Annotated in this window: 101 protein-coding genes and 1 pseudogene (1 of these 102 cut by a window edge); 45 read left to right on the forward strand and 57 right to left on the reverse strand. The window is 74.1% G+C overall.

All coding sequences use genetic code 11. The annotated features are described in order from the left end of the window. A protein-coding gene (locus ACIQ9G_RS20855) for an MFS transporter (protein WP_403611484.1) crosses the window boundary here: on the reverse strand, window positions 1-884 show its 5' portion. 610 nt of this gene lie to the left of the window's left edge; the window shows 884 of its 1494 coding nt (coding positions 1-884); its start codon is at window positions 882-884; the stop codon falls past the left edge of the window. Window positions 885-1363: 479 nt separating this feature from the next. Here ACIQ9G_RS20855 and ACIQ9G_RS20860 point away from each other — a divergent pair, with 479 nt between their 5' ends. The 3 genes from ACIQ9G_RS20860 (at window position 1364) to ACIQ9G_RS20870 (ending at window position 3212) form a co-directional block, all read left to right on the forward strand. Beyond that, a complete protein-coding gene (locus ACIQ9G_RS20860) occupies window positions 1364-1825 on the forward strand; it encodes a tyrosinase cofactor (RefSeq protein WP_403611487.1) in 462 nt (153 codons plus the stop codon). Between the two features lie 33 nt (window positions 1826-1858). Then, window positions 1859-2683, forward strand: a complete 825-nt coding sequence (locus ACIQ9G_RS20865) for a tyrosinase family protein (protein ID WP_403611490.1) — start codon at window positions 1859-1861, stop codon at window positions 2681-2683. A gap of 76 nt (window positions 2684-2759) precedes the next feature. Beyond that, window positions 2760-3212: an SRPBCC family protein gene (locus tag ACIQ9G_RS20870; RefSeq protein ID WP_403611493.1), complete on the forward strand. Its 453-nt coding sequence runs from the start codon at window positions 2760-2762 to the stop codon at window positions 3210-3212. 24 nt (window positions 3213-3236) lie between these two features. Here the strand turns inward: ACIQ9G_RS20870 and ACIQ9G_RS20875 are convergent, their stop codons facing one another. Next, window positions 3237-3944, reverse strand: coding sequence for a ribonuclease H (locus tag ACIQ9G_RS20875; protein WP_403611495.1), 708 nt, complete (start codon window positions 3942-3944; stop codon window positions 3237-3239). 31 nt (window positions 3945-3975) lie between these two features. Continuing rightward, window positions 3976-4773 (reverse strand): VOC family protein, encoded by a 798-nt coding sequence (locus ACIQ9G_RS20880; RefSeq protein WP_403611498.1) that lies wholly within the window; start codon window positions 4771-4773, stop codon window positions 3976-3978. Between the two features lie 291 nt (window positions 4774-5064). On the opposite strand from ACIQ9G_RS20880, the gene ACIQ9G_RS20885 reads away from it, so the two are divergent. Beyond that, complete coding sequence (locus ACIQ9G_RS20885; protein WP_403612617.1) at window positions 5065-6072, forward strand: zinc-binding alcohol dehydrogenase family protein; 1008 nt, start codon at window positions 5065-5067, stop codon at window positions 6070-6072. A gap of 109 nt (window positions 6073-6181) precedes the next feature. Here ACIQ9G_RS20885 and ACIQ9G_RS20890 read toward each other — a convergent pair whose 3' ends face one another. Both ACIQ9G_RS20890 and ACIQ9G_RS20895 read right to left on the reverse strand, forming a co-directional pair. Then, window positions 6182-6637 carry a hypothetical protein gene (locus ACIQ9G_RS20890; RefSeq protein WP_403611500.1) on the reverse strand — a complete coding sequence of 152 codons (456 nt, stop codon included), beginning with the start codon at window positions 6635-6637 and terminating at the stop codon, window positions 6182-6184. A gap of 283 nt (window positions 6638-6920) precedes the next feature. Beyond that, window positions 6921-7478 carry a hypothetical protein gene (locus ACIQ9G_RS20895; protein WP_392195732.1) on the reverse strand — a complete coding sequence of 186 codons (558 nt, stop codon included), beginning with the start codon at window positions 7476-7478 and terminating at the stop codon, window positions 6921-6923. 755 nt (window positions 7479-8233) lie between these two features. Here ACIQ9G_RS20895 and ACIQ9G_RS20900 point away from each other — a divergent pair. The 3 genes from ACIQ9G_RS20900 (at window position 8234) to ACIQ9G_RS20910 (ending at window position 13454) form a co-directional block, all read left to right on the forward strand. Further along, window positions 8234-12304: an SGNH/GDSL hydrolase family protein gene (locus ACIQ9G_RS20900; protein ID WP_403611502.1), complete on the forward strand. Its 4071-nt coding sequence runs from the start codon at window positions 8234-8236 to the stop codon at window positions 12302-12304. Between the two features lie 64 nt (window positions 12305-12368). Beyond that, window positions 12369-12890, forward strand: a complete 522-nt coding sequence (locus ACIQ9G_RS20905; protein ID WP_403611504.1) for a hypothetical protein — start codon at window positions 12369-12371, stop codon at window positions 12888-12890. Between the two features lie 72 nt (window positions 12891-12962). Beyond that, window positions 12963-13454, forward strand: a complete 492-nt coding sequence (locus tag ACIQ9G_RS20910; protein WP_403611506.1) for a DUF6234 family protein — start codon at window positions 12963-12965, stop codon at window positions 13452-13454. 41 nt (window positions 13455-13495) lie between these two features. Here ACIQ9G_RS20910 and ACIQ9G_RS20915 read toward each other — a convergent pair whose 3' ends face one another. Beyond that, window positions 13496-13978, reverse strand: coding sequence for a VOC family protein (locus tag ACIQ9G_RS20915; RefSeq protein ID WP_403611508.1), 483 nt, complete (start codon window positions 13976-13978; stop codon window positions 13496-13498). 266 nt (window positions 13979-14244) lie between these two features. Between ACIQ9G_RS20915 and ACIQ9G_RS20920 the strand changes: the two genes are divergently transcribed. Both ACIQ9G_RS20920 and ACIQ9G_RS20925 read left to right on the forward strand, forming a co-directional pair. Beyond that, window positions 14245-14883 carry a ClpP family protease gene (locus ACIQ9G_RS20920; RefSeq protein ID WP_403611511.1) on the forward strand — a complete coding sequence of 213 codons (639 nt, stop codon included), beginning with the start codon at window positions 14245-14247 and terminating at the stop codon, window positions 14881-14883. A gap of 1 nt (window position 14884) precedes the next feature. Then, window positions 14885-15487, forward strand: a complete 603-nt coding sequence (locus tag ACIQ9G_RS20925) for a ClpP family protease (protein ID WP_403611513.1) — start codon at window positions 14885-14887, stop codon at window positions 15485-15487. Window positions 15488-15516: 29 nt separating this feature from the next. On the opposite strand, the gene ACIQ9G_RS20930 is transcribed toward ACIQ9G_RS20925, so the two are convergent. Then, window positions 15517-15912: a helix-turn-helix domain-containing protein gene (locus tag ACIQ9G_RS20930; RefSeq protein ID WP_403611516.1), complete on the reverse strand. Its 396-nt coding sequence runs from the start codon at window positions 15910-15912 to the stop codon at window positions 15517-15519. A gap of 246 nt (window positions 15913-16158) precedes the next feature. Between ACIQ9G_RS20930 and ACIQ9G_RS20935 the strand changes: the two genes are divergently transcribed. After that, window positions 16159-17040, forward strand: coding sequence for an RNA polymerase sigma factor SigF (locus ACIQ9G_RS20935; RefSeq protein ID WP_403611518.1), 882 nt, complete (start codon window positions 16159-16161; stop codon window positions 17038-17040). A 102-nt stretch (window positions 17041-17142) separates the two neighbouring features. On the opposite strand, the gene ACIQ9G_RS20940 is transcribed toward ACIQ9G_RS20935, so the two are convergent. After that, window positions 17143-17595, reverse strand: coding sequence for an ATP-binding protein (locus ACIQ9G_RS20940; protein ID WP_403611521.1), 453 nt, complete (start codon window positions 17593-17595; stop codon window positions 17143-17145). Window positions 17596-17822: 227 nt separating this feature from the next. Further along, a complete protein-coding gene (locus tag ACIQ9G_RS20945; protein ID WP_403611523.1) occupies window positions 17823-19091 on the reverse strand; it encodes a DUF6777 domain-containing protein in 1269 nt (422 codons plus the stop codon). Window positions 19092-19249: 158 nt separating this feature from the next. Between ACIQ9G_RS20945 and ACIQ9G_RS20950 the strand changes: the two genes are divergently transcribed. Further along, window positions 19250-20572 carry a streptophobe family protein gene (locus tag ACIQ9G_RS20950; protein ID WP_403611525.1) on the forward strand — a complete coding sequence of 441 codons (1323 nt, stop codon included), beginning with the start codon at window positions 19250-19252 and terminating at the stop codon, window positions 20570-20572. 223 nt (window positions 20573-20795) lie between these two features. Here ACIQ9G_RS20950 and ACIQ9G_RS20955 read toward each other — a convergent pair whose 3' ends face one another. The 4 genes from ACIQ9G_RS20955 to ACIQ9G_RS20970 all read right to left on the reverse strand — a co-directional run bounded on the left by ACIQ9G_RS20955 (window position 20796) and on the right by ACIQ9G_RS20970 (window position 25140). Then, window positions 20796-21782: a serine/threonine-protein kinase gene (locus ACIQ9G_RS20955; protein WP_403611528.1), complete on the reverse strand. Its 987-nt coding sequence runs from the start codon at window positions 21780-21782 to the stop codon at window positions 20796-20798. Next, the gene (locus tag ACIQ9G_RS20960; protein WP_403611531.1) at window positions 21782-22324 is read right to left on the reverse strand and encodes a hypothetical protein; all 543 of its coding nucleotides are present in this window, start codon (window positions 22322-22324) and stop codon (window positions 21782-21784) included. Before ACIQ9G_RS20960 ends, ACIQ9G_RS20955 begins: the two co-directional genes overlap by 1 nt. Window positions 22325-22334: 10 nt before the next feature. Next, window positions 22335-24659: an FHA domain-containing protein gene (locus ACIQ9G_RS20965; RefSeq protein WP_403611534.1), complete on the reverse strand. Its 2325-nt coding sequence runs from the start codon at window positions 24657-24659 to the stop codon at window positions 22335-22337. A gap of 70 nt (window positions 24660-24729) precedes the next feature. After that, the gene (locus ACIQ9G_RS20970) at window positions 24730-25140 is read right to left on the reverse strand and encodes a hypothetical protein (RefSeq protein ID WP_403611537.1); all 411 of its coding nucleotides are present in this window, start codon (window positions 25138-25140) and stop codon (window positions 24730-24732) included. Window positions 25141-25452: 312 nt separating this feature from the next. On the opposite strand from ACIQ9G_RS20970, the gene ACIQ9G_RS20975 reads away from it, so the two are divergent. Beyond that, complete coding sequence (locus ACIQ9G_RS20975; protein ID WP_403611540.1) at window positions 25453-25836, forward strand: nuclear transport factor 2 family protein; 384 nt, start codon at window positions 25453-25455, stop codon at window positions 25834-25836. Between the two features lie 105 nt (window positions 25837-25941). Here ACIQ9G_RS20975 and mgrA read toward each other — a convergent pair whose 3' ends face one another. Beyond that, complete coding sequence (gene mgrA / locus ACIQ9G_RS20980; RefSeq protein WP_403611543.1) at window positions 25942-26934, reverse strand: L-glyceraldehyde 3-phosphate reductase; 993 nt, start codon at window positions 26932-26934, stop codon at window positions 25942-25944. Window positions 26935-27062: 128 nt separating this feature from the next. Here mgrA and ACIQ9G_RS20985 point away from each other — a divergent pair, with 128 nt between their 5' ends. Both ACIQ9G_RS20985 and ACIQ9G_RS20990 read left to right on the forward strand, forming a co-directional pair. Next, window positions 27063-27977: a LysR substrate-binding domain-containing protein gene (locus ACIQ9G_RS20985; RefSeq protein WP_403611545.1), complete on the forward strand. Its 915-nt coding sequence runs from the start codon at window positions 27063-27065 to the stop codon at window positions 27975-27977. A 176-nt stretch (window positions 27978-28153) separates the two neighbouring features. Continuing rightward, complete coding sequence (locus ACIQ9G_RS20990) at window positions 28154-28669, forward strand: DUF664 domain-containing protein (RefSeq protein ID WP_403611548.1); 516 nt, start codon at window positions 28154-28156, stop codon at window positions 28667-28669. Here the strand turns inward: ACIQ9G_RS20990 and ACIQ9G_RS20995 are convergent. The 4 genes from ACIQ9G_RS20995 to ACIQ9G_RS21010 form a co-directional block, all read right to left on the reverse strand. Then, entirely contained in the window at window positions 28651-29721 is a 1071-nt protein-coding gene (locus ACIQ9G_RS20995; protein ID WP_403611550.1) for an adenosine deaminase, read from the reverse strand. The genes ACIQ9G_RS20990 and ACIQ9G_RS20995 overlap by 19 nt on opposite strands. 85 nt (window positions 29722-29806) lie before the next feature. Beyond that, a complete protein-coding gene (locus ACIQ9G_RS21000; protein ID WP_403611552.1) occupies window positions 29807-30214 on the reverse strand; it encodes a VOC family protein in 408 nt (135 codons plus the stop codon). Window positions 30215-30321: 107 nt separating this feature from the next. Then, window positions 30322-31251, reverse strand: a complete 930-nt coding sequence (locus ACIQ9G_RS21005) for a M48 family metalloprotease (RefSeq protein ID WP_403611555.1) — start codon at window positions 31249-31251, stop codon at window positions 30322-30324. After that, complete coding sequence (locus ACIQ9G_RS21010; protein ID WP_403611557.1) at window positions 31248-31619, reverse strand: BlaI/MecI/CopY family transcriptional regulator; 372 nt, start codon at window positions 31617-31619, stop codon at window positions 31248-31250. Before ACIQ9G_RS21010 ends, ACIQ9G_RS21005 begins: the two co-directional genes overlap by 4 nt. 251 nt (window positions 31620-31870) lie before the next feature. Between ACIQ9G_RS21010 and ACIQ9G_RS21015 the strand changes: the two genes are divergently transcribed. After that, window positions 31871-32581, forward strand: coding sequence for a dienelactone hydrolase family protein (locus ACIQ9G_RS21015; RefSeq protein WP_403611559.1), 711 nt, complete (start codon window positions 31871-31873; stop codon window positions 32579-32581). A 32-nt stretch (window positions 32582-32613) separates the two neighbouring features. On the opposite strand, the gene ACIQ9G_RS21020 is transcribed toward ACIQ9G_RS21015, so the two are convergent. Then, window positions 32614-32970 (reverse strand): YciI family protein, encoded by a 357-nt coding sequence (locus ACIQ9G_RS21020; protein ID WP_403611561.1) that lies wholly within the window; start codon window positions 32968-32970, stop codon window positions 32614-32616. A gap of 98 nt (window positions 32971-33068) precedes the next feature. On the opposite strand from ACIQ9G_RS21020, the gene ACIQ9G_RS21025 reads away from it, so the two are divergent. Then, entirely contained in the window at window positions 33069-34115 is a 1047-nt protein-coding gene (locus ACIQ9G_RS21025; RefSeq protein WP_403611564.1) for an acyl-CoA dehydrogenase family protein, read from the forward strand. Between the two features lie 81 nt (window positions 34116-34196). On the opposite strand, the gene ACIQ9G_RS21030 is transcribed toward ACIQ9G_RS21025, so the two are convergent. From ACIQ9G_RS21030 to ACIQ9G_RS21045, 4 genes are all read right to left on the reverse strand, one after another. Next, the gene (locus tag ACIQ9G_RS21030; protein WP_403611567.1) at window positions 34197-34364 is read right to left on the reverse strand and encodes a hypothetical protein; all 168 of its coding nucleotides are present in this window, start codon (window positions 34362-34364) and stop codon (window positions 34197-34199) included. 168 nt (window positions 34365-34532) lie between these two features. After that, complete coding sequence (locus tag ACIQ9G_RS21035; RefSeq protein WP_403611569.1) at window positions 34533-35324, reverse strand: SigB/SigF/SigG family RNA polymerase sigma factor; 792 nt, start codon at window positions 35322-35324, stop codon at window positions 34533-34535. A gap of 45 nt (window positions 35325-35369) precedes the next feature. Further along, window positions 35370-37571 carry an MMPL family transporter gene (locus ACIQ9G_RS21040; RefSeq protein WP_403611572.1) on the reverse strand — a complete coding sequence of 734 codons (2202 nt, stop codon included), beginning with the start codon at window positions 37569-37571 and terminating at the stop codon, window positions 35370-35372. A gap of 162 nt (window positions 37572-37733) precedes the next feature. After that, the gene (locus ACIQ9G_RS21045) at window positions 37734-38243 is read right to left on the reverse strand and encodes a MarR family winged helix-turn-helix transcriptional regulator (RefSeq protein WP_403611574.1); all 510 of its coding nucleotides are present in this window, start codon (window positions 38241-38243) and stop codon (window positions 37734-37736) included. A gap of 96 nt (window positions 38244-38339) precedes the next feature. Between ACIQ9G_RS21045 and ACIQ9G_RS21050 the strand changes: the two genes are divergently transcribed. The 3 genes from ACIQ9G_RS21050 (at window position 38340) to ACIQ9G_RS21060 (ending at window position 42895) form a co-directional block, all read left to right on the forward strand. Beyond that, entirely contained in the window at window positions 38340-39902 is a 1563-nt protein-coding gene (locus ACIQ9G_RS21050; protein ID WP_403611576.1) for an SDR family oxidoreductase, read from the forward strand. A 94-nt stretch (window positions 39903-39996) separates the two neighbouring features. Continuing rightward, window positions 39997-41370 (forward strand): cryptochrome/photolyase family protein, encoded by a 1374-nt coding sequence (locus ACIQ9G_RS21055; RefSeq protein WP_403611578.1) that lies wholly within the window; start codon window positions 39997-39999, stop codon window positions 41368-41370. 19 nt (window positions 41371-41389) lie between these two features. Continuing rightward, window positions 41390-42895, forward strand: a complete 1506-nt coding sequence (locus ACIQ9G_RS21060) for a cryptochrome/photolyase family protein (protein WP_403611581.1) — start codon at window positions 41390-41392, stop codon at window positions 42893-42895. A 165-nt stretch (window positions 42896-43060) separates the two neighbouring features. On the opposite strand, the gene ACIQ9G_RS21065 is transcribed toward ACIQ9G_RS21060, so the two are convergent. Continuing rightward, window positions 43061-44302 (reverse strand): NAD(P)/FAD-dependent oxidoreductase, encoded by a 1242-nt coding sequence (locus tag ACIQ9G_RS21065; protein ID WP_403611584.1) that lies wholly within the window; start codon window positions 44300-44302, stop codon window positions 43061-43063. A gap of 502 nt (window positions 44303-44804) precedes the next feature. Then, window positions 44805-45863 (reverse strand): MerR family transcriptional regulator, encoded by a 1059-nt coding sequence (locus ACIQ9G_RS21070; protein WP_403611588.1) that lies wholly within the window; start codon window positions 45861-45863, stop codon window positions 44805-44807. A gap of 172 nt (window positions 45864-46035) precedes the next feature. On the opposite strand from ACIQ9G_RS21070, the gene ACIQ9G_RS21075 reads away from it, so the two are divergent. The 3 genes from ACIQ9G_RS21075 to ACIQ9G_RS21085 all read left to right on the forward strand — a co-directional run bounded on the left by ACIQ9G_RS21075 (window position 46036) and on the right by ACIQ9G_RS21085 (window position 49136). Further along, window positions 46036-46782, forward strand: a complete 747-nt coding sequence (locus ACIQ9G_RS21075) for a sigma-70 family RNA polymerase sigma factor (protein ID WP_403611590.1) — start codon at window positions 46036-46038, stop codon at window positions 46780-46782. Window positions 46783-47802: 1020 nt separating this feature from the next. Continuing rightward, window positions 47803-48387: a sigma-70 family RNA polymerase sigma factor gene (locus ACIQ9G_RS21080; RefSeq protein ID WP_403611593.1), complete on the forward strand. Its 585-nt coding sequence runs from the start codon at window positions 47803-47805 to the stop codon at window positions 48385-48387. Beyond that, window positions 48384-49136: an anti-sigma factor domain-containing protein gene (locus tag ACIQ9G_RS21085; protein ID WP_403611596.1), complete on the forward strand. Its 753-nt coding sequence runs from the start codon at window positions 48384-48386 to the stop codon at window positions 49134-49136. The genes ACIQ9G_RS21080 and ACIQ9G_RS21085 overlap by 4 nt, the downstream gene beginning before the upstream one ends. Before the next feature lie 60 nt (window positions 49137-49196). On the opposite strand, the gene ACIQ9G_RS21090 is transcribed toward ACIQ9G_RS21085, so the two are convergent. Genes ACIQ9G_RS21090 through ACIQ9G_RS21110 form a run of 5 tightly spaced genes read right to left on the reverse strand, consistent with a single transcriptional unit; the run spans window position 49197 to window position 54670 of the window. Beyond that, complete coding sequence (locus tag ACIQ9G_RS21090; protein WP_403611599.1) at window positions 49197-50003, reverse strand: DUF1295 domain-containing protein; 807 nt, start codon at window positions 50001-50003, stop codon at window positions 49197-49199. Next, window positions 50000-51358, reverse strand: coding sequence for a class I SAM-dependent methyltransferase (locus ACIQ9G_RS21095; protein ID WP_403611602.1), 1359 nt, complete (start codon window positions 51356-51358; stop codon window positions 50000-50002). The genes ACIQ9G_RS21090 and ACIQ9G_RS21095 overlap by 4 nt, the downstream gene beginning before the upstream one ends. After that, on the reverse strand, window positions 51355-52626 hold the full coding sequence (locus ACIQ9G_RS21100) for a class I SAM-dependent methyltransferase (RefSeq protein ID WP_403611605.1): 1272 nt from the start codon (window positions 52624-52626) through the stop codon (window positions 51355-51357). Before ACIQ9G_RS21100 ends, ACIQ9G_RS21095 begins: the two co-directional genes overlap by 4 nt. Next, window positions 52623-53354, reverse strand: coding sequence for a DUF1365 domain-containing protein (locus ACIQ9G_RS21105; RefSeq protein WP_403611608.1), 732 nt, complete (start codon window positions 53352-53354; stop codon window positions 52623-52625). The genes ACIQ9G_RS21100 and ACIQ9G_RS21105 overlap by 4 nt, the downstream gene beginning before the upstream one ends. Next, entirely contained in the window at window positions 53351-54670 is a 1320-nt protein-coding gene (locus ACIQ9G_RS21110) for an NAD(P)/FAD-dependent oxidoreductase (RefSeq protein ID WP_403611611.1), read from the reverse strand. Before ACIQ9G_RS21110 ends, ACIQ9G_RS21105 begins: the two co-directional genes overlap by 4 nt. A 241-nt stretch (window positions 54671-54911) precedes the next feature. Between ACIQ9G_RS21110 and ACIQ9G_RS21115 the strand changes: the two genes are divergently transcribed. Then, a complete protein-coding gene (locus ACIQ9G_RS21115) occupies window positions 54912-55352 on the forward strand; it encodes an SPW repeat protein (protein ID WP_403611614.1) in 441 nt (146 codons plus the stop codon). Between the two features lie 251 nt (window positions 55353-55603). Here the strand turns inward: ACIQ9G_RS21115 and ACIQ9G_RS21120 are convergent, their stop codons facing one another. The 11 genes from ACIQ9G_RS21120 to ACIQ9G_RS21170 form a co-directional block, all read right to left on the reverse strand. Continuing rightward, window positions 55604-55897: a gas vesicle protein K gene (locus ACIQ9G_RS21120; RefSeq protein WP_392195691.1), complete on the reverse strand. Its 294-nt coding sequence runs from the start codon at window positions 55895-55897 to the stop codon at window positions 55604-55606. Continuing rightward, window positions 55894-56142: a gas vesicle protein gene (locus tag ACIQ9G_RS21125; protein WP_403611617.1), complete on the reverse strand. Its 249-nt coding sequence runs from the start codon at window positions 56140-56142 to the stop codon at window positions 55894-55896. Before ACIQ9G_RS21125 ends, ACIQ9G_RS21120 begins: the two co-directional genes overlap by 4 nt. Further along, window positions 56139-56975 (reverse strand): GvpL/GvpF family gas vesicle protein, encoded by an 837-nt coding sequence (locus ACIQ9G_RS21130; RefSeq protein WP_403611621.1) that lies wholly within the window; start codon window positions 56973-56975, stop codon window positions 56139-56141. The genes ACIQ9G_RS21125 and ACIQ9G_RS21130 overlap by 4 nt, the downstream gene beginning before the upstream one ends. Continuing rightward, window positions 56972-57328: a gas vesicle protein gene (locus tag ACIQ9G_RS21135; protein ID WP_403611624.1), complete on the reverse strand. Its 357-nt coding sequence runs from the start codon at window positions 57326-57328 to the stop codon at window positions 56972-56974. Before ACIQ9G_RS21135 ends, ACIQ9G_RS21130 begins: the two co-directional genes overlap by 4 nt. A gap of 17 nt (window positions 57329-57345) precedes the next feature. Further along, a complete protein-coding gene (locus tag ACIQ9G_RS21140) occupies window positions 57346-58335 on the reverse strand; it encodes an SRPBCC family protein (protein ID WP_403611627.1) in 990 nt (329 codons plus the stop codon). 6 nt (window positions 58336-58341) lie between these two features. Continuing rightward, complete coding sequence (locus ACIQ9G_RS21145) at window positions 58342-58773, reverse strand: hypothetical protein (RefSeq protein ID WP_403611630.1); 432 nt, start codon at window positions 58771-58773, stop codon at window positions 58342-58344. Next, complete coding sequence (locus ACIQ9G_RS21150) at window positions 58770-59087, reverse strand: gas vesicle protein GvpG (RefSeq protein WP_403611633.1); 318 nt, start codon at window positions 59085-59087, stop codon at window positions 58770-58772. The genes ACIQ9G_RS21145 and ACIQ9G_RS21150 overlap by 4 nt, the downstream gene beginning before the upstream one ends. Before the next feature lie 4 nt (window positions 59088-59091). Further along, complete coding sequence (locus ACIQ9G_RS21155; RefSeq protein WP_403612619.1) at window positions 59092-59844, reverse strand: GvpL/GvpF family gas vesicle protein; 753 nt, start codon at window positions 59842-59844, stop codon at window positions 59092-59094. Next, window positions 59841-60377, reverse strand: a complete 537-nt coding sequence (gene gvpJ / locus ACIQ9G_RS21160; RefSeq protein WP_403611636.1) for a gas vesicle protein GvpJ — start codon at window positions 60375-60377, stop codon at window positions 59841-59843. The genes ACIQ9G_RS21155 and gvpJ overlap by 4 nt, the downstream gene beginning before the upstream one ends. Window positions 60378-60415: 38 nt before the next feature. Beyond that, the gene (locus ACIQ9G_RS21165; RefSeq protein ID WP_403611639.1) at window positions 60416-60730 is read right to left on the reverse strand and encodes a gas vesicle protein; all 315 of its coding nucleotides are present in this window, start codon (window positions 60728-60730) and stop codon (window positions 60416-60418) included. Between the two features lie 116 nt (window positions 60731-60846). Continuing rightward, complete coding sequence (locus ACIQ9G_RS21170; RefSeq protein WP_403611642.1) at window positions 60847-62295, reverse strand: hydrolase; 1449 nt, start codon at window positions 62293-62295, stop codon at window positions 60847-60849. 211 nt (window positions 62296-62506) lie between these two features. Here ACIQ9G_RS21170 and ACIQ9G_RS21175 point away from each other — a divergent pair, with 211 nt between their 5' ends. Continuing rightward, window positions 62507-62779 carry a GlsB/YeaQ/YmgE family stress response membrane protein gene (locus ACIQ9G_RS21175; protein WP_403611645.1) on the forward strand — a complete coding sequence of 91 codons (273 nt, stop codon included), beginning with the start codon at window positions 62507-62509 and terminating at the stop codon, window positions 62777-62779. 107 nt (window positions 62780-62886) lie between these two features. Here the strand turns inward: ACIQ9G_RS21175 and ACIQ9G_RS21180 are convergent, their stop codons facing one another. The 3 genes from ACIQ9G_RS21180 to ACIQ9G_RS21190 form a co-directional block, all read right to left on the reverse strand. Beyond that, on the reverse strand, window positions 62887-63693 hold the full coding sequence (locus ACIQ9G_RS21180) for a GNAT family N-acetyltransferase (protein WP_403611648.1): 807 nt from the start codon (window positions 63691-63693) through the stop codon (window positions 62887-62889). A 72-nt stretch (window positions 63694-63765) separates the two neighbouring features. Then, complete coding sequence (locus ACIQ9G_RS21185; protein ID WP_403611651.1) at window positions 63766-64620, reverse strand: GNAT family N-acetyltransferase; 855 nt, start codon at window positions 64618-64620, stop codon at window positions 63766-63768. Window positions 64621-64826: 206 nt separating this feature from the next. After that, on the reverse strand, window positions 64827-65543 hold the full coding sequence (locus ACIQ9G_RS21190) for a chaplin (RefSeq protein ID WP_403611654.1): 717 nt from the start codon (window positions 65541-65543) through the stop codon (window positions 64827-64829). A 391-nt stretch (window positions 65544-65934) separates the two neighbouring features. Between ACIQ9G_RS21190 and ACIQ9G_RS21195 the strand changes: the two genes are divergently transcribed. Beyond that, a complete protein-coding gene (locus ACIQ9G_RS21195) occupies window positions 65935-67527 on the forward strand; it encodes an alpha/beta hydrolase (protein WP_403611657.1) in 1593 nt (530 codons plus the stop codon). Between the two features lie 45 nt (window positions 67528-67572). On the opposite strand, the gene asnB is transcribed toward ACIQ9G_RS21195, so the two are convergent. Continuing rightward, on the reverse strand, window positions 67573-69414 hold the full coding sequence (asnB, locus tag ACIQ9G_RS21200; protein ID WP_403611660.1) for an asparagine synthase (glutamine-hydrolyzing): 1842 nt from the start codon (window positions 69412-69414) through the stop codon (window positions 67573-67575). A gap of 445 nt (window positions 69415-69859) precedes the next feature. On the opposite strand from asnB, the gene ACIQ9G_RS21205 reads away from it, so the two are divergent. Both ACIQ9G_RS21205 and ACIQ9G_RS21210 read left to right on the forward strand, forming a co-directional pair. Continuing rightward, window positions 69860-70960 (forward strand): chemotaxis protein, encoded by a 1101-nt coding sequence (locus ACIQ9G_RS21205; RefSeq protein WP_403611663.1) that lies wholly within the window; start codon window positions 69860-69862, stop codon window positions 70958-70960. A gap of 73 nt (window positions 70961-71033) precedes the next feature. Continuing rightward, complete coding sequence (locus ACIQ9G_RS21210; RefSeq protein WP_403611667.1) at window positions 71034-72059, forward strand: Gfo/Idh/MocA family protein; 1026 nt, start codon at window positions 71034-71036, stop codon at window positions 72057-72059. A gap of 98 nt (window positions 72060-72157) precedes the next feature. Here the strand turns inward: ACIQ9G_RS21210 and ACIQ9G_RS21215 are convergent, their stop codons facing one another. Further along, a complete protein-coding gene (locus ACIQ9G_RS21215; protein ID WP_403611671.1) occupies window positions 72158-72571 on the reverse strand; it encodes an SsgA family sporulation/cell division regulator in 414 nt (137 codons plus the stop codon). Window positions 72572-72984: 413 nt separating this feature from the next. On the opposite strand from ACIQ9G_RS21215, the gene ACIQ9G_RS21220 reads away from it, so the two are divergent. Next, the gene (locus tag ACIQ9G_RS21220; RefSeq protein WP_403611674.1) at window positions 72985-74412 is read left to right on the forward strand and encodes a PP2C family protein-serine/threonine phosphatase; all 1428 of its coding nucleotides are present in this window, start codon (window positions 72985-72987) and stop codon (window positions 74410-74412) included. A 76-nt stretch (window positions 74413-74488) separates the two neighbouring features. Here ACIQ9G_RS21220 and ACIQ9G_RS21225 read toward each other — a convergent pair whose 3' ends face one another. Further along, the gene (locus ACIQ9G_RS21225) at window positions 74489-75979 is read right to left on the reverse strand and encodes a hypothetical protein (RefSeq protein WP_403611677.1); all 1491 of its coding nucleotides are present in this window, start codon (window positions 75977-75979) and stop codon (window positions 74489-74491) included. A gap of 234 nt (window positions 75980-76213) precedes the next feature. On the opposite strand from ACIQ9G_RS21225, the gene ACIQ9G_RS21230 reads away from it, so the two are divergent. Both ACIQ9G_RS21230 and ACIQ9G_RS21235 read left to right on the forward strand, forming a co-directional pair. Then, window positions 76214-77356 (forward strand): aminoglycoside phosphotransferase family protein, encoded by a 1143-nt coding sequence (locus ACIQ9G_RS21230; RefSeq protein ID WP_403611680.1) that lies wholly within the window; start codon window positions 76214-76216, stop codon window positions 77354-77356. 273 nt (window positions 77357-77629) lie between these two features. Further along, window positions 77630-79618 carry an N-acetylmuramoyl-L-alanine amidase gene (locus ACIQ9G_RS21235; protein WP_403611683.1) on the forward strand — a complete coding sequence of 663 codons (1989 nt, stop codon included), beginning with the start codon at window positions 77630-77632 and terminating at the stop codon, window positions 79616-79618. A gap of 73 nt (window positions 79619-79691) precedes the next feature. Here ACIQ9G_RS21235 and ACIQ9G_RS21240 read toward each other — a convergent pair whose 3' ends face one another. From ACIQ9G_RS21240 to ACIQ9G_RS21250, 3 genes are all read right to left on the reverse strand, one after another. Next, window positions 79692-80189, reverse strand: a complete 498-nt coding sequence (locus tag ACIQ9G_RS21240) for a hypothetical protein (RefSeq protein ID WP_392195667.1) — start codon at window positions 80187-80189, stop codon at window positions 79692-79694. Window positions 80190-80311: 122 nt separating this feature from the next. Further along, a complete protein-coding gene (locus ACIQ9G_RS21245) occupies window positions 80312-80554 on the reverse strand; it encodes a DUF397 domain-containing protein (protein WP_392195666.1) in 243 nt (80 codons plus the stop codon). A 185-nt stretch (window positions 80555-80739) separates the two neighbouring features. After that, a complete protein-coding gene (locus ACIQ9G_RS21250; RefSeq protein ID WP_403611687.1) occupies window positions 80740-81465 on the reverse strand; it encodes an alpha/beta fold hydrolase in 726 nt (241 codons plus the stop codon). A 196-nt stretch (window positions 81466-81661) separates the two neighbouring features. Here ACIQ9G_RS21250 and paaK point away from each other — a divergent pair, with 196 nt between their 5' ends. Further along, a complete protein-coding gene (gene paaK, locus ACIQ9G_RS21255) occupies window positions 81662-82957 on the forward strand; it encodes a phenylacetate--CoA ligase PaaK (RefSeq protein WP_403611690.1) in 1296 nt (431 codons plus the stop codon). A gap of 18 nt (window positions 82958-82975) precedes the next feature. On the opposite strand, the gene ACIQ9G_RS21260 is transcribed toward paaK, so the two are convergent. Then, the gene (locus ACIQ9G_RS21260; RefSeq protein ID WP_403611693.1) at window positions 82976-84475 is read right to left on the reverse strand and encodes an acyl-CoA synthetase; all 1500 of its coding nucleotides are present in this window, start codon (window positions 84473-84475) and stop codon (window positions 82976-82978) included. A 374-nt stretch (window positions 84476-84849) separates the two neighbouring features. On the opposite strand from ACIQ9G_RS21260, the gene ACIQ9G_RS21265 reads away from it, so the two are divergent. From ACIQ9G_RS21265 to ACIQ9G_RS21290, 6 genes are all read left to right on the forward strand, one after another. Next, window positions 84850-86658 (forward strand): serine hydrolase, encoded by a 1809-nt coding sequence (locus tag ACIQ9G_RS21265; RefSeq protein WP_403611696.1) that lies wholly within the window; start codon window positions 84850-84852, stop codon window positions 86656-86658. A 359-nt stretch (window positions 86659-87017) separates the two neighbouring features. Then, window positions 87018-88898 (forward strand): hypothetical protein, encoded by a 1881-nt coding sequence (locus ACIQ9G_RS21270; RefSeq protein WP_403611699.1) that lies wholly within the window; start codon window positions 87018-87020, stop codon window positions 88896-88898. Window positions 88899-88920: 22 nt separating this feature from the next. Further along, window positions 88921-90468 (forward strand): hypothetical protein, encoded by a 1548-nt coding sequence (locus ACIQ9G_RS21275; RefSeq protein WP_403611702.1) that lies wholly within the window; start codon window positions 88921-88923, stop codon window positions 90466-90468. A 37-nt stretch (window positions 90469-90505) separates the two neighbouring features. Next, window positions 90506-93109: a hypothetical protein gene (locus ACIQ9G_RS21280; RefSeq protein ID WP_403611705.1), complete on the forward strand. Its 2604-nt coding sequence runs from the start codon at window positions 90506-90508 to the stop codon at window positions 93107-93109. Window positions 93110-93283: 174 nt separating this feature from the next. Further along, the gene (locus tag ACIQ9G_RS21285) at window positions 93284-94867 is read left to right on the forward strand and encodes a VWA domain-containing protein (RefSeq protein ID WP_403611708.1); all 1584 of its coding nucleotides are present in this window, start codon (window positions 93284-93286) and stop codon (window positions 94865-94867) included. A 49-nt stretch (window positions 94868-94916) separates the two neighbouring features. Further along, complete coding sequence (locus ACIQ9G_RS21290) at window positions 94917-96881, forward strand: PQQ-binding-like beta-propeller repeat protein (protein ID WP_403611711.1); 1965 nt, start codon at window positions 94917-94919, stop codon at window positions 96879-96881. A 94-nt stretch (window positions 96882-96975) separates the two neighbouring features. On the opposite strand, the gene ACIQ9G_RS21295 is transcribed toward ACIQ9G_RS21290, so the two are convergent. The 4 genes from ACIQ9G_RS21295 to ACIQ9G_RS21310 form a co-directional block, all read right to left on the reverse strand. After that, window positions 96976-98547, reverse strand: coding sequence for a phytoene desaturase family protein (locus ACIQ9G_RS21295; RefSeq protein ID WP_403611714.1), 1572 nt, complete (start codon window positions 98545-98547; stop codon window positions 96976-96978). A 58-nt stretch (window positions 98548-98605) separates the two neighbouring features. Continuing rightward, window positions 98606-100873: a tetratricopeptide repeat protein gene (locus ACIQ9G_RS21300; protein WP_403611717.1), complete on the reverse strand. Its 2268-nt coding sequence runs from the start codon at window positions 100871-100873 to the stop codon at window positions 98606-98608. A gap of 129 nt (window positions 100874-101002) precedes the next feature. Beyond that, the gene (locus ACIQ9G_RS21305; RefSeq protein WP_403612621.1) at window positions 101003-101800 is read right to left on the reverse strand and encodes an oxygenase MpaB family protein; all 798 of its coding nucleotides are present in this window, start codon (window positions 101798-101800) and stop codon (window positions 101003-101005) included. A gap of 248 nt (window positions 101801-102048) precedes the next feature. Next, window positions 102049-102432 (reverse strand): ferredoxin, encoded by a 384-nt coding sequence (locus ACIQ9G_RS21310; protein ID WP_403612623.1) that lies wholly within the window; start codon window positions 102430-102432, stop codon window positions 102049-102051. A gap of 122 nt (window positions 102433-102554) precedes the next feature. Between ACIQ9G_RS21310 and ACIQ9G_RS21315 the strand changes: the two genes are divergently transcribed. The 8 genes and pseudogenes from ACIQ9G_RS21315 (at window position 102555) to ACIQ9G_RS21350 (ending at window position 109579) form a co-directional block, all read left to right on the forward strand. Continuing rightward, complete coding sequence (locus tag ACIQ9G_RS21315) at window positions 102555-102929, forward strand: DUF6479 family protein (protein ID WP_403611720.1); 375 nt, start codon at window positions 102555-102557, stop codon at window positions 102927-102929. Window positions 102930-103238: 309 nt separating this feature from the next. Beyond that, window positions 103239-103913, forward strand: a pseudogene (locus ACIQ9G_RS21320) (ribonuclease BN); the annotation flags it as partial. Window positions 103914-104441: 528 nt separating this feature from the next. Next, window positions 104442-105434 carry a dihydroxyacetone kinase subunit DhaK gene (gene dhaK / locus ACIQ9G_RS21325; protein WP_403611723.1) on the forward strand — a complete coding sequence of 331 codons (993 nt, stop codon included), beginning with the start codon at window positions 104442-104444 and terminating at the stop codon, window positions 105432-105434. Window positions 105435-105496: 62 nt separating this feature from the next. Beyond that, a complete protein-coding gene (gene dhaL, locus ACIQ9G_RS21330; RefSeq protein ID WP_403611726.1) occupies window positions 105497-106105 on the forward strand; it encodes a dihydroxyacetone kinase subunit DhaL in 609 nt (202 codons plus the stop codon). After that, window positions 106098-106508 (forward strand): PTS-dependent dihydroxyacetone kinase phosphotransferase subunit DhaM, encoded by a 411-nt coding sequence (locus tag ACIQ9G_RS21335; protein WP_403611730.1) that lies wholly within the window; start codon window positions 106098-106100, stop codon window positions 106506-106508. Before dhaL ends, ACIQ9G_RS21335 begins: the two co-directional genes overlap by 8 nt. 339 nt (window positions 106509-106847) lie before the next feature. After that, window positions 106848-107864 (forward strand): fibronectin type III domain-containing protein, encoded by a 1017-nt coding sequence (locus tag ACIQ9G_RS21340; RefSeq protein ID WP_403611733.1) that lies wholly within the window; start codon window positions 106848-106850, stop codon window positions 107862-107864. Window positions 107865-107914: 50 nt separating this feature from the next. Continuing rightward, window positions 107915-108856, forward strand: a complete 942-nt coding sequence (locus tag ACIQ9G_RS21345) for a LysR family transcriptional regulator (RefSeq protein ID WP_403611736.1) — start codon at window positions 107915-107917, stop codon at window positions 108854-108856. Between the two features lie 189 nt (window positions 108857-109045). Next, window positions 109046-109579: a hypothetical protein gene (locus ACIQ9G_RS21350; protein WP_403611739.1), complete on the forward strand. Its 534-nt coding sequence runs from the start codon at window positions 109046-109048 to the stop codon at window positions 109577-109579. Between the two features lie 154 nt (window positions 109580-109733). On the opposite strand, the gene ACIQ9G_RS21355 is transcribed toward ACIQ9G_RS21350, so the two are convergent. Both ACIQ9G_RS21355 and ACIQ9G_RS21360 read right to left on the reverse strand, forming a co-directional pair. Then, window positions 109734-110285, reverse strand: a complete 552-nt coding sequence (locus tag ACIQ9G_RS21355) for a PadR family transcriptional regulator (RefSeq protein WP_403611742.1) — start codon at window positions 110283-110285, stop codon at window positions 109734-109736. A gap of 63 nt (window positions 110286-110348) precedes the next feature. Next, complete coding sequence (locus ACIQ9G_RS21360) at window positions 110349-112364, reverse strand: FAD-dependent oxidoreductase (RefSeq protein WP_403611746.1); 2016 nt, start codon at window positions 112362-112364, stop codon at window positions 110349-110351. Between the last annotated feature and the right edge of the window lie 49 nt (window positions 112365-112413).

Genomic DNA, 112413 nt, shown 5'->3' on the forward strand with positions numbered 1-112413 from the left:
GAGTTGGCGTAGAAGGCGAAACCGGTCAGCAGGGCGGCCACGTGGGAGAGTCCGACGCGCGGACGCGACGCCAGCCGCAGGTCGACCAGCGGCCGTGCGGCGCGCAGCTGCTGCCGGCACCACAGGACCAGGACGGCGGCGGCGCCGAGGAACAGGCCGACGACCCGGGGGGTACCCCAGCCCCACTGACCGCCCTGGGACACCCCGAGCAGCAGGCACACCAGACCGGCGGCCAGCCCCAGCGCGCCGAGCACGTCGAACCGGCCCGGCTCCCGCACGGGCGACTCCCGCACCGCCCACCACACCGCCGAGACGCCCAGGGCGCCGAGGGCACTGGTGAGCCAGAACATGGTGTGCCAGTCGGCGTACTGCACGACCAGCGCCGCGAGCGGCAGGCCGAGGGCCGCGCCGATGCCGACGGTGGAGCTCATCAGCGCGACCGCGGAGCCCCGCCGCTCGGGCGGCAGTTCGTCGCGCAGGATGCTGATGGACAGCGGGACGACGGCGGCCGCGGCGCCCTGCAGGGCGCGGGCCGCGATGAGCACCCGGATGTCGGAGGACAGCGCGCACAGCACCGAGCCCGCGGTCATCAGGGCGAGGGCCGCGGTCAGCACCCGCCGCTTGCCGTACATGTCGCCGGCGCGGCCGAGCACCGGGGTGAGGACGGCGCCCGACAGCAGGGTGGCGGTGACCGTCCAGGAGACCGCGCCCGGCGAGGCGCCGGTCAGCCGCGGCAGGTCCGGCAGCAGCGGTACGACCACCGTCTGCATGACCGCCATGAGGATGCCGCCGAACGCCAGCACCGGGACGGTCAGCCGGTCCCGCGGACGCGTGCCGCCGACGGGCCCTCCGGCCGGGGCGGGTATCGGGGCGGGCTGCTCCATCGGCACTCCAGCGGACGGCGGGAAAAGGTGGTGAATGGCAATTCACCTTACCGGGTGAATTGCCATTCACCTACCCGACCGAGTGCCGCTGCCCGCGCGCGCCCCGCCGCCGACGCAGGCGCCCTTCACACGCACACCCCTGGAAAGTGACCGAGAGTGGTCGCATGGCCTCGCGGGGCAGCAGGCTCCTCATGGCGCGCCCGCACCCCGCGAATCACGTCAGTTTCCGCGCGTGAGCGGCGCCACTGCGGGCGCGGCGCCCGGCGAAAGAACGCACGGAACTCCCGCGGGAGGAGGAGAAGTTCCTCCCGCGGGGCTCCTCGGGCACCTCCGACAGCAAGATCATCTTTGTTCAATTCCGCACTTCTTGTTGGCGATTGTCCGGATCGGAGCCAACCGCTTCCCGGCGATTTCCGCCGCTCTCGGGCGGACCGGTAGTCATGCGGGGACCCCACCCGAACACACCCAGGAGGTCCCGTATGCCCGAACTCAGTCGTCGCCGCGCGCTCACCGTCACGGCCGGTCTCGCCGCGGCCGCCGGCGCCGGGGCGGTCACCGCGTTCCCCGCGTCCGCCGCCGGCCGCCCCGGCCGGCCGCGCCTCGCCGGGCACTCCGGCCACGGCACGTACGACGCGTTCGGGGCGCACGACGCGCACGACGGTCACCACGACAGCTCATTCGAGCCGTTCGACGAGGTCTACCAGGGCCGCCGCATACAGGGCCGGCCGGCGAGCGGGGGCGGCCACGGGGAGGGCCACCACCACAGCACGGGCTACGCCGTGTTCGTCGACGGGGCGGAGCTGCACGTGATGCGGAACGCGGACGGCAGCTGGATCAGCGTGGTCTCCCACTACGACCCGGTCCCGACCCCGCGGGCCGCCGCCCGGGCCGCGGTCGACGAACTGCGCGGCGCGCGCCTAGTCCCGTTCCCCGCCAACTGACCGCCCCCGCACCGCATCCGGAGTACCGCGCACATGACCGTACGGAAGAACCAGGCCACCCTGACCGCCGACGAGAAGCGGCGCTTCGTCGCCGCCGTCCTGGAACTGAAGCGCAGCGGCCGCTACGACACCTTCGTCACCACGCACAACGCCTTCATCATGGGCGACACCGACAACGGCGAGCGGACGGGCCACCGTTCGCCGTCCTTCCTCCCCTGGCACCGCAGATTCCTGCTGGAGTTCGAGCAGGCCCTGCAGTCGGTGGACGCCTCGGTCGCGCTGCCGTACTGGGACTGGAGCACCGACCGGACGGCCCGTGCCTCGCTGTGGGCGCCCGACTTCCTCGGCGGCACCGGGCGGAGCCTGGACGGGCGGGTGATGGACGGGCCGTTCGCCGCGTCCGCCGGGAACTGGTCCATCGGCGTGCGCGTCGACAGCCGTCAGTATCTGCGCCGTTCGCTCGGCACCGGCGTCCGTGAGCTGCCCACCCGGGCGGAGGTCGAGTCGGTGCTCGCGATGGCGACGTACGACACGGCGCCCTGGAACAGCGCCTCGGACGGCTTCCGCAACCATCTGGAGGGCTGGCGCGGTGTCAACCTGCACAACAGGGTGCACGTCTGGGTCGGCGGCCAGATGGCCACCGGGGTCTCCCCCAACGACCCGGTGTTCTGGCTGCACCACGCCTACGTCGACAAGCTGTGGGCCGAGTGGCGGCGCCGGCACCCGGACTCCGGCTACCTGCCGGCCGCCGGCACCCCGGACGTGGTGGACCTGCACGAGCCGATGCGGCCGTGGAACGACGTGACCCCGGCGGACCTCCTCGACCACACCGCGCACTACACGTTCGACACCGACTGATCCGGCCGGTTTGTCTCGCCTGCCGGGCGGTACTCGATCCCGGCCCAACCGAAGCACACGAAGGAGGAACGGACCCGTGTCGCAGGTCGAGGAATCCATCGAGGTCGGCGTGCCCGTGCACACCGCGTACAACCAGTGGACGCAGTTCGAGAGCTTCCCCGAGTTCATGAGCGGGGTGGACCGGATCGAACAGCGCACCGACACACTGACGCACTGGGTGACCAGCGTGAACGGGGTGCACCGGGAGTTCGACGCGGAGATCACCGAGCAGATCCCGGACGAGCGGGTCGCCTGGACGACCGTCGGCGGCGAGACGCGGCAGGCGGGTGTGGTCACCTTCCACCGGCTCGACGACGGTCACACCAAGGTCATGCTGCAGATGCAGTTCCAGCCCGAAGGCGTCGCCGAGACCCTCGGCGACAAGATGGGGCTGGTCAAGCGGCAGGCCAAGGGCGACCTGGAGCGCTTCAAGACGTTCATCGAGAAGCGCGGCACGGAGAGCGGCGGGTGGCGCGGCGCGGTGATCTGACCCGCCGCCCGCCCGGAGCGTCCGCTACCCGGCGGCCGCCGTGCGGCACTCCGGGTGGCCCCAGCCCTGGTCGTTCTTGGCGATGGGCTCGCCGGCCGCGTAGGAGCGGCCGCACACGCAGCGGCCGGGGAACTTCGCCTTGATCGTGCGGGCGGACGAGCCGCCGCCGGGCCGCGCCGTCCTGGCCCCGCCGGAGCGGCGGCGCGTCCCCGCGGAGGCCGGGACGGCGGGTGCGGCCGGCGGCTCCGGCGAGCCGAGGCCGCTGCCCGCGGGCTGCTGCACGGTCGCCGCCTGGCTGGCGGCGCGGTCGGCGAAGTCGTTGAGCGGGTCGCCGTCGACCTGGTGGGCGGGGACGTAGCGGAAGTCGACCGAGCGGCCCTCGAGAAGTTCGTCGATCCGTACGACCAGCTCCTGGTTGGCGACCGGCTTGCCGGCGGCCGTCTTCCACCCGTTGCGCTTCCAGCCGGGCAGCCAGGTGGTGACGGCCTTCATCGCGTACTGCGAGTCCATCCGGACCTCGAGCGGTACGTCCGGGTCCGTCGCCGCCAGCAGCCGTTCCAGCGCGGTGAGTTCGGCGACGTTGTTGGTGGCGGTGCCGAGCGGTCCGGCCTCCCAGCGGGCCGGGCTCTCGGCGTCGTCCGAGACCACCCACGCCCAGCCGGCCGGGCCCGGATTTCCCTTCGAAGCCCCGTCGCACGCGGCCACCACACGTTCACCCATGGCCCCGATCATGCCACGGTCGGCCGGGTCCGCCCGCCGCGCTTCAGGAGACGTCCGTGACCTGCGGCATCTCCCCCCGCCTAGTGGTGATGTCGATCACCGAGAAGTTCGCGCCCTGCGGGTCGCCGAGCGCCGCGAACCGGCCGAACGGACTGTCCATCGGACCGAACCGCAGCACCCCGCCGAGCTTGGTGGCCCTGGCCACGGCGTCGTCGCAGTCGGCGACGGTGAAGTAGACGTTGATGTACGGCGGCACCTCGGGCGGGAAGTCCTCCGTCATCCGCATCCGGCCGAGCACCGTCTCGCCGCCGACGTTGAACATGCGGAAGTCGACCGCCTCGTCCTGGATCCGCTTGGCCGTGTAACCGAAGACGGCGGTAAGGAAGGCGTCCGCCTTCTCCGGCTCGCGGGTGAAGACCTCGGCCCAGCAGTAGGCACCGGGTACGGCGGTCGCCTCGAAGCCCTCGTGGCGGCCCGCCTGCCACACCCCGAACACCGCGCCGCTGGGCTCCCGGGCCAGGCACATGGTCCCGAGGTCGCCGACCCGCATCGGCTCCAGCAGCACCTCGCCGCCGTTGCCGCGGATGCGGGCGGCGGTGGCGGCCGCGTCCGGGGACGCGAAGTACAGGCACCACTGGGAGTGGCCCTCCTGGCCGGGCATCGGCGGTACGACGGCGGCCACCGCCCTGCCGTCCGCGTAGGCCTGGGTGTAGTCGCCGTACTGGGACGACGCCTCGCCGAAGGTCCAGCCGAGGACCTCGCCGTAGAAGCGCTTGGCCCCCTCCACGTCGCCGAACATCGCGTCGGCCCAGCAGGGGGTCCCCTCGGGTCGTACCGCCATGGCCGATGCCCCCTCTCCCGTTCCGGTGGCTTGTCCGCACCTTCACGCTAGCCACCGCCCGGTCGGCCCGCGCGCCGAACGCACGCCCCTGTTCCACACTGGAGGCCAAGACGGGGGCACTCGGACACGGACCGGTCGTGGACGGTCCGGCACGGTCGGAGACGGTCGGCCACAGGCGGCGCGGGCCGGCCCCGGGCGGACCGCCGCGGACGCGGGCCGCCACGGACCACCAGGGGCGAACAGGGCGACGGCCAGGGCGGCGGGACGGGGCGCGGTATGACGGACGGCACGATGCGGGCGTGGACGACGACCGGACCGCGGCCGGTGGAGGAGGACCCCCTCCGGCTGGTCGAGCGGCCGGTGCCGGTGCCCGGCGACGACGAACTGCTCGTCCACGTGCGCGCGTGCGGGGTGTGCCGCACCGACCTGCACGTCACCGAGGGCGACCTGCCGGTGCGCCGGCCCGGCGTCATCCCGGGGCACGAGGTCGTCGGCGTGGTCGCGGGAACGGGCGCGGCGGTGTCCGGCTTCCGGCCCGGCGACCGGGTGGGCGTGGCCTGGCTGCGCCGCACCGACGGCACCTGCGCCTACTGCGTACGCGGCGCGGAGAACCTGTGCCCGTCCTCGCGGTACACCGGCTGGGACGCCGACGGCGGCTACGCCGAGTACACGACCGTCCCGGCCGCGTTCGCCTACCGGCTCCCCGGCGAGGTGGACGACGTGGCGCTCGCGCCGCTGCTGTGCGCGGGCATCATCGGCTACCGCGCGCTGCGCCGGGCGTCCCTGCCGCCGGGCGGCCGGCTCGGCCTGTACGGGTTCGGGGGCAGCGCCCATCTGTGCGCCCAGGTGGCGCTCGCCGAGGGGGCCACCGTGCACGTGCTGACCCGGGGCGCCGCCGCGCGGCGCCTCGCCCTCGAACTCGGCGCCGCCTCGGCCGGGGACGCGTACGCGCGGCCGCCGGAGCCCCTGGACAGCGCCATCCTGTTCGCCCCCGTGGGCGACCTGGTCCCCGTCGCGCTCCGGGCCCTGGACCGCGGCGGGGTGCTGGCGGTGGCCGGGATCCATCTGAGCGACACTCCGCCGCTGCACTACGAGAGCGAGCTGTTCTACGAGAAGGAGCTGCGCAGCGTCACCTCGAACACGCGCGGCGACGGGCGCGACTTCCTCACGCTGGCCGCCCGGCACGGCGTACGCGCCACCACGCACCCCTATCCGCTCTCCCGGGCTCCGCAGGCACTGAAGGACCTCAAGGCGGGGCGCTTCGACGGGGCCGCGGTCCTGGTGAACGACTTCTCCTGAGCCGGGGCGGCGGCCGGCGGACGGTGGTCGGTACGGACGGCGGTCAGCACACGGCAGACGGCACACGGCACACGGCACACGGCGCCGGGGGTTCCGTCGCCGGATCCCGTCACCCGGCCCCGTCACCCGGCTCGGCGCACCTGAGGTCCGGGACCCGGTGGCGCAGATAGTCGACGAAGCCGGGGCTGAAGTCGTCGCACACGAAGGCGCCGGACCGCAGATAGGGCCGGTGCCTGCGGACGAGGGCGTCGATCGCCCGTTGCCAGTCCGGCTGCTCCCCCACCAGGGCACGCAGCGTCTGCGCCGTGTTCAGGGCGTGCGCCGCGAACCATGCGTACCGGGCGTCGACCGTCCGCTCGTCGCCGGGCGAGGCCAGCTCGGGATGGGCCACGGCCAGGTCGAGGTGGTGCTGGAGGATGCCCAGCGCCGCGAGCTGGAGCTGGGCCCGCGCGGCGCTCAGTTGCGCCTGCGCGCTGCGGCGGTAGGTCCACACGGCCAGGACCACCGAGGCCACCGTCGCCGCGGCCAGGACGATGAACGCGATCTGCGTGACGACGACGGCCATCGGCGTCCCCTCCTGCGGAGCGGGCCTGCGGCGGCCCGCCCGGGGCGCCGGCGAGGTGCGGGCGGGCGGACGGGCCGAGGTGCTCGGCCGGACCGGGAGGTCGGGCCGATCGCCCGCCGCTCACCGGTCCACGGTCGCGTCCGTCGCCTGGATCTTGCCCCTCCAGCGTAGGTGCGGGTGCGCGGCGCGGCGAGCCGACGCCGGCGGTGCCCCACCCCCGGTCGGGGAGGGGCACCGCCGGTTTCCTCCGCGAGGAGGCGTGGTCCGCGCGGGCCGCGGCGTGTCAGTCGCAGGGGGTGGCGGAGCGCACCGCGTCGATGATGGCCGGCCCGGAGAGGCTCTCCCACATGATGGCCGTCACCTTGGAGCAGAACACGTAGGAATGGTTGCCCTCGATCTTGAGCGGGCCCGCGTACTGGGTGAAGAGGCCCTGGTCGACCTTGCACAGGCTGGCGTCGGTCCGGTTGGGGCACAGCTTGAGCTTCATCTTCATGCCGCCCGGCATGTTGTTCTCGAAGACGGCGCAGGCACCGGAGAACCCCTGGCTGTTGCTCTTGGTGTAGGTGAACAGGGTGCCGTACCGGCGGGAGTCGGGAAGGCGCTCGGCGTTGTCGAGCTTGTAGCCGGAGCCGCACAGGGTGGCGGTCGCCCGGACGGCGGCCGTCCTGCGGGCGGCCAGGGCCTTCGTCCCGGCGGACGCGCCGGGAGCGAACTGCACGGTGGTGCCGGGCACGCGGGCCCCGTCGGCGGTGGGTGTGGCGGCGACGGCCGCCGGGCTCGCGAAGGCGGTGGCGGTCAGTGCGGCGCCGACGGCGAGGGTGCGTATGAGCGCACGGGACATGGTTGGTTCCCCCTTGCGGTGATACGAAATTCCGCGCAGGCATGTGCAGTTGCACAGCGGCGGATGAATGGTCGGGGCAACGCTACCCCGTCGCGCAACCCGGCCCCGACCGATCAAGTGTGCACTGTGTCACGTGTGTTGACGGTGTGAAGGGTGACACATGGCACGGTCCGTGAAGGGCTGATAAGTTCCTGGTGACCACCACAACCGAACATCGGTTCTCAACGCGCGCTTTTCACGGGGGATCGCTGCGCTATGCCCGACAACGTCTTTCCCGCCGCCCCGGCACCCGCCGCACCCGTCACGCCCCGCGTGACCGTGCCGCGCCGCGCCGCCGCCGGTGACCATTCCGCCCGCAGGGGCCTTGCCGTCGTCTTTGCGGGCTGCTTCACGTTCGCACCGCGAGCGACGACGGCGACGGCCGTGCCCCAGCCACGACTCTGACCTTCCACCGGTCTCGCGGACCGGGCCCCGCCGCACCGCGCACGGGGACCCGCCGCACCGCGGACCGGGTCCGCCGCGTGCGCGGATACCGGCAGGGGCGGCTCGGCCCTCTCCTCCCCTCGCAACGGTTCCGCGTGCCGACACCGCTTCCCTGGCGGTGAGTTCCCTCATGCTCCGCTCCCGCCGCCGGCCTCACCTCTCCACGCCGGTGGTGGCGTGCGGCCGCGTTCCCCGACACCGGGAACGCCCGACTCTCAGAAAAGAGACACCACTTGATACGCAACGCCGTGCTTCGGCGTGCGCGGATACCGGTGACGGCAGCCCTGACCATGGCTCTGTCCGCCGGTGTCGCCACGACCCAGGCATACGCTGCGGCCGCTCCGCGCTCGGCAGCCTCCGGATGGTCGGCGGCCACCGCCCGCGACCCGGGCGTCAAGCCCGGCGACCAGCCCTACGCCGTGCCCGCGGACCGGCGTTCCGCCGTCCTCGGCAGCACCTACGGGAAGTCGACCGACCGTGCCTTCACGACCTCCGGCGACGGAACGGGCTTCCACGTCCTGATCGCGGACGAGAAGGACGGATACGCCTGGAAGACCGCCGCGACGCTGTCGGAACCCGGCTTCGACACCGACGCGTGGATCGGCAACGCCTGCCTGACCGGGTCCGGCAGGTACGCGGCCGTCGCCTACGCGCCGCGCACCTTCACCAACCGGTCCGAGCTGATGACGCGCGGGGCGTTCACCGCCGTCGTCGACCTGACCGACGGACATGTCACCAAGCTGCCGTTCCAGGCCACACTGGGCTACTTCTCCCCCGGCTGCGGCACGGGCGAGCGGGCCGTGTTCACCGCGCTGACCGACGACCGGTCGGCGCGGAACCAGACCCGCCTGGTCACGGTCGACGCCCGGACGGGCGAGGCCGGGAGCCGGCAGACGGTCACCGGGCAGGTCACCTCGGCGGTGCCCACCGGCCAGGGCATCGTCGCCGCCGCCGGGAACCACATCGTGACCGTCAAGGGCGGCAAGGTCCGCGCGGTCGCGACGACGAACTCGTGGCCGTTCCAGCTCAAGGCCGACGCCGGCGGCGGTGTCACGTTCATCGACGCGTCCCCCCGGACGCCGAAGGGGAACGGCGCCGTGCGCGGCGGGAACTCGGCCACGGTCTCCCGCGTCAGTGCCGCTCAGATCAGGAAGGCCGACGGCAGGAGCAGGCCGGCCGGGCTGGCCCGGGGGCGGCTCAGCGAGTTCGACCTCACCGCCACCCCGTCGGGCCAGGTCTACGTGACCGGCCGGGCGGCCTCCACCTCCCCCGCGGCCGCCGGTGTGCTGCGCAATCCCGGCGGGATCGACAAGGACGCCCGGGTCTCCAGCCGGGGCCAGGCCGTCGTCACCTCCCGCTGGGCGGACGGCAGGGCCTCCCGGATCCGCCCGGAGGAGGCCCTGGACGCCCGCACGGTCCGTACGACACTGAGGACGCTGGACACCCGCAGGACGGTCGTCCTGGACGCCCCGCCGGAGTGGGACCACATCGGCGGGCAGAAGGAGATCGTCCAGGGGACGCAGACGAGTCCGGTCCTGCTCGCCCGGGGCGCCCGGGGCGGGGGCCGGTCCGGGGCGGCGGCGAACGACACGGTCGAGGCCGACCGCTCCTGCGCGGTCCCGCGCAACGACCCCAGGAAGCAGGCGTTCCAGCCCACCCCGCGGCAGATCGAGTGGGCCGTCGACCAGACCGTCGTCGGGAAGCTCGACAAGGGAGCCACGCGGCCGGCGAACTGGAAGAACACCGGGATGGCCGCCTACGCGCCGCAGAAACTGTTCCCGCTGACACCGCTGGCGGGCGGCTCCGGAGCCGACTGGCACGTACCCGCGCAGGTGATGCTCGGTATCACCGCGCAGGAGTCGAACATGTGGCAGGCCGCCAAGATCGCGGTGCCGGGTGTGACGGCGAACTCGCTGATCGGCAACTTCTACGGCGTCAAGTACGCCGCCAGCGGCCAGCAGCAGGACCCCTGGGCGGTCAACTTCGCCCAGGCGGACTGCGGTTACGGCGTCACCCAGGTCACCGACGGCATGCGGATGCCCGGCAAGGAGAAGGACGGCGAGAAGCCCAAGACGACGGTGCAGCAGGAGGCCGTCGCCCTGGACTACGCCGCGAACATCGCGGCCGGCGTCAACATCCTCATCGGGAAGTGGAACGACACCCGCAAGGACGGCCTGACCGTCAACGACGGCAGTCCCAAGTACATCGAGAACTGGTTCTACGCCCTGTGGGCGTACAACGCCGGGTACTACCCCAAGTCGAAGCCGGTGAGCGGCAGGTGGGGCGTGGGCTGGACGAACAACCCGGCCAATCCGCTGTGGAAGGAGAACCGCACCCCGTTCCTGGAGAACTCCGAGGGCAAGGACGACTACAGCCACGCCGCGCACCCGCAGGACTGGCCGTACGAGGAGAAGGTGATCGGCTGGGCCGCACGCCCGATCTCCGCCATGTTCAAGCCGGGCGACATGCAGGCGGGTTACCGGCCGGCCTGGTGGAGCAGCCCCGACGCCCGCACCTCGGCCAAGCCGCCGATCTTCACCTTCTGCGGCCCGCAGAACGACTGCGTGCCGTCGAAGATCGGTGAGGGCGCCTCCAACGACGACGGCAAGGGCCCGTGCGCACTGCCAGGCGACCCGCACAGCGACAACCCGCTGTATCTGAAGTGCTGGTGGAACCAGCCGGTCAGCTGGAAGAACTGCACCACCGAGGCCCGGTGCGGCAACCCCATCCACCGGTTCGACGACACCTATCCCGAGCAGCCCGACGAGAACTCCTACCCGCCGCGCTGCCACACCGGCCTCCCGTCCGGGTCCCTGGTGGTGGACGACCTGCCCGACGGCACCGTTCCGGCGGGAACCTCGGGACGTACCTGCACCGTGAGTTCGAAGGGGTCCTTCCAGTTCACCTTCGCCGGCGAGGGCGGGAAGTACCCGTCCAAGATCGACCTGCACCAGATCGGCGCGGGCAACGACAACCACTTCTGGCTGGGTCACACCCGCTGGCTCGCGACCGCGGACGGCAAGCGGCTGCAGATCTCCGGCAAGTGGACGCTGAACGGCTCCCAGCGCGGCTGGATGCGCGTCTTCGTGCACATGCCGGACCACGGCGCCCACACCCGGCAGGCGGCCTACAAGATCGGCGGCACCGAGTTCCCCACCCCGCCGGTCCGGGTGCAGCCGCAGCGGATCCGCCAGAACAAGTGGGTGGACCTGGGCGTCTTCGACTTCACCGGCACGCCGACGGTGACGCTCGACACCGACACCGACGACGGCACCGGTGACGAGGACATCGCCTGGGACTCGGTGGGCTTCCAGCCGCTGCCGGGCAAGCCGAAGGACTTCGTCGTCGCCATGGGCGACTCCTACTCCTCCGGCGAGGGCGCCTCCGAGGGCAACCGGGACTACTACCCGGAGACCAACTACCTCGACGAGCAGAACCGCCGGACCCGCGACGCCTGCCACCGCTCCACCCAGGCGTGGTCGCGCCAGGCGACGATCCCGGGCCGGGCGAAGTCCATCGGCGCCCTGGCCGACGACTACGGCTCCGCCATGGACTACCACCTGATCGCCTGCTCGGGCGCGCGCACCTACAACATGGTGCACGCCGGTGAAGTGCAGTCCAACGGCGGTGAGAAGCCGCAGATCGACAAGGGCTTCCTGGACAAGAACACCACGCTGGTCACCCTGTCCATCGGCGGCAACGACGCCCGCTTCGCCGACGTCATCCAGAAGTGCCTGGTGGCCGTCGACGGCGGCAACTGCAAGGACAGGACGTTCGGCGAGGACGACGTCGACCAGTCCGTCGGCGGCCGCGACCGCAAGTTCATCGGGCAGCCGCTGGAGAAGGCCGCGGTCGGCATCATCGACGAGATCGTCCGGCCGGACATCGTCAAGGTCCTGACGGAGATCCACGACCGGGCCCCGAACGCGAAGATCGCGCTCATGGGCTACCCGCCGCTGATCGAGAACCGGGGCGAGTGCCTGAGCATCACGGTCCCCGGTGTCGGCCAGATCGGTCTGTCCGCATCCTCCTCGGACTGGCTCAACAGCGTGGCCGACACGCTGGCGGGCGCGATGCAGCAGGCCGCGGACGACGCCAGGGCCAAGGGGATCCAGGTCTGGTTCTCCAACCCGAAGCAGAACTTCGCCGGCAAGGCCGTCTGCGGCGACCCGGAGTCCGTCCACGGCATCGTCAAGACGCTCGTGGACTCCGACGAGCCGAAGACCGACTACCCGTTCCTGCGGGAGTACGGCCTGTCGGCCCAGTCGTTCCACCCGAAGATCGGCGGCGCCCGCCTCTACGCCGACTCCCTGGAACGCACGTTCACCGGCATGGGGCTGTGACCTCTGCCGCACGCCAGGGGCCCGGCAGCCGCCGGGCCCCTCTCACCCGAAACGGAGAAACACCTTGAGGAAGCTCCCGCACGCCGTGGCCACCGGTGGCGCCGCCGCCGTCGCCCTCGTCGCCCTGGCGGCCGCGCCGGCCTCGGCCGCCACCGCGGACTCCCAGTTCGACGTGATCTTCCCCGGCAAGAAGCCGCAGACCACGTACTACGTCCAGAACACCGCCGGCAACTCCGGGAGCATGACCGGGAAGTCCGTGATGCACTGGCAGATCGTCGACGACCAGGTCGTCGACAACTCCAGGCGGTTCACCAGCTTCAAGATCACCACCCGGATCGAGGAGCGCCTGACCAGGGCCGGCGAGGACCATGTCGTGACGTCCCGCACGTGCGACTGGACCAAGCTGGTCAACGACAACTACTCGTGGAACCTGCTGGAGGACGCCAACACCTGCGCCGCGCCGCCCACCGTCTACGACGGTGAGGTGTGGTGGTCCACGGACTCGACGATCGTCTACGACGTCGAGGGCGACGGCCGGGGACCGATCACCAAGGAGCTCACCGGTTCGCCGCTGATCCACGGCTGAGTCCACACGGGTGCCCGGGTTCTGAGGACGTTCGCTCAGGACCCGGGCCTGTTCTCGGGAGAAGCTCGTTCCATGACCGACCCCGCACCCCAGTGGCCCACGGACCACCCCCGCTTCCACGGGCCGAACGTCCCACCCCCGCACCGGCCCGCGCGCACCTGGCTGCATCCGGTCGGCGACGTCGCGCTGGCCGTCGGCCTGCTGGTCGTGGACGGCGTCGCGGCGCTCGCCGCCTTCCTGCTCGGCATCGACTTCCACGGATGGAAGCCGTTCGACCCGGGCGCGGACAACTCCGCCGTCGTCCTCCGTCCCGACTGGCTGTACGTGGGCATCGCCGGCGGTGTCGTCCTGCTCACCGCACCGCTGCTGTACCGGCTCCGGGCCCTCGTCACCACCTGCGTGCAGGTGCTGGCCGGGCTGATCGTGGTGGGTCTCGCGGTGGCCGGGGCGCAGTACGACCAGCACCGTGCCACCGGCTCGGCTCCCTCCGTCCCGTACGCACCCTCCGCCCCGTACGATCCGGGTGCGGCACAGGCCCCGGGCGCGGCGCCGTACGGCCGATGACGTCGGCCGGCCCATCCCCCGGGGTGGGCCGGCCGACGCCGCTACTCGCCCGCGTACGCCTTCCTCAGCGCGACGATGTCGAGCTTGCCCATCGCGAGCATCGCCCGGGTGGTGCGGGCCGCCCTCTCCTGGTCGGGGTCGCCGATCATGTCGATGAGCCCGTCCGGGACGACCTGCCAGGACACGCCGAACCGGTCCTTGAGCCAGCCGCACGGGCCGGGCTCGCCGCCGTTCTCGGTCAGCTTGTTCCAGTAGTGGTCGACCTCCTCCTGGTCCTCGCAGTGGATCTGGAAGGAGATCGCCTCGTTGAACGTGAACTGCGGGCCGCCGTTCAGCGCGACGAACTTCTGGCCGTTGGCCGTGAAGTCGACGGCGATGACGGTGCCGGCGGGGCCCGGGCCGGCCTCGGTGTAGCGGCCGATCCGGCCGATGCCGGAGTCCTTGAAGATCGAGACGTAGTAGTGCGCGGCCTCCTCGGCCTGGCCGTCGAACCAGAGACAGGTGGTGAACCCTTCGGTCGCCATCGAATCCTCCCGGAGCGTGGAAAGCGGTCACCTGTACCGACCGATCCTCGCCCCGGAACTCATCGGCCGGGCGCCGGAACACGGTGATCCGGCCGACGCCTTCCGCGTGGTGCTGCCGGGGATGCCGCCCGGGAGGGTGCGGACGGGGGCGGCCGCGCCCGCGCTCCGCCCGTGGCGGATCTGCCACGGGCAGAGCCGCCGCATGCGGGCAACTCCTTCGGCCAACAGTGGAGTCGACGGCATCCGCAGCACCACGAGGAGACCCGATGACTCCACTCAGCACGCTCTCGCCCCGCGCCGAGGACGGCGCCACCCCACTCAGCCGCTTCGACGACCATCTCGCCGCGCACCTGCTCGCCCAGCGCATCGTCCTCCTCGGCACCCAGGTGGACGAGGTGTCGGCGAACCGCGTGTGCGCGCAGCTGCTCCTGCTGTCCGCGGAGGACCCGCACGCCGACATCGCCCTGTACATCAACAGCCCGGGCGGCTCCGTCACCGCGGGGCTCGCCGTCTACGACACCATGCGGCTGGTCCCGAACGACGTCTGCACCCTCGCGATGGGCTTCGCCGCCAGCATGGGCCAGTTCCTGCTCACGGTGGGTACGCCGGGCAAGCGGTTCGCGCTGCCCCACGCGCGGGTCATGATGCACCAGCCGTCGGCCGGGATCGGCGGCACCACCGCCGACATCGAGATCCAGGCGGAGAACCTGGAGCACACCAAGCGGACCATCGAGCGGATCACCGCCGAGCACACCGGGCAGAGCGCGGAGACGATCGCGCGGGACGGCGACCGGGACCGCTGGTTCACGGCCGAGCAGGCCAGGGAGTACGGGCTGGTGGACCGGGTCGTGGAGTCGCTCGCCGACATCCGCCCGGCCACCCCGCGCCGACGGACGGGGCTGTGACATGGGGTCGTACACGGTTCCCTACGTCATCGAGCGGACCGCGCAGGGCGAGCGGTCCTACGACGTGTTCAGCCGGCTGCTCAACGAGCGGATCGTCTTTCTCGGCACCGAGATCGACGACGGGGTCGCCAACGTCGTGATCGCGCAGCTGCTCCATCTGGAGTCGGCGGCGCCGCAGGCCGAGATCTCCCTCTACCTGAACTCCCCCGGCGGATCGTTCACCTCGCTGATGGCGATCTACGACACGATGACCTTCATCCAGTCGCCGATCTCCACGTTCTGCGTGGGGCAGGCCGCCTCCACGGCGGCGGTGCTGCTGGCCGGCGGCGATCCCGGGCGGCGCTTCGTGCTGGAGCACGCGCGGGTGCTGCTCGGGCAGCCCGCCAGCGGCGGCCGGCAGGGCACGGTCTCCGACCTGGCGCTCCAGGCCAAGGAGATGGTCCGGATCCGCTCCCAGGTCGAGGAGGTGCTGGCCCGGCACACGCGCCACGACGTGGCGGCCCTGCGCGCCGACATGGACCGCGACAAGGTGTTCACCGCCCCGGAGGCGGTGGCCTACGGGCTGGCCGACGAGGTGCTGAGCCGGCGCCTGGTCATGGTCTGAGGCGCCGGCCCGTACGGAGCGGGCTCCGGTCAGGCGGCCAGGCACAGTCCTCCGGAGCGGGAGACCGGGCGGCCGCGGGCGGGGGCCGCGGTGCGGCTGGTGAGCCGGACCAGTTCGCCCTGCGCGAGCGACAGCAGGTCGCCGAGACCGAGCCCGAGGGCCCGCGCCGCGGCCGCGAGGACCTCCGAGGAGGCCTCCTTGCGGCCGCGCTCGATCTCCGACAGGTAGGGCATGGAGATCCGGGCCGTCTCGGCGACGTCCTTGAGGGTGCGCTGCTGCGCCAGGCGTTCCCGGCGCAGCACGTCGCCGACGAGGTCGCGCCACAGAGGCTCCCTCGCGGGGGCGGGCGGCCGCTCGGCCCCGGCGGGGGCGGCGGGCGGACGCAGCGGGACGACGCGGGCGTGGTTCGGCGCTTGGGTGGTCACCGTCCCAGACTAGGAGCCGCGGACGCCGGGGGAAGGCGTGCGCCGGGGATCGGCGTTCCGCTCTGGGTGAAGCACCGGTGCCGCAGGGCGCTGCGGAGCGGGATTCGCCGATCGCGCTCCGGAGGCGCATACTTTTCGGATAGCGGGGTACCGAGGGATCGCGTACCTGGCCGGCGCCGGGACGCCGGTTCGACGCGTACAGGCCGAGGAAAGCAAGCTCGCAGCGAGACTTTCGTGGGAGAGGTAATGGACACCGCCGTGATCCGGTCCGAGGCAGCGGCCGAGGAGGCCGGGACGACCAGGACGGGCGACGGACTGCCGGGTGTCGCCGACCCCCGCACGATCGCTCCGCGGGACGCCCGCGAGCTGTCCCGCCACTTCTTCAGGCGGCTGACGGAGCTCGAAGAGGGCACGCGCGAGTACCAGTACGCGCGCAACACCCTCATTGAGATGAACATGTCGCTGGTGCGGTTCGCGGCCGGCCGGTTCCGCAACCGCGGCGACGACATGGAGGACGTCGTCCAGACCGGGATGATCGGCCTGATCAAGGCGATCGACCGGTTCGAGCTGTCGCGCGAGGTGGAGTTCACCTCGTTCGCGCTGCCCTACATCGTGGGCGAGATCAAGCGCTTCTTCCGGGACACCACCTGGGCCGTGCACGTGCCGCGGCGCCTGCAGGAGCTGCGCGTGGAGCTGGCCCGGGCCCGCGAGGAGCTCTCCAGCCGCCTGGACCGGGACCCCACCGTCGGTGAGCTCGCCACCTTGATGAACCTCTCCGAGAACGAGGTGGTCGAGGCCCAGATCGCCTCCAACGGCTACAACTCCGCGTCGCTGGACGCCGCCCTGACCGGGGACGGCCCCGAGGACGGCGAATCGGTGCTCGCCGACTTCATCGGCGTCGAGGAGGACGGGCTCCGGCTGGTCGAGGACTTCCACTCCCTCGCGCCGCTCCTGGCGAAGCTCGGCGAGCGGGACCGGGAGATCATCCACCTGCGGTTCGTGGAGGAGGCCACCCAGGCGGAGATCGGCGAACGGCTCGGCTGCTCCCAGATGCACGTGTCCCGGCTGATCAAGCGGATCATCACCCAGCTGCGCCAGGGCATGCTGGGCGAGCTCGGCTGCGCCTGACCGGCGAGAGCGCCCCGGCGCGACTGTGCCGCCCCCTTCGTGGAAGTGGGGCGGCACCGCTGTGTCGGGGCTGTGCTGTCGGGGCTGCGCGCGGCCGAACGGTCAGCGCCGGCCGAGGCCCACCCGGGCGCACACCCGCTTGCCCACCGGCACCCGCTCGACCGTGACGTCCGCCAGGGCGTGCACGATCTCCAGACCGTGCCGGCCCACGCGGTTCGGGTCGCGGGGAAAGCGACGGGGCAGGACGGCGCTGCTGTCGTACACGGAGACCGTGACCGCGGTGGCGGTGCCTTCGAGCTCCAGGATGTACGGCCCGTTGCTGTGCCGGTCCGCGTTGGTGACCAGCTCGCTCACCACCAGGAGCAGGGCCTCGGAGGAGCGCGGCTCGATCTCGGCGCACCACTCGCTCCCGAGCTGCTCGAGGAAGAGCAGGGCGAAGGACCGCGCCTCGGCTATGCACCCCGGTTCCCCGGTGTAGTGCGCCGCCCGCCGGAGCGGTTCCACGGGAACGTCGAAACCAGTCGGTATCACTGCCCCGTCCAGGTACTCGATCATGCAAGTCTCTCTCGGAAAGCCGGCCTGGCCGGACACTGTCGCACATGTCCTCGTACCCCGAGCCGCGCGTTTGAGTCCCGGCCGATCGGTGCGACCTCCTGCCGGGACAGCGTACCGGCTCCGACCAGGGGCGATGCGGGGCAGCGGGGCCGGCCGCCCGGCCGGGGCGGACGTCGACGGGCCCCCTTCGGAGCAGGGCCGCGAGCCGGGCGACGGGCTCTTTCGGACTACGGCTGCGAGCCGGACGACGGGACGGACGGCGGGCCGGAGGCCGGCGGCGGGGAGGACGGGCCGGAGGCCGGTGGCGGGGACGACGGGGCGGACTGCTCCGGCGGGGACCCCGGCGAGGTGGGCGGGGACGGCTTCCCGGGCGACTGGGGTGGGGTCGAGGAGGACTCCCGCGGCGGCGAGGTCTCCGACGACGGTGTGGCGGGCGAGGAGGACTCCGTGTGCGGCGACTCGGGCGAGGACGGGGCGGTGGAGGTAGTCGGGCAGCCCGGTGACTGTCCGGAGGCGCCGGGCGGGCACGGCGACCGGGAGCCGGAAGGCGGCGGGAGCACGGTCGCGGTGGGGAGCGGCCAGGGGTTCGCCGGCGGTGGCGACGGGCGGTCGTGGCGGCCGGTGTCGCCGGGGTTCCGGGTGAACCAGTCGTGGTGGCGCAGGTCGAAGACGACGAACTTCTCGACGATCTTCGGCGAGGGCGTCACGACGATGACGTTCTGCGGCCGGTACGAGGGCCATTTCCCGCCGACGTAGCGGGGTGCGGTCTTCTGGGCGACCGGCGGCGTCAGCGGGTTGCCGCAGGCACAGCGGACCCGGGGCGCGCCGTGGTCGTCCACGAGGACGGCCGTGCCCGCCTGCAGGACCGCCTGGTACTCGGTGGCTGCCCCGTCGCGGTAGCCGTGGTTGGTGACGCGGGTGTCCATGCGCAGCTGGAGCGGGGTGAGCGAACGCAGCCAGCCGGGGACGTCACCCGGCCGGACGCCGGCGACGGAGGCGAACGCCCTGTTCTTGGCCGGGTCCGCCGTCAGGGCCCTGATCTGCCGTTCCACGTCGCAGCTGGAGACATTGCGGGTGCCGCCGTAGAGGCCGGCCGCGCCGCCCTGGACGCTCCGCACCACGTTGGCGGGCTGCGACGGCCCGGTCGGTACGGGCGAGGGCGGCGGCGCGGAGTCCTCCTTGGCCGTGGACCCGGTGAAGGGGTCGGGTCCCTTCTGGCCCGCGGACTGCAGGAACACCTCGCCCCGGGCGCTCGAACCGTCGCCGGAGGTGGTGAGGACGACGGCGAGCACCACGACCGCCACCACGGCGGTGACGAGCAGCGCCATCCGGGGCACCGACGACCACCAGGGCCGGTGGGGCTCCGGCGCACCGGCTCCCCCGCCGCCACCCGTGGGGTGGGACGGCGGTCCGGAGGGCGGCTCGGAGGGCCGACCCGACAGGGGGCCGGAGGGCGGGCCGGAGGGACGGCCGGAGGCAGGCGGTTCCGCGGTCACGAGGTCTCCCGAGGTCGACACTTCGCGGCGTATGACCTGATCAAGGCCGCTCTTCCCGCAACGTCACCATTGTGTGCCCCGGTGTGGCGCCGTCCGCAAGCGGACACGGACGGACCTCACGGCGGGCGCGCCGCCGCCGGGCTGCTTAGCGTGGCACCGTGAGTTCGCCCAGTCCCTCCGCGCAGCCGGTCGCCCGCCACGGCTGGGCGCAGGCCGCCGTCACGGCGCTGACGGGGCTGCTCGCGATGATCGTGGTCGCGGCGCTGGGCCTGTGGGCGGCCGGTGCCGCGAACCTCCCCGACCTGGCCTTTCCGCGGGTGGTCGCCGCGACCGTGGTGACGGCGGTCGGCGGCAGCGTGGCGCTCACCGGCACGGCGGGCGACCTCGCACGGACCCATGCCGGGATCACCGTGATGCCGCTGTCGGTCACCCTGGTGGGCGCGCTGGTCGTCGCCGCGGGCTTTCTGCGGCCGCTGCGGCACCGGGCGGTGGCCGGGGTGCGGGAGCTGGCCGGGTGGACCGCCCGGATCGCCGCGGTCTGGCTGGTGCTGCTCGTCGTCCTGGCGCTGGCCGCCCGCCAGGACTTCGCCGTGAACCTGGGCGAGGGGCTGCTCGGCGACATCGGCGACTTCCTGAACGCCTCGCCGCGGGTCGGGTTCGCCGCGCAGGTGCCGTCGACCGCCGTCCTCGGGCTGGTGTGGCTGGCGGGGGTGCTGGTACTGGCCCTGCTGGTGGCGCGCGGGGCGCCATTGCCTCCGCGGCTGCTGCGGTTCCAGACGTCGGTGCGCCCCGCGGCGTACGCCATGGTCGTGCTGCTGCTCACCTACGTCGCCGTGGGCGTCGTCGTCGCGCTCGTCACGGCGGTGACCCGGGGGCATCCGGAGCAGTCGCTCGCGGTGATCCTGCTCGGCATGCCGAACCTGGCCTGGCCGGCCCTGACCATCGGGATGGGCGCCACCTGGAACGGCAGGGTGGACGGCCCGTTCGGGCTGCCCATGCCGCATCTGCTGGACGAGGTGCTGCGCACCCCGGACGTCTCCGCGCTCAACCTGCGCACGCTGGCCGAGCACGACGGCAGGGTGTGGTGGCTGGTGGTCGCCGACGCGGTGCTGCTGCCGGCCGCCGCGTTCCTGATGGCCTGCCGCTCACCGGCCCGGGTGCGTGTGTGGCGGCACGCCCTGCACATGGCCCTCGCCCTGGCCCTGACGGTGCTGATGATCTGCCTCGTCGGCCGGATCTCCGCGCACTACGGGCTCTCCCTGTTCGGCATCGGCGACCTGGGCGGCGGGCTGTCCGGGGAGCTGCTCCTGAGGCCGCAACTGTGGGGCGCGCTGGGCCTCGCGGTGCTGTGGGGCCTGGCCACCGGCTTCCTCGGCGCACTGCTCGCCCGGCGGGTGCGCCGGACGGGCGAGGTCGACGACGGTGAGGACGGGCGTGCCGAGGGGGGCGGAGTCGAGTCGGGCGGCGTCGAGGGCCGCTAGGTGCTGTGGCCGGAAAGGTTCACCGGCTCGCGACGCCCGGCACGGCTCCCCCAAGCTCTGCGAGCAGGGGGAAACCCCCAGCCGCGTTGTCGCATCACCCGAGTACATCCAGTACGCGGGCGACGCTCCGCCTTGCGATGCTCCCCCACAGCCTGAACGGCGTGGGAGGTGCCCCCAGCACCGGACGCCGCGAGCTTTCCGGCAAACCTTTCCGGCCACAGCACTAGCCACCGGCGCCGAACACCGGGCGGGCCCAGTGCGGCGGCTCGGGGGTGCCCGCCCCGTCGGCCACCGGCAGATCCACCTCGGTCGCCGGGTGCCCCGCCGTCGTGCCGCCCGCGGCGGCGGTGCGCAGGGCGGCGACGAAGGCGCGGCAGGAGTCGTAGCGGTCGTCGGGGCTCTTCGCGAGCGCCCTGGCGAAGACGTCGTCGACGGGCGCGGCGAGGTCGGGGCGCTCCCCGGTCAGCGGCGGCGGCTCGTCGTACTGGTGGGCCCACAGCAGGGCCATGTCGTCGTCCCGCCGGAAGGGCGGATGGCCGGCCAGCATCTCGTAGACCACGCAGGCGAAGCTGTAGACGTCGCAGCGCGCGTCCACCGGGCGCCCGGCGATCTGCTCGGGGGCCACGTAGTCGAGCGTGCCGACGAACTGGCCGACGGTGGTGAAGCCGCTCAGGGACAGGGACTTCTTGGTCAGTCCGAAGTCGGCCAGGTAGGCGTGCTCGGGGTGGTCGCTGTCGGTGCCGTGGGCCATCAGGATGTTCCCGGGCTTCACGTCCCGGTGGACCAGGCCGTGCTCGTGGGCGGCGTCCAGCGCGGAGGCGATCTGCGCGGCGATCCGCGTGGCCGCAGCGAGCGGCAGCGGGCCCTGCGCGTCGAGCAGGTGGCGCAGGTCGCTGCCGGGGACGTAGCGCATGGCGATGTAGAGGACGCCGTCCGTCTCGCCCGCCTCGTAGACGGGCACGATGTTCGGGTGGTCGATGGCGGCGGCCGCCCGGGACTCGTGCATGAAGCGCTGCCGGAAGGTGTCGTTGCGGGCGAGTTCGGGGGCGAGCAGCTTGAGCGCGACGGTGCGGTCCAGGTGCAGGTCGCGGGCCCGGAGGACGACGGCCATGCCGCCGCGCCCGATCTCCTGCTCGATGCGGTACCCGGCGAGCTCTTTCCCGAGCAGTTCCGAGGGGCGTCCCGAGAACAGGCCGGTGTCGTGCGGCATCAGGACTCACCGTCCGCGGGGACCTCGCGGGTGGCGCCGGGGCCGGCGCCGGCGGGGGCCCGCGGCGCCCGGTCGGCCGCGTAGGTGGCCGTGCGGGAGCCGTCCGCGTACACCCAGCGCCCCTGCTCGGCGTCGTAGAGCCACATCGACTCGCCGTCGACGACGATGCCGATCCGCAGCCCCCGGGTGCGGTGACCGAAGGTCTCGCGGTCGATCCCTCCGCCGGCCAGGTCCTCCACGGCGACCCGGTAGCTCGCCAGGGCGTGTTCGGCGTGGGCGAGCAGCGGACGCGGGTCGCCCACGCCGAACGGTCCGCCGGGGCCGGGCGGGTCGTGCGGCACGGCGACCAGGCGACGGCCGTCGACCCAGGCGGACCAGCCGTTGGCGCACACCACGCGTCCCCAGTCGCCGCGGCGCTCCGCGAGTTCCACGGGCAGCAGGGGGTCGAGGGGCACCGTGGGGCGGTCGGGGTCGGGTGCCTCCCAGGCCGGCATTCCGTCCTGGGGGACGACGTGGGTGGGGCGGAAGCCCGGGGTCGTCATCGCACCGTCCTCACTTCCGCATCACCGCGGGCTCGCGCAGGCGCAGCAGCCGGGACACCAGGTATCCGCAGAGCACCGACAGCACCACCAGCATCCCCATGTTGACCAGCCACATCCCGGGCGTGTGCCGGAACAGCGGGTCGGCGGTCTGGGGGCCCGGCAGGATGCGGGCCAGGCCGATCGTGTCGGCCATCGCGGCGAACGCCCAGCGGGAGGGCACCAGCCAGGACAGCTGCTCCAGCACGGGGACGCCGTGCAGGGTGACCAGGGCGCCGCACAGGACGACCTGGACGATGGCCAGCAGCACCAGCAGCGGCATCGTCACCTCCTCCCTGCGGACCATGGCGGACACCACGAGGCCGAACATCATCGCCGTGAACGCGAGCAGGGCGACGGCGAGGGTGATCTCGGCCAGCGGCGGCAGGAACACCCCCTGTCCGCTGGGGGCATTGAGGTCCACGCCGAGCAGGGCCACCAGGGTCAGGACGACCGCCTGGAGCACGGTCACCGTGCCCAGGACCACCACCTTCGACATGAGGTACGCCGATCTGGACAGGCCCACGGCCCGCTCCCGCTGGTAGATCACCCGCTCCTTGACGAGTTCGCGCACGGCGTTGGCGGCACCCGTCAGCACCGCGCCGACGCACAGGACGAGCAGGGCGGAGGTGGCCTTGTCGGCCACCAGCTCGCCGCCCGCCAGGACGCGGGCCATGGCCCCCATCACGAACGGCAGCGCGATCATGACGATGAGGAAGGTCCGGTCCGCGGCGAGCACGGAGGTGTAGCGGCGGATCAGCGTGCCGAGCTGCGCGCCCCGGCTGCGGGGGCGGGGCGGCGGTGCCGCGACGGCGGGCACGGAGTCCGGCTGCGGCGGCTGGGAGGTCGCGTCGACGACGTACTGCCGGTGGAACCGCGAGGCGCGGTACTGCTCGGCCCAGTCCCGCTCCCGGTCCCGTTCGAAGGCCTCGAACGCCTCCGGCCAGTGGGCGAAGCCGAAGAAGTCGAGGGTCTCCTCGGGCGGCCCGTAGTAGCCGATCCGGCCGCCGGGGGCGAGCACCAGCAGCCGGTCGCAGACGTCGAGGCTGAGCACGCTGTGGGTGACCACGATGACGGTGCGGCCGTCGTCGGCCAGCCCGCGCAGCGTCTGCATCACGGAGCGGTCCATCCCGGGGTCGAGCCCGGACGTCGGCTCGTCGAGGAAGAGCAGGGACGGCTTGGTGAGCAGTTCCAGGGCGACACTGACCCGTTTGCGCTGTCCGCCGGAGAGGCTGTGCACGGGCTGTCCGGCCCGCTGTTCCAGGCCCAGCTCGCGGATGACCTCCTCGACCCGGGCGCGCCGCTCCTCCGGGGCCGTGTCCTGTGGGAAGCGCAGTTCGGCGGCGTAGGCGAGGGCGTCGTGGACGGTCAGCTGGACGTGCAGGATGTCGTCCTGGGGGACCAGGCCGATGCGCTGGCGCAGCTCGGCGTAGTCGCGGTACAGGTCCCGGCCGTCGTAGAGGACCGTGCCGTGGCCGGCGGGCCGCTGTCCGGTCAGGGCGTTCAGCAGGGTGGTCTTGCCCGAGCCACTGGGCCCCACGACGGCGAGCAGGCACTTCTCCCCCACCGGGAAGGACACGTGGTCGAGCAGGACCTTGCGGCCCTGGTCGACGGTGACCGTGAGGTCCTGCACGTCGAGCGAGACCTCGCCGGTGTCGACGTACTCCTGCAGCTGGTCGCCGACGAGGCGGAACGCCGAGTGGCCGATGCCGACGACGTCGTCGGGCCCGATCGGCGCCCGCTCGACGAGCTGCCCGTTGAGGAACGTGCCGTTGTGGCTGCCGACGTCGACGATCTCGTACGTGCCGTCCGCGTGGGCCCGCAGTTCGGCGTGCCGGCGGGAGACGACCAGGTCGTCGAGGACGAGGTCGTTGTCCTCGGCGCGGCCGATGCGGACGGTGCGCGCGGGCAGCGGCCGCACCGTGGTGGGCTGCCGGAAGACCGCGGTGCGTGCGGCCGGGGGCCCGGGCGGCGCCGGGGAACGGCCGACGAGGACGGCGCGCGGTCCGTCGGCGGGGTTGCCGAAGCGGATCACGCTGCCGGGGCCGACGTCCCAGTCGTGGATTCTGCGCCCGTCGGCGTAGGTGCCGTTGGTGCTGTGGTCGTCGTGGAGCGTCCAGTGGCCGTCCTTCGGGCGCAGCACCGCGTGGTGCCAGGAGACCCGGGCGTCGTCGAGGACGACGTCGCTGAGCGGGTCGCGTCCGACGTGGTAGGCGCGGCCCGGGGTCATGACTGTCGAGCCCGTCTCCGTCTCGAGGACGAGCTCGGGCGCAGTCGGCGCGACCGGCCGCTCAGCCATGCCAGAATTCTAACGATGTGCCCATATATGCGCCGTTCGACGCGGGCGTCGGGCCACCGTCGGAGGTACGTCAGGCCACCGGGAGGTAGAGCGCGGGGACGGTCCGCTGCATCCGCAGGGCGTCCACCGACTCGGCGAGCAGCTCGTACTCGGTGGTGTCGTCGCTGGCGGCGATCCGCACCAGCCGTCCGGCGGCCAACTCGTCGGCGACCAGTTCCTGTTGGACCAGGTCGGCGCACCAGCCGCGCAGTATGCCGGGGACGTCGGGGACCGACTGCGGGACAGGCACGAGCGCGCTCGCGGGGACGTGGGTGCTGTGGGGACCGGGGTCGAGCCGTTCGGCCATCCAGGAGGCGCGGTCGCGCAGCCACCACAGCGCCAGCGCCAGGGTCGGCGCCCGGTAGGTGCCGAGCGGTACGCCGATGCGCCGGCCCCCGCATACGCCGTACCCGGTGACATGGCACAGGAATTCGTCGTGCACTGCTCCTCCCCCGTCGCGTCGTTCGCCTGCCGGCTCTGCCTCGCTCTCTCTGCGGCTCCTGTGCGGTGAAACGTCCCTGACCTTCGAGTATGTTGACTACAGAAACACTGTCACCATGACTTTCCGGCCAGTTCCCTGGCATATTCCGCGCGATTCCTGGCCGGAACAGCGCGCCTCCACGCACCCCGGGGCATTACCCGCGCGGTAATCGACCGCCGCGGCACGACCCGGCATGGTGGTCGCATCGGGCCGCCGGTCACGGCGGACCCGGTTCCGACCAGCAGAGACGACCTCGACGGAGGCTGATTCGCCATGTCCGCCCACCCCGACCGCCACGAAATCGCCGTCGCCCGCTACTTCGAGGCCTGGAACGCCACCGGGCCGCAGGCGCTGGCCAAGGCGGTGGCCGCCGCCTGGACCCCGGACGGCACCTACACCGACCCCCTCGCCGACGTCGGCGGGCACGACGGGATCGCCGCCGTGATCGCGGCGGCCCACGAGCAGTTCCCCGGCTTCTCCTTCCGCCTCGCGGGCTCCGTCGACGGCCACCACGACACGGCGCGCTTCTCCTGGGAGCTGGTGAGCGACGCGGACGGCACGGCGCCGGTCGCCGGGTCCGACGTGATCACCCTGGACGGCGAGGGGCGGATCCGGGCCGTGCTCGGGTTCCTGGACCGGGTGCCCGCCGGGGCCTGAAACGGCGGTGGCGGCGGGGGCAAGCCACCCGGCGGCACCGGGGACCGCGCAGGTCGGAGGTGGGGGCGGGTGCCGGTGCGGCACCCGCCCCCACCTCCGACCGGGTCACGGCTTGACGAGCGCGTCGATCCGCGTCAGCTCCTCCGCGTCGAAGTCCAGGTTGCCGATCGCCGCGACGCTGTCCTCCAGCTGCCGCGGGCTGCTCGCGCCGACCAGCGCGGAGGTCACCCGGCCGCCGCGCAGCACCCAGGCCAGCGCCATCTGGGCCAGCGACTGGCCGCGGGCCCCCGCCATCTCGTCCAGCGCGCGCAGCCTGCCCACCAGCTCCTCGGTGACCGCGTCGGAGTGGAGGAAGGGGCTGTCGCTCGCCGCCCGCGAGTCCTCGGGTATGCCGTCGAGGTAGCGGCCGGTGAGCAGGCCCTGCTCCAGCGGGGAGTAGGCGATGGAGCCGACCTGGAGCTCGTCGAGGGTGTCGAGGAGGCCCTCGTCCTCGGGGCGGCGGTCGAGCATGGAGTAGCGCGGCTGGTGGATCAGGAGCGGGGTGCCCAGCTCGCCGAGGATGCGGGCGGCCTCGCGGGTCTGCTCCGGGGAGTAGTTGGAGACGCCGACGTAGAGCGCCTTGCCCTGCTGGACCGCGGAGTGCAGGGCGCCCATCGTCTCCTCCAGCGGAGTGTCCGGGTCGAAGCGGTGGGAGTAGAAGATGTCGACGTACTCCAGGCCCATCCGCCCCAGGCTCTGGTCGAGCGAGGACAGCAGGTACTTGCGGGAGCCCCACTCGCCGTACGGGCCCGGCCACATCAGGTAGCCGGCCTTGGTGGAGATCACCAGCTCGTCGCGGTACGGCGCGAGGTCGGCCCGCAGCGCCTCGCCCAGCGCGGACTCGGCGGCGCCAGGCGGCGGGCCGTAGTTGTTGGCCAGGTCGAAGTGGGTGACCCCGAGGTCGAAGGCGCGCCGCAGGATCGCCCGCTGGGTCTCCACCGGGCGGTCGGGGCCGAAGTTGTGCCACAGGCCGAGCGACAGCGCGGGGAGCTTCAGGCCACTGCGTCCGGTGCGCCGGTAGGGCATGTCCGCGTAACGGTCGGGGTGGGCGGTGTACAACGCGACTCCAGAGGGGTTGGCACTGCGGGCGACCGGTTCCGGGGAACCGGCGTCCCACTCTCGCGCGACCTGCGGGCAGTGGTCCAACAGAAGAATCCGATGGAATTCAGCGGATACGCTTCTCAGTCATGGAACTGCGTCACCTCCAGCACTTCGTCGCCGTCGCCGAGGACCAGCACTTCACCCGGGCCGCGGAGCGGCTGATGGTGTCCCAGTCGGGCCTGTCGGCGTCGATCCGGGCGCTGGAGCGGGAACTGCGCGCCCCGCTGTTCGTGCGCACCACCCGCCGGGTCACCCTCACGGAGGCCGGGCGCGCCCTGCTCGGCGAGGCGGAGCGGATCCTGGCGCAGGTGCGGTCGGCGCACGAGGCGGTGGCCGCGGTGCAGGGTGTGCTGCGGGGCACGCTCGCGCTCGGCACCGAGCAGTGCATCGCGGGCGTGCACGTGGCCTCGCTGCTCGCCGCGTTCCGGCGGCGGCACCCGGACGTGGAGATCCGGCTGCGGCAGGCGGGGTCCGGCGCTCTCGCGGAGGAGGTCGCGGCCGGACGGCTGGATCTCGCGTTCGCCTACCGGACGCAGGCGGACACCGACCAGCTGCGCTCGGTGGCGCTGACCAGTGAGCCGATGACGGTGCTGTGCCACCCCGACCACCGCCTCACCGCGCCCGGAGCGGTCCTCACCCCCCAGGACCTCGGCGGCGAGGTCTTCGTCGACTTCCACCCCGACTGGGGGCCGCGCCGCACCACCGACGCGGCCTTCTCCGCGGCGGGCGTCCGGCGGACCGTGGCCCTGGAGGTGAACGACGTGCACAGCCTCCTCGACCTGGTCGACGAGAACCTCGGCGTCGCCGTCGTCCCCAGCCACTTCCGGCACAAGCGCCCCACGCTCACCGCGCTGTCGCTCAAGGGCACCGGCGAGACCGAGTACGAGACGGTCGCGCTGCTGCCCCCGTCGCAGGCCACCAGTCCGGCGGCCCGGGCGCTGATGGCCCTGCTCGAGACCGGCGGCCCGGTCCCCTCGCCGGACGCGTCCGGCACGGGCTGACCGGACGGCCCGAGGACGGGGCCGGCCGGGCGATCGGGACTGCCGGACGATCGGGATCGGTCGGGCGCCCCGGGCGGGCGCGGATCGCGGGAGCCCGGCGGGTGGCGCCGCCCGGTCGCTTCCCGCATGCCGGGGTTCCGGACGCATGACGGACCGCGATGCGCGATGGTGGACGTATGCATGCGAAGGACGTCCTCATCGACGGCTACGGCCGTGTCCGGGAAGAAGTCCATGCCGCCGTCGACGGCCTGCCGGCACAGCTGCTCAACGCCCGGCCCGCCGCCGACGCCAACTCCGTCTCCTGGCTCCTCTGGCACCTCACCCGGGTGCAGGACGACCATGTCGCCGACGCCTTCGGCCTGGACCAGGTGTGGCTGGCCCAGGGCTGGGAGAAACGCTTCGGCCTCGATCTGAACCGGCGCGACACGGGCTACGGCCACAGCCCCGCGAAGGTCGCGAAGGTGCGGGTCGACTCCGCGGACCTGCTGACCGGGTACTACGACGCCGTGCACGAGCAGACCCTGCGGGCCCTGCGCGAGCTGACCGCGAAGGACCTCGGACGCGTCGTCGACGAGCGCTGGGATCCGCCCGTGACGCTGGGCGTCCGGCTGATGAGCGTCCTGTCCGACGATCTGCAGCACGCCGGACAGGCCGCCTACGTCAGGGGCCTGCTTCAGAGCGCGGACGCGTAGCCCGGCAGGACCACGTCACGCAGGAGGGCCGCGCGCTCGTCGAACGGGATGAACGCGCTCTTGACCGCGTTCACGGTGACCGTGCGCAGGTCCTCCACCGTCCAGCCCGCCTGCTCGACCAGCAGGGACATCTCACGGGTCATCGTCGTGCCGGACACCAGGCGGTTGTCGGTGTTGAGGGTGACCCGGAAGCCGAGGTCCTTCAGCGCGGTGATGGGATGCCCGGCGATCGAGGTGGCGGCGCCGGTCTGCAGGTTGGAGGTCGGGCACATCTCCAGGGCGACGCGGCGGTCGCGCACCCAGCCCGCCAGCCGGCCCAGCTTGCCGTCGACGATGTCCTCGGTGATGCGCACGCCGTGGCCGACGCGCTGGGCGCCGCAGACCTGGAGCGCCTGGTGGATGCTGGGCAGGCCGTGCGCCTCGCCGGCGTGGATGGTGAACGGCACGCTCTCGCGGCGCAGGTGCTCGAAGGCGGCCAGGTGGTCGGCGGGCGGGAAGCCGTCCTCGGCACCGGCGATGTCGAAGCCGACGACGCCCGCGTCCCGGTAGGCGACCGCGAGGTCGGCGGCCTCCCGGACGCGGTCGAACATCCGCATCCCGCACAGCAGCGTGCCGACCCGGACCGGCGTACCGGCGGCCGCGGCCTTGGCCATACCGGCCGCGAGTCCCTCCTGCACGGTCTCGACGACCTCCGCGAGGGTCAGCCCGCCCTGGAGCATCAGCTCGGGGGCGTAGCGCACCTCGGCGTAGACGACGCCGTCCGCGGCCAGGTCCAGTACGTACTCCTCGGCGGTGCGCAGCAGGCCCTCACGGTTCTGCATCACTGCGAGGGTGTGCTCGAAGGTGGCTATGTAGCGGACCAGGTCGCCGGAGTTCGCGGCCTCGTAGTACCAGGCGGCGAGCTCGTCGGGGTCGGTGGTGGGCAGGGCGTGGCCGACCGCGGCCGCGAGCTCGACGACGGTGGCGGGGCGCAGGCCGCCGTCGAGGTGGTCGTGCAGCACGGCCTTGGGGAGGCGGCGGATCACTTCGGTGTCTACGCGCGTAGCGGTCATGATGGGTCTTTCCTTGGGCGGGCGGTTCGAAGTGGCGGTGGGAGCGTGCGGACGTGCGGCGGAGGAGCGTGCGGCGGAAGGAGGCTCAGCCGGCGGGCTGGAGCAGATCCCAGCGGTTGCCGTACAGGTCCTGGAAGACGGCGACCGTGCCGTACGGCTCGTGCCGGGGCTCCTCCAGGAACGTCACGCCCGCGGCGCGCATCCGGGCGTGGTCGCCCGCGAAGTCGTCGGTGTGCAGGAAGAACCCGACGCGTCCGCCGGTCTGGTCGCCGACCCGGGCGCGCTGGGTCCCGCCCTCGGCGCGGGCGAGCAGCAGACCGGTGGCGGGGCCCGCGCCGTCCGGGCCCGGCGCCCCCGCCTCGACGACGACCCAGCGGGAGCCGTCCGGGCGCGGGACGTCCTCGACGAGCCGGAAGCCGAGGGCTTCGGTGTAGAAGCGGATCGCCTCGTCGTAGTCGTCGACGACGAGGGTGACCAGGGCGACGCGTCTCATCGGGGCCTTTCGGGGAGGGCGATTGACGGGTGAGGTTATACGTAAAACCCGCACATACGCCAGTCCCGGCCCTACCGGGGGTGGGATTTCGGCGCGCCGGCGGCGGCTCAGTGGGACGCGTCGCCCTGCGCGATCTCGACCCGGTGGTGGAAGTCGATCAGGCCGGTGGCCGAGGCGGTGAAGGAGAGCGTGGTGCACGCCATCAGCAGGGCGGCGATCCGCAGCGCGGCACGGCGCGGCACCTGCGGAGCGGCCAGCAGGGCCTTGACGCGGTGCGGGATCGGGCCGGAGGTGGCGGCCGGGGCGACCTCGGGGCGCGCGGAGGGGGCCTCCCGGCCGGCGAGCGCGGCGCGGGCGACGGCGCGGGCGGTCAGCCGCCGGTCGCCGACCGCGGCGGCCGCGGCCTCGTCGGCGACGCGTTCGGCCGCGAGGCGGATGGTGTCGCGGACCGGGCGCAGGGCGGGGTGGCAGTGGGCGGCGAGTTCGGCGGCGGCCAGGAAGTAGTGGTGGCCGCCCCGGTTGTGGGCGCGCTCGTGGGCGAACAGCACCTCCCGCTCGGCCGCGTCGAGGCTGCGCAGCATCGCGGTGGTGACGACGATGCGGTGCGGGCGGCCGGGCAGGGCGTACGCGTCCGGGTGCGGGGAGTCGACCACGCAGAGGTCGCCCGCGGCGGGCCCGCGGCCGGCCTCCGTCCGGGCGCTGCGGAAGGCCCGGAACTCCCGCAGTGCCGCACGTCCCAGGGTGATCGCGCACACGGCGAGCGCTCCGACGGAGACGGCCGCGGCCGGTACGACCACCAGGTACGGCGCGGTGGCCAGCGGGTGGATCAGCTCACCCAGCGCGGCCAGGGCGGGCAGCTTGAGCAGGCCGATGAGGACGAAGGCGCCGAGCGCCGCGAGGGAGCAGCCCGCCAGCACGACCGAGCAGACCGTGATCACCCACAGCGCGGCGCCGGGGGCGAGGCGGTCGAGGGCGCGCCGGGCCGCCGCCGGTACGGCGAACGGCAGCAGGAGCGGCAGCAGGAGCAGCGCCGTCATCGCTCACCGGGTTCGAGCAGGTCGCGCAGGATGCGCTCGTCGTCGGGGCTGAGCTGTGCGACGAAGCGGGCGAGGACCCGCTCGCGGTCGGTGTCGCGGGCGAGTTCGGTGTGCATCCGGCGGGCGGTCAGCCCGGGCGCGTCCTGGACGGGGTAGTAGGCGTAGCCACGGCCCTGGCGGCGGCGCTCGACGACGCCCTTGTCGTGCAGCCGGGTGAGGATGGTGGTCACCGTGGTGCGGGCCAGTCCGGCGCCGAGGGCGAGCTGGACCTGACCGGCGGTCCGGGGTGCGTCGGCGGCCCAGAGAACGGCCATGACACTGGCTTCGAGCTCGCCCGCCGGCCGGCGTTCGTCCTTGGCGTCGGTCATCCGAAGGTCCCTCACCCGTCATCGTCCGCGGCCCCGGCGGACCGTCTACACGATAGTAGTCGTCCGAAGCGGTCATCGGGGCGTCCCACCCGTGGCGGGCCCGCACGCCCGTTGTGGGAGGGCTGTCGCAGGCGACCGGCGGGGACGGGCGGGATGGCCGGCGGGGACCGGGTACCCGTGCCGGGGAGGCCCTTCGGCACCATCGGCACCACCGGGCCTCAGGACCATCGGCACCACCGGAACGGAGCACCATGCCCGAGACGCCGCCGCAGCCCGCCGAGACGCCCGCACGGCAGAACGTCACGTTCCCCAGCGCGGGAGCCACCGCCCACGGTTATCTGGCACTGCCGCCGGCCGGCCGCGGGCCGGGTGTCCTCGTCATCCAGGAGTGGTGGGGCCTGACCGACCACATCGCCGACGTGGCCGACCGGCTGGCCGCCGAGGGGTTCGTCGCCCTGGCCCCCGACCTGTACGGCGGGAGCGTCGCGCACGACGGCGAGGAGGCCCAGCGGATGATGAAGGCCCTGCCGGTGTCCCGCGGGGTGGAACTGCTCTCCGGCGCGGTGGACCACCTGCTGTCGCGGCCCGAGGTCACCTCGGACACGGCCGGCGCGGTGGGCTTCTGCATGGGCGGCGGCTTCGTGCTGTACCTGGCCGCGGTGGAGCCCCGGGTGAGTGCGGCGGTGCCGTTCTACGGCGTCGTCCAGGGCGAGCTGCCCGACTTCTCCGGGTTGCGGGCCCAGCTCCTCGGCCACTTCGGCGAGCGCGACCGGACCATCCCGCGGGAGCGGATCGACGAGCTGCGGGAGGCGATCCACCGGCAGTCGGGCGTCACCCCGGACTTCCGCCTCTACCCGGCCGGCCACGCCTTCTTCAACGACCGGCGGCCGAGCCACGACCCCGGCTCGGCCGCCGCCGCCTGGCGGAGCACCCTCGCCTTCCTGCACGAGCGGCTGGGCTGAGCGCCGGCCGGGAGCCTCGGCGTGGGGGGCTGTCAGTCCTCGGCGGTGTGCTGGAACGGGCGCACCTCGATGGGGAGCGTGGTGGCGCGGCTCGCCCTGCGGCCCCAGTCCAGGGCCGCGTCCAGGTCGGGCGCCTTGATCAGGCACAGGCCGCCCAGATACTCCTTGCCGTCGGCGTACGGGCCCTCGGTGACCCGCACGGCGGCGCCCTCGGGGCGCAGCACGACCGCGGTCTCCGGGCCGTCCAGTCCCCCGGCGAACACCCAGGCGCCCGCCTCGCGCAGCTGCTGGTGGAAGGCCTCGACCTCGCCCATGATCCGGGCCAGCGCCTCGGCCGAGGGCGGTTCGCCCTCGCTCGGCTGGATCACACTGAGCAGGTAGTACTTCATGACGTCCTCCTTGGCGTCGTGCCGTCGACCCACCTCCTACACGAACGGCACGGCCCCGGATCGGCACCTCGCCCGGCCACATCGGGAGAATCCTGTCCATGACCACTGCGGCCCACCCCCTCGTCGCCCGTGCCCGCCGGCTCGCGGACGACCTGCTCGCCCCGAACGCCGAGCGCGTCGACCAGGAGGGCGTGCCCGCGACCCACATCGAGGCGGTCAGACGGTCGGGCCTGCTCGGGCTGGGCGCGCCGGAGGAGTACGGAGGCGCGGCGGCGCCCGCCGCGGTGGCCCGGGAGACGGCGGAGATCCTGGCCGGGGCGTGCTGCTCGACCTGGTTCGTGCAGACCCAGCACCACACCCCGGTGAAGCTCCTCGCGGCGTCCGACCGCCCGGTGCGGGAACGGCTGCTGCGTCCCCTGGCCTCCGGCGAGCTGCTGGCGGGGATCGCCTTCGCGCATGTGCGCGCCTTTCCCCGGGTGCCCGTGCGGGCCGTGCCCGAGCGCGGCGGCTGGCGCTTCGACGGCACCGTGCCCTGGTACACGGGCTGGGGGCTGAACGACGTGATGCTGCTGGCCGGCGTGACCGACGAGTCCGAGGTGGTGTTCGCGTTCGCCGAGGCGCGCGAGCAGCCGGGGGTGCGTCCGTCGCCCCCGATGCGGCTCGCGGCCCTCACCGCCGCCCGCACGGTGTCGCTGCGCCTGGACGGCCTGTGGCTGCCGGAGGAAGCGGTCGTGCAGCGTACCCCGCACGAGCGGTTCGAGGTGCTCGACCGGCCCCGCAACACCAACGCCTCGCCGGCCGTCTTCGGCGTGGCGTACGCGGCGCTCGCCCTGCTGGACGAGGTCCCGGAGGCCGCGGACACGGCGCGTGCGCTGCGTGGCCGTCTCGACGACGTTCGGGAGCGGGCGTACGCCCTGTGGGACCACCCGGTGGCGCACGCGCGCGTCGAGGAGCGGCTCGCCCTCAAGACCCGGTCCTACGACCTGATGCGCACCGCGACGACCGCCGCGATCGTGGCAGGCGGCGGCCGCTCCCTGGACCTCGGCAACCGGGCCCAACGGCTCGCGCGCGAGGGCATGTTCCTGCTGGTGCAGGGGCAGACGGCGGAGGTGCGCCGGGCCCACCTGGACCATCTGGCCGAATGAGACCCCGGGCCGCGGCCGCGGACCATCCGGCCGGCTTCAGACCCGTGGCCGCGGCCGGGCGGGCGAGGGGCGGCCGGTCGCTCAGCCCTGGTCGTGGACGGGCACGACGACCAGGAAGGCGTCCTGTTCGAGGTCCATCACGACAGTCGCGGGCTGACCCTCGGCCCGGCGGCGCGCCGCGTACTCCTCGGCCGGCCAGGAGCCGCGCGGAGATCCGGCGGGGAACCTCTCCAACACCTTCGCGCCCATACCGGCTGACACCTCCAGAATCGACCATTGACGGGAAAGAACACGGTCCAACGTGTACAGTCCGCCTGCCCCCGGTCCGCGCGAACATGTGCGCGTCCGGGGAAGCCGCGCCTCGTCCGGCCCGGGCGGGGCCGCCGGGAAGCCGCCGGGGCACCGCTCAGGCGCCGCTCAGGCGCCACCGACGGCGAGCCGGCTGCGCAGCCGTGCGAGGGTCCGGGACAGCAGCCGCGACACGTGCATCTGGGACAGACCCAGCTCCGCGCCGATCTGGCTCTGGGTCATGTCGTACGTGAACCGCAGCGCCAGGATCCGGCGCTCCCGCGCGGTCAGGGCGGCCATCAGCGGCTTCAGCGCGATCAAGTCCTCGGCCATGGCCAGGGAGGGATCCTCGCCGCCGAGCAGGTCGGCGAGGCAGCCGCCCTCGTCGGCCTCGTCCCGCGGGGCGTCGAGGGACAGCGCGCCGTACCCGTCGGCCGCGCGCAGCCCCTCCGCCACGGCCTCCTCCGGCCACCCGGTGCTGCGGGCGAGCTCGCCGACGGTCGGCGGGCGGCCGTGCTCCTGCTCCAGGTCGGCGGCCGCGTCCCGGAGCGCGAAGCGGCGCTCCTGGAGCCGGCGCGGCACGTGCACGGCCCAGGTGGCGTCGCGGAAGAAGCGCTTGATCTCCCCGGCCACGGTGGGCACGGCGAAGGCCTCGAACTCGGTGCCCCGCGCCGGTTCGAAACGGTTCACCGCCTTGATCAGGCCGATGGTGCCCACCTGCACGACGTCGTCGTACAGCTCCTGCCGGGTCCGGAAGCGGCGGGCCGCGTGCCGGACGAGGCCCATGTTGAGTTCGACGACCTCGTTGCGGACCCGGGAGTGTTCGGCGGTGCCCTCCTCCAGCGAGGCGAGCCGCACCAGGAGCAGCCGGGTCTCGGCTCGGGGGTCGGCCGGCGTCGTCGCGGTGGACTGTGTGACCACGGCTGTCTCCTCGGCAAGCGTGCTACCGGTAGGTCGATCCGCTGTTCATTCAGTACGGTCGGCCGCCGCGGATGCGGACACCCTCGGTTCGTTCTCCGCCCGGCCCGCCGAGGTGTCCTCCCGCTGGCGGCCGAGCCGCCCCGGCCACCAGGCCACGGCGCCCAGGTCCCGCACCAGGGCGGGCACCAGCAGCGACCGCACGACCAGGGTGTCGAGCAGCACGCCGAACGCGACGATGAAGGCGATCTGCGCCAGGAAGGCGAGCGGGATCACCCCCAGGGCGGCGAAGGTGGCGGCCAGCACCACTCCGGCGGCAGTGATCACCCCGCCGGTGGTGACCAGCCCGCGCAGCACCCCCTGGCGCACGCCGTGCCGCAGCGACTCCTCCCGCACCCGGGACATGAGGAAGATGTTGTAGTCGACGCCGAGTGCGACCAGGAACACGAAGCCGTAGAGCGGCACGGACGGATCGGTGCCGGTGAAGCCGAAGGCGTAGCGGAAGACGAGGGCCGAGACGCCCAGGGTGGCGGCGAAGTTCAGGGCGACCGTGGCCACCAGCAGGGCGGGCATCAGCAGGGACCGCAGCAGCAGCGTCAGGATGGCGAAGATGATGGCGAGCACGACCGGCACGATGAGGGTGCGGTCCCGCTCCGCCGTGCGCAGCGTGTCGTACTGCTGGGCCGTGTAGCCGCCGACCCGCGCCTTCGCGTCCGGGACGGCGTGCACCGACGTTCGCAGCCGGGCGACGGTCTCCTTGGCGGCGTCGCTGTCCGCGGCCGCGCGCAGCGTGACGTCGATCTGCGCCCGGCCGTCGACGACGAGGGGGGTGGCACCGGGGCGTCCGGTCCGGGTCACGGCGGACGCGGAGGCCACGCCCTCGGTCGTGCGGGAGGCGGCGAGGACCTGCTCCAGGCGGCCCGCGTCGGCGACGACCACGGCCGGGTTGCCCGAGCCGCCGGGGAAGTGCTCGCCGAGGGTCCGCTGCGCGGCGACGGACGGCGCGTCGTTGACGAAGATCTCCTCGAGCGGCACGCCCTTGGAGGTGAGGGTGGGGGCGAAGGCGGCGCAGGCCAGCAGTCCGGCGAGGGCCACCGCCCACACCTTGCGCGGGGACCGGTCGACGAGCCGGGCGACGCGCTGCCAGATGCCGTCCGCGGCGGGGCCGCCGCCGGCGCCGGACCGGCCCTCGGCGCCGGACCGGCCCTCGGTGTCGGAGCGGCCGTCGGCGGGACGGGGCTTGGCGGGCCAGTAGGCCGCCCGGCCGAGCAGGACGAGCACGGCGGGCAGGAAGGTGAGCGCGCTGAGGACCGCGCAGCCGATGCCGACGGCCCCGACCGGTCCGAGGGCGCGGTTGTTCGTCAGATCGCTCAGCAGCAGCGCGAGCAGGCCCAGGGCGACGGTGGCCGCGCTGGCGACGATCGGGCCCCAGGACTGCCCGAGCGCGGCCCGGACGGCGGCGAACCGGTCGGCGCGGTGGGCGAGTTCCTCCCGGTAGCGGGCCGTGAGCAGCAGCGCGTAGTCGGTGGCCGCGCCGATCACCAGGATGGACAGGATGCCCTGCACCTGGCCGTCGACGCGGACCACGTCGTGGTCGGCGAGCACGTAGACGATCGCGCAGGCCAGTCCCAGCGCGAACACGGCCCCGACGATGACCACCAGCGGCAGGAGCACGCTGCGGTACACCAGCAGCAGGATCATCAGGACGGCTGCCAGCGCGACGCCGAGCAGCAGGCCGTCGATGCCGGCGAAGGCGTCGGCGAGGTCCGCCTGGGTCGCGGCGGGCCCGGCGAGCCGGACCGTGGTGCCCGGAACGCGCTCGGCGGCGGCACGGACCCGGTCGAGGGTGTCCGGCAGCCGGTCCCCGAGGCCGGGACTGAGCGGTACGACGCCCTCCAGGGCCCTGCCGTCCTCCGAGGGGAGGGCGGGCGAGACCCGTCCGGCGACGCCCGGTGCGCCGGAGAGGGAGGCGAGTGCCCGGGTGGCTGCGGCCTGGCGGTCGCGCAGCGGGGCGTCCCCGTCGGCGGTCCACAGGACGACGGCCGGGAGGGTCTCGCTCTGCCGGAAGGCCCGCTGCTCGTCGCTGACCTCGGTGGACTCGGCGCTGCGCGGCAGGAAGGCGGCCCGGTCGTTGGTAGCGACCTCGCCGAGCCGGCCCGCGAAGGGCCCGAAGGCTCCCCCGATGCCCAACCAGAGCGCTAGCAGGACGAAGGGCACGAGCAGGCGGGCCCGGCGGGCGGTGGTGGACATCGTTCTCCAGACTCCGGTGGCGGGTTCCGTACACGTATGTACCAGGTAGCTCAACAGAAAAGAATCTCAATAATTGAGATATATCGAGGTTCTGATCGTAGAGGACGCAGGGACACCTGTTCTTCCCGCCCCGCCCGGCCGCCGGATGCACCCGGCGGCGGTTCAGCGCTCCGGTGACGGCAGGAGCGCGAGCTCGTCGTTGATCGCGGTGAGGAATCGGACCACGGTGGACAGCTCCTCCTCGGTGAAACGGGACCGGGCCGCCTCGGTCGCCTCGGCGAGCGGCCGGAAGTAGTCCCGGGCCGTCGCGCGGGCGTCGGCCGCGTAGTGCAGGTGGACCACCCTGCGGTCGGGGCTCTCCCGGACCCGGCGGATGTGCCCGGCGCGTTCGAGCCGGTCCACGCACGCCGTCACGGCACCCGAGGTCAGCCCCAGGTGGCCGCGCAGGCGGCCCGGCGTCATCGGCTCGTCGGCGTCCAGGATCGCCGCGAGCGCCTGCACATCGGTGGGGTGCAGCCCGTGTTCGCCCGCGAAACCCTGCACGAGGCGGTTGATCTCGCCGTTCATCCGCCGCAGCCGGACCGCGAAGGAGAGCAGGCCGGTGTCCTCCGGCGCCCCCGCCCCGGTCTCCGGTCCGCCCGCGCTCCGCTCGGTTTCGTCTGCCCTGGCCACGCGATCAGCCTATAGAAACGCCGGTCCGGGCATCCGTGCGGACCGTTTCGGTGGAAGTGTTCTGGAAAGGCGCCGACACGCGGAGGACCGGAACCGATGAACGGTGAGGACACGGGAGAGGGGCCGCGCGACGGTGCGGGCACCGGAGAACGGCTGCGCTGCCTGGTGACGGGCGCCACCGGGTACATCGGCGGCCGGCTCGTCCCCGAGCTGCTGGAGGCCGGTCACCGGGTGCGCTGCCTGGCCCGCTCCCCCGGCAAGCTCCGCGACCATCCCTGGGCGGCGGACGCGGAGGTGCTCCGCGGCGACGTCACGGACGCCGACTCGGTCGCCGAGGCGATGCGGGACGTCGACGTCGCCTACTACCTGGTGCACGCCCTGGGCTCGGGCCGGGACTTCGAGGACACCGACCGCCGGGCCGCGCGTGTCTTCGGCGAGCAGGCCAAGGCCGCGGGCGTCCGGCGGATCGTCTACCTCGGCGGCCTCACCCCCACCGGCGTGCCGGAGGAGGAACTCTCCCCGCATCTGCGCTCGCGCGCGGAGGTCGGCCGCATCCTGCTCGACTCGGGGGTGCCCACCACGGTGCTGCGGGCCGCCGTCATCATCGGCTCCGGCTCCGCCTCCTTCGAGATGCTGCGCTACCTCACCGAACGCCTGCCCGTGATGATCACCCCGAGCTGGGTGCGGACCCGGATCCAACCCATCGCCGTACGGGACGTCCTGCGGATCCTGGTGGGCAGCGCGCGGATGCCGGCCGACGTCAACCGGGCCTTCGACATCGGGGGCCCGGACGTCCTGACCTACCGGGACATGATGCTCCGTTACGCGGCCGTCGCGGGCCTGCCGCGCCGGGTCATCGTGCCCGTCCCGGTCCTCACGCCCCGCCTGTCCAGTCACTGGATCGGCCTGGTCACACCCGTGCCCGCGTCCATCGCGCGGCCGCTGACCGAGTCGCTGCGCCACGAGGTCGTCTGCCACGAGCACGACATCACCCGCTACGTGCCCGATCCGCCGGGACACCCGATCGGCTTCGACGACGCGGTGCGGCTCGCCCTGCAGCGCGTCCGGGACGCCCAGGTGACCACCCGGTGGTCGTCCGCCTCGGTGCCGGGCGCGCCCAGCGACCCCCTGCCCACCGACCCCGACTGGGCGGGCGGCAGCCTCTACACGGACCGGCGCGAACTGACCGTGGACGCCCCGCCCGAGGCCCTGTGGCGGGTCGTCGAGGGCATCGGCGGGGACAACGGGTGGTACTCCTTCCCCCTCGCCTGGGCGCTGCGCGGCTGGCTGGACCGGCTGGTCGGCGGGGTCGGACTGCGCCGGGGGCGCCGGGACGCCCAGCATCTGCGGGTCGGCGACTCGCTGGACTTCTGGCGGGTCGAGGAGATCGAGCCGGGCCGGCTGCTGCGGCTGCGGGCCGAGATGCGGCTGCCCGGCCTGGCCTGGCTGGAGATGCGCGCCACCACGGACGCCGACGGGCGCACCCGCTACTGCCAGCGCGCCCTGTTCCACCCGCACGGGCTGCTGGGCCACGCCTACTGGTGGAGCATCTCCCCCTTCCACGCCGTCGTGTTCGGCGGCATGGCCCGCAACATCGCGCAGGCGGCGGCCAGGACCGCGCCACTCATCCGTAGGGGGGACGACGCGGTCGCCCGCTGACCCGCGCATCCGCGGCGGGTCCCGGGCCCGAAGCAGATCACCGACCCTTCGGTGCGGCTCGACGCACCGTCCGTACCGCCCCGGAGCCCGCACCATGAACGTCTCGGTCGTCCTGTTCACCGCCGACCTGCGCGTGCACGACCATCCACCCCTGCGCGCCGCCCTCGACGGCTCCCGGCAGGTAGTCCCCCTGTTCGTGCGGGACCGCGCCGTCGACGCGGCCGGTTTCGCCGTACCGAACCGGCTGGCGTTCCTCGCCGACTGCCTGCGCGACCTCTCCGCGGACCTGGAGCGCCGCGGCGGCCGGCTGGTGCTGCGCTCCGGCGACCTCGTCGAGGAGGTGTGCAAGGTGGCCGCGGAGGCGGACGCCGACGAGGTGCACATGGCCGCGGACGTCAGCGGCCACGCCCACCGCCGGGAGGAGCGGCTGCGGCGCGCGCTGGAGGCGGACGGCCGCCGGCTGCACGTGCACGACACGGTGACCACCGCCGTCACGCCCGGCGCGCTCACCCCGTCCTCCTCGGACCACTTCGCCGTCTTCACGCCGTACTTCCGGCAGTGGTCGCAGCAGAGCCTGCGCGCCGCCCTCGGCGCGCCGCGCACCGTCCCCGTGCCGGACGGCGTCGGCTCCGAGGAACTGCCCTCCCGCACGGACCTCACGGGGCTGTCCGAGGGGCTGGCGCCGGGCGGCGAGACGGAGGGCAGGAAGCGGTTCGCCGCCTGGCTGCGGTCGGGCATCGCCGCCTACGAGGACCGGCACGACGACCTGGCCGGCGACGCGACCTCCCGGCTCTCGCCCCATCTGCACTTCGGCACGCTCTCCCCCGTCGAACTCGTCCACCGGGCACGGCGGGCGGGCGGCCCGGGCGCGGAGGCGTTCGTACGGCAACTCGCCTGGCGCGACTTCCACCGGCAGGTCCTGGCGGCGCGGCCGGCCGCGGCATCCGCCGACTACCGCACCAAGCACGACCGCTGGCGGTCCGAACGGGCCGCGCGGGAGGACGTCGAGGCGTGGAAGGAGGGCCGCACCGGCTATCCGATCGTCGACGCGGCCATGCGCCAACTGCGGCACGAGGGCTGGATGCACAACCGGGGCCGCCTGCTGACCGCGAGCTTCCTCGCCAAGACCCTGTACGTCGACTGGCGGGTCGGCGCCCGGCACTTCCTGCGCCTCCTGGTCGACGGCGATGTCGCCAACAACCAGCTCAACTGGCAGTGGATGGCGGGCACCGGCACCGACACCCGGCCCAACCGGGTGCTCAACCCCGTCACCCAGGCCAAGCGGTACGACCCCGACGGGACGTACGTACGGCGCTGGGTGCCCGAACTCGCCGGGCTGGACGGGCCCTTGGTGCACGAGCCGTGGAAGCTGCGCGGCCCGGACCGGGGCACGCTCGACTACCCGGAGCCCGTCGTGGACCTGTCCGAGGGTCTGGCCCGCTTCAAGCGCGCCCGCGCCCGCGACTGAGGACTGAGGAGGCCCGCACGTGACCGTCCCCCACTGGCTGTTCGGCGACCAGCTCGGCCCGCACTTCCTCGCCCCGGGCGGAGACGGCCCCGACCGCGACGCGCCGGTGGTGATGATCGAGGCCCGTTCGGCCTTCCGCCGCCGGCGGTTCCACCGGGCCAAGGCGCACCTGGTGCTGTCCGCGATGCGCCACCGCGCCGCCGAACTCGGCGACCGGGTCCGCTACGTGCGGGCCGAGACGTACCGCGAGGGCCTCCGCGAGGCCGTCGGCGACGGCCCGCTGACGGTGCGTCACCCCACGTCGCACGCCGCCCTGCGGTTCGTGCGGTCGCTGGACGGCGTCACGGTGCTGCCCGCCCGGGGCTTCCTCGTCCCGCACGACGACTTCCGCGGCTGGGCCGACGGCCAGAGCGGCCGGCGGCTGCTCCAGGAGGACTTCTACCGCTGGGTGCGGCGCGGGCACGACCTGCTGATGGACGGCGGCACCCCGGCCGGCGGTCGCTGGAACCACGACCACGACAACCGCGAGCCGCCGCCGAAGGGTGCCCGCACGCTCGGCGCTCCGGCGCCCTACCGTCCCCGGGAGGACGGCATCGACGAGGAGGTGCGGCACGACCTGGACCGGTGGGAGCGCGAGGACGGCATCCGGTTCGTCGGCCGCGACGGCCCGCGCCGCTTCCCCGCCTCCCGCCGCGAGGCGCTGAGCGCGCTGCGCCGGTTCGTCGAGCACCGGCTGGCCGGGTTCGGGCCGCACGAGGACGCGATGCTGGCCGCCGACCCGGTGATGAGCCACAGCCTGCTGTCCTCCTCGCTGAACCTGGGCCTGCTCGACCCCGCCGAGTGCGTGGAACGGGCCGAGGACGCCTGGCGGGCGGGGCGTGCCCCGGTGCACAGCGTGGAGGGGTTCGTACGGCAGATCGCCGGATGGCGCGAGTACATGTGGCAGCTGTACTGGTACTTCGGCGAGGACTACCGCCGGCGCAACGCCCTCGGGCACCGGGCGCCGCTGCCGGAGTGGTTCCTGGAGCTGGACGCCGACGCGGTGACCGCGCGGTGCCTGGCCACCGTCCTGGCGCAGGTGCGCGACACCGGCTGGACGCACCACATCCCCCGGCTGATGCTGCTGGGCAGCCACGCCCTGCAGCGGGGCTGGGATCCGCGGGCGGTGACCGACTGGTTCCACCGCTGCTTCGTCGACGGCTACGACTGGGTGATGGTCCCGAACGTCGTCGGCATGTCCCAGTACGCCGACGGCGGGCGGATGACCACCAAGCCGTACACCTCGGGCGGCGCGTACGTGCACCGGATGAGTGACCTGTGCGGCGGGTGCGCGTACCGGCCGACCGAACGCCTCGGCGAGCGCGCCTGCCCGTTCACCGCCGGGTACTGGGCCTTTCTGCACCGGCACCGGGAGCGGCTGGCGGGCAATCCCCGGATGACGCGGGCGGTGAGGGGCCTGGACCGGCTGGCCGACCTCGGCGAACTGCTGCGAGCGGAGAAGGAGCGCGGGGACGGACCTCCGTGATCCGGTCCCGAACTCGGACCCTGACCTCGGACTTCGGCCTCGGACTCCTGCCTCGGACTCCGGCCCCGGGCCCTGACTTCGGACTCCGGCCTCGGCCCCGACCCGCCGTTCGGCACCCGGCGCGGTGTGAGCCGCCGCCGCGTACCGTCGCCGCTGCGGAACGGCTCAGCGGCCGAGGTCGCGCAGCACCTCGCGCGCGGCCCGGGCCCCGGAGGCCAGCGCTCCCTGCACCGATCCGGTGGCCCGGTGGTCGCCGCAGACGTAGCGCCCCGGGCCCGTACGGGAGGTGCGGAGCAGCGGCTGCGGCGGCGGCATGGCGGGCAGCGCGTCGGTGATCGTGCGGACCGTCAGCAGCTCCCACTCCCCGGCGCCGGTGCCGTACAGGTCGGACAGGGCCGCGCGGACCGTCCGTTCGCGGCCCTCGGCGTCCGGGCCGAGCACGGAGGTCGCGACGAGCGCGGAGCCGGCCGGAGCGTACTCGGGCACGACGTCGCTGAGCACACAGGTGTTGAGCACGCGGCGCCGCTCGTCGACGAGCAGGGTCGGCTCGCCCAGCGGCGACCGCGGCGCCACGTGGTAGTACGTCGTCACGACCCGGTAGGGCGGCAGGTCGAGCCCGGGCAGCAGCGCGTCGGCGGGGCCGGGGCCGGTGGCCACCACCACGGCGCGGGCGGGGACCCGCGCTCCGGCGGCCGTCTCGGCACCGTCGTCGGTCAGGCGTTCGACCGCCGTCTCCAGCTGCACCAGATCGGCGGGCAGCGCCCCGGCGAGCGCTCGCGGCACCGCCCCGATCCCCTCGGCGGGCAGGCACAGGGTGCCGCGCAGCATGCTGCGCCAGACGAGGTGGAAGAACCGGCTGGAGGTCTCCAGCTCGTCCTCCAGGAACACGCCCGACAGGAACGGGCGGAAGAACCGTTCGACGAACGCGTCGGAGAAGCCGGCCGCCGCCAGCGCGGTCCTGGTGGTGCGGTCCTCGGAGCGCTTCACCCACTCCACCGGGCCCAGCAGGTCGCGGCCGGACAGCACGCCGAGGGCCAGCAGGTCGCGCGGGCCGGCGAGACGGCCGGGCAGGAGGCCGGGAAGCGTCCCGGGACGGCGGGTCGGGTCGGTGAAGCGCAGCCTGCCCCGGTCGGTGTGGATCAGCACGCCCGGGGTGAACGGCCGCAGCCGCAGGTCGCGCAGCGTCAGGCGCCTTCGGACCTGCGGGTAGGAGGTGTTGAACACCTGGAAGCCCCGGTCGACCACGAAGCCGTCGACGCGGTCCGAGCGCATCCGGCCGCCGACCCCGTCGGACGCCTCCAGGACCCGTACGTCGAGGCCCCCGGCGAGCAGGTCGCGGGCACAGGCGAGTCCGGCGACCCCCGCTCCGATCACCAGGACGTCCACGGGGGATGCGGTCGCGGGCACGGGGTCCACCCTTCGTGTCTGGGGCCGCCCGGCGGACGCGCGGGCCGGCGGGGGCGCGTGCTGCGGGGCGCCCTTCGGATGGGTTCCCGCCCCGCCGGTCAGCCGGATGCGCCGACGGAGTGGATACCGGAGTGGGGCGACACTTCCGGATGACGGGCGCGTCACCACGGGGGACGACGGGTGGGGCGACGCGCGTCCAGGTGTCGGGCGCGCCGGTACGGCGGGCGGGTGGCGCGCGGCCGACGGGCGCGCCGGTACGGGGGATGGCGGCTGCGGCGACGCGCCCGAGTGACAGGCGCGCCGACCCGAGGGAACGACGGCCGCGGCAACGCACCCAGGTGACAGGCGCGCCGACCCGTGGGATGGCAGGTGCGGCAACGTGGCTTGACTGCGGCGCCGGCACGGGAGGCGGACGGGTGGGACGGTGGTCCCGGGTGACGGTGTGCCGGCCTTTCCGGTGATCGGCGGGGCGGTGGGGCGGCGACCGGTTCGGCGGACCGTCTCAGCGCGGCTCGTCAGGGGCCGCGGCGGTGTGGGCGGCGGACAGGGCGTCGAGTGCCTCGCGCAGGCTGTTCGGCCGGGGCAGTCCCGGTGCGCGGCGCCCGGCCCAGCCGGGTCCGCCGAGGAGGACCAGGGGCTGCCGGCGCGCGCCCTTCACCCCCCACTGCGCCGCGGCGACGTACCGGGCCAGCGGCAGGCTCGCCGTGGAGCGGGCCTGGGCCCACAGGACCACGGCCGCCGGGCCCAGGCGCTGCACGGCCGCCGCCAGGGCTTCGGCGGGCACGGCCGCGCCGAACATGCGGGTCGGCAGCCCGCGTTCGCAGAGCGCGGCGTTGAGCGCCTCCAGGGGCAGCGTGTGCTGCTCGCCGGGCACGCAGGCCAGAATCACGGGGCCGGTGTCCGGGGCGTCGCCCGCGGGCGCGGCGGGCCGCCGGGTGCACCGGCGCAGCACGGTGGACACGTGCCAGGACAGCAGGTGCTCGACCTCGACGTAACGGTCGCCCGACGAGGCCCACTTGCGTCCCACGGCGTGCAGGGTGGGCACCATCACCTCCTGCCAGGCGACGGCCACCCCGTGCTCCTCGACCGCCGCGGTCAGCTGCTCCTCGACGGCGGGGGCGTCGAGCCGTACGGCGGCCCGGGCCAGCCCCCGGCACTCCTGGCGCACATCACCGAGGGGGAGCGTGCCGGCCGCCCGGGAGCGCGGTGCCACGACGGGTTGCCGCGGCGGCGCGACGACGCCGGCCGCGGCCGGGGCGTCCGGCGCCGCGGCCGCCGCCGTCTCCTGCGCGGCGCGCGCCGCCTCGGCGGGCGGCACCCCGGCCGAGGTCAGCCGGCACATCGTCTCCAGCATCTCCACGTCCTGGGGCGTCCAGCGCCGGTGCCTGCCGTCGGCGCGCACGGCGGGTCCGATGCCGTACCGGCGGTCCCAGGAGCGCAGCGTGGTCGGTGAGACCCCGAGCCTGCGCGCCAGCGCGCCGGTGGTCAGCCCCGCTTCGCCGGCCCGGGACGCCGGATCCACCCGCTCCTCCGGCTCCCGCCACTCGTCCGTCTCGTCCATGCAACGACTATACGACGCAGAATCGATGCAAGTTGAGTCACCGGGGTCGCCGCTCGCACGATGGCGGCACGGAGCGAGCCCCGGGAACGGTCCAGGGCCTCCGCGGTGACGGGCGCCCGCCACGACCGCGGTCGGCCGGCACGCGTTCCGCCCGACCTCAGGAGGCGTCGCCATGACCCCGCATCCGATCGCCGTCCGGTTCGACACCCCGACGTCTCCTTCCCCGGCTTCTGCGACCACCCCGGCCTCTACGACCGCCACGGTTTCCCCGGATTCCCCGGTTCCCCCGTCCTCGGCGGCCGACGCGGCCGACGCGCCGCTGTGGGCGCCCGTCGAGGAGTCGCTCGCCGACGAGGAACTGGCGCACGGTCTGGTGGCCGGCGACGAGGCCTGCCTCGCCGCCGCCTACCACCGCTGGTCGGCCCTGGTGCACACGCTGGCCCGGCGTTCGCTGGGGGACCCGAGGGAGGCCGAGGACGTCACCCAGCAGGTCTTCCTCGGCGTGTGGCGCGGCCGGAGCGGCTACCGGCCCGAGCGCGGGCCGCTGGCCGGGTGGATCGTCGGCATCACCCGGCGCAAGATCGCCGACGCGCTGGCCGCGCGGACCAGGCGCGGCGAACTGCTCGCGGCCGCCGGTTCGGCCCTCGGCCCGGCCGACCCCGCCGCGGGCAGGCCCGAGGCCGCCCTCGACCGGGTCCTCGTGCGGCATGAACTGGACCGGCTTCCGCCGGCCCAGCGGCGGGTGCTGTGCCTGGCCTTCTTCGAGGACCTGACCCAGACCCAGATCGCCGAGCGCACCGGCTGGCCGCTCGGCACGGTCAAGAGCCACGCCCGCCGTGGCCTGCACCAGTTGCGCCGCCGGCTCGAGCAGCGGACGCCGGAGGCGGACCCGGGCGCGAGCGTGCTCGCGAGCGCCTGAGCGAGACTCGTCGCGGCATTCGACGCACAAGCGGTGCGAGCTTCCAGAGCTCCGGACGGCCCCGCACCGCATCCGTCGCGGTCGCCGGACCGGAAATCAGGGGGACGGCGCGACTGCGGAGGTGGGCATGGGCGACCGGAACCATGGCGGTCATGTCCCGCCCGACGACCTGGCCGCCCTCGCCCTCGACGAGCGGCGGGACCGGCCCGGCCGGCGGGAGGCCGAACTGGTCACGGCCCTCGCGCATGTCGCGGAATGCCGCCGGTGCGGCGAGGCGCTCGACGAACTGAGGCGGGTCGTCGCCGCGGGCCGCACCGTCTCCCCGGCGGACGAGGTGGTGGTCCGGCCGCCCGCCCGGGTGTGGCACGCGATCGCCGCGGAGCTTCACGGTAGGCCCGGCGTCGCACGTCCCCGGCCCGTCTGTGAGCCCCCCGTGCCGGCCGGCGAAACCCCCGTGCCGGCCCGGCCCCGCGACGCGCCCCCTTACAGCGGCCCCCCTGCCCCTCCCGGCACTCCCATCACTCCCGACTCCCCCGGCACCCCCGGCTCCCCCGGCCGCGGTGCCCTCCGGCTCCGCCGGACGCCCGCGCTCCGGAGCGCCGCCCGGCTCCTGGCGCTCCTCGCGGCGGCCGTGACCGCCGTCAGGTTCGTGCGCCGCCGGCTCCGGCCGCGCGGGCGCCGGGCACGCTCGCGTATCCGTACCGGCTCCCGCGCCGGAAGGGGAGAGTGCGGCGCCGGCCGACCGTTCCGCCGGACGGACGGGGAGCCGCGCCCCCGCTCCCCGTCCGTCCCCACCCCCAGGGACAGAGCCACCCGGCGATCGCGCCCTGCCCCCTCGGTCGCTCACTCCCCCGCAGCCCCGACCGCGCGGAAGCCACCTCCCGGCCGGCGCGGCTCCCCCGCACGGCCGATCTCCCCGCACGGTGAATCTCCCGCGCTTCCTTCCGTCCCGGACCAATCCGCCGCACCCGCGGCACCGGATTACGCCCGGCCATGTCGCACTCCCTAAGGACCCACCTCGTGAAAGAAGCCGTGTACATCGGCAGGAACCCGGCGTCCGAGCCGGATCTGCAGGAACTGATGAGCAGCGTGGCCCTGGGTGATCAGGAGGCCTTCGCAGCCGTCTACGACGTCGTGGCGAGCCCCGTTCTCGGAGTGGTGCGCAGCGTGCTGCGCGACCGGGCGCAGTCGGAGGAGGTGACCCAGGAGGTGCTGGTGGAGGTGTGGCGCACGGCGGCCCGGTACCGCGCCGACCGCGGCTCCGCGATCAACTGGATCCTCACGCTCGCGCACCGGCGCGCGGTGGACCGGGTCCGCTCGGCGGAGGCGGCGGCCGCCCGCGAGCACAAGGCGGCCCTGCTGGACCGGACACCCGAGTACGACCAGGTGACCGAGCAGGTGGAGGCGCACCTGGAGCGGGAGCAGGTGCGGCGCTGTCTGCGCACGCTGACGGAGATCCAGCGGCAGGCCGTCAACCTCGCCTACTACCAGGGGCTGACCTACCGCGAGGTCGCCGAGGCGCTCGCGCTGCCGCTCGGCACGGCCAAGACCCGGCTGCGCGACGGCCTCATCCGACTCCGTGACTGCCTGGGAGTGAGCGCGTGACCACCGCCGACCTGCACACACTGACGGGCGCCTACGCCCTGCACGCCCTGCCCGAGGACGAGCGCCTGGCCTTCGAGCGGCACCTCGCGGACTGTGAGGCCTGCGCGCAGGAGGTCGCCGAGTTCGCCGCCACCACGGCCCGGCTCGGGCTCGCCGTGTCCGTCCCGGTCCGGCCGGCGCTCAGGGAGCGGGTGCTGCACCGCGTCTCCACCGTCCGGCAGGAGGTGCCCCCCACCTCCCCCGCCGCCCGGTCGGCCCGCGCCGTGCTGGGGTCCCGGCGGCTGTCCCGGTGGGCACTGGCCGCGTGCGTGGCCGCGGCGGCCGCGCTCGGCGGCACCGCGGTGTGGCAGCACGACCGCGCCGAGGACGCCCGGGCCGAGGCCAGGGCGTCCGCGCAGCGGGCGGACGAGCTGGCCGCCGTGCTCGCGGCTCCCGACGCCCGTACCCGCAGCGCCACACTCGCGGACGGCGCCCGGGGCAGCGTGGTCGTCTCCAAGAGCCGGGACCGGGCCGTGTTCGTGGCCTCGGGCATGGCCGCGCCGCCGCGGGGAAAGGTCTACCAGCTGTGGTTCGACGACGGCGGCACCATGCGGTCCGCCGGTCTGATGGACCCGCACCGGGCCAGCCAGACGGTGGTGATGCAGGGCGCCGTCGACGGCGCCTCGGCCATGGGCATCACGGTGGAGCCGCGGGGCGGATCGGACAAGCCCACGTCGGCGCCGCTCGCGCTGATGAACCTGCCGGTCTGATCCGCACCCCGGCCCCACGCGCGAAGGGGGCCCGTCCCGTCGGACGGGCCCCCTTCGCGTTCAGTCCCGGCCGCGCGGCGGCCACGGGATGAAGCCGCTGGTCCGGGCCGCGTACTCGGCGTATCCGGGGCGTTCGGCCATGTGCCGCTCCAGCAGTTCCTTACCGCTCCCCCTGATCAGCAGGAAGCTCATCACCAGGGGGGACACGAGCGACACCGCCGCCGAGGCGCCCTCGTCGCAGGCGATCAGGAACAGGCCCCACCAGACGCAGAAGTCCCCGAAGTAGTTGGGGTGCCGGGTCAGGCGCCACAGACCGCGGTCCATGATCCGGCCCCGGTTGGCGGGATCCGCCTTGAACCGGGCCAGCTGGGCGTCCCCCACCGCCTCGAAGAACAGTCCCGCCGCCCACAGCGCGGTGCCGGCCGCGGCGAGGCCGGTCATCGCGCCCGGCACGTACTGGGCGGCCTGGACCGGCAGGGACACCAGCCACACCAGGGCGCCCTGGAGGAGGTAGACCATGCGCAGCGCGTACAGGTTCCTGCTGCCGGGGGCCTTGGCCAGCAGCGCCTCGTAGCGGGGGTCCTCGCCGTGCCCGCGGCCTCGCCGGGCGATGTGCGCGGCGAGCCGCAGCCCCCACACGGCCGTCAGCCCGGTGACCAGGACGCGGCGCCCGGGGTCCCCCTGACCGGCGGAGGCCGCGTAGGTGACCAGGGCGACGGCGGTGAAGCCGAGGCCCCAGGCGATGTCGACCACGCGGTGCACGCCCTTGCGCACGGCGACGGCGAAGGTGACGAGCATGACGGCGAGGGCCGCCACCGCGGCCCAGGCGAGATTGAGCGCGAAGGCGCCCCAGGGGAAGCCGGTCACCGCCGACCGAGCCCCGCGTACCAGGCCTCGGGCGTCACGGGCATCCCGCTGCGTCCGCCGGGGCCGGGGCGGACCGCGAGGATCTGGTCGACGCCCATGCGCCGCTCCTCGAATGCGAGGGCACCGCCGACCAGGTAGAGCCGCCACACCCGTGCCGTCTCCTCGCCGACGAGCCCCACGACGTCGGTCCAGCGCTCCTCCAGCGTGCGGTGCCAGGCGGAGGCGGTGCGGACGTAGTGCTCGCGCAGCGACTCGACGGAGCGCACCTCCAGCCCCGCCTCCTCCAGCAGGCCCACGGTTCCGCCCACCGGCCGCATGTGCATGTCGGGCGCGATGTAGGCCTCGATGAAGGCACCGCCGCCCGGCGCGGTCCGGCCCCGCGACATCTGCTGCACCAGCACCCGGCCCTCCGGGCGGACCAGCCGGTGGAGCGCGGCGGCGAAGGCCGGGTACTCGGCGTCCCCGACGTGCTCGCCCATCTCCACCGTGGCGACGGCGTCGTGGCCGCCGCCCGTGATGTCCCGGTAGTCCTGGCACAGCACCTCGACCCGGTCCTCCAGTCCCCGCGCGCGGACCTGCTCGCGCACATGGGCCGCCTGTTCCGCGGCCAGGGTGACGGCGGTGACCCGCGCCTTGTGCCGCTCGGCCGCGTAGAGGGTCAGTGAGCCCCAGCCGCAGCCGATGTCGAGCAGCCGGGCGCCGGGCGTGAGGCCGAGCTTGCGGCAGATCAGCTCCAGCTTGGCGCGCTGTGCGTCGGCGGGGGTGGAGCCGGGTTCGTCGCTCGCCCAGTAGCCGCAGGAGTAGGCCATGGTCTCGTCGAGGAGCAGCCGGTAGAAGTCGTTGGACAGGTCGTAGTGGTGGCTGATGGCCGCCCGGTCGCGCGCCTTGCTGTGCAGGCCGCCGCGCAGCCGCGCCTGGGACGCGGGCGCCGCCGGGCGCGGGCCGACGGCGCCGAGCCGGACGGCCGCGCCGGCCGCGCGTGCCCGCTCGGCGAGGGTGAGCCGGGGGGCGTGCAGTCCGCGTTCCCGTGCGGCGGCCCACATGGCGCGCAGTCCCGCCGCCAGGTCGCCCTCCACGTCGAGTTCGCCGGTGACGTAGGCCTGGGCCAGGCCCAGTTCGCCGGGTTCCCACAGCAGGCGGCGCAGCGCGCGCCGGGAGCGTACGACGACGACGGGGCCGTCGGGCGGGCCGGCCTCGCTGCCGTCCCAGGCCCGCAGGCGCACCGGCAGCGGGCCGCCGAGCGCGTCCTCGGCGAGCCGGGCGAGCCGCCGGGCGGCTCCGGGCCGGGCGGAACCGTCGGCTCCGGGGCGGGGAGCGCGGGCGGCTTCGGGCCGGGAGGTGCGGGCGGTGGTCATCGGGCGGTGTTCTCCTTCGTGAGCAGGTACTGCTGTACGTCGAGGTAGCCGGAGCGGAACCCCGCCTCGGAGTAGGCCAGGTAGAAGGTCCACAGGCGCCGGAAGGTCTCGTCGAAGCCGAGCGCGGCGACCTCGTCGGCCCGTTCGGTGAACCGCTCCCGCCACAGGCGCAGGGTCTCGGCGTAGTGCGCGCCGAAGCCGTCGCGCCGGGCGACGGTCAGCCGGGTGTGGTCGCGGACGTGCTGCTCGACGGCTTCGGCGGAGGGCAGCAGGCCGCCGGGGAAGACGTACTTCTGGATCCAGGTGTGGGTGGCGCGGGAGGCCAGCATCCGGTCGTGCGGCATGGTGATGGCCTGGAGGGCGGCGCGGCCGCCGGGGGCCAGGCGTTCGTCGAGGGTGCGGAAGTAGACGGGCCAGAACTCCGCGCCGACGGCCTCGATCATCTCGACGCTGACGACGGCGTCGTACGTCCCGCGGGCCTCGCGGTAGTCGCACAGGTCGACGCGGACCCGGTCGGCCACGCCGGCCTCCCGCGCCCGCTCCAGGGCGAGTTCCCGCTGTTCCCGGGAGAGGGTCAGCGAGGTGACGTGCGCGCCGCGCGCGGCGGCCCGGATCGCCAGTTCGCCCCAGCCGGTGCCGATCTCCAGCAGCCGGGTGCCCTCGCCGGCCCCGGCGAGGTCCAGCAGGCGGTCGATCTTGCGGTGCTGAGCGGCGGCGAGCAGCTCCCAGCGGGCGGGGAAGCCGCGGAAGACCGCCGAGGAGTAGGTGAGGGTGTCGTCGAGGAAGAGGGCGAACAGGTCGTTGGACAGGTCGTAGTGGTGGCTGATGTTGGCGCGTGCCCCGTCGGGGGTGTTGCGCCGTGCGCCGGGCTGCCGCGGGGCCCACAGGCCGCGCAGCCGCTGGAGCGAGGGCGGGATCAGCTCGGCCGCGTGCGCGGCGAGCACGGTGAGCGCGGCGACCAGGTCGGGCGCGTCCCACTCGCCGGCCATGTACGACTCGCCGAACCCAATCAGGCCGGAGGCCCCGATGCGGCCGTGGAAGCGCTTCGGGTCGCGCACCTCCAGCAGCGGGCCGCCCTTGCCGGCCGAGTGCCCTCCGGCGAACCGGGCCCGGAGGGGCAGCCGCTCCAGCGCCCGGCGCACGACGGCGGCGGTGACGGCGGTGCGCAGCGGGGAGGCGGCCGGCGGCGCGGCCACGTCGGGCCAGTGGGCCGGGGGCGCGGCGGCTTCCCTCTCGAGGGGGGTGCAGCGGGGTTCGACGGTCGTCATGTCACGTTCTCCGGGGTGCGGGGGCGGGGACGGGGCTGTACGGGGAGTCCCCGCAGGTACAGGCGGATGCCGTGCAGGCGGATGCCGGCCGACACGGCGGCGGTGGACCACGGGTGCCGCAGCGCCAGCCGCAGCAGGGCCCGGGTGGTCGCCTCGCGCCGGGTGCCGCGCACGGTCGCGGTGAAGGGCCGCGCGCCCTCCCGTTCCAGGTGCACGGTGAGGCCGAGCCGGTCCTGCGGCAGCGGCAGCCGCATGCGGTAGCGGCCGTCGACGGGGAAGAACGGCGAGACGTAGAACTCCTTGTCGGCGTCGGTGGTGCCGGCCCGGTCGGGGCGGAGCAGGTAGGCGTGCCGTTCGCCGTAGGTGTTGTGGACCTCGGCGACCACGCAGCGCGGGCGGCCGTCCGGGCCGTGGCACCAGTACAGGGTGAGCGGGTTGAAGACGTGGCCGAGCACGCGCGCGTGGGTGAGCATCGCGACCGGTCCCCCGGCGAGGTCGACCCCGTGCGCGGCGAGGAAGGCGTCCAGTCCGGCCCGCAGGGTGGGCCGGTCGCCGTCGAAGTGGTCGCGCGGGTCGAAGCGGGCCAGCCACCGCAGTCCGCGGGGCGGTCGCGGCGGGTGGTCGGGGTCGATGAGCCACAGGTAGGTGCGGTGCCGCAACGCGTACCGGGTGGGTGCGGTGCGCACGTGGGTGATGGTGCACGGGTAGAGGGCGGGCGGGGCCGTCACCAGCGCACCCCCAGGGCCTCGGCGGCCCGGACGCCGGAGCGGCAGCCGTCCTCGTGGAAGCCCCAGCCGTGGTAGGCGCCGGCGAAGGCGGTGACGGCCGTGGTCAGCTCGGGCAGCCGCTGCTGCGCGGCGACCGACTCGGGGGTGTAGACGGGGTGTTCGTACACCATGCGGGCGAGCACCCGGTCGGCGCGGACCCGGTCCTCGCCGCCGAGGGTGACGACGAACGTCTCGGGGGCGTCGAGCCGTTGCAGCCGGTTCATGTCGTAGCTGACCCGCACCCGGCCCGCGTCCGCGCCGCACGCGGGCATCAGGTGGTTCCAGGACGCGCGCGCTCCGCGGGCGCGCGGGAGCAGCGCGGTGTCGGTGTGCAGCAGGGTGGTGTTGCGCGAGTAGCGGAACGCGCCGAGGATCTCCTTCTCCAGCGGGGTGGCGTCGGCCAGCAGCCGCAGCGCCTGGTCCGGGTGGACGGCGATCACCACGCCGTCGTAGGAGGCCGTGGTGCCGTCGTCGGTGGTGATCTCGGCGCCGCCGGGGTGGCGGCGCAGGGCGCGGACGGGCGTGGCGGTGTGCACGGCGTCCAGGCGTTCGGCGACGCGGCCCACGTACGCGCGCGAGCCGCCGGTCACGGTGCGCCAGACCGGCGAGCCGCCGATCGAGAGCATCCCGTGGTGCTCCAGGAAGCGGAACAGGTAGGCCGCCGGATAGCGGGCGGCCGTGACGGAGTCGCAGGACCAGACCGCCGACACCAGCGGGGTCATGAAGTGCGCGCGGAAGTACGGCGAGAAGCCCTCGCGGTCGAGGAACTCCCCCAGCGTGTACGTGTACTCGGCGCCCCGGGCGAGCACGGCGCGGGCCGCCCGGTGGAAGGCCGGGACCTCGGTGAGCATCCGCAGATAGGCCGGGCGCAGCGCGTGGCGGGGCCGGGACAGCAGTCCGGCCGGGCCGCGTGCGCCCGCGTACTCCAGGCCGCAGCCCTCGCACCGCACCGACATGCTCATCTCCGACTCCTGCGTGGCGACGCCGAGTTCGGCGAAGAGCCGCAACAGGTGCGGATAGGTGCGGCGGTTGTGCACGATGAACCCGGAGTCGACGCGGTGCACCCGGCCGTCACGCGAGGTCAGGTCGTGCGTGTGGGCGTGTCCGCCGAGCCGGTCGTCGGCCTCGTACAGGGTGACGTGGTGGGTGCGCGCCAGCAGGTACGCGGCGGTCAGCCCCGCCACTCCGCTGCCGACGACGGCGGTGCGCCGCCGTGCGTCCGTCCCTTCGCCCGGCCGTTCCCCGGATCGGTCCGGGGCCCTCCCCGACTGCGCCATTCGTCTCTCCTCCACCTCGCCGCGGTCACGGCTGTCCGGCGTAATCCGTGGCTGCGGCGGGGGCGGATTGGCGGCGAGGCGATCTTCCTCCGGTCTGGGTCCGAGGCAGTGAAGCAAAGCGGGCGCGGAGCGCTCCCACCTCTACACATAAAGGCGAAATAAGCGCAAAATGAGGGTGCGCGGCGCCCACCGCACACCGCACCAGACGCGGTCAGGCCTGCAAGTCAGAAGGAGACGAGACATGGCCAACGTCTCGCACGGCAGAGGTGACATCACCACCCACCCCGACGTCTCGGAGATGCGGGACCGCTACGCCCGCATGCTGGGTGGCCGCGATGTGGCGCTCGTGGACGGCCCGGTGTTCCTGCTGGGCCTCTACTGCGCCGCGTCCCCGTGGATCCTCCACTACACGACGAGCCAGCCGGCACTCGCGACCCACAACCTGATCGTGGGCATCGCCATCGGGCTGCTGGCCCTCGGGTTCACCACCGCCCCGGAGCGGATGTACGGACTGAGCTGGGCCATGTGCGCCATGGGGATCTGGATGATCGTGGCGCCCTGGGTCGTCGGCACGGGCCCGGACACCGGCGTGGTGGTGAACAACATCGTCATCGGCGCCCTGGCCCTCGTCCTGGGAGTGATGTGCGCCATGACGGCGTCGAAGAGCACCACCAGGCAGTAGGGCCGTCGAGCCGTGGTGCGCGGTACCACCGGGCCGTGACACCACCGGGCCGTGGCACCCGGAGCCGGCGGGAAGGAGTCACGAGGGCCGGTCCGCGGAGGCGGACCGGCTCCGCCGTGCCGGCGGCCGGGCGCCGGGCGGGGCTCGTGGCGACCGGGCGGACCCGCCACACTGCCGACCCGCTCGATCGCCGCGCGCGCCGGAGGTGTCGCGGGTCCGGGGCGGCGCGTCACGGGTCCGGGCCGGGCGAATCAGGGGTCCGGGTCGGCCAGGAGCGGGCCCAGCGGGCCCAGGTCCAGGTTGAGATCGCTGCGGCGCAGCCCGTGCTGCGCGCACAGCTCGTCCATCCGCCGGTCCAGCAGCATGAGCGCGGTGCCGAGCCGGTCCTCCTGGTCGGGACTCAGGGACCCCTCGTCGAAACGGCGCACCGCCTGGCGCTCCATCAGCTGCCGCAGCAGTTCCACCACGGCCAGGACCAGTGCGGCCAGGTCGTTCGCGACCGTCTCCGGGTCGAGGTCCAGGGCATGGGTGCGCGGCTCGGTCACAGCGGCCCGCTGTCCGACCAGGGCGCCGGGATCCGGTCGCTGACCGAGGCCAGGAGGGCGTGCAGCGAGATCCGCACCAGCGGTACGTCGGCGATGGCCAGGACCAGGTCGCCGCTGATCACCACGCCGGTCGCCAGGACCCGGTCCAGCAGGTCGACCAGGGGCACCCCGATCGGCGCGTACGGCTCCGGGCCGTCCCAGGGCACACTCGTGCGGCCGGGTTCGAGCGTTGTCGGCACGGTCATGCGCGGGCCTCGTGTTCCCCGGTGTTCCACTCCTGGTCCAGCCTGGCGAAGGAGTACGGGATCCAGGGGCCCGACGCGGTCGTCTCCACCAGGGTGCCGACGCGCCCGGCGCCGAACCCGGCCACCGCCCGGGTGAACGCGGCCCGTTCCGCGTCGTCGACCAGATAGGCGGCGTTCAGCAGCTGCGGGGCGCTCCGGCCGGTCAGGTGCTCGCTCTGCGGCCGGTGCCGTGTCGCGGCCACGGCGTACCGCCGCAGCTCCCGGTCGACCGCGTGGGCCGCGGCGAGCGCCCGCTCCCGCGCGTCCCGCTGGGTCCGCCGCCGGGCGCTGACCCGGCCGAGATAGGCCCGCCCGCCGGGGGCATCCCCCTCTTCGGCGGGGGCATGGTCCTCTCCCGTCCCGTCGGTCCCGGGCGGGGGGCCGGCCGCCTCGACGGCGTGTACCTTCACCGCCCACTCCGTACGGCCCCGCAGCCGGTCGAGCAGTTCGCACAGCTCCGCCTCGCGGGCGGACACGGACTCCACCGCGTTGCCGTCCCCGAGGTACAGGGTGGCCATGGGGAGGGGGACGACCGGGCCGGACAGGGCGGCCGTCTCGACGCCCCGGTGATGGGTGCGTGCGCAGCGCTCCAGTTCCTCGGGCCGGTTGAGCCGCTCGCCGAGCGACGCCTCGCCGAAGGCCTCCGCCGGCACGTCCTGGACGACGAGCCACAGCGCCCCGGCACGCACCACGCGCAGGGGGCCGCCTCCGCCGTGGCCCGCCGCGGCGGTCAGCGCGTCGCCGGGCGGCGGGGTGCGGGTCACGGCGAACGCGTAGGTGAGGGTGTCCTTCACGCCTTCTCCTCCTCCGCCTCTTCCTCCGCGTCGTCCTCGGCGCTCTCCAGGGCATCGAGGCGCTCGCGCAGCCGTGCGTTCTCCTCGGCCAGCGCGTCGTGCGCGGCCCGTGAGGAGAGCGCGGGGTCGGTCTCCCACCAGTCGATGCCGGCCCTCCTGGCGGTGTCGACCGAGGCGATGAACAGGCGCAGACGGATGGTGAGCAGTTCGATGTCGAGCAGGTCGATCTTGATGTCGCCCGCGATCACGATGCCCTTGTCGAGGACCCGTTCGAGGAGGTCCGCGAGGTTGGTGGTGGCGGGCGCGTAGTTCTGCGGCACCGGGTTCGTGTGCCAGGCGGCGACGTCGGTCACGGGGTGCTCCAGGGAGGTCAGCGGCGCCGGGGGACGCGGTCGCGGTGGGCATCGTCGTCGTACTCGTCAGCGGGCTCGTCCTCCGCGTACTCGTCCTCTTCCTCTTCCTCGGCGTCCTCTTCCTCTTCCTCGGCGTCCTCGTCCACTTCCTCGTCCTCCTCGCCGTAGGCGCCCTCCTCCTCGTACTCGCCCTCCTCGTCCTCCCACGCCTCCTCGTGCGACCGGACGACCTCCCCGTCGCGGATCTCGCCGCGCCAGCCCTCCAGTTCCTCGTCGCCGTGCAGGGTGACGTGACGCACGAAGTGCTTCAGGTCCAGCCGCAGCCGGCGGCCCTGGGCGCGCCAGAGGTTGCCGGTCTTCTCGACGAACCCGGCCGGGTAGTACTCGACCACGACGACGATCCGGGTGAGGCTGGGGGCCAGTTCGTGGAAGGTGACCGCCCCGCGAGTGGTGCCCTTGGCCCCCTCGGAGGTCCATACGATCCGGTCGTCGGGCACCTGCTCGCGGACGGAGGCCTTCCAACTGCGGCTCGACGGGCCGACCTTGACGTTCCAGTCGGAGCTGACGTCGTCGGACCGGCTGACGCTGCGGACGCCCTTCGTGAAACGGCTGAAGTCCTCGAACTGCGTCCAGTGGTCGTAGGCCGTGCGGAGCGGGACCCCGACGTCGACGGCCTCCAGGATGTGCGTCGCCTTGACGCTGCCCCCCGCCGCGCCACCGCGCGAGCCGCGACCGCGAGCGCGGCCACGGCCACGGGCGAGTGACCTCACCCTGCCGAGCACCGCGTCCTTCACCCCGCGGGGCTTCCGCTGGGCCCCCGGCCCGCCGGACCGCCCACCGTCCGCGACGTCCGCGAGCCGGTCGGTGAGGTCACCGACCCGTTCCCCCGCCCTGACGACCAGGCTGCTGCCCAGCGCGGAGAGGTAGCCGCCGAGGGCGTCCGTCAGGTCGTCCAGGGGCGAGGGGCCGCTCGGTCGCTCGTCGCGCCGCGCCCGGGTGCCCGTCATCCGCGCTCACCGCCCCCGCCGCGCGCCGGAGGCCGAGTCGCCGTACTCGTCGCCGTACTCCTCGCCGTACTCCTCGTCGTACCACTCCGCGGACCGCTCTTCGGACCGGTCTCCGGACGGGCGGCGGGGGGCGTCCCCGCGGACGAGCGCGTCGGTGCGGTGCCGGAGCGTGTCGGCGGCACGGGTCAGCCTGCGGTCGACGACGGCGTTGACGGCCGCGCGTCCGGCGGTCAGCAGCTCACCGCGCACCTGGTCGGCGAGTTCCTGGAGCTGCCGCGTCCCCGGGGGGTGGTCCGCCGGCGCCCGGCCCGGTGCCACGCCGAGGCTCCGTCCGGCGAGGTAGGTGCCGACGGCGAGGGCGAGTCTGGCCTTCCTCGTACGGCCCAGGGTGTACCCCGCCGCCACCGCTGCCCCGAGGGCCACCCGGTTGCCGCTCACCCGTGCCTCCCCGGTGCGCGGCCCGCGGCCCGCCGTGCGCGCCCCGCGGCCACCGGCACGTGGCCCGCGGGAGGGGCGCCCAGGGGACGGGCGGGGCTGCCGAGAAGGCCGAGCAGGCGTTCCTCCTCCTTCTCGAAGGTCTCCTCGTCGATGGCGCCGTCGTCCAGGGCCCGGTTGAGCGCGGCCAGCCGGGCCTGCACCGCCCGCGGGTCGCGCATCTGGCGCTCGGCCTCCTCGAGAAGACGGTCGGCGACCCACACCGTGCCGCGCACCGGCGCGAGGGGCAGCAGCAGGAGTTCACTCACGATGCCCACCGCGTCACCGCCCGGCCGGGGCGGGACGCGCCTCGACGAAGCTGTAGCACGGCAGGGGCCCGGTCACGCTGAGCGCCAGCCGGTCCCCGAAGCCGCGTGCCTGGGCGGCCACCGCCTGCCGGAACCGCTCCTCGTCGGCGGCGCGCAGCAGGAAGGACGCGCTCAGCACCAGATCGTCGTCGAGCGGCCCCTGCGCCGTGCGCACGGCCAGCGGAGTCAGCTGGGCCAGGACCTCGTGGGCGGCGTGCCGCGCCTCGCGCCGGACGCCGCGGGCGAGGGCCTCGCCCAGCCGCACGTTGGCCTCGTAGTCCGGCCTGCGCCGGGTCCGGTGGGCCAGCGCACGCAGTTTCTCGTCCCGGCGCACGAGCTCGGCGAAGTAGCCGGACACGACCGAGCCCTTGACGTTCATCTCCACACAGCCCCGGACCGTGTCGAGCTGCGCCGACAGACGGTCCTGGTCGGCGCGCAGCTGGGCCCGCAGGGTGTCCGCGTCGGGGCTGACCACCGCGAACCGCATCGGCAGGACGGGGCCCTGCGCGGCGAGTTCGTCGAGCACCGCCTGGTGGGCCGTCAGGTCGCGGCGGCGTGCGCGGACCTGCCCGGGCGGGTCGGAGACGGCGGCGCACAGGCCGGACTCGGTCACCAGGCGTACCGGGGCGCCGCCCACGCCGGGCGTGGCCGGGGCCCGCACCCCGGCGTGCGTGATGCCGTAGACGTAGAGGGTGCTGAGGGCGGTGGCGGTGTCCGTCACGGTCAGTCCTCCCCGTCGGAGCGGCGGGAGCGGGCACGGGGCCGCTCGTCGTCACCGCGGCGGCGGCCCGAGCTGCCGCGGCCCTCCTCGGGCGGGCGGCGCGTCGGCCGTTTCCGCTCCGGCTCGCGCTCGCCGCGGCGCCTCCTGGGCTCCTCCTCTTCCTCCTCCGTCTCCTCCTCTTCCTCCCGCTCCTCCGGGGTGAGCATCTCCCTGACCTTCGAGGTCAGGGAGCGGGCGCCGCGCTTGGCGCCCGCCTTGACGACGGCCTTCTTGGCCGACCCCCCGCCGAACAGCTCGGGCACGGTCTTGCTGCGGACGTCGTGCTCCAGGTCGAGGCGGTTGCAGGCCTCGGCGAACCGCAGATAGGTGTCGACACTGGCGATCACGATCCGGGCGTCCACCTTGAGGATCTCGATGCCCACCAGGGAGACGCGTACGAAGACGTCGATCACCATGCCGCGGTCGAGGATGAGCTCGAGTACGTCGTACAGGGTTCCGGCGCGGGGCGCGCAGACGACCTCGTCGTCATAGGTGATCATGCAACGGTCCTTCCGGAGGCGGGCCGAGGGCCCGGTCGTCAGTCCTGGGCACCGCGCCGGTAGCGCGCGATCCGGCGGTACTGCAGCAGCTCGCCCGCCGAGTCCAGTTCGACCTCGTAGGTGGCGAGCAGACTGGTCGTGTCGGGGATGCGGGCCAGCTCCAGCACGTCGACGTTGACGAGCCAGCCGTCGTCCTCGCTGCGGCACACCGAGGACACGCCTTCCAGGCGGTGGCTGACGAGCTGGACCAGCCCGTCGGCGGCGCACCGGGCGGCGTCCTGGGCGCCGCGCACCCCACGCCCGCGCGTCGGGGCCGAGGCCGTACCGCGCCGTCGTTCGCCAGCTTCTGTCATGAAGCCCACTCTGACCGCGGTCCCCGGCGGGCGCGTGCCGGGTTAGGCCATCCGGTCGCGCCCCGGACACACGAAGGGCCCGGCACCGGGTGCCGGGCCCTGCCGCACGGGGGGTGTCAGCCCACGTTCAGCGCCGTGTCGTCGATGACGAAGGACGTCTGGAGTTGGGAGCCCTCGGTGCCGGTGAACTTGACCGTCACCGTCTGGCCCGCGTAGGCGGCAAGGTTGAAGCTGCGCTGCGTGTAGCCGCTCGCCGCGTTGAGGTTCGAGTAGGTCGCGAGGGTCGACAGCACGGTGCCGCCGCTGTTGAGCACCTGCGCCTTCAGGGTGTCGTACGCCGTCGTGGTGGTCGTCTCGGCCGTGTCCACGTGGAGGTAGAAGCTCAGCGTGGCGGTGGTGCAGCCGGAGGGGATCGTCACCGTCTGCGCGAGGGTGTCGGTGTTCGCCGTGCCGTAGCCGTCGAGCCAGGCCTTGTAGGAGCCGGTGCGGGCTGCCTCGCCGGTGTCGTTGGTGATGACCCCGGTGGTGGCGCTCCAGGTGGTGTCGCCGGACTCGAAGCCGGGGTTGCCGAGCAGCTGGGCGGCGGTGCAGGAGCCGGTGCCGCCTCCCCCGCCGCTGGTGCCCGCGCCGGCCAGCCAGGCGGTGGCGTTGAGGGCGAGGGGCGCGTTGGTGGCGCTCGAGTCGTTCCAGCCGTCGTAGAGGGTGTTGCCGGACTGGCCGGTGCCGTCGTCGACGGGTGAGCTGTCGCCCCAGAAGGCCACCCGGCCGCTGCCGAAGGTGCTGGTGGCGAAGAAGGCGCCGGTGTTGCCGGAGTACCCGGTGCGGTACAGCAGGCCCTTGACGCCGGCGTTGTCCGCCGGCTTGAGGGTGGCGGTGGTGCCGCTGGCGATCAGGCTCTTGGTGACGTCGCCGAAGGAGCCGTGCAGCACCGGGTCGGTGCTGTCGTTGATCGCGGCGGGGTGGTCGGAGCTGATGCTCAGCGAGTCGATGGAGAAGCCGAACGGGTCGGTGGAGTCGACGCTGTTGTTGGTCATCAGGTCGTTCAGGATCTCGACCGCGTCGTAGCCGTCGTTGTTGCGGTCGGCGCCGGTGTGGTCGGAGATCATGAACAGGCCGCCGCCGTTCTTCACGAAGTTCATGATCGCCGTCTTCTCGGCGCTGGTGAACATCGTGTTCGGCTCGGGCAGGACCAGGGTGTCGAAGTTCGCCAGGTCGGTCGACGACGAGCCGCCGTAGGACAGGCTGGAGCCCGACGGCAGGGTCTTGAGGCTGTAACCGCCCGCCTTCTGCAGGGCCACGCCCCAGGAGGACAGCGCGCCGGTCCAGTCGGTCTCGGCGGACGGGGAGGAGTTCTGGCCGAGCGGGTCCGGCTGGCTGGTGGAGATGATCCAGTCGGCGTTGCCGGCGGTCTCCGCGTGGGCGTTGTCGAACAGGATGCGGTGCGTGGTGGCCGCGTGGGCGGGTGCGGCGGCGGCGCCGACCTGCAGTGCGGCCGACCCGACGAGGAGTCCGAGCCCGGTCAGGGCGGTGGTGACTCTGCGGCGGAATCTTCTGGATCCGAGCATCCGGCGTACCTCCGAGTGGGGTGAAGGGAGCGGTGCGGGCGCGAAGTCTGCGCGCGTAGAACGCAGTTGAGGGTTCTACACGCGTCACTTGGTTGAAAGGTACATGGCATGACCACCCGGTGAACAGAAGGTCCCGGCAACAACCCGGACGGAGTGCCTCCGGAACCAGCGGGCAAAGGAAGAGCGCGGATTACCTCACTGAGGGGTGAAGATGGAGATCACGGGAATCATCAGCGCCATCGTCATCGTCATCGGCATCGTCATCGGTGTCCTGGGCCGGCTCGTCGTTCCCGGCCGTCAGCACATCGGCGTCCTGTGGACGATCGTCGTCGGCATCGTGGCCGCGCTGGTCGGCGCGGCGATCGCCGCCGGACTCGGCGTCGCCGACACCAACGGCGTCGACTGGATCGAGTGGCTCATCCAGATCGGCCTCGCCGCGGTGGGCGTCGCCGCCCTGGACCGGGCGATGGCGGGACGCCGCTGAACCGGTCGCCGTCGAGGGGCCGTCGACGGCACCGGGTGCGGGCTGTCGACGGCGCGCGGCCGGTCACGGGTCACGACTCGCGGCCGGCTCTCCCCTGTGCGCAGTCGTCAGCTCTCGTGCTCGCGCATGTCCTGGTCCGCGCACTCGTACGTGTACGGAGTCGTCGTGGTCAGCGCTGCGAAGCCCAGGCGTTCGAGGATGGGGCGGCTCTGGCCGGAGGCGTCGACCTGGAGGTAGCGGCAGCCGCGGTCCACGGCGATCCGGGCCCTGTGCGCGACGAGGGCGCGATAGACACCGCGGCCCCGCCAGCCCTCGACGGTGCCGCCACCCCACAGGCCCGCGAACCGTGTGCCGGGCACCAGTTCCATACGGGCCGCGCTCACCGGAACGTCCCCGGCGAGGGCGACGACCGCGGCCATCGTGTCCGGGGCGGCCGCGAGCCGGGCGAGGACGCGGTGGCGCAGTCGGGAGCCGTCCGCGCCGAACACCGGCTCGTGCACCTCGGCCAGGAGGCCGACGCCCGCCGCGTCGGTGACGGGAAGCAGCCGCACCCCCTCGGGCGGCTCGGCGTCCAGGGCGAGTTCGGAGACCTCGCCGACCATCAGCGTCTCCTCGGGCCCGGCGGTGAATCCGGCGGCCAGGAGCCGCTGTCCGAGGTCCGCGGGCCGGTCGTGCCCGTGGAGCTTCCACTCGAAGCCGAGGCCGAGCCCGGTGAAGCGGGCGATCTCCCCCGCGATCGCCGCGTCCGCGCCGGCGGCGTCCAGCGCCGACCACAGGACTCCGTTCCAGTCCCGCTCGGTGCCGATCTGGCGCACCACGCCACCGGCCCGCTCGACGCGCGCGCCGGGTCCGTCGGGCCGGGCGCCCCGGCGCAGGTCCCGGTCGTAGAGGGCGAGGACGGCGGCGTGATCCATGCGCCCACTAGAGCAGCGACGCACCGCGGCGGCAACGGAATTCCGCGGCCGGCCCGATCCGGGAGAAGGGCCCTATCCGAGTTCGAGGGTGGTGACCCCGAAGATCCGTTCCCGGGCGTGCGGGCGGACCGGGCCCGTGTACATGCGGGCCGTCTCGAAGGACGGCGTGAGCCCCGCGTCCTCGGCCAGCGCGATACCCGCCCGGTTGGTCTCCGGCACGTCCACGGACACCTGGTGGCCCTCGACGCCGGCGGTCAGCGCGGCGAACAGGGCTCGCGCGTCCTCGGCGGTGTCGGCGAACAGGGGGCCGATCCGCAGGCCGTCGCGGGCGGGGCGCAGGACGCCGTAACCGGTGATCCCCGCGCCGGTCCTGCGGACGAGGGCGCGGTGCCCGGGGGTGGTCAGCCAGTGGGCGAGGAACCGCGGGCGGGCGGCCGGGTGGCAGAGGGCGTCGTACGCGATGACGGCCTCCACGTCCGCGGGCCCGGCCGGCCGGACGTCCGACGGCGCCGCGGTCCGCGGTGCCGGGCCGCTGAACCGGACGGTCCGGTGGGCGAGTTCGAAGCCGGACCGGCGGTAGTTGTCCTGCTGGGCCACCACACCGTCGAGGCCGATCGTGCGGGTCCCGGCGTGGGCCAGGGCGGTCTTCCAGGTGGCCAGTCCATGACCGCGGCCGCGCAGTTCGGGGCGGACCAGGTAGCAGCCGAGGAAGGCGTAGTCGGGGCCGTGGTGGACGACCGAGATCGCCGAGACGGGGTCGCCGTCGACGCGCCCCAGGAAGAAGCCGTCCGGATCCTGTGCGAAGAAGGCGGGGCCGTCCGAGAGGCCCGGGTTCCACCCCTCGTCGGCGGCCCATCCGCTGATCACCGGCCAGTCCTGGAGGGTGGCCCGGGTGACGACGAGGTCCTCGGGAACCGGGGAGGCCATCGGAGCTCCATTCCGTGGGGGCGGCTGCGACGCATGCATCCTCGCGGATCATGTGCGGCCGCGTCACGGCGAGTTCGCGCCGGTTGCCGTCGGCCGGACCGCCCCGGCCGGAGCCGCGGCCCGTCGGACCGCGGCAACCGTGACGGCGCCGGCCCCACCGGTCACGGACCCGGTGGGGCCGGCTCGCCGCCGTGCTCACACGTCGGTCAGCGGCTCGCGCCGGGCCGGAAGCGCCGGTACAGGGCCGCTCCGCCGAGCATGAGCGCCGCGCTGGCGGCGACGGCGGGGAGCGTCTGGTCGGCGCCGGTGTGGGCCAGCGACCCCTCGGCCCGCGGAGCGGGCTGCGGCGCCTGGTGCACCGGGCGCGGCGCCGGCTCCGGCTTGGTGCGCGTCGGCGGCGTGTTGGTGGTCGGCGTGTTCGGGGTGGCCGGCGTGGTCGGCGTGACCGGCGTGGTCGGCGTGACCGGCGTGACCGGCGTGACCGGCGTGACCGGCTGCGTCGGGTTGCCGGAGCCGTTCGTCGAGCTGTTGCCGAAGACGGGGTTGGCGACTGCCACCGCGTTCGCCGAGTTGCCGGAGACGTTCACCGGCAGGTCCACGGGCAGTTGCACCCCGTTGCCGGAGACGACTCCGGGCGAGTCCTGCGTGGTGCTCTGCGCCTGCGCGCCCCCGGCGTCGCCGGTGGACGCGTTGGCACAGGTGTTACCGGCCGCGGGGTTCAACAGCCCCACCACGTTCACCGTGTTCCCGCAGACGTTCACCGGGACGTGCACGGGAAGCTGGATGGTGTTGCCGGAGATCAGGCCGGGCGAGCCGGCCGCGATGCCGTCCGCCGCCGCGTCGGCATACACCGGACCCGCCACGGCCATCGCGCCGGAGGCGGCGGCGACGGCGATCACACCGTTTCGGGTAAGCCGTTTCATAGGTGTTCTGCCTTCCAGACAAGGTCGCGGGCGCTCACCCGCACCGGGTAAAACGCTGGTGAACGATTCCGGTTATGGGTTGACCGCCTTTCACCCTTTTGGGGGGCATGGCGATCGAACGACGTACGAAAGCCGCCCGGCCGGTGAAGACCCGCCCCGTCGGCGAGGGGCGGGACGGACACACCGCCCCGCGCAGCCGCCCCCGCACCCCGGCCCTCAGCACCGCCCGGCCTGACCGCCGCCCGGACCGGTCGCCGGGACCGGCAGCCGGAACCGGCCCCGCGGCGACGGCCGTCGACGCCGATCGCCGGGAGGCGCGGCCCAGGGGGGCCGCTTAAGGTGAGCGGGAGCGTGGATCCCGGTCCGCAGCGGAGCGTCCCTGGAGGCATCGATGCAGGCCAAGCTGTCGAGGCGAGCCACGGGCCGGCGCGGCGCGGGCGTGGGCCTCGTGGCACTGGCCCTGCTCGGGGCGGGACTTCCGGCGTCGGCCGCGGCCGACGAGCGGCCCGATCCGGCCCGGTTCCACCGGCAGCACGTGACATGGGGGGCGTGCGAGGCGGGTCTGCCGGAGGACCTGCAGTGCGGCAAGGTCACCGTCCCGCTCGACTACGCCCGGCCGCAGGGCGGCACCCTCGAGCTGGCCCTAGCCCGCTATCGCGCGACCGGGCCCTCGCGGGGCTCGGTGGTGCTGAACTTCGGCGGGCCCGGCGGTTCGGGCGTCACGGCCCTCGCGACGGACGGCAAGGAGTTCATGGACCTGACCAACGGCTACGACGTGGTCTCCTTCGACCCGCGGGGCGTGGGCCGGTCCTCCCCGGTCAGCTGCGGAGCGGGCGCCGATCCGGCCACGTCCGACGCTGAGGGCGCCCTGGACCTGCGCGATCCCAGGGCGACCCTGGAGCGGTGGCGGAAGGTCGCGGCCGCGTGCGCGCAGCACTCCGGCCCGGTCCTGCCCCACATAGGCACCGTCGACGCCGCCCGGGACCTGGACGTCATACGGCAGGCGCTCGGCGACGGGAAGCTGAACTACCTGGGTTTCTCCTACGGCAGCAGGCTCGGCGCGGTGTACGCGGCCGAGTTCCCCGGCAAGGTGGGTCGCCTGGCGCTGGACGGGGTGGACACCCTGACCGAGCCACTCGCCGAGCAGGGCAGGGTGGCCGCCGAGGGGCAGCAGACGGCGCTGGACGACTTCCTCGGCTGGTGCGTGCAGGACGTCGCCTGTCCCTTCGGGCAGGACCGGCGGCAGGCGGGCGGCCAGGTCCTGCGGCTCGTCCGCTCGCTCGACGCGAACCCCGTGCTGACGGGTTCCGGCGGCCGGCTGTCCGGCCAGGAACTCGTCGGCGCGATCGGACAGGCGCTCTACAGCAGGCAGATGTGGCCGTCGCTGGAGCGGGCCGTGGCCTCGCTGATCGAGGACGGTGACACCCGCGCGATCGAGTCGTTCTCCTCCGGCGGTGTCGCCCTGCCGAGGGGACGGCGGACACAGCGGCACGACGGCGGACTGGCCGATCCGGCCGAGGTCCCGACGGACAACCTGGGGGCCGCGATGATGGCGATCAACTGCGCCGACGACCCCGACCGGCCGAGCGCCGGGCAGATCACCGCGGATCTCGGCAGGCTGCGTGCCGAGTACCAGGAGGCCTCGCCGGTCTTCGGCACGTACCGGCTCACGGAACTGCTCATGTGCTTCGGCCGTCCCAGGGGCACCGACTACATCCGCGAGAAGGTGAAGGACGTCGACACCGCGAAGATGCTCCTGGTCGGCACGCGGGGCGACCCGGCCACGCCGTACCGCTGGACCGTGGAGACCGCGAAGCGGCTCGGCCCGTCGGCCGTGGTCCTCGACAACAAGGGCGACGGGCACACCGGATACGCGTCCTCCAAGTGCGTGCACCGCAAGGTGAACGACTTCCTGCTGTACGGCTCCCTGCCGCCCAGCGGCAGCTCCTGCCCGGCGGACCCGGCGAGGGAAGCGGGCGGCTGAGGCCGGGGGCGGCTGAGGCAGAGGGCGGCTGAGGCAGGGCGGAGCTCAGCCGACGACGATCTCCGGGCGGTAGAGGTCCAGCCAGAGGGCCAGGTCGAGGGTCTTCTCCAGGCCGCGCCGCGCCGCCTGGGTGCTCACCGGGGCGTCGTGGTGCGCGGCCCGGCGCACCCGCTCCCGGTCGACGAGGTCGAAGACCGGATGGCCCGGCCGGGCGAGCAGGTCCTTGACGTGGTCCTGGAGGGCGACCGCGTACTTGGGGTCCTGGGTGGACGGATAGGGGCTCTTGACCCTGTCGTACACGGACTTCGGCAGCAGGTCCGCCGTCGCCTCCCTGAGCAGGCTCTTCTCCCGGCCGTCGAACGACTTCAGGGACCAGGGGGCGTTGTAGACGTACTCGACGAGCCGGTGGTCGCAGAAGGGCACCCTGACCTCCAGGCCGACCGCCATGCTCATACGGTCCTTGCGGTCGAGCAGGGCGCGTACGAAGCGGGTGAGGTGGAGGTGGCAGATCCGGCGCATCCGGTACTCGAAGTCGCTCTCGCCGTCCAGGCGGTCGATGCCGGACACGGCGGTGCGGTAGCCGTCGGCGACGTATCCGCCGAGGTCCAGGGCCCGGGTGAGGTCGGGACGCAGGACCTCGGTGTCCTCGCCGAAGTCCCGGGCGTACCGCACCAGCCAGGGGAAGGTGCCGGAGCGGCGGGCGTTCTCGTCGAAGAACTGCAGATAGCCGCCGAAGATTTCGTCGGCGGACTCGCCGGACAGGGCGACGGTGGAGTGGTCGCGGACGCTGCGGAACAGCAGGTAGAGCGAGGCGTCCATGTCGCCGAAGCCCATGGGCACGTCGCGGGCCCGGATCACCTTCTCCCGGACAGCCGGGTCGGCGAGGGTGTGCGCGTCGAGCACGATGTCCTGGTGGTCGGTGTCCGACGCGCGCGCCACGTCGTGCACGAACGGCCCGTCGGGGGTGCCGCGCAGGTCGTCGGCGACGAAGTGGTCGGCCCGGCCCGCGAAGTCGACGGCGAAACTGCGCACCCGCTCGCCCTCCTCGGCGAGTTGCCGGGCGGCGAGCGCCGTCATGGCGGAGGAGTCCAGCCCGCCGGAGAGCAGGGTGCAGCGCGGTACGTCCGCGACCAGCTGGCGGCGCACGATGTCGTCCAGGAGGGAGCGGACAGTGGCGATCGTCGTGGCCCGGTCGTCGGGGTGCGGCCGGGTCTCCAGCCGCCAGTAGGCGCGGGTGCGCACACCCGTGCGGTCCACGGTGACGACGGTGCCGGGTTCGACCTCGCGCATCCCGTCCCACACGGCGTGGCCCGGCGTCTTGACGAAGGTGAACAGCTCGCGCAGGCCGTCGAGGCGCACCCGGGGGCGGGCCAGCGGGTTGGCGAGGATCGCCTTGGGCTCGGAGCCGAAGAGGACGCCGTCGGGGGTGGGGTGGTAGTAGAAGGGCTTGATGCCCATGCGGTCGCGGACCATGACGAGCCGGTCGTGGCGGCCGTCCCAGACGGCGAAGGCGTACATGCCGTTGAGGCGTTCGGCGACGGCGTCGCCCCATGCGAGGTAGCCGCGCAGGACGACCTCGGTGTCGGAGTCGGTGCCGAAGCGGTGGCCGTGCGCGGTGAGTTCGCGGCGCAGTTCGGTGAAGTTGTAGCTCTCGCCCGAGTAGACGAGGGCGACCGTGCCGTCGGGGGTGCCCGCGGTCATCGGCTGGCGGCCGCCGGGCAGGTCGATCACGGCGAGCCTGCGGTGGCCGAGCGCGGCGGGCCCGTCGGTCCAGACGCCGCGGTCGTCGGGGCCGCGGCAGGCCATCGTCTCCGTCATCGCGTGCAGGGCCGCGGCCGCGGTGCGCAGGTCGCGGTCGTAGGAGACCCAGCCGGTGATGCCGCACATGTCCGACCTCCCGCCGTCCCGCTCGCCGGTGGGGGCCGCTCACCTGCGTGGACACGGCGGGTGCCGGGGCCCGGCGAACCGGTTGTATCGAGCATCTGGACCACGAGCGTGGATCACCGGCGCGGGAGCGGTCAACGCGGAGGTGACCCGGCCGGGAGGGGCGACCCCGGTGGTTTCGGCCGCGTTTTGCCTCCGGGACAGTCGGCGCGGGGCCGCGCACCGGGGCGGCCCGCGGGGATTTCGGCCATGGGTAAAGACTTCCCCAACCTCCCGGTGCGCGTGTGGAGTTGACGCACTCCCGTCGGTACGGGACCCGCCCGCCACGGGCACTGGACCACCCCCGCACCGGCCTCGCACGACACCGCCCATAACACCGCACCACCCCGCACGGCGAATCGAATTGCCCCGAATGCCTGATCCGTGAATCGGTCCTATGGTGCTGTCTATGGAGCACGATCTGAGTCCCGCCACCCTCGCCGAGCTGCGGCGTCCGCGCCCCTATCCCGCGGTGTCGGTGCTCACGCCGACCCACCGCCGCGAGCCGGACAACACCCAGGATCCGGTCCGGCTGCGCAATGTCGTGGCCGAGGCCAAGAAGCAGCTGGAGGCCGACCCGGCGATCAGCCGGGAGCGGCGCACCGACGTCGTCCGGCAGCTCGACCAGGCCCTCGCCGAGGTGGACCTCGCCTTCGCCGAGGACGGGCTGGCGATCTTCGCCGCCCCGGGCGAGCACCAGGTGTGGTCGCTGGCCCGCACCGTGCCGGAGCGCGTGGTGCTCTCGGACACCTTCCTGACCCGCAACCTGGTCTCCGCGCAGACCGCCGAGCGCCCGTTCTGGGTGCTCTCGGTCTCGGCCGACCGCGTGACGCTGTGGAGCGGCGGTTCCGGCCGGGTCACGGAGGAGCGCATCGGCGGCTTCCCGCTGACCAGGGATCTCGCCGAGAACTTCGACGCCGAGCGCCAGGAGCAGATCGGCGACGCGCCGAGCGTCTTCCGCGACCAGCGCACCCGCCAGTTCCTGCGCGAGGCGGACGGCGCGCTGGGGGCCCTCCTGCGCGAGCATCCGCGCCCGGTGTACGTCACCGGCGAGCAGGAGGCGCTGACCGTCCTCGACGAGGTCGGCAGCGTCGCCGGGGACGCGGTGCACGTGCCGCACGGCGGGCTGGCGCACGGCAGCCACGAGGCCGTGTGGCGGGCGATCCGGCCGGTCCAGGAGGCGGAGGCGCGTGACAGTGCCGCGGCCGTGGCCCGGGAACTGGAGAGCGCCCGCGGGCGCAAGGAGTTCGCGGCGGGCGTCGACGAGGTCTGGCAGAACGCCCGGGAGGGCCGGGTGCGGCTGCTGGCCGTCGAGGAGGACTTCCGGGTGCGGGTGCGCGACGTCGTGGGCGACCACCTCGTGCCCGCCGACAGCGGCGACCTGAAGGCCCGCGAGGACATCGTGGACGAGATCGTCGAGCGGTGCCTGGAGACCGGGGCCGAGGTCCGCTTCGTGCCGGACGGCACCCTGGGCGACGCGCAGGGGATCGCCGGAGTGCTGCGCTACTGAGGGCGCCCGGGCGGCCGCCCGCGCCGAGGTCCTACGCTACGGCGGGACAGTCGGCGGACAGGGGAGTGCGCACGTGGGTGACCTGCTGGGCGTGGCCGTGCTGGGTGCCGGGCACATGGGGGCCGATCACATACGACGGCTGGACCGGGTAGTGAGCGGGGCCAGGGTGGCCGCCGTCGCCGACCCCGACACCGCCCGGGCCGAGGAGGCCCTGGGCGGCATCGAGGGTGCCTCGGTGCACACGGACGCGGCGGCCGCCCTGGACGCGCCCGGCGTCGACGCCGTACTGATCGCGTCGCCGGGCCCCGCGCACGAGGAGGCGCTGCTCGCGGCCTTCGCGCGCGGGCTGCCGGTGCTGTGCGAGAAGCCGATGGTGCCGGACTCGGCGGGGGCGCTGCGCGTCGTGGAGGCGGAGGCGCGGCTCGGGCGGCGGCTGGCGCAGATCGGGTTCATGCGCCGCTACGACGCCGAGTACGGCCGCCTGAAGTCCCTGCTGGACGGCGGAGGGCTGGGCCGGCCGCTGATGCTGCACTGCACGCACCGCAACGTGTCGTCGCCGGACCACTTCACCAGCGCCATGCTGATCAACAGCTCCGTGTCGCACGAGATCGACGCGGCCCGCTGGCTGCTCGGCCAGGAGCTGACCGCCGTGACCGTGCTGCGTCCCGCGCCGTCGGCGGGTGCGCCCGAGGGCCTGGCGGACCCGCAGTTCGTGCTGTTCGAGACCGAGCGCGGCGCCCTGGTGGACGTGGAGGTCTTCGTCAACTGTGGCTTCGGCTACCAGGTGCGCTGCGAGGCGGTCTGCGAGGCGGGCAGCGCCCGGATCGGCGAGGGCCACGCCATGGTCGTCACCTCCCGGGGCGGCGCCCGCGAGGACGTGCCGCGGGACTACCTCGTACGGTTCGCCGACGCCTACGACCGTGAGGTGCGGGCCTGGGTCGACGCCACCCGGCGGGGGCGGGTCACCGGCCCGAGCGCGTGGGACGGCTACGCCGCGTCCGTCGTCGCCGAGGCGGGGGTCCGGGCGCTGGACGACGGCCGGCGCGCGACGGTCGAACTCGCCCCGCGCCCCGGCCTGTACGCCGTGCCCGGCCACTGACCGCCGCCGGCGCGCCCGGCCCGGCGCGGCCGGCGCACCGGGGCCCGCCGAGTCGTGGGCCGGAGCCCGCTCGGGGGCCGCGCTCCGTTCCGAACCGCTCACACCGCACCGAACAGGGCGTTCAGCCCGCGGTCGACCTCGGCGGCCACGTCCTCCTCGCCGACCGCGACCACGGCGTAGCTGCGCAGCAGGAAGCGGCGCAGCGCCGCCGTGTCGAACTGGAGCAGGGCCAGGCCGGACACCGAGTGCAGCTCCAGTACCGTACGGCCGTCTCCGCAGGGCCACAGGTGCACGTCCCCGGCTCCGGCGGGCTGCCCGAGCCCCTCCTCCAGCAGGGCCCGGGAGAAGGTCCAGGAGACCGGGCCGCCGTCGAGGCAGACCTCCGGCGGGAAGTCCAGGTGCACGGCCAGCGGGTCCGCGCAGGCGTAGCGCAGTGTGACGGGCACGGGGAGCGCCTCCTCGTCCGCGGTGATCAGGCGGGCGCGGGCGTGCTGTTCGAGCGTGACGTCCATGGTCGGTCTCCCCTGCGGGTCGGAGGTCGGCCGGCTGTGCCGTGTGCTGTTAGGAGTCCGCAGGAGCCGTTTGCATTACGCCTCCGCCCGACCCAATTACTGTGACCTGCGTCACCCTTCCGGACCGGATGCCGCACTGCGGACCAGAAGGGAACACACTGCCGTCGAACACCCGCATGAACGCGCACCGGAAACCCCACGCGGCCCCTCAAATCACGTAGGCCGCCTACGACTTGACCGGCGGGACGCGTAGGGCAGAGGTGACTCCCGATGAGGTCGGGGAGACTGTGGCATATGCCAGAAGCACCACCGTATCGGGTGTTGCCAAATCCCTTACGGGGCGTCGCGGGCTGTGCAACAGTCGTAACGGTCCCTCCCGCCGCCTTGGCCGTACCGTCCCTTCGGAGTGCGTCATGCCGTCCCACCTCTCCGCGGACCACCCACCCGCGCAGCCGCCCGGACGCGGCTCGGTCGACGCCCTCATATCGCAGGCGCGCCGCCTCAAGGGGGACGTGGACGCCGTACGGCGGGACGCGCAGGACGACGGTTCGGACCCGCGGGGCCGGTGGGAGCGGGCACTGTGCGATCTGGCCCTGCACCAGCTCAACGACCTCGACGAGCACTTGGCGCAACTGCGGGACGGGCCGCCCCCGGTGGCCGTGTACGCCGGGGCGGAGGCCCTGGCCCCGGCCGCGCCGGGCGGACGGCCGCACGGTGAACCGCTCGGCCGGGTCGGCAGCGCCGAGTGGAACCTGCTGACGGACGAGGCCACCTGGTCCGGCGAGCTCTACCAGCTCCTCGGCCGGGACCCCGCGGCCCCGCCCCTCACCCTCGACGAACTGCCCTCCCTGGTGCTCGACGCGGACCGGCCCCGGCTCACCGCCATGGTCACGGACTGCCTCGTGGACGCCAAGCCCATCGACGGGGAGTTCCGAGTCGTGCGGCCCGACGGCACGCTGCGCACCGTGCACATGATGGGCGAGCCGGTGCTCGGCGCCGACGGCGGCACCGACGCGATGTGGGCCGTACTGCGCGACGTCAGCGAACTGCGCCGCAGCCAGCGGACGGAACGCGAGACCCGCGACTCGCTCCAGCACCACCGGCACCGCGCGCAGACCGAGCACCGGCTCGCGGTCGAGTTCCAGGAGGCCGTGCTGCCGCCGTGGCGCGGCTCCGCGCGGCCGCCGCACCGGGGACACCCCGGCCTGGATCTGGCGGCCCACTACCTGCCGGCCTCGACCAGCACACTGATCGGCGGCGACTGGTACGACGCGCTGGAGCTGTCCGACGGCGACACCCTGCTCAGCGTGGGCGACCTGACCGGGCACGGGCCGACCGTGACCTCGGAGATGGCGATGCTCCTCGGCGCCCTGCGGGGCATGGCCATGGCAGGCACCGGACCCGGCCGGCTCATGGCCCTGCTCAACCAGTTGCTGGACGCCACCGCGCAGCCCGCCCTGGGCAGCGCCGTCTGCTGCCGCTACCGGCCCGCCACCCGGACCCTGGTGTGGGCCCAGGCGGGCCACCCCGCCCCGCTGCTGTTCCGCGACGGGACGGGGCGCGTGCTGGACGCACCGGACGGCGTGCTGCTCGGCGCCACCTCGTCGGCCGTGTACGGGCAGGCCGAGGAGACCCTGAAGGCGGGCGACCTGCTCCTGCTGCACACCGACGGCCTGGGGCCGCGGCGTGCCGGACCGGCCACCGTGCGGCGACTGCTCGGGCTCGCCCCGAGACTCGGCGGGGCGCGCACCGCGCAGGACTGTGTACGGACCGTCGTGGAGGAGTTCGGCGAGAACGAGCGCGAGGACGACGCCTGCGTGCTCGTCGCCCGGATCGCCTGAGGCACGAACGGGCAGGTGCTCCCGCTCACGTGCGCCGCACGTCCGTACCCGTGCGCCGCCCTCCCGTACTCGGGCGCTACACCTGAGCGCCGCTGCCCTTGCCCTTCACCCTGGGCAGGGCCTGCCGGATCTCCTCCCGCAGCTCGTAGATCTTCGGGTAGCCGGAGTACTGGGCGGTGAGCCGGTACATCTCGCGCAGCCGGTCCCAGGTGCGGTGGGAGGAGTTGGACCCCATCGACACCAGGGCCAGCCGCGCGTACCGGTCCGCCTGTTCCGGGTCGTCGGCGATGAAGCAGGCGGAGGCCATGGACAGGAAGTCGAAGATCTTCGACCGCTGCCGGCCGTCGTTGCGCAGGGCCAGTGCCTTGTCCGCGTAGTACTGGGCGTGCGCTGCCGCGGCGGGCTCGTGCTCGGCCAGCGTGCGGTAGGCGAGGGCCTGCATCCCCAGCAGGTCCTCCTCCTTGAAGGTCTGCATCCAGCTCGGCGGCGGCACGTCGCTCTTGTCGGAGACGAAGAGGTCCTCCGCCTGGCCGAGGGTGCGGCGCATGGCCTGGCCCTTGCCCATCGACGCCTGTGCCCAGGCCTCGATGGTGTAGAGCATCGCCCGGGTGCGCGGCAGCACCTCGTCGCCCGAGCCGGACTGGGCGAGCTTCATCAGGTCCAGCGCGTCGTCGGGGCGGCCCAGGTGCACCATCTGGCGCGCGGCGCGGGAGAGCGCCTCGCCGGCCCGCGGCCGGTCGCCGCCCTCGCGCGCGGCATGGGCGGCGATGACGAAGTACTTCTGGGCCGTGGGCTCCAGGCCGACGTCGTGGGACATCCAGCCCGCGAGGACGGCGAGGTTGGCGGCGACGCCCCACAGGCGCCGCTGGAGATGCGGTGGGTGACGGTAGGCGAGCATCCCGCCCACCTCGTTGAGCTGGCCCACCACGGCCTTGCGTTGCAGCCCGCCCCCGCGGGCCGCGTCCCAGGCCCGGAACACCTCGACCGAGCGTTCCAGTTCCTCGATCTCCTGCGACCCGATGGGGGCGGCCTCGTAGCGGTCGAACCCAGCGGGGTCGGCGTGCAGGGGATGGTTGAGTTTCGGGGCGTCTGCCGTGAGTGCCGGATCGGTGTGCAGCCAGTCGTGCATGGCGCTGCTGAGTGCGGATCCCGCGGCGAGCGCGGCGCCCGCGCCCACCAAGCCGCGTCGGTTGAGCATGAGGTCCATTCCCGTGAATTCGGTGAGGACCGCGGCGGTCCGCTCGGGCGCCCACGGCACTCCGTCGGGATGTTCCGCATTCCCGTCGCCCTGCCGTTTCCCCGCACGCCCGTGCCGTACCAGACCAAGGTCCTCGATGGTCACGACACGGCCGAGACGCTCGGTGAACAGAGCCGCCAGCACCCGCGGCACCGGATCGCGCGGGATCTCTCCCATGTCGATCCAACGCCGCACCCGGGAGGTGTCGGTCGCCAGCTGGGGGTGGCCCATGGCCGCCGCCTGCCGGTTGACCAGCCTCGCGAGTTCTCCCTTGGACCAGCCGGCCAGGCCGAACAGGTCCGCCAGGCGGGTGTTGGGTTGTCCGCTCACGTCAAGCCCCCAGGTACTCGGCTGAGTTGACAGTAGACCCGCCGAGAGTTGCCGGGCGACTATTCGCCACGGTTCGCCAGGGTGCGCCAGATGGTGTGCCACGGGGCGTCAGGTGTCAGGTAGGAACGCGCCACCCCGACCCGGTCGCCGAGGGACATTCCCCAGGGTGCACCCGGGCGTCCGGGCCGGGACGCGCACCGAAGCAGCAGGCACACGAAGGGATCTGTCTCTCCCATGTACGCAGCATCGTCCTCCGTGTCCGCCCCGCCCCGGCCGCTGCGCGCCCGCCCGGGCGTCGGCGGCCCCTACCTCGACCCCGCCCGGCCGGGGCCGGCCCCCGTACTCGGTGCGGGACGGCCGCGGCGCCCCGCGGGGCTCGGCACGCCACCGCTCAGCGGGAGACTCGACTTGTCCGGCCCCCAGGGCGCCCAGCTGCGCACCGCGATCGCCTCGGTGCACCGCATCTGCCCGGAGTTCTCTCCGGTGCAGGTGCTGCGCCGCAGCGGGCGGTCCGTGCTCCTGGTCGGCACGACCGGGCGCAGCACGGCCGTCGCCAAGTGCTTACTCGACCACTCCCCCGCCTGGGCCGAGCGCTACCGCCACGAGATAGCGGCATACCGCTCGTTCGTCCGGCAGCGCCCGCCGGTGCGGGTGCCCCGGTTGATCGCGGCGGACCCGGACAACTGCACGCTGGTGATCGAGCGGATGCCCGGCCGGGTGGCGGCGCTCCAGCGGCACCCGGCGGAGACCCCGCCGCGGGCGGACATCAGGGCGGCGCTCGGCGCGATCTGCCGGCTGAACGCGTGGCGTCCGCCGGCGGGCACGTTCGACGCCCCGCTGGACTACGCGGCACGCATCTCCCGGTACCACGAGCTGGGGCTGCTCACCGACCGCGACATGGGCGACCTGCAGAAGCTGCTGCACGGAATCGCGCACGCGGCGGGCCGGCAGGGCATGGGCCAGTTCTGCCACGGCGACGCACTGCTCGCGAACATCCTGCTCTCACCGGCCGGTCCAGTGCTGGTGGACTGGGAGCACGCGGGCTGGTACCTGCCGGGCTACGACCTGGCGACGCTGTGGTCGGTCCTCGGCGACGCGCCGGTGGCGCGGCGGCAGATCAGCCAGCTCGCGCAGTCGGCGGGGCCCGCCGCGCGGGACGCCTTCCTGGTGAACCTGATGCTCGTGCTGACCCGTGAGATCCGCACGTACGAGACGGCCGTGCAGCGCTCGATGCACGACGCGGCCCCGGCGGCGCCGGGCTCGGCCCTCGCGGGTGCCGTGCCGTCCGGCGAGGAGCAGCGGCTGCTGCTGCGGCGGCTGCACGACGACTGCCAGCTGGCCCGGCGGGCCGTGCGCGCGGCGGTCGGCACTCGCTGAAGGGGACGACGGTCCGCGGGGCGCCCGCCACGGGCGGCGCACCGCGGACCTTTGTCGTGTCCCGCTTTCGGCGGGGTCCCGGTGGGGGCCATTGGTGTACTCCACTGACGCCCCGCAGGCCCGCGGGGCGTCGCCGCGAAACTCGCCGGGACCCCGGTTGACATGGGAAATCGCCTTGCTGTGGGCATGATTGACGGATCGTCGGACAGCCGGTACCACTGACCCACGCCGGCCCCGCACGCCCCGCCACCCCCCGTGCCCCAGGAGGCTGCATTGCCAGGATCCGCCACCGACCCCAGACCCGTGCCGGCCCGCGGACGCGCGCGCAGAACCGCGGGCGCGGTCGCCTCCGCGGCCCTGCTGCTGCCGCTGCTGGGCGCCGCGCCCTCCGCCGGCGCCACCGGCCCCGGCGCGTCCGACGGCGGCAGGCTGCAACGGGCGTTCGACACCGCGGCCGCCGAGTACCACGTACCGCTCAGCGTCCTGCTGGGCGTCTCCTACCTCCAGTCCCGCTGGGACGCGCACGGCGGCGCCGCGAGCGTCACCGGCGGCTACGGCCCGATGCACCTGACGGACGCGCGCACCGCGCTCGGCCGGGCCCCGCACCACAGCGAGGGCTCCGAGGACGCGCGCGGCGACGCTGCCCGCACCGCCCTGCGCCCCGTTCCGAAGGTGCCCGACGAATCCGCGCTGCCCGACCGCCTGAAGACCCTGGCCAGGGCCGCGCGGCTGACCGGGATCCCCGCCGAGCGGCTGCGCGGCGACGAGGCCGCGAACGTGGCGGGCGGCGCGGCACTGCTGGCCGCCACCCAGAAGGAGCTCGGCGAGCCGCTGAGCGAGGACCCCGCCGAGTGGTACGGGGCGGTGGCCAGGTTCTCCGGCGCGGACGACACCGCCACGGCGGCGGCGTACGCGAACGACGTGTACGCCGTCATCCGGTCCGGGGAACGGCGCACCACGGACGCCGGACAGCTGATGGTCCTGGCCGCCCGGCCGGGGCTGGCCCCGGACGCCGCCCAGTTGGGGCTGACCGGCCTGCGGCACGTCTCCGCGGCCGGCACGGAATGCCCGTCCTCGGTGTCCTGCGAATGGGTACCGGCCCCGTACGAGCAGTTCGGCAACGACGACTACGGCAACCACGACCTGGGCGACCGGCCCGCGTCGCAGAGCATCCGGTACATCGTGGTGCACGACACGGAGGGGCGCTGGGACGGCGTCCTCAACCTGGTCCAGGACCCCACCTATGTGTCGTGGAACTACACGCTGCGCTCCACGGACGGGCACATCGCCCAGCATGTGAAGGCCAAGGACGTGGCGTGGCACGCGGGCAACTGGTACGTCAACGCCGAGTCGATCGGCCTGGAGCACGAGGGCTTCCTCGCCTCCCCGGACGCCTGGTACACGGAGGCGATGTACCGGTCCTCGGCGCGGCTGGTGAAGTACCTCGCCGAGACGTACCGCATCCCGCTGGACCGGCAGCACATCCTCGGCCACGACACGGTGCCGGGCCCGACCACCTCGACCATCCCCGGCATGCACACCGACCCGGGCCCCTTCTGGGACTGGCGGCACTACTTCGAGCTGCTGGACCACCCCTTCGAGCCCACCGCGGGCAAGAACGGCGGGCTGGTGACGATCCGGCCGGACTACGCCGCCAACCAGCCGCAGTACACGGGCTGCTCCGGTTCCGGCACCCCGTGCCCGGACCACGGCTCCAGCGAGGTGCGGCTGTACTCGCAGCCCGACACGGCCTCCCCGCTGATCAAGGACATCGGGCTGAGGCCGGACGGCAGCGCCTCGACGACCGACGTCAACGACACGGGCTCGCGGGCCGAGACGGGTCAGCAGTTCGCGGTCGCCGACCGTCAGGGCGACTGGACGGCGATCTGGTACCTGGGCCAGAAGGCCTGGTTCCAGAACCCGGGGAAGCAGCCGACGGCGGTCGACGCGGCCGGTGTCGTGGTGACGCCCAGGGCCGGGGCGGACAGCGTGCCGGTGTACGGGCGGGCCTACCCGGAGGCGGCGGCCTACCCGGCGGGGGTGCCCGCGCAGTCGGTGTCGCCGCTTCCGTACAAGCTGCTCGCGGGCCAGAAGTACGTGGTCGGCGACGAGGTGCCCGGCGAGTACTACTACTCGGTCACCTTCACCACGGACTCGCACCGGGTCGTCGTCGGCAAGGACCTGTACTACGAGATCCAGTTCGGTCACCGGGTGGCGTTCGTGCGGGCCGCGGACGTGCGGGTGGCGCGGTCGGGGTCGTAGGAGGCGCGTGAACCGGGCGAGGGCCGGCCCCACGGGGCCGGCCCTCGTCGTACCGGGTGCCGCGAGCCGGGTGTCAGCCCTGCTGGAACAGCTCCGCGGGCAGCGGCTTGAGCAGGGCGTACAGGTCGTCGGTGATCGGGCGGTCCCAGGCGGCGATGGTCACCAGGACGCCGTCGCTGCGGTCGAACTGCACGCAGGAGATCCGGCTTTCGGAGAGCTTCAGCCGGCGCACGATCATGAGGTTGTCGCCCTGCAGCACCGGCATGTCCTCGACGCCGGAGACGGTGACCTCCTCGTCGTTCTCCAGGGCGAGCAGCAGCTGGGCCACCTCGAAGGGAACCTCGCCGTCGGGAACCTCACGCGCCGGGGAGCCCTCGGGAAGGTTGCCGATGATCATCGCGGTCCCGCGGCCGCCGAACAGGTCGTAGCGCAGGAACACGCCCTGGCAGGTGCCGTCGGGCGCGGGCAGCAGCCCGGCTCCGAGATTGCCGGGCCAGTCGCCCGGGTCCATGGCCAGGACGTCGAAGTCGGGCCCGGCGGGCGTGGCGCTGCGGCGACGGAGGAACGACATGCGGCCATGGTACGTGGCTCCGCCCGCGGCGCGACGTGCGGTGGGCCACCATCCGGAGGAGAATCCACCCCCGGGCGAGCCGGTCCGGCGGGCCCGCTGCCGTTCCTCCCGGCCGGCCCCCGTCAGGTGAGGTCGAACTCGCCCTCCCGGGCTCCCGACACGAACGCCCCCCACTCCGCGGGGGTGAAGATCAGGGAGGGACTCTCCGGCCGGCCGCTGTTGCGCATCGCGATGAATCCCTCGACAAAGGCGATCTGGACATCCCCCCGCCCACGGCTGCTGGACTGCCATTCGGCGTTGCTGAGGTCCAGCTCCGGCTTGTCCCATCCCGCGAGGGGGTGCTGCTGGGTGATGGTCTCGGCCACGTCCGTGCTCCTCCCGACTCGTCGTCCGCGGCCAGCCTAGCGATCGTGTCCGACCGCCGACAGGCCACGTGAGGGCTGCCTTTCAGGAGTCGGGGCGATCCGGCGCTCGCCGAGCGGGAAGGCGGACCACCACGGGGCGCGGGAGGTGGCGGCGGCGGCGGAGGGCTGAGCGGCCGGGCCGGTGCTCAGCCGGCCAGAAAGGGCCCGACCGCCGCCAGGAACTCCCCCGGCCGCGTCGCGTGCACCAGGTGGCCCGCGTCGACGGTCACCGTCCGGGCGTCGGGGAGCAGGCCGGCCAGGGTGGCGATCTGGTCCTGCGGGATCAGGCTGTCCGGGCCGCCCGCGACGAGCAGCACCGGCGCGATGATCCGGGCCATGCCGTCCCACCAGGCGGGGTCGGGGGCGTTGCGCTGCTCGTCGGTGGCCCGCACCATCGCCCAGTCGAACGGCAGGTCGCCGTCGGGGCGTTCGGCGGGCGGCCGGGGCGGATCCAGCGGCACCGGCGCGGGCACGTCCTCCAGGACGAGACGCCGTACGGCACCGGGCGTGTGCTGCGCGAGCAGGTAGGCGACGGCGCCGCCGAGCGAGTGGCCCACGACGTCGGTGCGCTCGATGCCGAGCACGGCGAGGAAGGCCCGGACGTCGTCGCGCAGGGTGGCGTACGCGTACACCTCGGGGCCCGCGCCCGGCACGCTGCCCGGCCAGTCGCTGCGGCCGTGGCCGCGCAGGTCCGGGGCGTACACCCGGCGCGGTTCCGGCCCGGCGGCCAGCCGTTCGGCGACCGGCGCCCAGTCCGCGCCGTCGGCGCCGCGGCAGTGCAGCAGCAGGACGGGCGGGGCGTCCTCGGGCCCCCAGACGCGGTAGGCGATCGTGATGCCGTTGGCGACGACGGTGCGCGGCTCCATGTCCATGCCGGGCACGCTAGCCGCGGGCACCGCGCGCACCACGGCCGCTCTGCCGAGGGCAGAACGGCCGGCCGCCGGTTCCGTGGCGAGAAAGTGGGGCTTCGGGTCTTGCCTGGGGCCGGGGCGGCTGGATTACTGATCCTCAGCACCTGACCGAATGATCGGTCGCCTGGATTGTCACATTCGGTGAGGGAGACTTCCGATGGCGGATGCCGCGAAGGAGCTGCTGGACGCGGGGGAACGGCTCGACGCGGAGGGACTGCGGGCGCTTCAGCTGGAGCGGCTGCGGGCCTCGCTGCGGCACGCGTACGAGAACGTGCCGTTCTACCGGGAGTCCTTCGACAAGGCCGGGGTGCGCCCGGACGACTGCCGCTCGCTCGCCGACCTGGCCCGTTTCCCGTTCACCACCAAGGCGGACCTGCGCGACAACTACCCGTACGGCATGTTCGCCGTGCCCCGTGAGCGCGTGCGCCGCATCCACGCCTCCAGCGGCACCACCGGGCGCCCCACGGTCGTCGGCTACACCGACAACGACCTGTCCCTGTGGGCGGACATGGTGGCCCGTTCGATCCGCGCGGCGGGCGGCCGGCCCGGGGACATCGTGCACGTGGCGTACGGATACGGCCTGTTCACCGGCGGCCTCGGCGCCCACTACGGCGCGGAGCGGCTGGGCTGCACGGTCGTCCCGGCCTCCGGGGGGATGACCGCCCGCCAGGTCCAGCTGATCCAGGACCTGCGGCCCGGGATCATCATGGTGACGCCGTCGTACATGCTCACGCTCCTCGACGAGTTCGAGCGGCAGGGCGTCGACCCGCGCGGCACCTCCCTGCGCGTCGGCGTCTTCGGCGCCGAACCCTGGACGGAGGAGATGCGGCGGGAGATCGAGGAGCGGTTCGCGATAGACGCGGTCGACATCTACGGGCTGTCGGAGGTGATAGGGCCGGGTGTCGCGCAGGAGTGCGTGGAGACCAAGGACGGGCTGCACATCTGGGAGGACCACTTCTTCCCGGAGGTGGTCGACCCGATCACCGGCGAGGTGCTTCCGGAGGGCGAGGAGGGGGAGCTGGTGTTCACCTCGCTCACCAAGGAGGCCATGCCGGTGATCCGCTACCGCACGCGGGACCTCACGCGGCTGCTGCCGGGCACCGCCCGGGTCTTCCGGCGGATGGAGAAGATCACCGGCCGCAGCGACGACATGGTGATCCTGCGCGGGGTGAACCTCTTCCCCACCCAGATCGAGGAGATCGTGCTGCGCACGCCGGGCGTCGCGCCCCACTTCCAGCTGCGGCTGACCCGGGAGGGCCGCCTGGACGCCCTGACGGTGCGCGCCGAGGCCCGTCCCGACGCCGGACCCGAGGTGCGCGAGGCCGCGGCACGGACGATCGCGGCCGCGGTGAAGGACGGCGTCGGGGTGTCGGTCGCGGTGGAGGTCGTCGAACCGGAGTCCCTGGAGCGTTCGGTGGGCAAGATCAGGCGGATCGTGGATCTGCGGTCCTGATCCGGCCCGTCGGCGGTCCTACCGCCCGCCGAAGCGGTCCCTCAGCTCCCGCTTGAGGATCTTCCCGCTGGCGTTGCGCGGGAGTTCGTCGACGAACACCACCCGCTTGGGCGCCTTGAAGTGGGGCAGCCGGTCGCGGACGTGGGCGACGAGCCCGGCCTCGGTGACCTCGCCGCGCGGGACCACGAACGCGGTGACGGCCTCGATCCACCGGTCGTCGGGGAGGCCGACCACGGCCGCCTCGGCGACCTGGTCGTGCGTGTAGAGCGCGTCCTCGACCTGGCGGGAGGCCACCAGCACGCCACCGGAGTTGATGACGTCCTTCACCCGGTCCACCACCGTGTAGTACCCGTGCGGGTCGCGCACCGCGAGGTCCCCGGAGTGGAACCAGCCGTCGCGGAACGCCTCGGCGGTCTCCTCGGGCTTGTCCCAGTAGCCCTCGCACAACTGCGGGGAGCGGTACACGATCTCGCCGGGTGTGCCGTCGGGCACGTCCTTGCCGTCCTCGCCGACCACCCGGGCGTCCACGAACAGCACCGGCCGGCCGCAGGAGTCCATCCGGCCCTGGTGCTCGTCGGGCCCCAGCACCATGGCCAGGGGGCCGATCTCGCTCTGCCCGAAGCAGTTGTAGAAGGCCAGGCCGGGCAGGCGGGCGCGGAGCCGCTCCAGGACCGGGACCGGCATGATCGACGCCCCGTAGTAGGCCTTGCGCAGGCCGCCGAGGTCGCGGGCGGGGAAGTCGGGGCGGTTCGCCAGGCCGATCCACACCGTGGGCGGGGCGAACAGGCTGTCCGCGCGCCCCGCCTCGATCAGGTCGAACAGGCGGTCGCCGTCGGGGGCGTCGAGGACGACGTTCGTCGCGCCGACGGCGAGGTACGGCAGCAGGAACACGTGCATCTGCGCCGAGTGGTACAGCGGCAATGCGTGCACGGGCCGGTCCCCCGCGCTCAGGTCGAGGGCGGTGATGGCGCTCAGGTACTCGTGGACCAGCGCCCGGTGCGTCATCATCGCGCCCTTGGGCAGCGCGGTGGTGCCCGAGGTGTACAGCAGCTGCACCACGTCCTCGCCGCGCGGTTCGGGGCCGTCGTACGGCGGTGTGGTGCGCAGCCGGTCCAGCAGCGCGTCGCCGGCGTCGCGCAGCGGCAGCGTCGGCACGTCGCCGGGCAGCCGGCCGGCGAGATCCGGGTCGGCCAGGACGAGCGCGGCGCCGGACTGGCCGACGATGTAGGCGAGGTCGTCGCCGGTGAGGTTCTGGTTGACCGGCACGTGCACCAGGCCCGCGCGGGCGCAGGCGAGGAAGGCGATGAGGTAGGCGTCCGAGTTGTGCCCGAAGGCGCCGACCCGGTCGCCGGGTGCGAGTCCCCGGTCCCGCAGGACGCGCGCGGCGCGCGAGACGGCGTCGTCGAGTTCCTCGTACGTCCAGGCGCGCTCGCCGTACTCGAGGGCCACGCGAGCCGGTGTGCGCCGGGCGCTGCGCCGCAGCACCCCGTCGACGGTGCTGCCGTGTCCGGGCGTCATGCCACGCGATCATCGGCGGCCCACGCGACGAGGTCAAGGGGCACGGCCCCGGACGCACCGGGCGAGAGCGGCTCCGGTCGCACCGGGCGGGTGCGGTCCTTCCGGTACGGGTGTGCCGTCCTTCCGGTACGGGTGCGCCGTCCTTCCGGTACGGGGCGCGCAGGCGGTGTTCGTACTGCTTGCCGTCGGGATCGCGGGGGAGTTCCGGGACGAGTCGACGGTCCGGGGGCGTCGGCGGCCGGCCGGGCGGGTGGCTCGGTGGCCGGGAAGCGCGCGCACGCCCCGTTGACACGGACCACGTCTGACACGAAAGTTTCATCCCGCAGGGCACGTCACGAAAGATACTTTCAGGCGGTGCGACGGGAGGCCTCCGGATGACCGACGGCACGGCGGGGAGCGGCGACAGGGGCGGACTCACCCGCCGCCAAGTGGGGCGCCTGTCCATGGCGTTGGGCGGCGCGCTCGCCCTGGCGCCACTGCCGGCGGGTCCGGCCGGCGCGGCGCCCGGCACCGCGGCGACGGCCGCGGCGGACGGACGTCCCACGCTGCGGCACGGCTCGCCCGAGCGCGCGGGGCTGCTCGCCGCCTCCCTGCGTCAACTGGTCACCGACGCCGAGGCGTTCCTCGGCCCCTCCCCCAAGCACCCGTGGTACGCGGGTGCCGTGCTGCTCGCGGGGCGCGGTGGCACGGTGGCGCTGCACGAGCCGATCGGCATGGCGGTGCGCTACTCGGCGTACGACGAGACGACCGACACCGGGGTCGAGTTCCCCGCCGACCGGCAGCTCCCCATGACCCGGGACACCGTGTTCGACCTGGCCTCCGTCTCCAAGCTGTTCACCTCGATCCTGGCGGTGCAGCAGATCGAGCGGGGGGCGCTGGAGCTGGAGGGCAGGGTCGCCTCGTACCTGCCGGACTTCGGCCACGCGGGCAAGCAGGACGTGACTGTCCGTCAACTCCTTACCCACACCTCGGGATTCCGCGCCTGGCTGCCGCTGTACAAGGCGCCGACGTACGAGGAGAGGGTGCGGCTCGTCCTCGACGAGGCGCCGCTCAACCCGCCCGGCACCGCGTACCTCTACTCGGACCTGAACCTGATCTCCCTGCAACTGGTGCTGGAGAGGATCACCCACCGGGCACTGGACACACTGCTGCACGAGGAGGTCACCGGGCCGCTCGGGCTCGACAGCACGCGGTACAACCCGCCCGCGTCCTGGAGACCGGGGATCGCGGCCACGGAGGACGCCCGTACGCCGTGGTCGGGGCTGGACCGCGGGCTCGTGTGGGGCGAGGTGCACGACGAGAACGCGTTCTCCCTGGGCGGTGTCGCCGGACACGCGGGGGTGTTCTCCTGCGCGTGGGACCTCGCGATTCTGGGCCGCACGCTGCTCAACGGCGGTTCCTACGGACGGGCGCGGATCCTGCGGCCGGAGTCGGTGGAGCTGATGTTCACCGACTTCAACACCGCCTTCCCCGGCGACGAGCACGGCCTCGGCTTCGAGCTCTACCAGCACTGGTACATGGGCGCGATGGCCACGCCGCGCACCGCCGGGCACACCGGCTTCACCGGCACCTCGCTGGTGCTCGACCCGACGACCGACTCCTTCCTCATCGTGCTCGGCAACTCGGTTCATCCGGTGCGCGGTTGGCGCTCGGGGTCCGCTCCCCGGGTCGCCGCCGGCAACAACCTGGCGCGCGCCGTCCCGGTCCGTCCGGCGCGGGGCCGTACCGCCTGGTTCTCCGGGATGGCGAACGCCACGAACGCGACGCTCGCGCTGCCCCCGCTCGACACCTCCGCCGGCGACGCGCGGCTGCGCTGCGCCCTGTGGTGGGACACCGAGCCCGTCTCGGACGTCCTCGCCCTGGAGTCCACGACGGACGGCGGCAGCACCTGGCAGCCGGTCCCCTTCACGACCGTGCGCCCCGGCGAGGAGCCCGAGGAGCATCCCGCGGGCACCGCCACCGGCTGGTCCGGCCGCGCCTGGCACCGCCTGACGGCCGCCCTCCCCGCCGACCGCCGCCTCGCCTTGCGCTGGCGCTGCACGACCGACCGCCTTTACGTGGGCCGCGGCGCCTATGTCGACGCCCTGCGCGTCGAAGCGGGCGGCGGCGTCCTCTTCGACGACTCCCGCCCGAGGGATGCCGCCCTCGTCGAGGCGACGGGCTGGGCGGTCTCCGGGGACTAGGCGGCCCGGGACCACGTCCGGCGCGTCCCTCATGAATGGTCATACCCGGTCAGCTTCTTGCAATTTCCACTGGCGCACGCTTTTTCACCGGTCACTCCCGTACCAATATCGACACCATTCCACTCTCTTTCTTTCGAAAAGCGATCCGCCGGGCAGCAGCGGCAACAAAGGCTCACGATTAGGGTTCCATCCGCTCAGCGGGGCGATAATGTGAAGCCTCAACCGGAGTGGGGATTCCGGGATCTGGGATCGGACATGGCCGCCTTTCACCGAGGCTTCTCCATGCCCGATTCATGCTCAGCTGCGGTCGCCCGGCATCCGTTACAGGGCCCGGTGACCGCATCGGGGGTGGGGGAACAGTGCAGTCGAACATCGGGGTGAACACCCGTGCGGCCGACCTTCGTGCCGCGCTCCGCGTCGCGGATCTGCTGGCCGGGGGCCCCGCCGCGCGCGTCGCGGGAGCCGTGGAGGACGACGGCACGGGCGACGACGCCCTGCCCCCGCCGCCCGACCTGCGCGGGGTGCGGGAGCTGGTGGCCGACGCCGGCTCGTCGCACGCGGGCAACGCCCGGCAGAGCGGCTGGAACGACGTGCTCGCCCAGGAGCGCGCCCGCCTCTCGCGCGCCGGCCTGGGCTGGCTGCTCACCCGCCTCGCCGCCGGGACGTTCCCGGCCCTGGACGTGCTGGAGATCGGCTGCGAGCGGCTGCGGCTGAGCCGGCTGTCCTACGACGCGACCGGCACGGGTCCCGACGTACACCGGCTCGCCGAGTCCTCTTGGACGGAACTGGCGCCCACCGCGTCGGGACTCCCCCACGACCGGCCGCGCCGGCTGTTCCTGCTCGCGGGCGGCGCGGAGACGGACCCCGTGGCGCCCGCCGCCGCGGCACCGCTGCGCGCGGCCCTGGACGCCTTCCTGCGCGTCAACCCCCGCGACGGCAGACCGCTGGCGGTGGTGGTGCGGGCCTCCGGCTGGGGACCCGTCGAGCAGGCCGCCGAGGAGGCGCGGCGGGACGCGGGCGCGCTGCTGTGCCTGCGGCTGTCCGCGCACTGGCCGCCGTCCCCGGACGACCTGACCGCCGAGGTGCCGCTGCGCCGCACGGTCTGGCTGGCGGCCGCCCAGGTCGACGGCGGCTCGGGCACGGTCCGACTGGTGCGCCGACCGCTGTTCCCGGCCGGCAGCCGCGCGGACGACCGCGACGCCGCGGCGGCCGTCGTCCGCGTGCCGGTCACGGCCCCGCCGCACGGGGCGACCACCGGCGAGAGCGTCGCCGCCGTCGTCGCCGCCGGACTCGACGAGCCGGCCTCCCGCTGGCGTTCCCTGCGGCTCGACCGGCTCGAACTGCCGCCCGGCTCCCGCACGGTCCTGCGCTACGCCCTGCACGGGCGCAACCGCGTCGAACTGCGCTACGACGGCCACCACGAGCCGGACGCGTCGCCGTGGAGCGCGCTGGCCTCCGGCACCCCCCGGCAGCTCTCCCGGCCGCGGCCCGTCGACCTGGTGGTCGCGGTGGAGGTCGCCGGGCCGCAGGGCGACGGGGGCACCGCGGTGGAGGAGCGCCTGCAGGAGGCGGCGGCCGTGGTCACCGCCGTCGAGGACGCGGTGGGCGGCGAGGACGTACTGCGGGTCGGCCTGATCGGCTACCGGGACCACGCCCCGCTCGACCGGCCCGGCGACCACGACCCGGTCGTGCACCGGACGGCGATGTCCGCGGCCCCGGACGCCGGACGCACCCTCGGCACCTGGCGCCCCCACCCCCTGCGGCACGACTTCGCCACCGGCCTCGAACACGTCCCCCGGGAGCTGTCCGCCTGGCGCCACCTGTGGCGGCCGGGCAGCCACCGGGTGCTCCTGGTGGTCGGCTCCCGCCCCCCGCATCCGCGCACCCGCCCGCCCCGCGTACTGCGGCGCGGCGCGGCCGTACGCATCTGCCCCGACCGTCTGGAATGGCGGGACGAACTGCACGCGGCCCGCCACTACGAGGGCGTCGTGTGCGTGGCGGTCGTGGACGAACCGGCCTGGATGGACGACCTGCAGGGCGAGCCCCATCTGGCGCACTGGGCGGAGGGCGCGTGGGACGCGTTCGGCGCCGAGGGCCGCTTCGGCGCGGGCCACGATCCCCGCCTGATCGCCTCGGCCGTCGCCGCGCCGGCGCTGTGCCTGCCCGCGGACGGCGCGCCCATCCGGCTGGTCGTGGCCGACGGCGCGGCCGGGGAGTGGCAGCACGCCGCGGCCGGCTGACGAACGAACCGAGAACCCCGAGGTGCGCGCGGCACGCGCGGACCCGTACCACCACCGCGCGGCGGACGACTTCCGCCGCCCCTCCAGCGGGAGCCCCACCATGGTCGACGACGACGCGCGGTCCGAGCGCGAGAACCACGACGGGAAGAACGACGGGCCGGACCGGAAGAAGAGGGAGGACCGGGGAGCCGACGGACCGTTCGCGGTCTGGGATCCGTCCACCCTCGTCGGCGGTCTGGCCGCCCTGCCACCGCCGCAGGCCACCGCCCCGCCGGCCGCCAACGGGTCCGCGCCCCCACTGCCCCGGACGGCGCCCGCGGCCCCCGCCGAGGAGAAGCCGCGCCGGCCCGTCGCCCTTCCCGCTCCGGCCGCGCCGCAGGACGACGCGGTGCCCAGCGTCTTCCTGGAGAAGCTCGACGAGCCCGGCGTCTCCCCGCGTTCCGGCCGGACCGACCGGGCCGAGCGAGCGGATCGGGAGGACCGGACGGACCGGGCCGACAGGACCGACCGGACCGCCAAGCCCGCGAAAGCCGGACGGAAGGCGGCCGGAGACCGAGCCGACACCCAGGAGCCGGAGGGCCGGCCCTCCGCACCCGAGTCGACGGTCACGCTCTGGGGTGGCATGGGCAGCGGGAAGTCCACGCTGCTGGCCGCCCTGTCCCGCGCGGTCCAGGACCCGCTGTACGGGAAGTGGAGCATGTGGCCGGAGGACCACGCCTCGCAGAAGTTCCTCGGCGACCTGGCGCGCATCCTCTACCGCGACCGCACGTTCCCCAACGCCACCCTCACCGAGCAGCGCCCGGTCCGCTTCACCCTGGCCGGTGACCTGACCGGCACCCGGTTCTCCAAGGCAGCCGGCCGCAGGCGGTGGCGGCGCGGCGCCGACCGCGAACGCGACCTGACCGAGTTCAAGGTCACCGTCCGCGACCTGCCGGGAGAGGCGTTCGACCTGCACTCGCAGACCGGGGCCGCCCTCGGCGGCAAGCTCATCAAGGACCTCGGCGCGTCGCGGGCGATGGTCTACGTCGTCGACCCCGTCCGCGAGTGGCACGTCAACAGCGAGGACGGTCCGGTCAACGACGACGCCCGGCAGAACGCGGACTTCTTCACCGACGTCCTCGCCGGAGTGGCCACCGAGATCAACATGCGCGGCGAGCGCGTGGGCAATCTGCTGCCGCACAGCATCGCCGTCTGTCTGGCGAAGTTCGACGACGACCGGGTCTTCCGCTTCGCGTGCGAACAGGGAAACGTCCGGGTCAATCCGCGCACCGGACAGCCCGAGGTGGCGGACGCCAAACGCCTTTTCGACGGGTTGTGCCAGGCCTTCCCGCACGGCAGTCTGCGGGAGATCCAGCAGCAGATCGAGCTGTTCTTCGCGCCCGAACGCGTGGGTTATTTCGTCTGTTCCGCGGTCGGGTTCTGGGTCGATCCCGAACGGGGTTTCGACTTCGAGAATCCGTCGCTGGTGAACCCCGTCGAGGACGACGTCCGCTTCGTCGCTCCGCCCCAGCCCGTCAACATCCTCGAACCGTTCCTCTTCCTGCGGGGCTTCGGCCCGGCGCAGTCCTGATCCGCCCACCGACACCCGCACGAGAGAGGACACCACCATGGCACCGGGGCTGATCGCCGACTGGGCCCTGTGGGGCAAGGAGCCCCACACCAACAGCGGCTACCGGGTTCTCGCCGCCCACCCGCCCGGCCGCAGCGCCGACTTCAACACCGCCGTCCACCACTGGTCACCGGGCACACCGGCGCCGGGCGACCAGCTGCCGTGGATCACCATCGGGTGCACCACCGGGCCGGACGGGACGCGCACGGTCGGCGTCTTCCTCCTCGACGGCACGGCCGCCGTGGACCGCACCAACCGCCCGATCTACCGGATCAGCCACTTCGCCGTCCCCGTGGCGGACGTCGGCGAGGCGGGCCTCGGCTGGTGCGGCCTGGCCCGTGCCGCCCTCGAAGCCGCTCCGCGGCTGTCCGAGGGCGGCACGGGGCCCGCCGAACTGCCCGTCCCCGGGGACGGCGGGCTGCTCACCGACATCGGCCCCCGGGTCACCCCCCGGGTGTCGGAGATCACCGGATGGCTGGCGGCCGCGGCGGCCCACCTGCTGGACGGCACCGTGGTGGTGACCGGCGACCGGCGCTACGAGCCGCTCGAACTGCTGCTGGCCCTGGACTGCGTGGCCGCCCTGCTGCCGTACGGGATGCGCGGCAGTCTGTCCGCGGCCACCTGGACCTCCTCCGGCTCCGAGGTGCCCATGCGCCTGTACTGGGGGGTCGCCGACGACTCCCCCGGGCTGACCTGCCTGGCCTGGGGCGGCGGGCTGCCGGACCTCGGCACGCTCTCCCCGCAGGCGCGCACCTACCACGACCTGATCATCAAGAACTGGACGGTGCACGGCGGCGAGGCCGTGCTGCGCCATCTGGCCGCCGCCCGCGGGCCCCTGGACATCACGGGCCCGACGGCGCACGCGGACGCGCTGCGGGTGCTGCACGCCCTGGACCCCGCGGTCGCCGTGGCCCACGAGGTCAGCGAGGGCCGCGAGGTGGACAACGAACGGATCGATCTGGCGCTGAGCCGGCGCCGGATCGACCCCGGGTCCCTCCAGGTCCTCGCTGGGCGCAAGCTGGAGGGCCAGTCAACCGACATGGGCCCGCTGGCGGCGCACATGGCGGAGCCCGGCGTCTCCCAGGCGTTCCGCGAGCGGCTCATCGCCGATCTGCTCGGGGGCAAGCAGGACGTCGCCCTGCGGAACTTCGAGAGCGCGCGGGCCGCCACCTCCCTCACCAAGGAGGACCTCAAGCCCCTGGACGAGATCCTCGCCTTCGCCATCGGCCAGGTCCACAACACTTGCGCGGACACCGAGCCGGATCCGGTGGCCGAGCGGCTCCTGCCGGCCGTGGCGCCGTTCGCCGAGGGGACCATGGAGTTCACGCAGTGCCTGCTGTACGACGTGCCGGGCCTCGCCGGCCGTCTCGTCCGGGCCCTGTGCGACGGGCCGGACCCGGCCGGCACCGTCCTCGCCTGGCTGCGATGGCTGGGCGACGGAGCGGCGCCCGAGGTCGAGCACAACCCCGAACTACGGCTGCTGCACGACCTGCTGAGCACCGGCACCTGCCCGCCCGGGGCCACCAGGAAATGGGCGGCGGGCCACCCGGAGGCCGCGGCGCGGCTGCTGGAGGCCGCCGCCCGCTGCGGGCGCACCGACGGCCTGCTGCACACGGACTTCTTCCACGGGCTGACCGGCTGTGCGGCCCGTACGGCGTCCTCCGCGGCCGAGGAGCCGTCGCGGGCGCCGCTGCGGCACGCGCTGGAGCGGCCGCCCGCCGGGATGCGGCCGGAGACCGCCGCCCGCTGGGACGTGCTGTGCGCCCTGGCCGGGCTGCCGCCCTCGGGTTTCGGCACCCTGGCGTCGGCGGCCGAACTGCCGGGCTCCGGCGGCCCGATCGGCCGTGTCGGCACCTACACCGCGACCCTGCGGGCGGAGCTGGAGCTGCGCTCCCTGCGCCAGCACGCCCCGGCGGTGGTCGGGCTCCTGCTGGAGCACGCCCTCGCGGTCGACCCGCACACCGGCGAGGGTCCCGGCCCGACCGGCCACGACCTGACCCTGCGGATCCTGGACTGGCAGGGCCCCTGCGCGCGGCTCGTCCTCGACGCCGTGCACCGGCTGGCCACCGGGGCCCCGCACTGGAAGGAGGGCCCGGAGGACCGGCGGTGGCTCGAGCGGCTCACCGCCCGTCTGCCACAGCTGCGTTCCGACCTGGCCGTGCGCGAGGTGCATCGCGCGGCGGCACGGGCCGGGGAGACCCGGGAGGACTGCGAGACGCTGGCCGCCCGGGCCTGCAAGGCCCGTCGCGCCGGCGCGGAGAACGACCAGCTCTGCGCGGCCCTGCAGGCCTGGGCCGCGCAGGGTCACGTCGGCGAGCGCGTGCTCACCGTCCTGGACGCCTACCACCGGGAGTGGGTGGCCTTCGGGGGAGCGAGCCGCGCCGACGAGGAACGCGATGACCTGGAGGGCGCGTTCGCCCGCGGCGGGACGGACCGCCGGGTCTGGCAGCACTACCGCGACCACGCCATCCGGCGGCTGACACAGCTGAAGACCGACCGCGCCCAGCAGATCCGGAAGCTGGAGGACGACCAGTCGAAGTGCGAGCAGGAGATCCGCCGCCTGCGCCGGCTCGACGCCACGGCGGCCCACGGCCGCGGCTGACCCCGACCACCCGCAGCCGCCGACGACGGCGGACCACCCATGGCTGCCCACGGCGGCGGCTGACCCCGGCCACCGAAGGCCGCGGCAGCCCCCGACCACCCCACGACCCGCTCCGGCCCGGCGGCACGCCGCGGCCGGCAGCCCGCTCCCGCACACCCCAGGGGGACCCACCTCATGTTCACCATCCGGGCGACGGCGCGCCGCGCCGCGCTGTTCACCCTCGCCGCCGTGCTCGCCGTCTCCGGCGCCGCTCCGGCCGTGGCCGCGGACACCCCGGTGCCGCGCGACGAGATCTACCGTTCGCTGAAGGTCGACGACGTACCGGCGGCCTACGTCGTCCTGGTCGACGTCTCCAGCTCGATGCAGGACCGCGGCCCCGACGGCGTACCGCTGTACACCACGGTCAAGCGGCGCCTCGCCGACTTCCTGAAGTCGCTCACGCCCGCCGACCAGGTGGCGGTCGTCACCTTCGGGCGGGCGACCAGCGTGGTCCACCCGATGTCCCCGGCGGACCGGACCGACCACCTCCTCGACAGGGAACTCCCGGACTCCGCCAAGGAGTCGGCGAGCGATCACGGTGCCGCCCTGGACGCCGCGGCCGACCAGCTCGACCGCAGCAAGGCCCCGGTCGGGGCGGTGCTGATGCTGACCGACGGTGCCGTCCACGCGCCCGGCAGCCCCTACGCCCGCCTGGGCAGCCCGGCCTGGCAGCGTCTCAAGGACCGCTACGACGCACTGGGGACCGACCACAAGCTCATGGGCTACGGCCTCCCGCTCGCCGAGGGCACCGGAGTCTCCGAGGTCCTCGGCAGCGCCTTCGGCGCCCCGCGCATCCTGCCGGTCGACCCGGCGGCCCTCGGCTCCCAGCTCAGCGGCGCCAAGGACCAGGTGCGCACCCAGAAGGCGGTGAGCCTGCTGCGCGCCGACCGGGGCGGCACCGTCGGGGTCTCGGTGGCGGGCGAGGGAGTGCGCGACGCCGGCGGCGGCCGGGTGACCGTGCGGACCGGGAAGAACACCGGGGCCCGCACCCGGACGCTGGAGGTCACTGTGGTCTCCAGGGCGCGGCACGTGCCGTTGCGCGTCCGGCTGAGCGCGGACGGCGGCCCCGGCGGTCCCCGGCTGGCCCCGGCCGGGCCGGTCACCCTGGCGCCGGGCCAGAGGCGCACCGTGCGGATGACGCTGACCTGGCATCAGGACCCCCGGTTCAGCCTGGTCCCCGTCACCCGGGACTTCCAGGCGGGGGTGGGCCTGCGCGCAGAGGTCTCCTCGCCGTGGACCACGACGGTCCGCGGCTCCCTCGGGGACCCGAAGTTCTCCACCGGCGAGCCGGTCGTCACCGAGCTGGACCTGCGGGGTTCGGTGCCCGGGCGTACCCCCGGCTGGCTCTACCCGCTCGTCCTGCTGGTCCTGCTGCTCGGCTCCGCGGCCGCCTGGCGCGTCTACAAGCGGCGCAACCCGGAGCTCAGCGGGGCGCTGGTCGTCACCGATCTGCGGTCCGGCAGCCGGCAGACCGTCCTCCTGCGCGGCCGGGAGGTCACCGAGGAGACGGACGCCGGCGACGTGCGGGCCCGGATCACGGTACGCGGACGGCAGGAGGGAGGGCGTCTGGTGCTCGCCCTGCGGTGCGAGCGGGAGGCCTCGCGCCCGGGAGGGGAGCGGCTGCGCGACACCGGCACCTGCGACCTGGGCAAGTCGACGGTGCTGTGCGGCATCGGCTTCTCCCACGAGACGGAGAGCCGGTCCGCCGTCCTGCGGTGACGCGGTCACGCCCCACACCCCCGAGCCGCAGCGCAGAGAGGACGTCGACATGGTGATGCCGCTGGACCCGGCCACCGACCCGCCCGAGGCCGCGGGCTTCCGGCTGCTGAGCCGGCTGGGCACGGGCGGCTTCGGCACCGTCTACCTCGGCCGGCGGCCGGGTGACCGGCACGGCCCGGACACCCTGGCCGCCGTGAAGCTCCTCAAGCGGGAGTTCACCGAGGACGCGCAGCACATGCAGCGCTTCCACCAGGAGAGCAAGGCGCTGGACCGCTGCAAGGGGGCACGCATCCCCGAGTTGCTCGCCCTGGACTTCGGCGCCGGGCGGCAGCCCACGCTGGCCACCCGTTTCATCCCCGGCCTGTCGCTGTACCGCGTGGTGGAGTCGCACGGCGGGGCGCTGCCGCGCGACACGGTGCACACGATCGCCGCCGAACTCGTGGACACCCTCAACACCGCGCACCGCAAGGGCCTGCTGCACCGGGACCTGCACCCGGGCAACATCCTGCTGACCCAGGACGGGCCGTGGATCATCGACTTCGGGCTGACCCGCATCCGCGGTCAGCGGGTCACGCTGACCCTCGACACGGTCATCGGCCACCCGCACTTCTGCGCGCCCGAACAGATCAGGGGACTGGCCAGGACCGGGGCGGCGACCGACGTCTTCGGCATCGCGGGCATCGTCCTGTACGCCCTCACCGGCCGTCCCCCGTACACCGGGGAGAGCGACGCGCGGGCGATGCTGATGCGCCGGGTCGGCGGTGGCCCGCCGGACCTGTCCCGGCTGCCGGACGACACCACGGGCCGGCTGCTCCGCGCCTGCCTGGCGGAGGATCCGGCCGACCGCCCGCGGCTGGACGAGGTCGCCGAGGGCTTCGGCCGGCCGGGCGCTCTGCGGCTGCCCGACGACACCGGCCGCCTGCTGGCCGACCACCGTGCCCGGCTGCGTGACCTCCTCGCGTCGGCGGGCAACGCCGCCGATCTCACCGTGCCGTTCCGGCCCGGGCGGCGCAGCTGGAGCGTCGACGTCGGGGAGTGGCCGCACAGCGTGGTGGCCACCGACGAGGGCGGCGTGGTCACCGCCGACGGCACCGGCGCGGTGCGCTGGCTGGACGCCGCCACCGGCCGGGAGACGGCCCGCCGCACGGACTTCACCGCTCCGGTGCAGCTGTGCGCGGACGGCGGGGTGCTGCTGGTGTGCGACTCCGGTGGCCGGCTGGAGTCGTGGAACACCCGGGAGCACCGGCTGTGGTGGTCCGTGCCGGCGGGGAGTCTGACCCAGGCCCGGGTGCTGCTGCGCGGGCAGAGCGTGTTCCTCGGCGACGCCATCGGCCAGCTGCACCATTTCGACGCGGTCACCCGGCGGGTGTGGTGGCGGACCGATCCGCTCACCGGCGGCTCGGGCGACCCGGCGGTGCCGGTCGCGGCCGGTGCCCGGCACGTGTATCTGTCGGCCGCGCAGGGCCGGGAGATCCTCGCCGTCGACGACGAGGACGGTCGCGTCTGCTGGGCGGCTCCGGCGCGGTTGCCCGCGCCGGTCCTGGCGCCGCCGTTGCCGCTGGACGAGGGGCTGGTGGCCGCGGACGGCGACGGCGGGGTGCGGTGCCTGGCCGCGGCGGACGGCTCGGTCGTGTGGGAGGCGCGGCTCGGCGCGCCGGTGGTGGCCGCGCCGGTCCGCGGGGTCGGCACGGTGATCGTCGGGGACGCCGCGGGCACCGTCCACTGTCTGGGCGCGGCGACCGGCGAGACCGTCTGGAGTGCGCCGTACGGGGAGCACGAGGAGTTCTTCGCGCTGTGCACCGACGGCGCCGCCGTCTACGCGGGCGGGTGGAGCGGGCGGCTGCACCTGCTCGCCGCGGCGGACGGGGCGTCACTGCAGAGCTTCGACCTCGGTGGCCAGATCCTGGCGGCGGCCTGCGCCCCCGGCGGGCGGAGCGTCCATGCCGCCTCGTCCAGCGGCACGCTGCACGCACTGCCCGCCGCGGCGGCACCGGACACCGTCACGGGCCTCTAGGGCCTCCGAAGCCGAGGGGCGCCGGAAGATCCGGGGCCCCTGAGCGCGCGTCCGGGGCCCTGGGCGCCGGACGGGACGCCTCGCCGACGGGCCGTCAGCCGCCCTGGCCCGCCTCCAGGACCGCCATGGCCGCGTTGTGCCCCGGCACCCCGCTGACGCCGCCGCCGCGGACCGCGCCCGCGCCGCACAGCAGCACGTTGGCGTGCGGGGTCTCCACGCCCCAGCGGCCGGTCCCCTCGGCGGCGTACGGCCAGCTCAGGGCGCGGTGGAAGATGTTGCCGCCGGGCAGTCCCAGGTCCCGTTCGAGGTCCAGCGGGGTCTTGGCCTCGATGCAGGGCCGCCCGTCCGCGTCGGTGGCGAGGCAGTCGGCGAGCGGCTCGGCCAGGTGGGCGTCGAGCTGCGCCAGCGTCGCCTTCAGCAGGTCCTCCCGCACGCCGTCGTTGTCCCGGGCGAAGAGCCGGGCGGGCGCGTGCAGGCCGAAGAGGGTGAGCGTCTGGTAGCCCCGTTCGACCAGGTCGGGGCCGAGGATGGTGGGGTCGGTGAGGGAGTGGCAGTAGATCTCGGACGGCGGCGCCGCGGGCAGCTCGCCGGCGGCGGCCCGGGCGTGCGCGGCGGCCAGCTGCCGGTAGCCCTCGGCGATGTGGAAGGTGCCGGCGAACGCCTCGCGCGAGTCGACGGAGGTGTCCCGCAGCCGCGGCAGCCGGGTGAGCAGCATGTTCACCTTCAGCTGGGCCCCCTCGGCGGGCTCCGGCGGGGCGTCCGCGGTGAGCGCGGCCAGTGCCTCGGGCGAGGCGTTCACCAGGACGTGCCGGGCGCCGACCGTGCCCTGCGTGTCCCGGTGCCGGTAGGTCACCTCGGCGGCCCGGCCGTCGGTCGCCACCCGTACCGCCTCGTGGCCGGTGGCGATGACGGCGCCCGCGCGGCGCGCGGCGTCCGCGAGTGCGTCGGTCAGGGCGCCCATGCCGCCGACGGGCACGTCCCAGTCGCCGGTGCCGCCGCCGATCACGTGGTAGAGGAAGCAGCGGTTCTGCTGGAGGGAGGGGTCGTGGGCGTCGGCGAAGGTGCCGATGAGCGCGTCGGTGAGGACCACTCCGCGCACCAGGTCGTCGGCGAAGCGGTCCTCGACGGCGACGCCGATCGGCTCCTCGAAAAGGGTCCGCCAGGCCTCCTCGTCGTCGACGCGGCGGCACAGCTCGTCACGGGTGGGCAGCGGCTCGGTGAGGGTGGGGAAGACCCGCTGGGCGAGGCGGCCGGTCATGTCGTAGAACCGCTGCCAGGCCGCGTACTCGCGGTCGGAGCCGGTCAGCCGGGCGAAGGACTCCCGGGTCCGCTGCTCCCCGCCGCCGACCAGCAGTCCCGTGGCACGGCCGCCCCGTTCGACGGGCGTGTACGAGGAGATGGTGCGGGTGCGCAGGCGGAAGTCCAGGCCCAGGTCCCGGACGATCTTCCGCGGCAGCAGGCTGACCAGGTAGGAGTAGCGGGACAGCCGGGCGTCCACTCCGGCGAACGGGCGGGTGGAGACGGCCGCCCCGCCGGTGTGGTCCAGCCGCTCCAGCACCAGCACCGACCGTCCGGCCCGCGCCAGGTAGGCGGCGGCGACCAGCCCGTTGTGGCCTGCGCCGACGATGACGGCGTCGTACGTCCCGTGTCCTTCGAGTGCGGTCATGGTTCTTGTTAACACGTGATGATCTACGACGGCCAGGGGGGCGGGCGAGGTGCCGGTGTCAGTGGCCGCCCGCCGCCCGCTGCCGGCGCAGTACCGCCACCCTGCGGTACAGCTCGACGGCCTCCGCGCCGCGGCCGAGCTGTTCCAGGCAGTGCGCCTCGTCGTTGCGGCTGGCCAGGGTGTCGTGGTGGTCCGGGCCGAGGACGTGCTCGCGGGCGGCGGCCACCCGGCGGTACTCGGTGAGCGCGTCCGCCCAGCGGCCGAGCCAGCCGAGGCCGACCGCGACCTCGCGGCGGCTGACCAGGGTGTCCGGGTGGTCGGCGCCGAGGACCCGCTCGCGGATGGCGCACACGTCACGGGACTCGTCGAGGGCCTCCTCCCAGCGGCCGAGCCGGCCGAGGTTGACCCCGAGGCCGTGCCGGGCGCGCAGGGTCTCGGGGTGGGTGGGGCCGTGCACCCGGGTGCGGTCGTCGACGAGGCCGCGGTAGAGCCGGAGCGCCTCCCCGCTGCGGCCGAGCCGGCCCAGGCTGATGCCGACCTCGTAGCGGGCGGCCAGGGTGTCGGGGTGGTCGGGCCCGAGGACCCCGGCGCGCGCCTCGGCGACCTCGCCGTAGGTCTGCAGGGCCTCGCTCCAGCGGCCCAACTGGCCGAGGGCGTAGGCGACTTCGTAACGGGTGACCAGGGTGTCGGGGTGCAGGGGGCCGAGCACGCGGGCGCGCGCGGCGGCCACCTCGCAGGCCATGCGGTAGGAGTCCTCCAGGCGGCCGAGGCGGCTGAGGTTGAAGGCGAGGTTGTGGCGGCAGCGCAGGGTGTCGGGGTGGTCCGCGCCCATGGTGCGCTCCCGCGCGGCGAGCACCGACCGGTACACCTGGTGGGCGTCGAAGTGGCGTCCGAGCTGCCCGAGGACGTAGGCCATCTCCTGGCGGGCGGCGAGGGTGTCCGGGTGGTCGGCGCCGAGCACCCGGATCCTGGCCCCGGTCACGTGCTTGTACGCGCGCAGCGCCTCGCCGGCCCGGCCCGTGCGGCTGAGCGTGAAGGCCACCTCGTAGCGGCTGGCGAGGGTGTCGGGGTGGTCGGCGCCGAGGAGGTCGGCCCGCTCGGCGGCGACCGCGCGGTGCACCTCCCCCGCCTCCGCCCAGCGGCCGAGGCGCCCGAGGCCGAGGCCCGCGTTGTGCCGTCCGGCGAGGGCGGTGAGCGTCTCCGGGGGCGGTGCGGGCGGGCTCTCCGGCCGCGGCGCGGGCCGCTCGCCGGGGCCCGGAACCGGGGTGCCGGTGCCGTCCGTGCCGGGGGGAACCGTCCATGCGCCGGTGAGTCCCGCGCCCTGGTCCGGGGGTGTGGCGCGCAGGACGGCGCCGGTGGCCTTGGGGCCGTCGGTCATGCCGTACGTCCATGACGGCAGGCGGCCTCCGCGTGCGCCCGGCTCGGGGGTGCCCGGCCGCGGCCGGGCCGTGACCACCGTGGGCACGTACGCCGGAGCCGTCCGGCCCGCGATGATGCGGCGGCACAACTCGTGGGCGTCGCCGGGCCGTTGGTCGGGCAGCTTGGCGAGCAGGTCGAGGATGATCCGCTCCAGGTACGCGGGCAGCTCGCCGCGGTGGCGGCGCGGCGGCGTCGGCGGGGTGTCGCGGTGGCCGACGAGGATCGCCCAGGCGTCGTCGAGGTCGAACGGCGGTGCCCCGGTGGCGATCTCGTACAGGACGCAGCCGAGCGAGTACAGGTCGCTGCGCTGGTCGACCTCGGTTCCGCCGATCTGCTCCGGCGACATGTAGTGCGGGGTGCCCATGGCGATACCGGTGCCGGTCAGCCGCGCGGTGAAGCCGATGTCGTGGCCGAGCCGGGCGATGCCGAAGTCGCAGATCTTCACCGTGCCGTCGGCGAGGCGCATGATGTTCGCCGGCTTCAGGTCCCGGTGCACGATGCCCTGCCGGTGGGTGTAGGCGAGGGCGGCGGAGACCTGTTCGGCGATCTCGACGATGTCGGGCACCGGCAGCGGCCGGTGCTCGTTGCCCTCCAGGAGCTGGCTGAGGTTGAGGCCGTCGAGCAGCTCCATCACCAGGTAGAGGACGCCGTCGGACTCGCCGAAGTCGTGGACGACGGTCACCCCGCGGTGCTGGAGCGCGGCGGCCACCCGGGCCTCGCGCCGGAACCGTTCGCGCAGCACCCGTGTGAACGACGGGTCGTGGTGCGGGCCGAGCGGCTTGAGGCACTTCACGGCGACCTTACGGCCCAGCGACTCGTCCCGGGCGCGCCACACCTCGCCCATGCCGCCGCGCCCGATCCGGTCGAGCAGCCGGTAACGGCCGTGGATCAGTCCGGTGTCCGCCATCTCGCGCCGTCGCCCCCGTCGCCGTCCGCCCCGCCCTCCCCCGGCCGGGGCCTCCCCTTCGGACCGCCCCGCGACCGTGCCCCGGCCTCCACCTGATCCCGAAGGCGGGTCCTCGCCCAGTATGGCGGGCTATCGTCCGACTTTGTACGGTGCGGGACGGGACTCGGGTCCGAGCCGGGCCATCGCGCCCAGGATGTGCCGGGGCGGGAGCTGCCAGCGCAGCCGTGCGGGGACGCGGCGCAGCAGGGCGCCCGTGACCCGCAGCCGGCGCGTCACGACGGCGGGCGGCGGGGCCGGTCTGCCGTAGAGCTCATGGGCGTACGGCGGCAGGGAGGCGTACGCCAGGTGGGCCACGCGCCGCCACAGCACCTCACGCGCCGGGACGAGCAGGGGGTGCGCCGGGGGGCGGAGCAGGAAGTCGTCCACCTCGCGCGCGCCGGCTCCGGCGGCCAGTTCCGGGCGCACCGCGGCGAAGTAGGCGGCCATCGCGGTGCGGTCGGCGGGCACGGCCGCGGGGTCCAGCCCCACGAGGCGGGCGCTCTCCCGCTGCTCGGCGAGGTAGCGGTCGGCCTGCGCGTCGGTGAGGGGGAATCCGGAGCGGCGCAGGACGTGCAGATAGGAGTCGATCTCCGCGCAGTGCACCCACAGCAGCAGTTCGGGCGCGTCGATCCGGTACGTCCGTCCCGTCCGCGGGTCGGTCGCCGACAGCATGCTGTGGATCTTGCGCACCCGGGAGCCGGCGCGCTCGGCGGCCTCGGTCGTCCCGTACGTGGTCGTGCCGACGAAACGGGCGGTGCGCAGCAGCCGGCCCCAGGCGTCCCGGCGGAAGTCGGAGTTCTGCAGGACGCCGCCGACGGCGGCCGGGTGGAGTGCCTGGAGGTACAGCGCGCGGATGCCGGCCACCCACATCATCGGGTCGCCGTGCATCTGCCAGGTCACCGAGGAGGGCCCGAAGAGTCCGGGGTCGGCCGGACGTGTCGTCTCCACCCCGGCAGGCTAACGCCGGACCCGGGGCATCCCCGGGTCGATACAGGAAACGGTCTCCCGCTGGACGCGGCGCCTCCACGGGCCCCGGAGCAACCCCGGCGGCGCATATCGTAGAACGCGTTTCAAAAAATGGGGAATGCCGTGCGGTGGTCCCGTCCGCGCACCTCCTCGGTCGGCTCGGTGGGCCGTCAGCTCAGCGTGGCCATGAACTCGGAGCATGCGCGGGCGCACGCCCGGCAGGCCTCGGCGGTCTGCTCGGCGCCGGGGAAACCGTCGAAGACGTGTGCGCTCTCCAGGCAGACGGTGCGGCACCACTCGAGCTGGGCCCGGATGTCGGCCTCGTCGAGGCCGTTCTGCTCGGACAGCACCCGGCAGGTCGCGTCGCACACCTCCGCGCACATGATGCCCTTGCGCCGGACCAGCTCCTGCTGGTCGGTCCCGCCGGGATCGACAGCGCTGGCACGCAGGGCGCACGCGCGGGCGCATTCCGAACACGCCTGCGCACAGGCGAAGCGGTCTTCGAGAAAACGAATCAGTTCCTGTTGCGATGTCGTCGCTGGTGTAGTACTCACATCGCGCGGGTTGCCGGTGCCGACCCCGTCAAACCCGGTACCCCAGGGGGTACGGTCTCCGTCCTGGCCTGCGTGGGCATGGTGACCGGGTTCACCGCGCGGGCCGGGGGTACCCACGGATCATGGATACCGCATCGCTGGAGATCGCCGCCCAGGGCTTCCTGGCCGGTGTCGGGCCGTTCATCGTGGGGCTCGTCGTGGTGGCCCTGCTGATCGGTGCCTTCGTGCTGGGCTTCCGTGTCCGCCGCCGCGAGCCCGCCCCTCCACGACCGGAGGAGCAGCCGCGCCTGCCGGACGGCGGTCCGGTCGGCGAGGTCATGGAGCATCGCGAGCCCGACGAGGTGCCCAGGGGCGGTGACCGGCTGACCCCGCACCAGATCCCCGCGCACGGCAACATCGGGTCGCGGACCAGCACGACGCCGGAGCGTCCTTCCTGGGACGGGGACGGCGGCGACACGCCCGGCCGCCCGGGCGGCGCGGAGACCGGCCGGGGCTAGCCCCCGCCCCCCGCTCCCCCGCCCGGGGCACGCGTCCCTCCGATGGTCCCGGCTCCCGGGTGCGGCGCGACGGTCCCGTCGCGATGATGGGGGTGCGCGGCCGCGCGCCGGTTCGGCCGGGGTCCGGAGAGGAGGCGCCGTCGCCATGTCACGCCTGCCCCGCCCGCCCGGCCCGACGCCGGGCACCGCCAGTCACGGAGACGGTCACCGCCGGCGGCGGCGTTGAGCGGCGAGCGGCCCGGCGACCGCCCGTCGGCCGCCCGTTGGTGGGTCGCCGAGCTCTACCGGCGCGGCAAGGAACTGGAGCTGATGCACCGGGCGCTGGGCTTCGCCACGCTCGCGCTGGTGACCCTGGCCCCGCTGCTGATCGTCGTCGCGGCGGCCGATCCTCTGCATCACGGCGGGTTCGCGCTGTGGCTGGTGGACGGCATGGACCTGTCCGGCCGGTCCGAGCGGGTGCTGTCGGAGGCGTTCAGCCCGTCGCACAAGGTGGTCGGCACCCTCAGCGTCTGGGGCGGTGTGCTGCTGGCCCTGTTCGGCCTGTCGTTCGCCTCCAGCGTGCAGAACGGCTACGAGCGGGTGTGGCGGCTGCCGGCCGGCCCGTGGCACCGGATCTGGCGGCAGGCCGTCTGGCTGCTCGCGCTCATGACGTACCTGTACGTGCAGGTGCAGACCCGCACGGTGCTGGCGGGGACGTACCGGATGCTGCTCAGCCTGGCGATCGGCGTGCTGTTCTTCTGGTGGGGCCCGCACTTCCTCCTCGGCCGCCAGGTGCGCTGGCGGCTGCTGCTGCCCGGCGCCGTCGCGACCATGGCGGGCCTGGTGGGCCTGCGGGCGTTCTCGTACCTGGTGTTCACCCCGCTCATCGTGACCAACGCGGTCAGCTACGGAGCCGTGGGCACGGTCCTGATCGTGGAGTCCTGGCTCGTCGGGGCCGGATTCGTGGTCCACGGGGGCGCGCTGGTGGGCCATCTGTTCTGCGACCGTGCGGGGCACCTGCTGGCGCACGAGGAGGCCGGGGAGATCGGGGGGGCCGACCGGATCGACGAGATCGACGGCATCGGCGCGAGCGGCAGGACCCACGTGACCCGCCGGTCCCACGGGCCCCACGGGCCCCACGGGACCGAGGAGAACACGGACGTCGCGACACCCGGGGAGCCCGAGGAGCCGGAGCCCGAGGAGGACGAGGAGACCGGCGAGGTCAAGGAGCCCGGGGAGGACGAGGGGACCGGGGAGGACAAGGAGCCCGGGAAGGACGGGCCTTCCGGGCGGCACGACGGCACCGGCGGCTGATCCGCGCCCGCGAATCCCCGCGCACGGCGGCCGAACCGCCGGGACAGGCAGTACAGGTGACCATCTCCGCCACAGGGCCGATACTGCGGAGTGCGGACGGCCACGCCCGCGCACGACGCCCGTCCGACGGCGAGGGACGGGCGCCCCGACCACCGGACCTCGCCCACGACGCACGGAAGCCGGACCGAGACAGCCCACCGGGCTCACCAGGAGGCAGCCATGAAGATGCTCATCAACGTCGCGGAGACCGTGGTCGCGGACGCGTTGCGCGGTATGGCGGCCGCCCATCCCGAGCTGACCGTCGACGTGGAGAACCGGGTGGTCGTACGGCGGGACGCGCCCGTGGCCGGGAAGGTCGCCCTGGTCTCGGGCGGCGGCTCCGGGCACGAACCGCTGCACGGCGGTTTCGTCGGGCCGGGGATGCTGTCGGCGGCCTGCCCCGGAGAGGTCTTCACCTCGCCGGTCCCCGACCAGATGCTGCGGGCCGCCGCGGCCGTGGACAGCGGGGCGGGCGTGCTGTTCGTCGTGAAGAACTACACCGGCGACGTGCTGAACTTCGACATGGCGGCCGAGCTCGCCGAGGACGAGGGCATCCAGATCGCCAAGGTCCTCGTCAACGACGACGTGGCGGTCACCGACAGCCTCTACACGGCCGGCCGGCGCGGCACCGGCGGGACACTGTTCGTGGAGAAGATCGCGGGCGCCGCGGCCGACGAGGGACAGCCCCTGGAGCGGGTCGAGGCGATCGGCCGGCAGGTCAACGAGAACTCCCGCACCTTCGGCGTCGCGCTCAGCGCGTGCACCACCCCGGCCAAGGGCAGCCCGACCTTCGACCTGCCGCCGGGCGAACTGGAGCTGGGCATCGGCATCCACGGCGAGCCGGGCCGGGAGCGGCGGGCGATGATGACCTCGCGCGAGATCGCCGACTTCGCGGTGCACGCGATCCTGGAGGACATGACCCCGCGCAACCCGGTCCTGCTGCTGGTCAACGGCATGGGCGCGACGCCGCTGCTGGAGCTGTACGGCTTCAACGCCGAGGTGCACCGGGTGCTCGCCGAGCGCGGGGTGCCCGTCGCGCGGACCCTGGTCGGCAACTACGTCACCTCGCTCGACATGGCGGGCGCCTCGGTCACCCTGTGCCAGATCGACGAGGAGCTGCTGCGGCTGTGGGACGCGCCGGTGAACACCGCGGGCCTGCGCTGGGGCGTGTGACACGGCGGCGGCCGCCCGCGCACGTCAGGCGCGTCAACGTACCTACCACGCAAGGAGATGCAGTGCTCGACGCCGACTTCTTCCGCCGTTGGATGACGGCGACCGCCGCGTCCGTCAACCGCGAGGCGGAACGGCTCACCGCCCTCGACTCGCCCATCGGGGACGCCGACCACGGGACCAATCTGCAGCGCGGGTTCACGGCCGTACGGGCCGCGCTGGAGAAGGAGGCGACGGAGACGCCCGGTGCCGTCCTGACCCTCGCCGGACGGCAGTTGATCTCCACCGTCGGCGGCGCCTCCGGCCCGCTGTACGGGACGCTGCTGCGCCGGGCCGGCAAGGCGCTCGGGGACGCCCCCGAGGTCGGCGAGGAGCAGCTCGCCGAGGCCCTGCGGGCGGGCGTCGACGGGGTGATGACCCTGGGCGGGGCGAAGCCCGGCGACAAGACCATGGTCGACGCGCTGCTGCCGGCCGTGGACGCGCTCGGCGATGGCTTCGCCGCGGCGCGGACCGCCGCCGAGGAGGGCGCCGTGGCCACGACGCCGATGCTGGCCCGCAAGGGCCGGGCGAGCTACCTCGGGGAGCGCAGCATCGGGCACCAGGACCCCGGCGCCACCTCGTCGGCGCTGCTCGTCGCCGCGCTGGTCGACGCCGCGGAGGCCGACGGTGAGTGAGGAGAAGCTGGTCGGGATCGTGCTGGTGTCGCACAGCGCCGAGGTCGCCGAGTCGGTGGCGCGGCTGGCGCAGGGACTGGCGAGCGGGGGTGCGGCGGTGCCCGTGGCCCCGGCGGGCGGCCGGAAGGGCGGCCGGCTGGGCACCAGCGCCGAGCTGGTCACCGCCGCGGCCGCGTCCGTGGACCGGGGGGCGGGGGTGGCGGTCCTCACCGACCTCGGCAGCGCCGTGCTCACCGTGAAGGCGCTGCTCGCGGAGGGCGACGAACTGCCCGGCAACACACGCCTGGTGGACGCCCCGTTCGTGGAGGGCGCGGTGGCCGCGGTCGTCACGGCGGCGACGGGGGCCGACCTGGACGAGGTGCAGGCGGCGGCCACGGAGGCGTACGGCTACCGGAAGGTCTGAGGCGCGGAGAGGCCCGAAGAGGCCCGAAGTCCGAAGGCCGCGCCCTCCGTTCACGCGTCACGCCTGCCGGGTGGCCGGGGGCCGGAATCCGTGTCGGTTCCGGCCCCCGGCCGCCCCTGCCGGCGCGGCATCAGCGACGACAGCGGTCCGCGCCGCAGCGTGAACTCCCCTGCCCTCGGGGCTGGTTCAGCCGAGATGGCACCAGCATACGTAACCCTCCCGGACACTCACCGGCGGCCGCCCCCTTGATGGGACCCCGCCGGCGGTGCATATTGGTCCGGACCATTGCGGGGCGGCATCCTCACCGCTCGCGCCGCCGTTTCCGGGGAGGTCGTTCTCGTGCGACGCGTGCCCGCCCGGACCCTCCTCCCCCGCCGCGTTCCCGGGCGCGCCGCCGCGGCCTGCGCCGTGCTGCTGGTGCTCGGCGGCTGCGGGTGGGGTGGCTCCGACGACGGCGGCCCGCTGCCCGGGGCGCCCACGGGTGTCACCGCGGTGGCGGGGAGCGCGACCAGCGTGCACGTGATGTGGAACGCGGCGTCCGCGCCGTCCGGCATCGCCGGGTACGAGGTGTACCGGGGCACGGCCAGGGTGAGGGACGTACCGGCGTCCGCGCACATGGTGGACGTCCCCCGGCTCAGCCCGGCGACCACGTACGTCTTCACGGTGCGGGCCCGCGACGCGGACGGCCGGCTCGGGCCCCGCAGCCGCGTGGTCCGGGCGACCACGCCCGGCGCCGCCCCGGCGGACGGCTCGGCGCCGACCACGCCCCGCGCCGTGCGCGGCCGGGCGGCGGGGAGCCACGCCGTCCGGCTGTCCTGGGCCCGCTCGGCGGACGACCGGGGCGTGGTCTCGTACGATGTCCTCCAGGGCGGCACGAAGGTCCACAGTGTGCGCGGGGACGGGACGGAGACGGTGGTCACGGGGCTGCGGGCCGGGACGCGGTACTCCTTCACCGTCCGGGCCCGCGACGCGGCCGGGAACCTCTCCCCGGCCGGCGCCCCGGTCCGCGTCACCACCGCGCCGGGCTCCGACGACGGCCGGGACCTCGCACCCAGCGCCTTCCGCGCCGGCACCCACCGGGCCGGCGGGGCCTACTACCTCGACCTCTCCTGGGTTCCGCCGCGCACGGACGGGGTGGTGACGGAGTACCAGATCCAGCTCGACCGGCGGCCGGCCACCTCCCTCGTCTGGGGCGGCACCGCGCCGCGCGGGAGCGCGCGGTACAGCTTCTACGTGGGGCGGGAGGCCGGGGTCGGCCACCGGGTGCGGATCAGGGCCAGGCTCCCGGACGGGACCTGGGGCGGCTTCTCGGCCGAGCGCACGGTGAACACCGGCCCGCGGCCGAGCGCACGGTGACCACCGCCCCGCGGGCGGGGCAGCCATAGACCGACCGTAGTATCGAGACCATGGCCCATAGGAATTCCGATGGCCGGGCGGGTCCGCCGGCGCCCCTGGACCTGTCCCTGCTGCGCACCTTCCTCGCCGTGCACCGCGCCGGTTCGTTCACGGCGGCGGCACGGCTGCTGGGGCTCGCGCAGCCGACGGTGACGGCACAGATCCGCACCCTGGAGGAGCAGCTCGGGCGGGAACTGTTCGAGCGCCAGTCGCGCGGCGTGGCGCCCACCCCGGTGGCCGACCAGCTGGCCGGCCGGGTGGCGGCACCGCTGGACGCGCTCGCCGCCGTCGCGGATCCCGGCGGTCTCGGCGCCGACCAACCGCCGGAGCCGGTCCATCTGGCGGGTCCGGCCGAGATCCTGTGCACCCATGTGCTGCCCGCCCTGGCCCCGCTGGTCGAGCGGGGCGTACGGCTGCGGGTCGGCACCGGGCTCACCGACGATCTGCTGGCCGAACTGCGGGCCGGCCGCCACGACCTGGTGATCGCCACCTCCCGGCCGCGCGGCCGCACACTGACCTGGGTCCCGCTGATGGACGAGGAGTTCGTGCTCGTGGCGGCACCCGCCTGGGTGGAGCGCATCGGCACCGGCCGGGTCGCCGCCGAGGGACCCGCCGCACTGGCCGAGGCGCCCCTGGTCACCTACGCCGAGGACCTGCCGATCGCCCGGCGCTACTGGCGGCACGTCTTCGGCACCCGCCTGACCGGCCAGGCGGCCGTCACCGTGCCGGACCTGCGGGGCGTGCTGTCCGCGGTGGCCGCCGGGGCCGGGATCACCGTGCTCCCCCGCTACCTGTGCCGCGCCGAACTGGCCTCCGGCGCGCTCGTGCCCCTGCTCTCCCCGGAGGACCCGCCGATCAACACCGCCTACCTCACCCAGCGTCCGGGGGGCCCGGACCATCCGCACGTCGCCCTGGTCCGGGAGCGGCTGCTCCGGGCAGCGCCGGCCTGGTGAGCGATCCGGGCGACCCGCCCGGGCCGGCTCGTCCGCACCCCGCCGCGCCGGCGCGTTACCCGACCGGGTGCGCCCCGGCTGCGGAAGACGGCCCGGGGACATTGGCTGCCCCTGGGGCAGCACGGGCCTTTCCCTATCTCCGGCGGTACACGGGACGGACCGCCGACCGTGCCGCCGGAGGACAGTCCGATGCGTATTTCTCAGCCGTTGCTCCGCTCCGTCCCCGTCGCGGCGGCCGCCGCGCTCGCGCTCGGCGTGGCCGCCGGGCCGGCCGGCGCGGGGCCGGGGATCTCCGTCGCCACCAGCGGTTCCACCGTCTCGGTCACCACCAGCGCGTGCGGCGCCGTCGACGGCGACTGGGGCACCGCCTCGCTGTTCGGCGGTGACCGGGCGGACCTCGGCCCGGGGCGCCAGATGCCGCTGAGGGGCACCAGCCTCAGCCAGTCCGCCGCCTGGCGGGGCGTGCCCCCGGGCACCTACACGGTGTTCGTCGTGTGCGCGCACTACATCACCGCGGGCAGCCAGTCCGTCGTAGTCCGCAAGGCTCCGGCGCGCACGCCCTCGGCCGCCTCCGCGCCCCCGCGCGGTGTGGCGGACGGTCTCGGCGGAGGCACCGGGGGCCACGGCACGGTCACCTACGTGGTGGGGGGTGCGCTGGCGGCAGCGGCGCTGGCCGCCATGGGAGGGGTGCTGCGCCGCCGCCCGAAGCCGTACCGGCTCTGAGCGCCGTACCGACTCCGAGTGGAGGACCAGATCTGGCTGGAGGACCGGCTCGGAGCGGACGAGCGGCTCCGAACGGAGACCGGGGTCCGAACCGAGACCGGGGTCCGAGCCGAGAACCGGCTCCTGACGGAGGACCGGCTCGGAACAGCCGGGGTCACGCCGGGTCGTGACCGGGCAGTTCGGCGAACTCCTCCAAGGCACTCCTGAGCCACCCCGTCCAGAACGTCTCCAGGTCGATCCCGGCCCGCAGCACCAGATGCTGCAACCGCTCCTGGGGGCCGTCCTTCCCGGGTGGGAAGTCGCGCCGTTCGATCTCCCGGTAGGTGGCCAACTGCTCCTCGTGCAGCTCCAGATGGCGTCGGAGGTCGGCTTCGAGGCCGGTCGTGCCGACCACGGCCGCGGCGCGCAGCCGCAGCAGCAGCGCGTCGCGGTGCGGCTTGGGTTCCTGGTGCGCCGCGGTCCAGCGGGCGAGTTCGGCGCGGCCCGCGGGCAGCACCTCGTAGCTCTTCTTCTGTCCGCGGGCGGGTTGTTCGGCCGGCAGCGCGCGGATGAGTCCCTCGGTCTCCAGCCGTCCCAGCTCGCGATAGATCTGCTGATGCGTCGCCGACCAGAAGTAGCCGATCGACTTGTCGAAGCGGCGCGTCAGCTCGAGCCCCGACGAGGGCTTCTCGAGCAGGGCGGTGAGGATCGCGTGCGGGAGTGACATGGGGTCATCCTAGGGACGGGCCGCTGGAGGCAGCCCCCGCGGCCCGTCCGGTCCGGGCGACGGCTACAGGGCCGCCGCGACCTCCGTGCCCTGCTTGATGGCGCGCTTGGCGTCGAGCTCCGCGGCGACGTCGGCGCCGCCGACGAGGTGGGCGCTGCGCCCGGCCGCGATCAGCGCCTCGTACAGGTCCCGGCGCGGCTCCTGCCCGGTGCACAGCACGATCGTGTCGACGTCGAGGACGCTGCTGACGCCGTCCACGCTGATGTGCAGCCCGGCGTCGTCGATCCGGTCGTAGCGCACGCCCGGGACCATGGTGACGCCCCGGTGCTTGAGCTCGGTGCGGTGGATCCAGCCGGTGGTCTTGCCCAGGCCCGCGCCGACCTTGGTGGTCTTGCGCTGGAGCAGGTGCACCCGGCGCGGCGGGGCGGGACGTACCGGGGCGGCGAGTCCGCCGGGCGCGCGGTAGTCCATGTCGACGCCCCAGGCGCGGAAGTACGTCGCCGGGTCCTCGCTCGCCTTGTCGCCGCCGTCGGTGAGGTACTCGGCGACGTCGAAGCCGATGCCGCCCGCGCCGAGGATCGCCACCCGGTCGCCCACGGGGGCGCCGTCGCGCAGCACGTCCAGGTAGCCGAGGACGCGCGGATGGTCGGCGCCGGGGATGTCGGGGACGCGCGGGGTGACGCCGGTCGCGACGACGACCTCCTCGAAGCCGTCGAGGTCGCCGGCCTCCACCCGGGTGCCGAGGCGCACGTCGACGCCGTGCGCGTCGAGCTGGTGGCGGAAGTAGCGCAGCGTCTCGTCGAACTCCTGCTTGCCGGGGACCTTGCGGGCGACGTTGAGCTGGCCGCCGATCTCGCTCGCCGCGTCGAACAGGGTGACCGCGTGGCCGCGTTCGGCCGCCGACACCGCGCAGGCGAGTCCGGCGGGTCCGGCGCCGACGACGGCGACCCGCTTGCGCAGCCGGGTGGGCGCCAGCACCAGCTCGGTCTCGTGGCAGGCGCGCGGATTGACCAGGCAGGAGGTGATCCGGCCGCTGAAGGTGTGGTCGAGGCAGGCCTGGTTGCAGCCGATGCAGGTGTTGATGGCCTCGGGCCGGCCGGCGGCTGCCTTGGCGACGAAGTCGGGGTCGGCGAGCATCGGGCGGGCCATCGACACCATGTCGGCGTACCCGTCGGCGAGCAACTGCTCGGCCAGTTCAGGGGTGTTGATGCGGTTGGTGGTGACGAGCGGGACCGAGACCGCGCCCATGAGCTTCTTCGTGACCCAGGTGTAGGCGCCGCGCGGCACGGAGGTGGCGATGGTGGGGATGCGGGCCTCGTGCCAGCCGATGCCGGTGTTGATGATGGTCGCCCCGGCGGCCTCGACGGCGCGGGCGAGCGTGACCACCTCCTCCAGGGAGGAGCCGCCGGGCACCAGGTCCAGCATGGACAGCCGGTAGACGATGATGAAGTCCTCGCCGACCGCCTCACGCACCCGGCGCACGATCTCCACCGGGAAGCGCATCCGGTTCTCGTAGGAGCCGCCCCAGCGGTCGGTGCGGTGGTTGGTCTGCGCGGCGACGAACTCGTTGATGAGGTAGCCCTCGGAGCCCATGATCTCCACGCCGTCGTAGCCGGCCTGCCGGGCGAGGAGGGCGGTGCGCGCGTAGTCGTCGATGGTCCGCTCGACGTCGGCGTCACCGAGTTCGCGCGGCACGAAGGGGCTGATCGGCGCCTGGAGCGGGCTCGGGGCGACCAGGTCGCGGTGGTAGGCGTACCGGCCGAAGTGCAGGATCTGCAGCGCGATCCGGCCGCCCTCGCGGTGGACCGCGGCGGTCACACCGGCGTGCTGCTCGGCCTCCGCCTCGGTGGTGAGCTTGGCTCCGCCCTCGTAGGGCCGCCCCTCCTCGTTGGGCGCGATGCCGCCGGTGACGATCAGGCCCACTCCCCCGCGGGCCCGGGCGGCGTAGAACTCCGCCATCCGCTCGAAGCCGCGCTCGGCCTCCTCCAGGCCCACGTGCATCGAGCCCATGAGGACGCGGTTGGGCAGGGTGGTGAAGCCCAGGTCGAGCGGGCTCAGCAGGTGCGGGTAACGGCTCATCGGCCCCTCCGTGCGCGGTGTCGTGCCTGTAGTTGTAGAGGACGGACGC

The sequence above is a fragment of the Streptomyces sp. NPDC096152 genome (genome assembly GCF_044763235.1).
Taxonomy (GTDB): domain Bacteria; phylum Actinomycetota; class Actinomycetes; order Streptomycetales; family Streptomycetaceae; genus Streptomyces.

What these genes read in the sequence shown, in the direction of transcription:
- ACIQ9G_RS21000 (WP_403611552.1), bottom strand. Translation starts at nt 30,214, where the DNA reads ATGAGACGCGTCGCCCTGGTCACCCTCGTCGTCGACGACTACGACGAG.
- ACIQ9G_RS20860 (WP_403611487.1), top strand. Translation starts at nt 1,364, where the DNA reads ATGCCCGAACTCAGTCGTCGCCGCGCGCTCACCGTCACGGCCGGTCTC.
- ACIQ9G_RS21360 (WP_403611746.1), bottom strand. Translation starts at nt 112,364, where the DNA reads ATGAGCCGTTACCCGCACCTGCTGAGCCCGCTCGACCTGGGCTTCACC.
- ACIQ9G_RS20925 (WP_403611513.1), top strand. Translation starts at nt 14,885, where the DNA reads ATGGGGTCGTACACGGTTCCCTACGTCATCGAGCGGACCGCGCAGGGC.
- ACIQ9G_RS21265 (WP_403611696.1), top strand. Translation starts at nt 84,850, where the DNA reads ATGACCGACGGCACGGCGGGGAGCGGCGACAGGGGCGGACTCACCCGC.
- ACIQ9G_RS21100 (WP_403611605.1), bottom strand. Translation starts at nt 52,626, where the DNA reads ATGACGACCGTCGAACCCCGCTGCACCCCCCTCGAGAGGGAAGCCGCC.
- ACIQ9G_RS21295 (WP_403611714.1), bottom strand. Translation starts at nt 98,547, where the DNA reads ATGACCGCACTCGAAGGACACGGGACGTACGACGCCGTCATCGTCGGC.
- ACIQ9G_RS21230 (WP_403611680.1), top strand. Translation starts at nt 76,214, where the DNA reads ATGTACGCAGCATCGTCCTCCGTGTCCGCCCCGCCCCGGCCGCTGCGC.
- ACIQ9G_RS21260 (WP_403611693.1), bottom strand. Translation starts at nt 84,475, where the DNA reads ATGACGCCCGGACACGGCAGCACCGTCGACGGGGTGCTGCGGCGCAGC.
- paaK (WP_403611690.1), top strand. Translation starts at nt 81,662, where the DNA reads ATGGCGGATGCCGCGAAGGAGCTGCTGGACGCGGGGGAACGGCTCGAC.
- ACIQ9G_RS21070 (WP_403611588.1), bottom strand. Translation starts at nt 45,863, where the DNA reads ATGGACGAGACGGACGAGTGGCGGGAGCCGGAGGAGCGGGTGGATCCG.
- ACIQ9G_RS21190 (WP_403611654.1), bottom strand. Translation starts at nt 65,543, where the DNA reads ATGAAACGGCTTACCCGAAACGGTGTGATCGCCGTCGCCGCCGCCTCC.
- ACIQ9G_RS21025 (WP_403611564.1), top strand. Translation starts at nt 33,069, where the DNA reads ATGACCACTGCGGCCCACCCCCTCGTCGCCCGTGCCCGCCGGCTCGCG.
- ACIQ9G_RS21345 (WP_403611736.1), top strand. Translation starts at nt 107,915, where the DNA reads ATGGCCCATAGGAATTCCGATGGCCGGGCGGGTCCGCCGGCGCCCCTG.
- ACIQ9G_RS21095 (WP_403611602.1), bottom strand. Translation starts at nt 51,358, where the DNA reads ATGACCACCGCCCGCACCTCCCGGCCCGAAGCCGCCCGCGCTCCCCGC.
- ACIQ9G_RS21290 (WP_403611711.1), top strand. Translation starts at nt 94,917, where the DNA reads ATGGTGATGCCGCTGGACCCGGCCACCGACCCGCCCGAGGCCGCGGGC.
- ACIQ9G_RS21215 (WP_403611671.1), bottom strand. Translation starts at nt 72,571, where the DNA reads ATGGACGTCACGCTCGAACAGCACGCCCGCGCCCGCCTGATCACCGCG.
- ACIQ9G_RS21110 (WP_403611611.1), bottom strand. Translation starts at nt 54,670, where the DNA reads ATGGCGCAGTCGGGGAGGGCCCCGGACCGATCCGGGGAACGGCCGGGC.
- ACIQ9G_RS21180 (WP_403611648.1), bottom strand. Translation starts at nt 63,693, where the DNA reads ATGGATCACGCCGCCGTCCTCGCCCTCTACGACCGGGACCTGCGCCGG.
- ACIQ9G_RS20910 (WP_403611506.1), top strand. Translation starts at nt 12,963, where the DNA reads ATGACCGACCCCGCACCCCAGTGGCCCACGGACCACCCCCGCTTCCAC.
- ACIQ9G_RS20985 (WP_403611545.1), top strand. Translation starts at nt 27,063, where the DNA reads ATGGAACTGCGTCACCTCCAGCACTTCGTCGCCGTCGCCGAGGACCAG.
- ACIQ9G_RS21175 (WP_403611645.1), top strand. Translation starts at nt 62,507, where the DNA reads ATGGAGATCACGGGAATCATCAGCGCCATCGTCATCGTCATCGGCATC.
- dhaK (WP_403611723.1), top strand. Translation starts at nt 104,442, where the DNA reads ATGAAGATGCTCATCAACGTCGCGGAGACCGTGGTCGCGGACGCGTTG.
- ACIQ9G_RS20940 (WP_403611521.1), bottom strand. Translation starts at nt 17,595, where the DNA reads ATGATCGAGTACCTGGACGGGGCAGTGATACCGACTGGTTTCGACGTT.
- ACIQ9G_RS20995 (WP_403611550.1), bottom strand. Translation starts at nt 29,721, where the DNA reads ATGACCGCTACGCGCGTAGACACCGAAGTGATCCGCCGCCTCCCCAAG.
- ACIQ9G_RS21315 (WP_403611720.1), top strand. Translation starts at nt 102,555, where the DNA reads ATGGATACCGCATCGCTGGAGATCGCCGCCCAGGGCTTCCTGGCCGGT.
- ACIQ9G_RS20920 (WP_403611511.1), top strand. Translation starts at nt 14,245, where the DNA reads ATGACTCCACTCAGCACGCTCTCGCCCCGCGCCGAGGACGGCGCCACC.
- ACIQ9G_RS21355 (WP_403611742.1), bottom strand. Translation starts at nt 110,285, where the DNA reads ATGTCACTCCCGCACGCGATCCTCACCGCCCTGCTCGAGAAGCCCTCG.
- ACIQ9G_RS21195 (WP_403611657.1), top strand. Translation starts at nt 65,935, where the DNA reads ATGCAGGCCAAGCTGTCGAGGCGAGCCACGGGCCGGCGCGGCGCGGGC.
- gvpJ (WP_403611636.1), bottom strand. Translation starts at nt 60,377, where the DNA reads ATGATCACCTATGACGACGAGGTCGTCTGCGCGCCCCGCGCCGGAACC.
- ACIQ9G_RS20875 (WP_403611495.1), bottom strand. Translation starts at nt 3,944, where the DNA reads ATGATCGGGGCCATGGGTGAACGTGTGGTGGCCGCGTGCGACGGGGCT.
- ACIQ9G_RS20960 (WP_403611531.1), bottom strand. Translation starts at nt 22,324, where the DNA reads ATGACGACCCCGGGCTTCCGCCCCACCCACGTCGTCCCCCAGGACGGA.
- ACIQ9G_RS21015 (WP_403611559.1), top strand. Translation starts at nt 31,871, where the DNA reads ATGCCCGAGACGCCGCCGCAGCCCGCCGAGACGCCCGCACGGCAGAAC.
- ACIQ9G_RS21350 (WP_403611739.1), top strand. Translation starts at nt 109,046, where the DNA reads ATGCGTATTTCTCAGCCGTTGCTCCGCTCCGTCCCCGTCGCGGCGGCC.
- ACIQ9G_RS21115 (WP_403611614.1), top strand. Translation starts at nt 54,912, where the DNA reads ATGGCCAACGTCTCGCACGGCAGAGGTGACATCACCACCCACCCCGAC.
- ACIQ9G_RS21165 (WP_403611639.1), bottom strand. Translation starts at nt 60,730, where the DNA reads ATGACAGAAGCTGGCGAACGACGGCGCGGTACGGCCTCGGCCCCGACG.
- ACIQ9G_RS21125 (WP_403611617.1), bottom strand. Translation starts at nt 56,142, where the DNA reads ATGACCGTGCCGACAACGCTCGAACCCGGCCGCACGAGTGTGCCCTGG.
- ACIQ9G_RS21300 (WP_403611717.1), bottom strand. Translation starts at nt 100,873, where the DNA reads ATGGCGGACACCGGACTGATCCACGGCCGTTACCGGCTGCTCGACCGG.
- ACIQ9G_RS21205 (WP_403611663.1), top strand. Translation starts at nt 69,860, where the DNA reads ATGGAGCACGATCTGAGTCCCGCCACCCTCGCCGAGCTGCGGCGTCCG.
- ACIQ9G_RS21020 (WP_403611561.1), bottom strand. Translation starts at nt 32,970, where the DNA reads ATGAAGTACTACCTGCTCAGTGTGATCCAGCCGAGCGAGGGCGAACCG.
- ACIQ9G_RS20865 (WP_403611490.1), top strand. Translation starts at nt 1,859, where the DNA reads ATGACCGTACGGAAGAACCAGGCCACCCTGACCGCCGACGAGAAGCGG.
- ACIQ9G_RS20935 (WP_403611518.1), top strand. Translation starts at nt 16,159, where the DNA reads ATGGACACCGCCGTGATCCGGTCCGAGGCAGCGGCCGAGGAGGCCGGG.
- ACIQ9G_RS21185 (WP_403611651.1), bottom strand. Translation starts at nt 64,620, where the DNA reads ATGGCCTCCCCGGTTCCCGAGGACCTCGTCGTCACCCGGGCCACCCTC.
- ACIQ9G_RS21005 (WP_403611555.1), bottom strand. Translation starts at nt 31,251, where the DNA reads ATGACGGCGCTGCTCCTGCTGCCGCTCCTGCTGCCGTTCGCCGTACCG.
- ACIQ9G_RS20880 (WP_403611498.1), bottom strand. Translation starts at nt 4,773, where the DNA reads ATGGCGGTACGACCCGAGGGGACCCCCTGCTGGGCCGACGCGATGTTC.
- ACIQ9G_RS21170 (WP_403611642.1), bottom strand. Translation starts at nt 62,295, where the DNA reads ATGCTCGGATCCAGAAGATTCCGCCGCAGAGTCACCACCGCCCTGACC.
- ACIQ9G_RS21010 (WP_403611557.1), bottom strand. Translation starts at nt 31,619, where the DNA reads ATGACCGACGCCAAGGACGAACGCCGGCCGGCGGGCGAGCTCGAAGCC.
- ACIQ9G_RS21280 (WP_403611705.1), top strand. Translation starts at nt 90,506, where the DNA reads ATGGCACCGGGGCTGATCGCCGACTGGGCCCTGTGGGGCAAGGAGCCC.
- ACIQ9G_RS20975 (WP_403611540.1), top strand. Translation starts at nt 25,453, where the DNA reads ATGTCCGCCCACCCCGACCGCCACGAAATCGCCGTCGCCCGCTACTTC.
- ACIQ9G_RS20885 (WP_403612617.1), top strand. Translation starts at nt 5,065, where the DNA reads ATGCGGGCGTGGACGACGACCGGACCGCGGCCGGTGGAGGAGGACCCC.
- ACIQ9G_RS20890 (WP_403611500.1), bottom strand. Translation starts at nt 6,637, where the DNA reads ATGGCCGTCGTCGTCACGCAGATCGCGTTCATCGTCCTGGCCGCGGCG.
- ACIQ9G_RS20955 (WP_403611528.1), bottom strand. Translation starts at nt 21,782, where the DNA reads ATGCCGCACGACACCGGCCTGTTCTCGGGACGCCCCTCGGAACTGCTC.
- ACIQ9G_RS21040 (WP_403611572.1), bottom strand. Translation starts at nt 37,571, where the DNA reads ATGTCCACCACCGCCCGCCGGGCCCGCCTGCTCGTGCCCTTCGTCCTG.
- ACIQ9G_RS20895 (WP_392195732.1), bottom strand. Translation starts at nt 7,478, where the DNA reads ATGTCCCGTGCGCTCATACGCACCCTCGCCGTCGGCGCCGCACTGACC.
- ACIQ9G_RS21055 (WP_403611578.1), top strand. Translation starts at nt 39,997, where the DNA reads ATGAACGTCTCGGTCGTCCTGTTCACCGCCGACCTGCGCGTGCACGAC.
- asnB (WP_403611660.1), bottom strand. Translation starts at nt 69,414, where the DNA reads ATGTGCGGCATCACCGGCTGGGTCTCCTACGACCGCGACCTGCGCACC.
- ACIQ9G_RS20965 (WP_403611534.1), bottom strand. Translation starts at nt 24,659, where the DNA reads ATGGCTGAGCGGCCGGTCGCGCCGACTGCGCCCGAGCTCGTCCTCGAG.
- ACIQ9G_RS21250 (WP_403611687.1), bottom strand. Translation starts at nt 81,465, where the DNA reads ATGGACATGGAGCCGCGCACCGTCGTCGCCAACGGCATCACGATCGCC.
- ACIQ9G_RS21030 (WP_403611567.1), bottom strand. Translation starts at nt 34,364, where the DNA reads ATGGGCGCGAAGGTGTTGGAGAGGTTCCCCGCCGGATCTCCGCGCGGC.
- ACIQ9G_RS21220 (WP_403611674.1), top strand. Translation starts at nt 72,985, where the DNA reads ATGCCGTCCCACCTCTCCGCGGACCACCCACCCGCGCAGCCGCCCGGA.
- ACIQ9G_RS20990 (WP_403611548.1), top strand. Translation starts at nt 28,154, where the DNA reads ATGCATGCGAAGGACGTCCTCATCGACGGCTACGGCCGTGTCCGGGAA.
- ACIQ9G_RS21240 (WP_392195667.1), bottom strand. Translation starts at nt 80,189, where the DNA reads ATGTCGTTCCTCCGTCGCCGCAGCGCCACGCCCGCCGGGCCCGACTTC.
- ACIQ9G_RS21075 (WP_403611590.1), top strand. Translation starts at nt 46,036, where the DNA reads ATGACCCCGCATCCGATCGCCGTCCGGTTCGACACCCCGACGTCTCCT.
- ACIQ9G_RS20915 (WP_403611508.1), bottom strand. Translation starts at nt 13,978, where the DNA reads ATGGCGACCGAAGGGTTCACCACCTGTCTCTGGTTCGACGGCCAGGCC.
- ACIQ9G_RS21050 (WP_403611576.1), top strand. Translation starts at nt 38,340, where the DNA reads ATGAACGGTGAGGACACGGGAGAGGGGCCGCGCGACGGTGCGGGCACC.
- ACIQ9G_RS21285 (WP_403611708.1), top strand. Translation starts at nt 93,284, where the DNA reads ATGTTCACCATCCGGGCGACGGCGCGCCGCGCCGCGCTGTTCACCCTC.
- ACIQ9G_RS21140 (WP_403611627.1), bottom strand. Translation starts at nt 58,335, where the DNA reads ATGACGGGCACCCGGGCGCGGCGCGACGAGCGACCGAGCGGCCCCTCG.
- ACIQ9G_RS21305 (WP_403612621.1), bottom strand. Translation starts at nt 101,800, where the DNA reads ATGCACGGCGACCCGATGATGTGGGTGGCCGGCATCCGCGCGCTGTAC.